The sequence below is a fragment of the Kordia sp. E genome, from assembly GCF_056033805.1.
Genome location: NZ_JBRASR010000003.1, coordinates 1,211,101 through 1,326,443, shown reverse-complemented (window position 1 = coordinate 1,326,443; position 115,343 = coordinate 1,211,101). Strand labels below are relative to the sequence as shown.

The following is a 115,343-nucleotide window of genomic DNA, read 5'->3' as shown; positions in this document are numbered from 1 at the left end:
TTAAACTAAATAAATCTCCACTTCCTCCATCAAAAAAGCCATAATCAGGTCCAATAGCTATATTATCAGCTATCACAACATTTTGATGATGTATCAAATCTTTTATAATATTACCATTACTATCTTCTTGTGGCGCACAAGTAATATTTATAGCACTAATCCCAATAGGTTTTGAAACTACGTCTAAATACTCTCTAGACCAAATTACATTACCGTCTTGATATCGTTGAAAATCAAAGAAAGTATTTTCTAAATAAGGTTCGTCTGCTCGCTGAATTCTAATATCATTTCCTGATATCCATAATCCGTCAGTATACTCTTCATTTTCATTACTTCCAATCACTCTAATAGGATTATTAGTAAGTGATGGTTCGAAAACATTATCTCTAATATATACATCTTTATTATTTTTACTTAAAGCAATACCAAGATTTCCATTTGAGAAATTGCAATTCTCTATTGTTAAGTTATTAATTTCTCCAGTTTGAATGAAATGAACGCTTGCTGCATCACCTTTAAACTCACAATCAGAAATTGTAACGTTTTCATTTTCATCAGCTTCGTCTACTCTAATCATCGTTTTAGAGTTAGTGAATGTACAACTCTCTACAAGTAATCCATTTACTTTATTCAAATAAATACCAAAATTAGTGGGTGAATCTGCAATGAAATCACAATTAGAAATCATAATATTTTCATTCTTTTCTGCCTGATTATTTCTTGATTCAAACAAAGACACAGTAGGAGATACAGATCCATTAATTATAAGGTTCTTTAACGTAAAATTCTTTAAAGGAAAATATTGAGCAGATCCGCCAGAATAGGTAACTAAAGAAGACATTAATCGGCTCCCCATAAATGCCCCACATCTAATAGTTGTTTTTGAGTTAGATTTTATTTCTGTATTTGAATAAACTATTAATGGGTAACTACTTTGATTTTGATTAGGTTCTGCCTCTATACCGTCTATAAATATTTCTTTTCCAGAAGGAAGAAGTAATGTTCCGCCACCTTGATTATTAATTGCATCCAATAATCCTTGAAGTTCCACTCTATCATTAGTAACTCCATCTGCAACAATTGTAAACGTTGCATAAATAGGAGCTGGACCAAGGTCTACAGAGCCAGTAGAAGTTGCTGTACAATTTGCTGTACAATCTGATATACAATCAGTATTATTATCACAATCAATAGTACAATCAATAGTACAATCAACATCAGTAGTAATGTCACAATTATAGATATTATCAGCTGTATATCCTGTAATTATTTCATATTGATACCCTGTAATGTTATTTGCTGCATCATACAGAGCTTTATATTCGTAAATCATAATTTTATTTTTTTTAATTAATACTAATTTTTTTGTAAAATCGGTAGCTTGCCTAGAATGCGCTACACTTATAAATAGAACGGCCAAAATCTATCTTTTATTTCCACAAACCTACAAAACACGTGCGTTAAAGTATGTTAATTAGCATATTCTTAACTGCAACTACGGAACTGTAAAAAAGCAAATATTTAATATTCTTCTATTAGAATAGCGATCTAATTTTCGGCACACGTTTTGAAGTTATATTGAAATATTAAACCGTTTTAAAACTAAAAATATTATGAAGTTAAAATCTACCGTTTTAGTATTGCTATTATTTTTTATTACAGGAATTATTCATGCTCAAAAAGTAAAAATTAAAAAAGATATTGTTTACTTTGATGAAGTTGCCGTTTTAAAATCAGATATAAGAGAAACTATGTATTCTGTGTATGATTTAAAAGGAAATGAAGTAGTATTCGTTAGACCACCTGTAGGGTTTGAAATATCTGATTTTAAGCACACTAATATTAAGTTCTTAAACGAAAGAATTAATATAGAAACCACAGAAAATAGTTACATAGGATTGGGTAAAAAGCAAAGCCTTATCAATATTATAAAATGGTTGTTGAGAGAAAAAGTACTAACTTCTAAAGGCAAAATCAATTCAGAAAAGCTAGAGGTTTTTCAGTATAAATATCATGAACAAATTTCTAAAAGATATACCATTATCAATTCCACATGTAAACACGATCACGATTGTGATGATGAAAATGGCAATTAGGTTATTTCTTAAACAACGATATTAATACGTATAATAGTATGATGATTGGAATTGCCAAAAAGTGAAGAAATATAAGTAACAGAATACACGAAATGATAAAAATGTATTTCGTCATGTTGTTTTTAAAACTCCAATCTTTAAACTTTAATGCAAATAATGGAATGTTTGCATTTAATAAATAGCTACTAAGTACCGTTAATCCTATTAAAACCCATTTATTTAGAAGAATTGCATTAATTGTTTCACTTCCTTGATACATTAAAATTAATGGCAATGATATAATTAACAAGGTATTTGCAGGTGTTGGTAATCCTATAAAAGAAGATGTTTGGTTATCATCAATGTTGAATTTCGCCAAACGATATGCAGAAGCCAATATAATAACTAAACCAAATAATGGCAAGATATGTACTTCTGTTTGAAACCAATGCAATGCATCAGACCAAGAATGTCCATCGTTAATTTTTTCATCAATTCTCAACGATCTATTAAACAACTGATACATAAAAATTCCAGGCACAACACCACTTGTTACCATATCTGCCAATGAATCTAGTTGTAAACCTAATTCACTTTGGACTTTTAAAACTCTGGCTGCAAAGCCATCAAAAAAATCAAAGAATATTCCTAAAAACACAAAGAATGCAGCTATTTCCAATTGATTTTTCACAGCAAAAATTACGGCCAAACTACCGCAAAATAAATTCAAAAGTGTGATGAAATTTGGAATCTGTTTTTTTATGTTCATGTATATGATTTTTTGTAAAAATAAATAAACTTTACAAACTCCATTAAAAAGATTGTAAAATGTTACAGCAATACGCACAATATCTATGTTTTTTTTGAGTTTATTAGGGTAGAAAATCGCATATTTGTATAAAATTTACACTCTTTGAAAAAGTTATTACTCACGCTCCTACTCACAAGTGCCTATTTCGCTAACAGTCAAACTGTGGTGAAATATTCGAATGAATTCATGAATATTGGTGTTGATGCAGCTGCTTTTGGTATGGGAAATGCCGTTGTTGCAAACGTTAATGATGTAAGTTCTGGATACTGGAATCCTGCAGGATTAATAGGTTTGGAAGATAAACAGATTGCATTGATGCACTCTAGTTATTTTGCAAACATTGCTTTATATGACTACGCAGCATTTGCAATGCCTATTGATGACCGAAGTGCTTGGGGAATTTCTTTAATTCGATTTGGAGTTGATGATATTTTAAACACAACACAATTAATAGACAGTCAAGGAAATATAGATTTTAATAGAATTAGCCTCTTTTCTACGGCTGATTACGGAATTACATTTTCATATGCACGTAAATTGCCTGTACAAGGATTAAATTATGGAATCAACGCGAAAGTAATTCGTAGAATCATTGGTGATTTTGCTTCTTCTTGGGGATTTGGATTTGATTTAGGAATTCAATTTAAACATAAAGATTGGCAATTTGGTGTAATGGCACGAGATATTACAACAACATTCAACACGTGGAGTATTGATGAAGATTTATTCAGTAATGTAAGTGATCAAATTCCTGCACAAGATTTACCTGAAACGACTGAAATTACAATTCCAAAACTACAATTAGGAGTTGCACGATCATTTACTTTTAATTACGATTATAAATTAACTGCAGAAGTTGATTTAAATATGCGTTTTGCAGAAACAAATGACTTAATATCTACTTCTTTTGCAAGTATTACACCAGCTGTCGGATTGCAATTTGCATATACAGACTTAGTATTCTTAAGAGCCGGCGTTGGAAACTTCCAAAATGAAAACAACTTTGGTTCAGAATCATTAACGTTTCAACCTAACTTAGGGATTGGTTTTAAGTACAAAGGAATTCAAGTTGATTATGCGTTGACAGACATTGGAGATCAAAGTGCTGCTGTATATTCAAATGTATTCTCGCTTAAAATCGATTGGAGTTTATTTAGATAATATAAACAATGAAAAAAGTTGTTCTACTTCTACTCTTTCTTTACACTGGAATCCTTTTAGGACAACAAATTAAGCTTTCACCAGAAGCAGAATTCTCAATAGTTACTTGTGGCGCTGGAGAAGAATTGTACTCTTCATTCGGACATAGTGCATTTCGTTTAAAAGATCCTGTATACGGATATGATGTTGTCTATAATTATGGTGTTTTTGACTTTAACACGTCCAATTTCTATTTAAAATTTGTACAAGGAAAATTACCATATCAATTAGGAAGAACGAGTTTTAAAAACTTTATTCGAACCTATAAATATGAAAAACGTTGGGTTAAAGAACAAATATTAGACTTTACACCGGTACAAAACCGTACATTATTAGATTACTTAGAAAACAATTATAAAGAAGAAAATCGTTTCTACAAATATGATTTCTTTTTCAATAATTGTGCAACAAAAAAAAGAGATATCATTGAAGATAGTTTTGGAGATATATTTATATTTAATGAAAATCATGTAACGGAAGAAAAAACGTTTAGAGATTTAATACACGACAACTTAGATTCAAATTCTTGGTCTAGTTTCGGAATTGATATTGCATTAGGTGCTGTAATTGACAAAAATGCATCCCCGAAAGAGTATCAGTTTCTACCTGAATACGTTTTTATAGCATTTGCGACTGCTACAAAACAAAATGGCACACCATTAATAAAAAACACAAAACTTATATTAGAAGCATCTGAAAAGCAGATAAGCAATAGTAAAATCTTCAGTCCATATGTGGTATTTACAATTTTCATGTTGATCATACTAGTTATTACCTTTTTAGACTTTAAAAAGCAACAACGTACACGTTGGCTTGATTTTATCATTATGCTTTTCACTGGACTTGCAGGTATCGTAATTACGTTGCTTTGGTTTGCTACCGATCATACAGCAACAGCGACAAATATGAATGTTTTGTGGTTGCTTCCAATAAATATATTCTTTGCGTATAAATTTTTATCAGCCAAAAAAGAATGCCGAGAACTATGGAGACATAGTGCGTTTCTACTTGTTTTATTAGTCGTGATGGTCTTCTTATGGTTAATTAACTTCGAAATATTCGCATTAGCTGCAATTCCATTATTAATTGCATTAGCTGTTCGATATGCGTATTTAACATCTTACTTTTTAAAATTGAAAGAAGACTAAACCAATTTCTCTATCACTGGCTTCAGTGTTTTAGTAGCTTTCCAAACATGTAGTTTCTCTTTGGCTTCATCACTTATGATTGCATCAGAAAGGTTTCGTTTGAGTTCTAAAAAGAATTCTAAGAGTTTTTTAAGACCACGCATTGGTGTATCATTCATTTCTTGAATAATCGCATCAATAAATTTGAATAAGTGAGTATTATGCGTTTTTGAAACATTAAACATGTTTTGCATAAGAATGTCTGTAAATCGCTTCATTGGTGCGTATTCACCAAACTGTAGTTTTCCTATTGTTTTACCTAAAAGAAGATGGTTCATTGTTGCTTCTGAACTTGTTTTTATCCAAATTTCTGCTGCAATTTCTCGTGCAACTTTATCGCTACACAAAAATCCTGTTGCTAAAAATAAATACGTTGTTTTACTATAATCTGAACGGTACCATATTTCATATAATCCCTTTAAAACATTAATCATATTCTTTTTACCACTTTCATCATAAAATGTCGATTCAACTAAATTAAAATGAATTATTTGTGCTAAATACGGTGCAGGATTATTGGGCGCAAGAAATAAAAATTTGATATCATCTTTAGGGCGAATCGTTGTATGATAACGCTCTTTTCTAAAGTTAATCAACTTATATATACTTTCATCATCAAAGACTTTACTACTTTTCCCGTCTTTTTTACCTTTGAAAATATTCTTAATTTTTGAGAACCAAGACAGCTCTTTAAAAAACTTTGGAATAAAATCATCAAACTCCAATCGTTTCTCTATTACAATTTTATCATCGTATTCTTTATTATTATAATTGTACTCTTTATATACACTATTTACTGGTTTACATGTCCATGTATACGAAGCCGTTTCACGCTTTATGGAAAACGATGTAGTTTCTTCAAAATATGCAATATCAGTAGGATTTTTTCTAGTCAGAATACTTTGTAACCATATTTTTGGTCTGAAAATGGTGCTTTCTTGTAGCGTGACTTGCCCAAAGAAGTAACGTAACATTCCTTTAATTTCTTTGCTTTCAATTTGATCGATCTTAGCTGAAATTTCTGTGGTAATTTCCGTTAAAGGAATTCTTCCTAAAGCAATTTGAAAATCATAATACTCAAAACCTGCGCCTATTTTTTGTATCGTAAGCATTCGATCTAAAAATACTTCTGGAGCAATCCAACATGGTGCATGTGTTGGTGTAGATAGGAATACAAAATCTTCTTTGTTTTTGAAATAAACTTTTGATTGCATAAACAAAAAACGATGCACATTATACGCATAGTCAGGAATGGATTGACTTCCATACGCTGCTTTATATCTTTTTATATTATTTATTTCCTTAAATCGCTTATCGCGATATTTCCAAAAATCAGCTAATTCAGTTGGGTATTTTTTAACTAAAAGCTTACCAAAATCATTTATATAATAAGCAATCATAGTTTCAAAATGTCCTCTTTGACTACTCCAATCATCAGCAACAGAATAATCAAAAGCACGTTTGAACAAAGGTGCTAATCTTGATACATTTTTTTTATTTAGGAGTACATTCAATTTTGGTAAATAGACAAACAACAAGTCTATATGATAATTTTCATTATTATCTAAAACTTGATTCACAAAAAAGAAAATATCATCAAAACCTTCATAAATTGGTAATTTAGTATGAGAAGAAAGCACTTTCACTTCTACAATTTCTTCTTCTTCAATAATATCTGAAGGTTCAACTTGTATATATTCACTAATAATTTCTTTTGAAGCATATAATAAATTGTCAGCATATATAGATATTTCATCACAGAGTTCTTCATCTTTTACATCACCATATTTTTCAATGATTTTTGCAGCACGTACTTGAATTTTTTCATCAGAATTCAATAAAGCTTCAGAAGCTTTTTTACAGATGTCGATATGAAGTGATTTATTGCTTTTTGCAATTTTGTCTAAAATCATTAAAGTAGAATTTACTACAGATTTCACTTCAGAACTCAATAAAATAGAAGCATTTTCAATAAAAATAGTATGCTTAAACTTTTTGTCAATTGCAACAATTTTAAAATATTTCAAAACTGTATTGATTACTTTTGAATGTTGTGAATTCAGAGCTGCATAAAATTCATCTTGAAGCGATAAAACTTCTTCTTTTATTGGATTTAACTTAATTAAAAGATCAAAAAACCAACCACTTAAATTTTTATTAAATCCTTTGGTAGATGTATATATTGTTTGAATTAAGGTTTTAGTACGATCTATTTTTTGTTCTTGCACCAAATTGGTAATTGTATGTATCCAAACATCATCAATTTTTTTATAATTTTCAAAATCTAGAATATAATTATGATGGTTAATTCCTGATTCTTCTTCAAATAAATACCAAATATGAGTTTGTAGCGTTACTTCGTTTATAAGTAAAGTTTCAGGGCGATAAAGCATCCTATTTTTAGACTTTTCCCAATTGTTTTCCACAAGAACGCCTGGTAATTTAGCGATCACAAGTGCTTTTGTAGGTTCTAAATAATTAGTTTCATATAGTAGAATTAACCGTTCATAATCTAATTTCCAAGGACTTTTTTCGTTTACTAAATCACTATACCATTTTGGAATATACCATGGAAGTACGTGTTTCATAAGGTCATCATCAACCAAAAAATTAGAAAAAACTTTCCTAGCATCCGTTTTATTATAAAAAACAAAACAGGCTAAGTCCATTATTTTTTCTTGTGTATCTGTGTGCGTTTGCTCAGTTGAATACGAAATTCCCCATTCTGTTTTCTCTCTAACCTCTTTACGATTAAATACAACAGCTCGCAATTCCTTTATTTCTGCAACAAATGCTTTTTTTTCTTTTGCATTGAGCGAAAGCTTTTTTAAAAAAGGAATAACATCTTGTTCTTTACGAACTATTTCTTTGAGTTCTTCTATCAACATATTAAATTGATTTTACCTTTTTCTTTACGGCTAAAATATGTTTACAAACGCCACGTTCTCCTTGATTTCTACTAAACCAAGTACAGGTACACTTTTGCATATCACCTTTTAACACTACATAATGCTGCACTCCACTACCTTCTACGCTGGCTTCTATTTCATTATCTTTTTTTGAAGTTATCAATACTTTATTTTCTTCTAAAAGTTTCTCAGCTCCTTTTAATCGTGGGTTTAATGCTAGAATTCGTTCTAACTTAAACGGTAATCTGCGGTAAAAGAAACCGTTTTTATCTAAATCATAACCTAATAAACCCATTGCAGATAACTTTGTGGCTAATTTGTCAATTTTTGAAATATCAATACCAGCTTCAAATGAAAGTAGTGTTGGGTTAAATTCCTGATTTGTATATGAATAGTTATCAAAAGCTTTTATTAGTGTATCTGGTAAATCTTCAATCAAAGCTTCTAAAGCAGCGCCTTCACCCGAAAATCCACGCCAAAAATCTCTGGAAACAGAAAAGACAAAATTCAATTCATTGAAACACAAAATAAATGTGACCGATTGCATGTCTTTTTGTGGATATATTTTTAACTCATTGATTAACGGAATTAACGGTTGTAATAGTTTTAATCGATGAATTCCTCCTATGCAAATGGCACTATTCGCTTTTAATGGACTAAACATGTATTTACTTCCTCTTTTAATCAGAAAGTAATCATTTTTGATTTTCCCTGAAGGAATCGTTTTAAATAATTGTAAAGCCTGAATTCTACTAAGTGTTACCGCATAATCAGATTCGGAAAAGTAATACTGAACCGTTGTCAATCCTTTAATCCATTTGGTTGGCAATGGTACTTTTCGTTCTATAAAGCTTTCACCATCTTTATGAAAACCAACTTCTTTTTGTCCAACAGATAAGATTAAATCATCATTTTTTTTAATTTTCCCTAACTCAGAAATCAAAGGCGTATTAAAATCAACATTTGTGGTTCCGTTTTCGATAAATTCACCATCTTGACCATTTTCTAGCACATCTACCCTAGCATACACACCAGCGCAATGTGAAAATCCTTCAAAGCGTATTTGATTGTTTCCAGCTGTTACAATTGGATCTTTTAGTAAGGCTAATTGAAATGGAGACAAATTGAAACTCGATTGTACCGTATTTGATAAGGTTATCAAGCATCTTGACAATTCATACGGATTATTTAGTTTTCCCCAGAAAAAACACGGAGAACTTCCTTTATTAACTTCATTAAACTTAGAAAGCAATAAATTTTCTTGTCCATCGGTATTTTGTAAACTTGAAAGTGTATTGTACTGATAGTTTACGGTATTTGTTGCCATATATATTTTTCTAAAAAATTGATTTATTATGTTCTAAAAATGCTATAAATCATTATTTCTGAGGGAAATTCGGAAAGAATATACATCATCTGTATTCTTTCTTACCGTAAGATAGAAAAATTTAAAGAAATATATTTAATGCTAGCGTAAATCTGCTGCAAAGACAGGATTGAAATGTTGGAATGTTGAATTAATAAAAAATCTAGCGATTTAACTGTCTAATTATCTACCACGGAAAAACAATACCGTACTCAAGGTTTTAACAATAATGTTTAAATCTAAAAAGAAGCTTCGGTGTTTTATATAATATAAATCGTATTGAAGTTTGCGCAAACTATCTTCCATTGACGCTCCATAGTCTGTCATTACTTGTGCCCAACCTGTTACGCCAGGTTTTACAATATGACGTATTTCGTAGAACGTGAGACTCTCTGAAAGCTGTTTTACAAACGCTGGACGTTCTGGTCGTGGACCAATCATGCTCATTTCGCCTTTCAAGACATTGAAAAATTGTGGAACTTCATCCAAACGCGATTTACGCAAAAAACTACCAAACTTAGTAATTCGGTTATCATTTTTCGTTGCCCAGACTGCGCCATCTTTTTCCGCGTTGATCACCATACTGCGTAATTTGTAAATTTTAAACGGAACTCCATTTTTACCAACACGCTCTTGTGTATAAAATAATGGACCTCTATTTCCGATTAAGTTTCCAATGAATACTAGTGGTAAAAAGAGCAAGCTTATTGTCAACCCTAATATCGCAAAAGCCAAATCAAATACACGATGAAAGAATAAATACAACTTGTTTTGATTGCTTCGGCTAAATGGAAAATACTTATAAAAATCCTTTCCAACGTATTGCACAGGTACTCTAAACGTTAATTCTTCATATACTTGAATGTATTCTTTAATCGGCAAACCAGTTTCTAATAAGGAGATTAAACCATCAAACAATGGCTTGTTCAGTTCTTTACGTTCATTACTTGCTATGATTATTTCGGAAACGGCTTTATCTTTAGCTACTTTAAGTAAATCTAAATTTGTTATTTCTTCAAAATCACTTAAATCAATAGAATCATCCGCAGTTGTAGCGCTCGAATTTATATAACCGACAACTTTTGAATAATTTGTATTGTTTTTAATCGCTGTTGCTATAATGCAAACTTCTTCTTTATTTCCTATAATCAGAATGTTTTTATAGAATCTAGGAGATGAAATAAAGAAAATATACGCACATCTCCATAAATAGATAGAAACCGAGATTGCTAAAAAGAAATAGAGAATTTGTAAACGATTTTCAGGTAATTCTGGTGTAAAAAACGGTGTTAGTAAGTAGCATAAAACCGTAATAGAAACAGTTAACACTAAACTCTGAAAAGTACTGTCGTATTTACTAGATTTCTGCAAATTATACATTTCTAGTACTGTAGAGAATAGCATATAATAAGCTATTAAAACTACTGACCAAAACCAACGCTCATGTGTTAGCTTAAAGTAGTCAAAATCAAAAGTGCTAGACACAACATAGAGTCCAGACAATAAAGCTAAAACATCAAAAAACCTAAGCAGTAGCTTACGTTCCGAAATTTCGAAATGTATGTTAGATTGTGAGGCCATAATGAATACTAAATATAAGAGATAAAACTTTTAGTCTTTCCTTTCACAACTGTTTTCTTCACATTTTGATAAATGTTGTAGGTAATATCATCGTTGAAGTAGTTGTAAATCTCTTGTTTTAGTAATTGTTCGTGTTTTTCGGTTAGTGTTTCTTTGAGGTTAAATATAAGAATTCCTTTTTCTTTTTGGATAATTTGATACGTAAGTTTTATGTTATGTTTTTTACCTAAATTTTTAAAGATATAATAAAAATACAAACTTGGATAAATTTCTTGATTTCCATAAACATTCTCTCCTATTCTACCCGTAACTTCTTCTAAAACATAATGTGCTTTTCCACACGTACATACCTTATTTTTAGGCGCTAACTGAATATAATCACCCAATTGATATCGTATGATTGGAAATGCTTTCATTTGTAAATTAGTCACCACAATTTGATGGTCAATTTCTTCAACAATAACACCTTCCATATTCAAATGCATCTGTCCATGTTCACATTCAAAAGCAATAATTCCAGTTTCTGCTGCGCCATATTCGCTAATAATCGGCACGCCAAACGCTTTTTTTATCTCTTCTTTGTAACTATCGTAAATTTTCTCCGAAGTTCCTTTGAGCATTTTTAACTGCTTCGGCTTTGGAAGGTTTTTATCATTAATCAACTTTGCAGATTGATAAATCATAGACGAATACCCATGAATATATTTCGCTTTCTGTAATTTCTTTACAAATTGATTAAACGCTTTTTCTTTATAATCAAACACTCTAAAACGATTCTGTAAAGCATCTAAAACACCCACTTTAAATCGTTTAAATCCTGAAAAATCAAATCCCCAAAAATAACCGTTTCGTTCCCAAGCTTGTACATTGTGCCAAGAATATCCTCTAAAAATAGAAGCCCTATTAAATGAATCAGCCTCTTCTTCTCTTTTATACACTAGCGGATCGCCAGACGAACCTGAAGTTGTTGCTGTAAATACTTTTTTGAACGAATGTTTCGTATGAATTGCTTCGTTGTGTTCAATCACGTCAGACTTTGATAATAATGGTAATTGTTTAATGTCTTCTAATGACGAAAAAGATGCAACATCAATATTTTTAAATTGTTCTTTGTAGTATTCAGAATTTGCTTTCGCGAATGTAATCAACTCTATAAGTTGCTCTAACTGATAGGTTTCTAATAGTTCAACTGACCATTTCTCAGATGTTTTCAAAAAGGCAAACCACTTCCGTATAGAAGGATTTCGCAGCCGTTCACCTAAGTTATAAAGTAATTTATGAAGCATCATTATGGTTAGTTGAAAGTGAAAGTAATTAAATTTTATGAGTTATGAAATGTCTATGACGATAGATTTTTATTGAAGGAATAAAATTATTTTTTTTAATTGAACTTAGCTATATAAATTCATTTAAAATTTTCAATATAGACCTCTTTTATCAATTTAATGTTTTCGTTTTCTTTGCTTTCCCAAAGAAAAGAAACAAAAGAAAGGGAGTTTTTCCAGAGGTATTTTTAGTTATTCTATCGAAAACTAAAACCGTAATTATTTTCCTAAATTTTCTCCAAGGATTCAAAAATTTTTAACGCAAAATACTTACTATACTTCGGAAAAAACAAACTGTGTACACTTTTACAATTCAACTTTTTTAGGAATCTAACAATTTTCCCCATTGCTGTTTCACAACTTCCCAATCAAATAGATTTACTTTTTGTTTTGCTTCTTTGGTTATTTTTTGAACTAATTCTGGTGATTCTACAAGTGATTTAATCGCATTTACCATTTCATCTACATTAGTTTGCTCAACTAATAATCCATCTTCTTTATCTGTAATTAAAAATGGAATTCCTCCAACATTTGTAGAAATAATAGGCATTCCGAGCGCCATTGCTTCTATTAAACTAACTGGCGTATTATCAAAATTGGTTGTATTTATAAAAATATCATAGTTCTTTGAACGTGAAATCCAATCACTTTTAGATAACATTCCAGTAAATGTAACGTCTACATTCAACTCGTTTGCTAATGCCTTTGTTTTTGTAAAAGAATCGTCTTTTTCAGGACCAATCATGCACAATTCAACTTCAAAACCTTTCTTCTTCAAAGCATCAGCCACTTTAACAGCCATTGTTGGATTGTAAATTTCGGCAAACGAACGAACCCACAGAAGCTTTGCAGTTACTTGTTTTCGTTCTGTAAAAGGATAATCTTGTAATTCTATATTGTTTGGAATATGAATCAAGTTCGAATAACCATGTGCTTCAAACTTAGTTTTTAGAAACAGTGATGGACTTACATTAACCTGAGCATTTTTAAAAATTGTAGTACTTTTTGATACACTATTTTTTAATCGTTCTTCTAAATTTCCACCATGAAGAATTGGAATGTATTTGATTTTCAGAAAGATACATAACTTACTTACCAAATAAGCATAGTAAAAGTTTGACGTACTATACGTGTCTATCAGTACCTTAGATGCTTTTTTTCGGTATTTAAAAACCGTCCAAAGCATGTCAAGCATACGCAAGACTTTATTTTTCTTGTCGGAAGTCAGGCGAATTTCATAACCTTCGTTTTGGAGTAATTTCCCCAACGTTTCAATAGTTGTGGCCGTTTTTCCATGACCTGAGACGATATTTCCAACGTAAATAATCATCTAAAAGTTATTTGAAAAGCTAAAGGTTATTTTTTCCGTTCCGTATCCATAACCATCATAAATAGCTTTGTACGTTCCGTTTGGTAGTTTATGAATATCAATATGATGCATCCCGTTTTTTGCCCACGAATCACCTTGATTTTTCAAAATTGGATTGTTTGGAAGCTGTGTTTCTTTGTAATATGTTTTTGAAATAGAATCGATAGTAAAACCATACACTGCGCGTCCGTAACCTCCAAAATGATCTTGTGCAAAACGAATCATTTTTCCATCTTCTTGAAACACTCTTCCTGCTGAACGTGTATAGTTTCCAGTCTTTAAAGGTGAACTTGGATGTTCTTGCCAATTTCCGTGTAAACTATCTGAATAATAAAGTTTTAATTCGTTGTTTTTAGTCGCGAATATGTACGAAACATTGTCTTTTTCAAACAAGGTTGCATCTACCAAACGCTCATGGTCAATCAATACTTTGTCTACTTTCCAATCAAATGGAAAATTGTCTGTTTTATACAAACGAACTTGCTCATGGCGCTTCGTTTCAGGAATCATATAGGTAATTCCATCTTTTTTAAACATAAATGGATATGATAAATGAACCGATTCATCCAGTGCAATTCCTAAGTATTTCCATGAATCATTTTCTTCAACAGCAACACCAATATCAGCATGCTTTCCGTTCATTATTTCAAAGAAAGCATACCATTTTCCATTATATTCATGTAAAAAAGGATCAGCCATAAGCAGGTTTTTAGCAATAGAATTGGCTTCCCTGTTAAATACTTTTGTCTGTTTAATATTCCAATCGAGTGGTTTTTTAGATGTACTTGATCCTATAGAATAATAAGCTCCTGTAATTTTTCGACCAAAGAATGGTACAGGTTTTTTCATGAAATAACAATACGCTATATAACTAGAGAATAAGAATCCTAGTATAAAAATGATTAGTACGAGTTTTTTTACAAATTTCATTCAATTTTGCTTAATTACTTTTCGTTTTCTTTGCTTTCCCAAAGAAAAGAAACAAAAGAAAGGGAATTTTTCCAGAGGTATTTTTAATATAATTTATTCCATCATTTGATTTCAAAAAACGTCAATTCGAGTGATTTTTCATAATGAAATGACGAAAAATTGTATCGAGAATCATTTTATATATTCAATTTCCTATCGAAAAGTTTTTATTCTTTCAGTTACTTTATACAATCGCCATTTTCCTTTTTGTAGGATGAGTTCAAATTCAGGTAAATCTATATAAATTAAAACATAGTCTACTCCATAATTACGTAAAAATTGATTTCCTTCTAATCGTGGTAATGCAGTAAATTCAGTATAATCTTGATACCATTGTACAAATCGTTTCGGATTTCCTTCAATCAACATATTAGCGCCTTTACTATCCAAAACTACCGAACGCCTTCCACCCGATCGTCCAATATCAGGCGCAAAAAACAAAGCATCTTTTGGTGTTTTTTCTCTTATAAATGTTAGAACTTCGTTTAAGTCTGCATCATCATTTCCGTTTGCAATGTTTCCAACTGAAAGCGAATTTGGCAATACACGTCGTACAATATCATTAGAAGCTACAGGAATTGAATTGAATACTTCATGCTTAGAAACTACTAAAACCAATAGAAAACCTCCAAAAACAAACAGAAATAACTGTTTAAAGCGTTGATTTCTGTATAAAACATCAAGAATGAATAAAATTGCAAAGAAAAACGCTACAATCAATAGTTTTTGAATTCTAACTAATTGAAACGACATGCGAATGTTTTTCTCAAATGTTTCGTTTACAATCAATTCTAAAAACGTGAATATATTTGGCAATGCAAATACTAATAAACTTAAGATTAATAAATAGTTACATCGTACTTTGTCAATTTTATTTCCTTTTACATATGCATACACCGCAAATACTAAAACGGGAATAAAATAGATAGCATATTTTAAGTGTAACCATTGTTGCCAAAAGGTTGTTGGTTCACGTAAAAACGATGAAAACTTCAATTCTAGTGCTTCATAATATACTGATAAATCGTAGTCTGATGCATCTGTGGAAACATTACCAAAATAGGTAATGAAAAATGGTAGCATTCCTAAAAACGCTAATAAAATCACTAATAAATTGCGCAAACTGAATAGTTTTAGAAAACTCTTTTTTTCATAATAATCATGTAAAAACACATAACTAAAAAATACTAAAACACCTCCTAAACCTGTGATTGGATGAAAGTTGAATAGTAATCCAGCTAAAAATGCGGCTATGTATAACTTTAAATTATTTTTGAAATTGAATAGCAAAAATGGTAATGGTAATACTGCATAATACACAACACGTGGCAACATGGACCACATATCTGAAATTCCCCAATATTCGTATCCTGGAATCCAAATAATTCCTCTCATGAAGATGGAAACAAAGAATGCTATCCAAAAGTTTTTTGTAATTCTGAATAGTAAAAAATACCAAAGTAATCCGAATAGAATGTGACAAATAAACGTCAATATATTCAATGCTTGCACATAGTTTCCGTCTGTGAATTTTGCTAAAAAACGTAGTGTTTCAATATAAAAAGGTGTGTAATATTTTACATTATTAATATCATTACAGAATAAGTCTTTCGCAAATAAACTTGGGTCATCTTTTTTGAGGCATACAGGAATAATGTTATGTAAGTCAGAGCTTAAATGTGTTTCGTTTGCTGACAGATTTCCTATGTAATATCCAAAAGCGATGCAAACATTCAATAGGATGACAATGATGTGTTTGCGTTTCATGCTTCAGATTTTGGTGCTTTTAAGATATCGTATTGAATTGCTTGTAACAACAACTGAAACCCAAGAATCAACGAAACTGTGATTAACATAATTGTTCCTGTTGGTGTAAATTCGCCCAAAGAAGCATAATGAACCCAATTGTAGATTCCGTAAATAAAGCCAAAGAGAAACATCGGGAAACCGAATAGTAGATATACAGAAGCAATATTAAAATCGTAAATAAAGTAACTTTTAAAGATGCGTTTTAAAAATGTTTTTGTGAGTTTTGGTATAAATATGAATGGAATTTGCCAAACTTTCATGCTCGATTTTTCATCTCCATAGTTTGCTGGCATTGGCACATCTTTAATCCGTACATCTTGAAAGTATAATTCGGCAATTAAAGACGATTCAAAGTAGTAATCGCGATGAATGTTTGTGAAATCGAGTTGTTTTAACAATTCAACTTTTATTGCAAAAAAACCATTTGTCGGATCAAAATTATTCCAATATCCAGAAGCTACTTTCGTTAGAAATGATAATCCTAAGTTTCCAACTTTACGCACAAAAGGCATTTGTTTTAATGCTTTGAAATCCTTGAACCGATTTCCTTTAGCGTATTCAGCTTTGTTTTCAATTAGTGGTTTCAACAAATCTGGAATATGGCTACTATCCATTTGATCGTCAGCATCTACTTTTATAACATATTCAAGTTCTAATTCAATTGCTTTTTGAAAACCGTGTTTTGTAGCACCGCCAACGCCTAAGTTTTTTTTATTCTTTACGATTACAATACGATCAGATGTTTTTGACTGTGCAATCAAACTTTCTGGAATTGGTTCTTTTCCACAATCATCAACAATAATAATTTTAGAAATGAACGAAGGCAACTTATTCACCACATTTTCAATGTGTTTTGCAGCATTGTAATATGGAATTATAACTCCTATGTTATATGATTCAAAGTTGATCATGCTTTTTTATAATATCTTGGTGTAATTAGCACAGCTGTTGAAAATAAAAACAAGCCCAATATAGCAAAAACAGGTCGGTAAACGTATAAATGTTCACCAAATAATAAAGTTACCATCATAGATAATACCAATCCTTTCATGGCAATACCTAAGTATTTAAATTGCTTGTATCGTATAGAAAAGTAGTTTAAAAGCCATCTTACATAGAAATATAAACCAACCAGTCCTACTTCATTAATAAGCGTTAAGTAGATGTTATGTGCTGAGTTTCCAACGAGAATAAAGTTGTTAAAACCTGATCCGAATGGCACTACATATAAATGTGTTAGCAAGTAATCGATGTATTTTACAGATAAATTTTTTCGTCCTGCGCCTAAATCTTCATATAATTGATTTACATCTCCTTGTGCTATTAAAGACGGATCAGAAAGCTTATTTACAACACGTCCATTGAAAACATCTGTTATGATTGAAAAGATCTCTGAATTGTATGCAGAAACGGCTAATAAGCCAAATCCAACTACAACAGACATATAAATAAATTTACCTGTTGATTTTACAAAGAAATACAACGCAAATACCAATAACCCAACATAACTTGTTCGTGATCCACTTAATGATAACGCAATAATTGAGAACAAAATTCCTGCAATTAGAAATATTCGATTTATTTTCAAAGCTCTTTCAAAAAATAATCCAATAAATGTAATTAAGGAAGTTACCATCACCATTCCCAAGACAATTTTATTTGGGCCAAGAATTCCTGAAAGAAATCCTGCATATGCTTTTTTATCTATATCACTCCACAAATAACCAATGGCACCAAAATGCTGTCCTAATACGACAAGTGTAGCAATGACAGTCATAACCACATGTAAGTACACAAGTTGTCTTAATATTTTAGGGTTTCGCATTAAGATGAGAAAAAATACAAACGAAAAATAGAATGTTAAGAAATGATACATGAACAATGTAGTTCGTAATATCCAGGTAAGTCGTCCGCTTAGATAACTAATCAAAAAGGTGAAAATCATCATAAACAAACACCATTTGATAAAAATCCAAAGATATTGAAGGTATCTTTTTCGATTTATATACCAAATTAGAATGTCATAATTTACTACAAATTGATAGATTACTAATAATCCTAAAAAGTCATATAAACGCAGTTCGTTACTTCCTGTAATACTATATTTAAAGACAGCAACATTGTAAAAGTATGATACCAAAATACCGAATAGCAACAGCTTGAGAAAGATTGATTTCCCCATAGCGAATAAGCGTGTTTCTATTTTTTTTACGGCAGTAGCCATTATAATTCGTTGTAAAAAGTTATCAATTGTTGCAGAATTGCTTCTTGCGCAAAGTGTTCATTAATATGTTGCTGCAAATGTGCTGCTTTTTTTGTTCTATCTACTTCGTTTTCTATTAAATTAGTTAGTTTTTCTGCAAAAATCATTTCATTTCCTGCAGCAACTAAATATCCTTTAGATTCATCTGAAATTACACGCTTGCATTCACCAACATCTGTTGCTAAAACGGCTAAACCATGCAAACCATATTCTAGCAAAGCAATTGGTAAACCTTCAGATTTTGAAGATAGTACACCAATATCACATTGCGATAAAATATGCGAAACATCTTCCCTACTTCCATACACAAATACACTGTCATTTAATTCATGATCATGAATAAATAATTTAAGCGTACGCGAATAATCATCCTCAAAATCTTTTCCAACCAAATGCAATGTCCAATCTTTATGTGTCTTTTTAATGTTTTTGAATGCTTTTACCAACAATGTATGATCTTTCTGTGGACGTAAATTTGCCAAACAAACAATACGTTTTCCTGAAGTTCCTTTTAATTCTGTTGACTTTTGAACAGTTGTATTTTTTACGGGAAAGTTTGAAAGGTAAATTACGTTGGAAACTGCTAAATTTTTATCTGCCCAATCTTTTAATTGTTGGTTCACTGAAATAATTCCGTTCATCCAATAGGAAGCAATTTTCAATGGAAACGATTTCCGTTTTGCTAAAAATTCACTATTTCCGTAATGATCATGCCAAACCATTTTAAACTTCGGATAGATCATTTTTGTTAGAAATACAATGAAAAAAGAAGTCGCATGCGCATGTACTATTGTAATTTCGTTTTCTTTAATAAAAGCTTTCAATCGTTTAATTGCTTTGAAATCAAAGGTTTTAGTTCGGTTTAAAAACAAATACCCAACTTCATTTGAAAGCTGATTTTTCAACATTCCTTCTTTACGCGTCGTACACAAAAATGAAGCATCTACTTCTGTCGCCAATGCATTTGCATAGGTTAACGCTAGTTTTTCAGCGCCGCCAGCTTCTAATGTATCAATGACTTGGAGGGTTTTCATTTATTGGGTTTTGGGTTTTGGGTTTTGGGTTTTGGGTTTTGGGTTTTGGGTTTTGGGTTTTGGGTTTTGGGTTTTGGGTTTTAAAAGGAATACTTTTATATTCTACATTTAGCTTTTTACATTTACAATTTATTACTTTTTAAAAGGTCATGAATCCTAGCAAAAAAGCTTGTTAAGGTTAAATATTCTTCCCATAGCTTACGATTTTCTACTTGAATTTCTTCAAATTTTTCTTGATTTAGATTTCCGTGAAATTCTAGTAATTTTTTCTCTAATATATGTTCTTTTCCTTGCGGGATTCGAATGCAATGTTGTGTCCAATCAATGATTCCTTCTAATGGTAACAAACAATCTGTATCAATCAATACAGGAATTCTTCCCATAGCTAAGGTTTGATAAAAACGAACTGAAAAATTTCCAGCGCCTCTTAAATTAAATATATAATCAGAATCGTTTATATTTTCATAAAATTCATAGGTTGTTTTATCTATAGATCGATTACTTTTTATACCAGCTCTATAACGTTCTCTATATACAATATTCGTTTGAATGTCTTTATTTTTCTCTAAACGTTTCAAGTATTTATAACGCATAAAAGGCGCTGCATACCATTGTTGTGGTTCTAATAAGGACTTATGAAAGTGATATTTCAAATTTCTATACACAATGAAGCCAATGTCTTTTGCAGCTTTTAAAACGTTTGCAGTTGCCTGACCGACAAAACCAATTACAGGTTGTTCATTTTTTACACGAACTTGATGATCTTCTTTTTCAATATAATGTACTAACGGATCTTTAAAAAATGCTGGAAACGAAATCTGATTCGGCAACTTTTTACTTTTATAACCACTTGTGCGAAATACATACACATCTTTGTTTGTAGGCATTACACCTTGATCTCCTGAAACATATGTCAATACTTTCAAACTTGCTTTGTGACATGCTTCAATGAACGATTCTGCTTCTGCTTGCGCATTCTGATTCAAGTAATAATTCCAAGAACATGGTAACATTGCAACTTCAGCTTCTTCAATTGTATCAACTAATTGATAGTACTTTTTGACCTCTGTAAATTCATCTCGTTCATCAAATAATAACGCATACACCAACGGAAACTTCTCTCCTTTCGGATGTTTCTCTAAAAATTTTCTATCTGTGTAAACGTTCAACATTTATAGTAACGATTTTATTTCTTGTTCAAATTTATCAAGTGTGTACGTTCGACTCCATTCAATCGCATTTTCAACAGCTTCTTGATATGTTGCTTCAGATTGAAGCATCTTTTCAATTCCTGCAACTGCATTTTCTACATTCGGATCAATCAAAATTCCACGATTTCCTTCATCTAACATATATGGAACACACGAAATTTTAGTTACAATTGGCAAGCTTCCCCAAAACATTGCTTCTGCAACTACTTTTGGCCAACCTTCCGATTTTGAAGGCAATAACATAAAATGTGACGTTTTGTGTACTTCTTTGATAAACTCGCCTTTTACATTTCCATGTAATTTCACAAATGATTGCAATTGATTTGCTTCCACATACGCTTCTAACTCTGATCGCATTGCACCATCTCCATACACATCTAATCGTACATTATGATGCTGTTTATGAAGTGCTTCCACAATTTGAATTGTCAACAACGGACGTTTTCCAATCGCTAACGAACCAATAAAACTAAATTTTACAATTCCTTCTAATTTTCTTGCTACAATTGGTTCTTTATCAGCATCTCTATATGTTGCTGTAAAAAATGATTTGATATTTTTTGTTTGATTCTTCCAATCTCCATACACCAAAACGTTCATCTTTTTGGTTAAAAATGTATTGGAAAGAATTTTTCGTTGCACACGATAACTCAATGGTTGTGGACTTTTCGGATCCCAATTTCCTGCATACTTAGCAGTTTTGGTTTTCCATGGAAAAAGGATTTGTACAAAACAAGCAATCAATCCAACATTTCCAGGACAACGCAAATGAATATGATCTGCCCAAATAAAAGCTTTGATCAATTGAAACACTATAACAGGAAATAATAAAACGGTTCTTATTTTTTGTAAAAATGTGTTTGAAAAGAAAAAAGGCAACCAAAATCGCTTGATATCAGTACGTTTGAAGTTCTTTTCTAGAATATCTTCTTTATAGTAAAAAGGTGAAATAATACCAATATTCTCAGCATGATCAAACCAAAGATCCATTTCCTTAACATAAGGAGCATACGAAAAAAACTGGTCTTCTCGTTTGATGGTTGGCGCGTATGTAACGACTAAAAAGTTCATTAAATATAAGCAGATGAATCGTTATCATTAATTTTTACGGCAGGAACACCCAAAACTGTTGTATTGGCTTCTACATCTTTTACAACCAGCGAATTTGCACCTAAAACACTATTAGAACCAATCGTGATTTTTCCGGCAACAGTTACGTTTGCACCAACATAGACATTATCTTCCAATACAGGAACGCCGCGCTTATCGCCTCTTCCACTAACGCCAATGGTGACACCTTGTGAAATATTACAATTATTTCCAATGACAGCATTAGAATTGATAATAATATGTCCAAAATGGCCAATGTAAAATGAATGTCCAACTTTAGCCGAATATGGCAATTGAATTCCTGCGACAATTTCAATCCACTTTTGTGAAATCACAGCAAAAAGCAAGATGATTTTTTTCAAAATTGAAGGCAATCTACTTTCATAAATACAGTTCCAAAAACGATACGTGATTATTGCCCACAAACCCTGTTGTGTGAGTATTAAGAGCAACGCGTTTTTCCCGCTATACTTCTTATATTTGGCAATATCTGATCGTACTTTTTTAAACATATGTTGTGTTAATCTATTTTTCCTGCAAATGTGATAATCTCTCCATCTTTGTAAAAAACAGTTTTATATGGATAGTTTTTTGATTCAAAAAAAGCTTCTATTTTTTTATAGGTTTGTTCTTTGTTAACCCAATGATAACTTGCAATTGCAAAGTTTGGCTTAAACTCTTCAAGTACTTCTACCAAACCATCCATTGCTTCAATTTCGGCGCCTTCAATGTCCATTTTGACAAAATCTAGACGTTCTAGTTTTTCTCGTTTCTGGAAAGAATCTATCGTTATTGCGTCTTTAAGAGTCGTTTTTGCATCAGCAGGTTTCGTATAAATTGATGAAGAAACACTTCCTGCTTCAAAAAACTCTAGCTGAGTATTTTTATCCCAAATTAATTCTTCTTGAATTTGAATATTTTTTATTTCAGGATTCAATGCAATGTTTGATTCCATTTCCACAATATTAATCGCATCAGGTTCAAAAGCAAATACTTTTCCGTTTGCGCCTACTTTTTTACCATAATACAATGATAAGTAGCCATGATTTGCGCCAGCATCTAATACAACATCGTTTTCTTTTATAGTGTAAAACGTCTCGTATCTATTGATATCTCTCACAACATAATACATAGGAAGTTTTGTAGAAATTCCTAAATCGCCAGTAAATATAGTTTGATAGGTATTATTTTTTCGCTTGAACTTTTCCTTACGAATCACATTGAAATACACTTGTTTAAGCGATTCCTTTAATGCTTTTGACGGCAAAATTTTATATATAGTTTTTAGCAAACTCATTCTTTTATTTGGGGTTTTTGAAACCATAATACAAACCAAGCGGTAAATCTACCAATTGATTCTGTAAAAGCTTCCATCTTTTTTTGCTGGGTAAATATATTTGTAAATCTAAGAAACGCCAAAAACAATGACGTAACATTCCATTTTATTCTTGCTTTTAAGCTTGGGTTTTTAAATCGGACACGCCAAACGTACCAGCCATTTTTTACAACCATCTTACCATATTTAAACTGATTTGGACGACCAGAAGCATCATGATGATGTTCTAAACGTGCAGCTGTATTTACATATAATTGTCCTAGTTTAGAAACACGCAACGTAAAATCGGTGTCTTCATATAAACCATAACCATCAAAATAGGTTGAAAAATTAATCGTATTAAACACTTTCTTTTTAAATGATGAAACACCGCCCATAAAGACTTCAACTGGATATGTGTTTCCAGAAGGCGGCAAAAATCCGACAGCACGTCCATGCGCAAATGTTGGCATGATGCATGGTTTTGTATCATCTAGTAAACCAAGTTTCTTTCGAAAACGAAAACGCAGCGATTCTGATCGAAACCAACCATCATATTGAAACGATTTTGTTGTTGGTTTGTTTTCACCTGAAATCTTTGTCCAATTGACCTCATTTGTAATGTAACCGCCAACTCCTAAAGCTTCAGGATAGGTTTTATAGGTTCCAATTAAGTTTTCAAAGTATGTTTCTTCTAAAATTGTATCATCATCTAAAAAGCAAACAATATCGCTTGTTTCAGCAACATTTCGTATTCCAAAATTACGCTGCCGCGTTAATCCTCTTTCTGAATCATCCACTTTATGATACTTCAAATTATTAAACGGATTTTGAGACAACATTTCCTTTGTTTCATCATTTGTAGAACCATCAACAATTAATATCTCATCAGGATATAATACTTGCTTCGTTACCGATTGCAATAGTGTTTGCAATGGTTTCGGACGCATGTATGTACATATGATCAGTGTAAATTTCATTAGTTTTGTTGGACTAGAGATTTGTATATTTCTATATTTTGTTGAGCTATATTGGTGATATCAAATCGTTTTATTGCTTCATTTCTAGCATTTTTAGCCATTTTTGAAGCAATTTCCGTATTCGTTAATAATGTATTTATTTTTTCTGCAAATGCTTTGTAAGATTTTGGGTTTTCCAGAAAACCAGTTTTTCCATCTTCTACAATTTCATGTGCCCAAGGATAGTCTGTATTTACAAATGGTTTTTCTAGCGCCATTGCTTCTATAGTAACCATTCCGAACGATTCTGCTAACGAAGGAAATACACAAACATTTGCTTCATTAATCAACTCTTTCATTGTATCATAATTGACTTTTCCTTTGTAATCAACCTTTTTCAAAGCATCTGAGCTTAGTTGTTCTTGCATGATTTCCCATGTAGAACGATTTTCCAAGGCGTCAATCGCGTCGTTTCCAACAATAACCAATGTACAGTTGTCGTTTTTTTGAATCAATTCATTGAAAATATGTGCCAATTCTATAATTCCTTTTTTACGAATTAACGTTCCAAAGTATAAAATTAAACCTTCTATACGCTTTGAAATATCTGGATGAAAATCATCAATATATATTCCGTTTGGAATTACAGTAACTCCCTTATTATCAGAAAATAACATGTTTGTTTTTTCAGCTACAAACTGACTTACTGCTATAATTTTAGTTGCTTTTTGAAATGCTTTTTTCTCACGATTGAAGTTTCGTTGTTTTTGTGGACGATCTTCCAAATGACAGAAAAACGTATCACTTCCATGCAATCGCATTACATTTGGAATTGAGAAGTTCATATTTGCTGAAATTCCAGTCCAATCAACCACTTCCAAGACATCTATTTTATCTTGTTTGATGATTTTGTTTACATAATTGGCTATAATTCCTTCGTTTAAACGCCATGTAAATAAAGGATATTTACGCAGTTTTATTTTGTGAATTGTGATGCCTTCGTCTGTAAAAACTTCTTGTTTATCCTGAAAATACGTAAATACAGAAATTTGAATTCCTTTATCTACTAAGGCTTTGAGTAAGTTTTTCGTACTCGTTCCTATTCCGGCAGCTTTCGGAAGTTTTTCATGTGGATATTCGGGAAGTAAAAAACCAATATGCATTAGCTCAATAGTTTTTTGAATGCAGTGTGCATACGTTGTTGTACATTTTGTAATGGATGCGCAGCAACACTTTCAGCCCAATTTTGACGTGCACCAATATTTTGTTGTTTCAAGGTATTAAAATCTTGTAACATATGTGTAATTGCTTCCTTAGAACGCAACACATGTACCGCTTTTGGATGCTTTTCAAAGGTTTTAAAATGGACAAATTGATACAAACGATCTATATTGAAATCTTTGTGTCCATTTGGTTGTTTATAATCACAATAAAATGCTTGTTTTCCGAGTAATATCGCGTCAAGCGCCATTGTAGAGCCAATATTAAAAATTGCTTCACTGTAATGCAATGTACTATATAATACGCCTAAATTGGAGTTTACATTGTACAATTCAGGCAATGGATTATTTTCAGAATCCCATGTTGGAATTACTTCCGTAATCACATCTTTGTATGCAGCTATTATTGGAGTAAATCCTTGATTGTAATCAGCAGGATTTGCACGTAATATTACATGATATTGTTCTTTATGTGTTTGATTATGCGTTTTTACCGCTTCGGCTAGATCTTTTAAATATAAAGGATCATCCATTCCTATAGACGTGAAATTTCCTGAGAAACATAATAACTTTTTGTCTAATGGCAACTTATATGCTTTATAGAATAATTCTTTCTCAATTAAATATTCAGGTTTTGTATAGAATGTAAATTGCGGCGTTCCAGTTATTGTAATGTTGTCATTCTTAACTTCATCCGCATAATATTGCTGCATTTCCTCCTTCATGTATTCACTCCAAACAAAGTAATGGTCTGCTTTTAGCATTTTGTTTCCTTTCGGAAGATTGTCCCAAGAATGTATAAAACTCACTACAGGAATTCCCAAATCGCGTGCAGCAATTACGGGCGCTAATGACAAACTAGATACTTGATGCGAACAATAGATAAGATCAGGTTTCTCAATTTTTAGATATGCTAAACATTCTTTGTAATAGTTGGATTCACGCGTGTTTTTGAAGAATTTATCTTCTAGTTTTTGAATTCCAGTTGCGGAAGCATAGAAACGTGATAAGAGACTAATTAGTGCAAATTTCACTTTCTTTTTAAAGTTACTTTTCCCTGGCGCAACTCTATATAATAAATGATTTTTATTTGCTTGATTTTTATCATTGTAACGCAATGTTGACTTCGCTTTTAAATAACGCAAAAAGTCTGTCTTCCCTTTGTAATCAAACTCTGGAAGCTGTTTTGTTGCAATTGATTTTGGCAGTTTTTCTACTGCAGAAGATTTTACATTATGCCAAACAAGCATGTCAAATTCTTCTGGAATGTCGAAGAAATTGCTTGCATAATGATTTTCAAAACTTTGATATCCAACAAATATGGATATTATCTTTTTTCGCATGAGGCAACAGCGTTATTGATATTGTCGACAAATATAGCCATTGAAAGGATTCTGAAAAGAAAATAGAGTCCTCTATTCGGAGTTTTTTGTTGTTTTTTTGCCAATTGTAATACTTTTTCCGTGTCAAAGACAGTTTTTAAGGCATTAATGTTCTTTTCTAGCAATTCATATAGCTTTTCTCCTATTTCTCCTTCTATTCTATTATTCCAGTCTTGTACAGAGGTTTCAGACTTGATTGGGTTTTTGAAATATTGTAGTAAATCTTGATTTCCTTCATAAATGATTTGTTCATGAATTTGATCGTTTTTGTAACGTTCACGCGATGCATTGTGCGTTTGCTTTATAAAATCTTCATGTAAAAATGGTGTAATTTTATTCCTAAAAGCGGAAATCATTTTATGTCGATTCCCAAAATTCCCTGGCAAACGTCCTTTTCTATAGAAGTTAAGTAAAATTTCAGCATTTGAATTTCCAGTATAGTTTTCGGCTACAGCCAAAGAAATATTTTCAGGATATTCATTTAAAAATTCATCATAATCACTTGTAAACGAATTAGATAAAAACTCTTTTGGCGTTAAATAGTTGTGCATTGCTTTTGCTAGATTTTCATCTTCTCCAAAAAACATGCGCACACATTCTCCAGCTTCTCCCATGACATAACTATAGTTTTCAGGAATCGTTTGATCTACAAATTTCAGCATGTCTACATACGAAGCTGTTGCCAATCCGCCAGAAATTGTAGCAATTTGAGTGGCATAGTGTTCAAATTCATTTTCATCACATAAAGTTGCATACTTGTAGTTAATTCCTAACTTCAAAGCTATTTCCTTACCTTGAATGACATCAGCAGCATACACATTTCCAAAGTTTCCTGCTTTTACGTATTCATTTCCTTCTTCAACTTGACTTAGTAATGCTAAACTATCTTTTCCCGCAGTTGCACCAAAGAATAGATTTTCTGTAGCATTCATACCATCTTTTAATGAAAAAGGTTCGCTTTTATTTGAAAAATCAAGTTGTAAGTCAATTGTATGTTTAGTCAAATCTGAATTGAAAGTGTATTGTTTTCCACCTTGAATACGTGTGATATTTTTGTATGGTAACGGAAATGGAGTTACTTGATATCCGAACGCAAAGTGTGCTTGCATTCCAATTTCATCAAATTCTAACGGAACTTGTAATTTATTGAAATTTTGGAAGTTTAAGAAGAAAATATGCTTGTTTCTATATATTAAACTAAAACTTCCATTGACACCGTATAAATCACTATATATTAATAATTTACTACTTATTTTATCATAAATAAACAGTTCAAAAACTCCACCAATATGATTGTAAATATTTATAAGTGCTTCATGTATATTGTGATGTAATTCTTCTAAAAAATCTGTAATTTTTTCTACATCATGATCTGATGAATACCAGATAATTTCGTATTGTTGATCTTCTAACCAATAGAGTGTACTTCCTTGATTTTCCGTTTTGAACAGTTCTACTTGAAATTGTTCTTTGTCAAAAGTTATATGAAAATTCGTTATGGTATGTTTTTCAAATTTCACAGCACAATTGTTTTAGCTAATTCTTCAGCCTTTTGCCAATCTTTTAGCGTGTCAATGTTTACATAGTATGTTGAATCAGAAACTACATACGCTACCGTATTTCCATATAGTGAGTTTTCGTGTTGAATGCAATTCGTTTTTGTGATATATATACTTCCGTCTCTGTGATACGCTTTTGGTAATTCTTGTCTTCTTGGAATGATGTTTTGTTCACCTGTAGCAATCTTTAACACGCCATTTTCATTGGCTTCAAACGTCCAATGTGGATTGTATTCATGTGGAACTTCTAAGACAGAAACTAACGAATCTGTTTGTTTTTCTTTGAATGTTTCCAATGCTTTGTCTAGAAATCCTTTCGGTCTAAATGGACTTGTTGGTTGCAATAAACAGATGGCATCAAATTGTTTTCCTGCTCCTTCAAAATGTGAGATTACATGCTGAATCACTGGTAATGTTGGCGTTGTATCTTCCGCTAAGTGTTTTGGACGCACAAAGGGAACATTCGCGCCAAGCGACTTCGCAATCGCAATTATTTCTTCATCATCTGTCGTGACCACAACTTCATCAATATGTTTTGATTGCAAAGCAGCGTCAATACTGTATTGAATTAACGGTTTTCCATTCAATAATTTTTTATTTTTCCCTGGAACACCTTTGCTTCCGCCTCTTGCTGGTATGACTGCTAGAATATTCATATTGTTATTTCTGTGATCTGATATATTTGTTTTGTACTTAACGTCAGTTCGAGTGAATTTGCATAACAAATTTGTATCGAGAACTACTTTGAAATATAATAGTAAATTTAACTTTAAAAGCTGTTCTCGATACTATTTTTTGTTTATCTCGACTGCGCTCGATATAATAAAAAATCACTCGAACTGACGTTTGCGTTATTTATAATTTAACATACACTATTTCATTAATACATAATCGTTTTATGAGCAATTAGTTTTGTGTTTGCTAACGCTTCCGCAATACGTTTTCCAGAGTTTCCATCTCCATATATGTGTTCAGAAAGCATTCCTTTTTGTCCAATTCGTTCTTGAATTGCTGCTTTTATTAAGTCTTTATCATATGCAACATCTAGTACGTTTTTCCCGCGTTGACGGCGGTTTTGACGTGTTCCAATGTTAACCGTTGGTACACCAATGTATGAACATTCGCGAATTCCTACACTTGAGTTTCCAACTAAACAATCACTATTTTTTAGTAAGTGTAAAAAGTCATTCGGTTCCATGTTTTTAAAGAATCGGATGTTTCCTGGATTGAAGTTTTCACGATAGTAGCGAATTCCGTTTGAAGTTCCATCCGAACCTGCATCTACGTTTGGCCAAAACCAAAACGTTGGAATGTTTAACTCATGAATCGCTTTTAACGTAGCTAATACGTCTTCTCTTGCCGATTTGTAACGACTTGTCTCTGGATGTTGCATTACTACTAAATATCCGTTAGAAATGTCTAAATCAGCTCCTACACCTCCATATTTTTTAATTGGATTGACATTATGATTTGTATTTTCTAACACTTCCTTAGCAATATCAATTGACGGGCAACCAGTATTTAATACATACGCAGGATCTTCTCCAAGCTTTATAACTCTATCTTTTGCATCTTCCGAAGCAACTAAATGTAAATCAGCAAGTTTTGTATTTGCATGACGTACTTTTTCATCAATGTTTCCAGTAACTTCTCCACCTTGAATGTGCACTAATGGAATGTTTTGATACGCCGCAGCAATGCTTGTAGCAATTGTTTCAAAACGATCTGCAATGGTAATAACTGCGTCGGGTTTTAGATTGTAGAATACATTTGAGAGTTCCATCACACCTAAACCTGTCGTTTTTGCCATTGCTGTCGGGTTTTCACCTTCCAACACCATGAATACTTTTTCATCTATTTTGAAACCATCTTTTTCAATGACATTTACAGCATTTCCGTAACGTCCTAGTAATGCAGAACCTGCAACTACTAATTGTAATTCGAGACTTGGATGTTCTTGAATTGCTTTTAGCGCCGTTTTTATTCTACTGTATGATGGTCGTGCCGTTACGACAGCACATATTTTTCGTTTGTTCATTTCTCGGTTTTCAGTTGTCGGTTTTCAGTTTTGGGTTGATTTATTATAAGTCGCTTCGTTTTTTTTGGTTATTCGGTTATTCGAAAATATTATATTATTTCTAATCGTCAGTTCGAGTGAATTTGCGGAGCAAATTTGTATCGAGAACTACTTTTAAAACTTCTAAGCATTTCTCGATACAAAATTCTTTTAGAATTTCACTCGAAATGACGCTTTTAGTTGTTTTTAAAATTAAACATTTCAAGAAATATCTCCTTCATTTAAAAAATCCCATTGGTGCATGTTTTTTACTAACTTTTTTCCTAGTACATTTTGAAACTCTGAAGCCAATATTCCATAGTTTTTAGGTTTTTTAGCTTCTAAATCGTTGAATGTTAAGACATGTCCTTTTGGTAAATCTTTGTTGATAGCTAACGATTTTTCAAAGATTTGCTTCAATTCAGTATATTGTGAGTTGTCTTTTTTATCTATTGGATGATTTAATGCTTCATCAATATTACGAATTGCTTTTACTAGTTGTGTCGTTTCCGAAAACGTTAGTGACGATTTTGCATCAGGCCCAAACATTTCCTTATCAAATACTACATGAAATTCTAAGATTTCGGCTCCTAATGTTGCCGCAGCAATTCCTGCTTCTATTCCAGATGAATGATCTGAAAACCCAATAGGAACCTGATATTTCTCTTTTAATTCTTGTATTACATTTAAGCCAAATTGATTTGGTGCCGTCGGATAAGACGTTGTACATTGCAAGATAGAGAATTCGCAGTTTTTTTCTTTTAAGAATGCTACTGTTTTGTCTAATTCATCAAACGAACTCATTCCTGATGAAATGATGATTGGTTTTCCTGTGTTAGCTATTTTTTCTAGTAATAGGAAGTTATTTACTTCACCTGAACCAACTTTGTATTGTTTTACACCAACTTCTTCTAACAAATCTACTGCTGCATTACTGAATGGTGACGATAAGAAGTCAATTCCAACTTCATCACAATGTGCTTTGAGCTCTTTCCATTGCGGCAAGCTAAATTCCATACGTTGCCAGTATTCATAACGTGTAGCATCCTGTTTTGAGAATTTTACTCTGAACGGTTCATGAATGCTACTTTCCGCCACAGCGATATGCGTTTGAAACTTTATGGCATCAGCGCCTGTTTTTGCTACAGCATCAATGTACGCATGTGCCATTCCGAGACTTCCGTCGTGTGCTTGCGCTATTTCTGCTATGATGTAGGTTTGTTTCATGTGTTGGGTTATTAGGTTTTTGGTATTCGTTTATTCGAAAATAGTTTGATAGCTTTTAAGCATTTCTCGATATAAAATTTTTTCAAAATTTCACTCGAAATGACGCCTTCGCTATTTTACAATTTCAAATTGAGTTTATAAATTTCTTTAACTTCTCCAATTGCTTATCAGCAGTAAAACTTTCTAAGAACGTTTTTCGGGCGTTATTTCCTGTAAATATCCGCTTTTCTTCATTGCTATACAAATCTATCAATTGTGTTGTCATGTGTTGCAAATCGTCACTTAAGATACAGTTTTCATCATGTGTCAATTCTGGATAACAACTTGCCGCAGCTTTTGTCACTACTAATACTTGCGCATGATTGAAAACCAATGGAATTCGTGTGCGTGTTCCTGTGTTGTATTCCCACGGAATGATGTGAATGTCATGTGCTTTTAGTTCAGGTTCTAGATTTTTCACAAAACCTAAACACTTGATTTGTGGACCTTCCAGTCGTTTTTTTAATGAATCTGAAGCATATTTTAGACTTCCAATTACTTTGAGTTCTATGGTTGGTATTTTTTCTTTTAAGTCTGACCAGCAAACTTCCAAGAAACGTTCTAACCCAATACGATTTGCCGTTGTTCCCATTCCGCCTAAATGTATTATTGACGGCATTTTTGAATCATTTGGCGTAATTTTCACTTCTTTATATGTTAATGGGATGTATACTGCATTTGGGTTTCCATATCCTTTGATTTCTTCTGTTTCCGTAAATGAAGCCGACACACAACCTGATACACTTTTTACCAAGTCCAACTCTACTCTTTTCTTTTGTTTGAGGTGGAATTTTTGCATTAATGAAAGACTACTTTTTAACTTTCGCAGTTTGAATTCCCAATCGTGATGCGCATAAATCACTGGAATCGAAAGATCTGAATAGTTCGCTAATATTGCCGTCCAGCGCCATTCTGTCCAAACTAATTGTATGTTATTTGTTGAAATGTATTCTTTTAAAAGCTTTTCATTTGTTGAATTTACAAAGAAGTATTCAAATTTTTCTGGTTGTGAAATTGCGGTTTTGATACGATTAACGATTCCTTTTGGTGGAATTTGTGCTACTTGAAAGTGATTAATTTCAGTATAAAAACCCTTTATTTCTTGAATATATTCTTGATCAACATTTGATGAAATATCCGCTTGTTTTCCATCTTGAAAATCCACCAATAACACATGAACATTATAGCCCAATTTCGATAGCAATTCCAGATGACTAAAATACACCGAAGCGCCGCCATTAGCGTTTGGAGAGATTTTAGTGTTATTTACAAGGAATAGAATATTCATAGTTCGTTTTCAATCGTTTTGTAGGCTTGTAATACTTTTTGTTGAATGGTTGCATAGCTTAAAGATACACGATACTTTTTATTAGCTTCAAATGCTTTTTCAATCAAATCATCGTTAGTGAGCGCTTCTTTGATTGCTTCCGTAATTTCTTGAATATTTTCAGCATTTTCAATTAGCAAACCATTTTCTTGATGCGCTACATATTCTTCTGAAGCCTTACCAGGATTCGTTTGAATAGGAAAAGCACCGTATATCATAGCTTCTAATAAAGTATTCGGCATTCCGTCTGTAACACTAATTCCTATGGCAATTCTGGCTTGACCGAACTTCTCTAATAACGAATCATGCGATTCTTCAATTCCACGTTTCGTATAGCTAATATTTAAATTATGTTCCGCTTTTAAACGTTCAATTTCCGTAATTACATTTGGATGCGCTGCATATACATGAATTTGATAGTTTTTAACCAATTCCAAATTATTCTCTAAACCTTTTAAAGCATTTAATGCGCGTCCAGCCCAATGATGATAGCCTTTTACTAAAATTAGTTTTCTATTGTGAACAGACTGAATTAGTTCTTCATTGACTATAAATCCGCCGCCGCCAGGGAAACTTCCCAATGCATTTCCTTTGAAGTAATTTAATTTAGCCAAAGTGATGTCACGTAAGTTATCTGTAAATAAAAAATCAAGTTGTTTTAGTACGCCATGTATTCGTTCTTGGTGAAAAGGATCTTTGTAATAATGATAAATATCACTTCCCCAAGTAGAAACGATCCAGTTGAATTTTATTTTTTTTCGAACCGAAATTAACGGGTAACTTTCTGACTGTAACTCCATTGAATGCACAACATCTGGTTGAATTTCTTCAATTAAAGATGTAAGCCTTTCAGAAGCCGTTACTTTTAGTATTGGTTGTATTTTCTCGTTTAGATTTGGGAAATGCTTTTTTAGAAACGTTTCTCCTTTTAAAGGTCTTATTTTTCGTTTACTCCAATTGGTTGTGTAGTTTGTCCATTTCAAATCCTCATGAATTGGTTTGTCTAAACAATCGAATAGATAGATTTCATGGTTGGATTCTTTTAGTTGATTGATCCAACGTACCGCGTGTATGTATTGCATAGCAACAAACAGAATTTTCATTTAGTTACCTTGGATTAGTTCGTATGTTTTTAAAAAGTGCTTCTTGATTTTCGATATGAATTTGTGTACGCCAACACCTTTTACCGTTTGAAGTTTAAAGGTTATTAGCAATTGTAATACCCATAAATAACGTAATTCTTTCTTTGTACAAAGCTTGTGTTGTTTTACAACTTTGTATAGTTCTTGCTTTTCCTTGTTTAGTTCAGCATGATTTGGAAAGATGTAGTTTTTCAAAAATATGTATACAGACGATTTTACATACGATTTTAAATCTTCCGTATCGCTTCTGTTTTCTATGTTTTTTAACGTTGTATCTATAAATGGAATAAAGCTTTTTACTGCTTTTTTAATGAATTTGATGTCTTTGTATTTTGCATCGCCAATTGCATCAATTTTGTAATAACAATCTGTTTTTTGAATGCGTTCTACCTGAACATCGTTTAATAACAATCTAATAGCCAAATCAACATCTTGCAAACGTTGTAATGATTCATTAAATCCGCCAATTGCGTTTAGCGCTTCTTTTTTCCAGATTGGACACGTAATTGCCCATGGTAATTGATGTGCCAAAAACATTTTTAGATACGTAGATGAATCAGGCTTTACCTTTGGATCTTTATTTATCGTATTATTTTGACCTTCTCGATTTGGAAAGCGTTCCATTGTAAAGATTAAACCGTCTTTCGTTGGATGCTTTTCAACAGCTTCCATTCGATCTTCCAAACAGTTCTTGCTTAAAAAATCTTCACTATCTAAGAATATTATATAGTCTGAACTACTTTTTTCTATTCCGTAATTACGGCAAGCATTTGCTCCTTTAGGTCTATTATTTGGTCGTTTGTAGTACTGAAAACGAGTATCTTTTGCAATATAACTTTTAACAACTTCCTGCGTGTTATCATTTGAATGATCGTCCACAACTATACATTCCCAATCTGTGTACGTTTGTTGAAACATAGAATCGAGCGTTTCTGCAATGAGATGCGCTCTATTATACGTTGGGATTAGTATGGAGATTTGTTTTCCCATTAATTTGTTGAAATGTAATGTCTTCCTTTTTGTTCGTTGATTGCTCTACTCTTTTTTATTTCAGGTAATAATTTAGTCAATAATTTTTCTTCTTTTTTGTAATATGAGTATTCGCTAAATTTTAATCGTAAAAGTGATTTTAGAATATTGTTTGAATATTTTTTTCTAAATGCCTGTGTTTGTGAATTGAAATCTTTGTTGAGATCAGCTAACGCAACTTTGATCTTTCGTTCTTCAAGCTGTAATTTTTTCTGTGTATCTGGTTTTGCTGTATTTGTTCTGTATTCACGATCATGTGCTAAGAACACATCTGGAACGACGCCAATTTTTAAACCATGAAATAGTATGCGCTGACAATAATTGTTGTCTTCTGCATAGTGAAAAAATAAAGGATCAAATCCGCCAATAGTTTCTATTGCTTCTTTTGAGATTAGCCAACCAGCTGCGTTGATAAACGAAACTTCGTAGCAATTTTGTTGATAGTTTTGCTTTATCGCATCGTATTGAAGCGCTTTGTTTTCGTTGATATATTTTGAAAAATTGTAATCGAGCTTGCTCCAATCACCATTTAAATGAATTGGACTTAAGATACCGTAACTATTATCTTCTTTGTGACATTCTATCAATCTTGAAATCGTATTCGGTTGCAAGTATGCATCTTGATTTAGAAGAAAGAAATATTCAGCTCCAAATTCTAATGCTTTTGCAATTCCGATATTATTTGCAGCACCAAAACCTTTATTTTTAGACGATTCTATGAGTGTAACTTTCGGATAGTTTTCTTTAATAAACTGAACCGTATTGTCCGAAGAGTTGTTGTCAATCACAATAACTGGAATGCCTCGGCAACTATCTAAACATTTAGATAGCCATTTCATTCCATTATACGTTACTATGATGATAGCGACATTCATATGGTTGAATCGGTTATTTAAAAAGCTTTCCCTTGATTGCTTTTAAGACTCTCAATGGACTCTTATAGTTGTACTTTATAAAGCGTAAACCTTTGTATATTTTGTATGAAATTTTAAAATACTTTGAATTATTGTATTTGCTCGTTTCTTCATACATTTTTTTGTAATGCATCATTTTCATCTGCATTCCAACAATGTTATTTGCTTGATATATGTTATGTTGTCTATATTCTAAGTTTGTGTTTCGCGCTTTTTTAGCTGTCCAACCTTTTGCAATAATACGTTTGAATAGGTTGTAATCTTCTGCTTTTTTTGATTCTACATAACCACCAACTTCATCAAATACAGAACGTCTGTACATGGATGAACCATGAATACAGTTTCGTTTTTCTATTTGCGCAACTAATGCTTCTTTTGTGTCAAATTCTGGAAAGTTGATTTGATAGAATGTATCTAAAATGATAGCTCCTTTCCATTCATTTGTAAAATTTTGATGTGTTAGTTTCGCTCTTGAACCAAAGAAAGCATAGTCTGTATATGCAATAGCTGCATCTTTGTTGTGATCTAACACATTACTGCAATCTTCCACATAGTTACTTACTAAACGATTGTCTGCTCCTAAAAAGAAGACATATTCTGCCGTTGTCAACTTGATTGCTTTGTTGAAGTGCGCTACAATTCCCAAGTTTGTCTCATTCCTATTGTATTTAATGAGTTTTGGATATTTTTTCACATAACCTTCTGCAATCAGCTGTGTATCATCGTCCGAATGATCATCTGTAATTAGAATTTCATCTGGAACTATTGTTTGTTTTAAAACAGATTCTATTGCTTCAATAAGAAAATCTCCATAGTTATAACTTGCTATGATACATGCTATGTTTTCTTTTCGCAAGCTTGTTTCATTGACAACCGTTAATCTATTTAATTTATATACGTCCGAATCATTTCCTTGATTGCAAGAAACTGCTCCTTTAAATCGTTTTGCCGTTTCTTCAACAACTACATCATTGAATTCTCCATGTGGATATGCAAACCAATTGAAACCATTAGGATCAAGTACTTTTATGTCTTCCGGAATTGATAATTCGTTTATAATAACGTCTCTATCCGTAACTTCTTTCAGGTTTGGATGCGATTTTGTATGCCATTGCAGTCTTCCACCATTAGCCACCAATGCTTGTAATTCTTCTTTACTCGTGAAAGGCGCATTTGGTTCTACACTGTCAAATTCGTTGTCTTTGTCTAAATAATCAGATGTAATGAATAGTTCAAAAGGATATCCAAAATCCTTCATTATTGGCATTGCATATTGCAAAACATTTTTATAGACACCGTCAAACGTGATTACTACCTGATTTGGATTATTTACATCATAATCTTCTAAATAAACCACTTCTTTTGAAGATAATTCAGCCATTTGTCTGTAAAAATCATTTACAGTAACCCACCACATTGTTGGTGAATCCAAATATATTTTATGATACATTAAAATCATTTGTGGTAAATTTCAAGTTTATGATTGTAAGTTCTGTATTTGTAAAAGAGTTCTTTTACACGTAGGTATGGAAATTGTGCATAATACCAGTCATCGATGTGTACTGAGATTAAAATTCCATCTTTTTTTAAGATGTTATCGATTAGCTTGTAGATTAAATTTGTCGATTTTCCAATGTATTGTTGGTATAACACACCTGTAATGATAATAAGATCAAACTTCTCTGGGACAATTTTATCAATGTCAAAAATACTTCCTTCTAAGAATTTGAGTGTATCTGTTTCTTTTTGTTGTGCAAATTTTATCGCATTTGCTGAAATATCAACACCATAAACTTTAGCTCCTGGCAAGTTTTCTGTTATAAACCCTTGTCCGCAACCGATATCTAATACAGTTCCGTAGTGTTTTTGCGGAATTTCACTTAGTAAAATGTCTTTTCGTTTATTGTCGTCCGCACTATTTTCATAGTCCCAAGGATCTTTTTGATCGTGCCAGCTATTGAGTTCTGAGTATTCTTGAATCATTATTTATCCGTGTGTTTCCATTTATGATCTACGATAATAGTTCCCCATCTAGAGTCAACTAGTTTTCCGTTTCCAAAATAATCGTTTTCTTCTACTTCAAATGTGAGTACTTTTTCTAGGTAATCTGCAACGCCTGCCTGGTTTGCTACAAATACATTTAATATGTATGAACCTTGTACTAAAGGTAAAGAATCTATTTTACAAACAACATTTCCACTATCTTGATCAATGGTTATGAGTTCTTTTTTTAGGTTTGATGAAATACTAATGATTTTCGTTTCATCCAATTTCCATATGCTGATTCCAAATTCATCAATGACAAACTTTGAATCATTTTTATAACTGATTTCAACATCAAAAGGAGCGCCTGTTTTTATTTCTTCCGAAAGTATAACAGTATTGGTAATTCTGGCTTGACCAGAACCTAAACGTTCTTTACGCGTTGCAATATCTGTTTCTTTGATGACCGTATTTTTCTCAATATATTTATTTATTGTGCTTTCCACATCACCTGAGTAAGCAACCATTCCATCTTCAAGCAAAATAGCTCTACTACACAAACGTCGTATTGTCATCATATTATGACTTACAAATAATACAGTTCGTCCTTCTCCTTGCGAGATGTCTTGCATTTTACCAATTGCCTTTTTTTGAAATTCTACATCTCCAACCGCTAATACTTCGTCTACAATGAGTATTTCGGGTTCTAAATGTGCAGCAACAGCAAAAGCTAAACGCACTTTCATTCCTGAAGAATAGCGCTTTACGGGCGTATCTATATATCGTTGCACACCTGCAAATTCTACAATTTCGTCAAATTTCAGCTTTATCTCAGCTTTCGTCATTCCTAAAATTGCACCATTTAGATAGATATTTTCTTTTCCTGTAAGTTCAGGATGAAATCCTGTTCCAACTTCCAATAAAGAAGCAATTCGTCCTTTGGAACGAACAATACCTTTTGTAGGTGTAGTTACTTTAGAAAGCAATTTGAGTAAAGTAGATTTTCCTGCGCCATTTCTTCCTATTACGCCAAGCACTTCTCCTCTTTCTAAATTGAAAGAGATATCTTTTAACGCCCAAACATAGTTAGAATTACCAACTTCCGTACGTGCATTTTTTTCACCAATTTTTTGATATGGATCAGCTTTTCCACGAATTTTATGCCACCAACGATTTAAATCGTGTGTAATTGTTCCTGTACCAATAACTCCTAAACGGTATTGTTTTGACAGCTCTTCAACTTGTAATATGATGTCTTTTTCCATTATACCGTATCTATGAAATTACGTTCCGTTTTGTTAAATATAACTAATCCGATAAGGAATACTATAAATGCAACTATAAACATTACTCCAATACTTACCAGTGAAAAAGTTGCTTGATCTGCATCTACATATGCACCTGTGAAAACCATGTATCTGAATGATTCAATGACATGCGCTAATGGATTGTATGCTACCAACCATGAAACATACGATGGTAGTTTGTCTTTTACAATTACAATTGGATACATTACTGCTGATATGTACATGAGTAATTGTACTCCAAATTGAACTAGAAAGCTTAAATCACGGTATTTTGTCACCATTGAAGAAATAATCATTCCTAAGCCAAGTCCTAAAACACCCATAATTACTACTACAACAGGAACTAATAATACATACCAGGATAATGTTCCAGCTTCTCCATAGAATGAAAAGTAACTATAAAAAGCAATGAATATACAGACTTGAATTGTAAATTTTAATAAGTTAGAAATCGTAATTGACAATGGCATGATGGCTCTTGGAAAGTATACTTTCCCAAAGATATTTTCATTCTTCTTAAACGTATCTGAAGTTGCTTTCAAACATTCTGCAAAGTAATTCCAAATGGTAATTCCTGCTAAGTTGAACAGAAAAGCATTTACCGTTCCTGTTTGTATATCTGCAATTCCATTGAAGACTAATGTAAAGATTACCGAAGTCATCAACGGTTGAATTAGATACCATAATGGTCCTAAAACCGTTTGTTTGTATAATGTAACTACATCACGACGTACAAAAAGCATGAGTAAATCACGATAGCGCCAAATTTCTTTGAATTTAAAGTCAAATAGGCTGCTTTTTGGTGATATCTCAAATAACCATGTATTATTTTTTTGAGGCTTGTTCAAGTTATTGAGGGTTTCTGGTTACCAAATATTTTCTAGATCTTTTTTTGTGTAGGTATGATTTCGTTCTACAAATGTTGTTTTTGAGTCTTGCTTTAGCTGTAATGAACCTTTTGAGAATAATCGTGATAGGATTCCGAATGGCGTCAAAAAGATGAAAAACACAACTGATAGAATGATTTTTGTATTAATCCATCCTAAAACTAATGCAATTTTTCCCCAAATCCATACAACTAAACGCTCTAATGGAGGAAAAAATGAGGCAACTCCAACTCCTAATGCAATATATCGCAGGTAGTTAGCTGGAACTGGCTTTTCATAGTAAAACTCTAACAAAGCAGAGATTACTAAAAACCCAGCAACCATTACTAATATTACTTTCGTGTTACTTTCCTTCATCCTAGAATAATGTATAAATAAATGGAGCAATTGCTGATCCTCCTCCTAAAACTAAGATCACTCCTAATAGTAGTAATACAATGATCATTGGCAAAAGCCAGAATTTTTTTCGTTCTTTTAAGAAGTTGAATATATCCTTCAAAAATTCCATATGATAGTTATTTTGTGTCTTTTATAAATGTTGCTAATTCGTCTCCCATTTTTTTGCTTCCCGCAGGATTAAAATGACAGTCATCGTACAAATATGTACTTGTTTTTGGTATGATAGAATCCGTTTTGAATACTGGAACGTTAAATTTCTCTCCTTCGTTAACCGTAATCATATTGATACTATCAACTTTTTGCTGCAGCTTTTCTGCATTGTATCGAATACCGCCGCGAGATGTCATCCAATGCCAACTTTTTAAAGCTTCATCTTTTGTATCCCAAGTTACTACTTGCGTCGCAAATATAAGCTTTATATCATTAGTTCGACAGATACCAATTAGTGATTTTATTTTATTTGAATAATTACCATAATCCACTGTAGGTAGCTGATTTTCAATTGGTCGCGATTGTGTTTTTGTTACTTTCTTTTTATATTTTGATTGAATCCCAATAGTTTCTAAATCATCATCCTCGCTTTTGAACGCGTAAAATAAACGTCTTGGGATTTGAAATTCATACATAAAAACACCAAACATGTTTTTAAAGCTAATTTCTTCATCGTTTTTCTTCGTCACGTTAAATTTTAATGGATTTTTATCCAACATTAAACGTGTTACATCATTTATTCCACAAAATACAATGACTTCATCTGGTTGTAAGTGTACAATTCTGTGTGCCAACATTGACACATGATCTTGAATGTTATCACCAGATTTCCCTGCATTGTATACTTTGACCGTTTTGTTTTGGTAGTTTTCTCGGTTTAAATTTTCTTGTAGAACTTGCGTCCAAACATCCTTGTCATCAATGTATAAACTTTCTGTAGAGCTTCCGCCAATTGCAAAGATTCTGTATTCTCCGTTTGGCTTAGGCATTTGCAAGTCTTCACCACGAAAACCATAATTATTGATCGTAAAGTCTGTTGCTTTTTTGTAGTTTTCAAATCCTAATAAACCTTCTTCTGTAGAAAATTGCATTGTCATATTCTGATCAAATTGCGATTCTATATACATATTCCCAACCGTTGGATAGAACATGTTTTTCTTAGCAGTTGAATACGAATCAGGTACTGGGAAAAACCACAATATACATTCGATCAGCACTAAAAGCACCAATAAGATTATAAGGTTATATTTAATTGTTTTCCACATCGGCTTCTTGTGATAAAATTTTGGACGCCATAAATGTAGCTAAATCTTTTGCAATTTTTACGCCTCCAGCTCCTGTTAAATGTACATGATCTGTAAAATACTCATCCACTCCTGAATTTTGAACTGACAAATCATACAATAATACATTGCGCTCATTGCTAATTTTTTTGAGTGATGCGTCAATTTCCGTGTATGCAGTATGAATTGCATTGACTGTTAATCCTTGATATTCGTTTCGTATTTTTTGTTGTTGCGCTAAAGAATTATTTGCTGTGATTAATGTTGGTTGCGTAAGCAATACTGGAATAGCATTAATATGTTTACAAGCATCAATAAAGAGATTTACAGTTAGTTCAAATTGTGGAATTGCTAATTCTGAATAAGAATCTTGCAACGCAACTGTTTCAAACTTCCCCTCTGAACCATGATTTTTAAAGGTAAAGAAGTGCTTTATACGTAAATATATTTGTGATTTCTCTAGAAAACTTTGAACAACACTTGGTTTATCATTAGAGCTTTTAGTAATTCCAGGATTGAGTCTCAATAAAGAATTATCTAAACTTAAATCTCTAAAGTCTTTGATATCATTCCAACCATGGCAAAAGAACACATAATCTGGTTGATATTGGTGAATTTCTGCATATAGCTTTCCAAGAGAATCAAAAGAAGCATGCGCCGGAGTTCCTGCGTTTATTATACGAACATTTTGATAACCTTCAGCTTTGAGTTGATTTTCAATTTTCTGAACCCAATTTTTATTATGCTTTGTATTAATTTCTATAGCATCTTGATGATCACTAAAGATAAACGATCCTCCAAGAATAAAGATACGCACTTCTCCTGCTGGTTTTTCCAATGGAAAATCATCGCCATGAAATCCATTTCGAATTTTAAAGTTTATGTCTCCACTTCTGTATAGAATATCAATATCTTCATTAGGCAAGATATGTTTAGTAAAAGTAGAAGGTTGATACGGTACAGAGTACTGAATTAATTCTTGTGTAGTGAATATAGCTCTAGACTTTAATATTCCTTCAATAAAAAGTAAAGGACATAGTAAGAATATGAGTAATAATGTACGATTTACACGTTTTGCGCTTTGAAAAAAAGATTTAAAAAATGCTGCTTTTTTGATTAAAAATCCTAAAAGAATACAACATACTCCAGAAATAATGAGCAAATATTGTGCATCATATATTTTAGAAACTCTAAGCGAATCTACATTGTCAAACAACCATTGATGCGTATATACGTTTACAAACGCTAAGGAAATTAGGTATAAGATCCCAAAGAGTATCAGTAGTGTTCCTATATGTTTGTAATTGTTCACTAGAATCTGCTTAGTCTAATAAAAATTCTTCTTTCCAATCATCAGGATCATCCCAACTTGGTTGATCTTCTTTTTTATACACGTAGTTCCCAACAACTAAATAGTCCATTTCGGTACGCATAAAACAACGATATGCATCATCTGGCGTACATACTATTGGTTCTCCACGCACATTAAAACTTGTATTTACCACAACTCCAACACCAGTAATTTTCTTGAATTCATTGATCAATTCCCAATATTCCGAATTAGTTTCTTTGTGAACCGTTTGAATTCTTCCAGAGAAATCAATATGCGTAATTGCTGGTAATGACGAACGTTCTACATAGAGTTTTTCACGAATTGGCAATTCATGATAATTTACAGGAACTTCATGTTTTATTTTTGGATGAATTTTATGCACCAATAACATATATGGAGATATTCCTTCGTAATCAAAAAACTCGTTTACATCTTCAGATAATACAGATGGCGCAAATGGTCTGAACGATTCTCTATATTTTATTTTGAGGTTTAGTTTTTTCTGCATTTCAGGATTTCGTGCATCTCCTAAAATACTTCTTCTACCTAACGCACGTGGACCAAATTCCATTCGTCCTTGCATCCAACCGATTGCATTTCCTTCTGAGATATATTTGGCAACTTCTTTTGTAAGTTCACTAAAATCAGAAAAATGTGTCGCTTTTGCCTTGTATTTTCTATTTATATTTTCAACATCTAAGTCTGAGTATTCAGGTCCTAAATACGAACCACTCATTGCATCATTCGGAACAACTTCACGTTCTTGTTCAAAATAGAGATAATTTGCAGTTAACGCAGCTCCTAAAGCGCCACCTGCATCTCCGGCAGCTGGTTGAATGAATATTTCTTTAAATATATTTTCGTTTTGAAGTTTTCCGTTTGCCACACAGTTTAGTGCAACTCCACCAGCCATACATAAATAGTCAGCACCAGTAATTTCTTTGGCGTGTTTTGCTAGCTTTATGATAATTTCTTCCGTTACATCTTGAATTGCTAATCCTAAATCGGAATGATGTTGTTCATATTCTGATTCAGAATCTCTTCTTGGAAAACCAAATAATGCTTCCCATTTATCGTCGTATACCATGCGTAATCCTACAGCATAGTTAAAGTATTTTTGATCTAACCATATTGAACCATCATCATTTATTTTGATTAATGTGGTTTTGATGATTTCTTTGAATTTTTGCACACGTTCCGAATTTGGATTCCCGTATGGCGCTAATCCCATGAGTTTGTATTCTCCTGAGTTTACTTTGAAACCTAAGAAATAGGTGAATGCAGAATACAATAATCCGACAGAATGTGGAAATTGTAATTCTTTAAGCATCGTAATATTTTTTCCATCACCAATACTGATGGAAGCTGTTGCCCACTCGCCTACGCCATCCAATGTTAGTATTGCCGCTTTTTTGTATGGAGACGGATAAAATGCACTTGCTGCATGCGATAAGTGATGTTCAGGGAAAAGTAGTTTTAGTTTTTTCTTGTCAAATGCCTGAATTTCTTTCAATTCATCTCTGATCAGTTTTTTTAAAAACATTTTTTCCTTTAACCAAACTGGAATTGCAGTAATGAAAGATGCTACACCTTTTGGTGAAAAACCATAATACGTTTCAAGTAATCGTTCAAATTTTAATAACGGTTTGTCATAAAAAACAACCGCATCTAATTGATCTATTGTTTTCCCAACATGTTCCAAACAGTACTTAACAGCATTTGTTGGAAACGCAGGATCGTGTTTTTTTCGTGTAAAACGTTCTTCTTGCGCGGCAGCTACAATTTTTCCATCTTGTACAATTGCTGCAGCAGAATCGTGGTAAAATGCGGATATTCCTAATATCGTCATAATCGCTTTATTCAGGAATGCTTTTATACATTCCGTAATTTGGGGTTTTTTAGTTTAGCTTTTTTTGAACAGATTTTTAAATCTTGTCAATAATGATTTTTTCTCGTCTTCATGATAACCATTTCCATAATTCCCATATCCGTAACCGTAACCATATCCGTATCCATAACCATATCCGTATTTGGCTTTTTGACGGAAATCATTTAACACAAAACTTATATTTGTTACTTCTTTCTTTCTATACTTATCATTGATTACATTCAACATAGCTTTCTTAGTATACTCTTGTCGAACCACGTACATTGTTGCATCAACATATTTCATTAAATCAACAGCATCAGAAACTAGTCCTAATGGTGGTGTATCTAATATAATATAATCATAATTTTCACGAAGTTCTTCCATGAATTCTTCCATCTGTTGACTAATCAATAGTTCAGAAGGATTTGGAGGAATTGGTCCAGATGTAATTACATGTAAGTTATCATATTCCGTAGGCTGTACTACTTCTTGTAATGTTTTTTGTCCAATTAAATAATTTACAGCACCATAATCATTTGTGATTCCAAAATCATCGAAAATCTTTGGTTTACGTAAATCAAGTCCAACTAAAACCGTCTTTTTTCCCATTAAAGAAAATACCGAAGCAGTGTTTATTGAACAAAATGTTTTTCCTTCTCCACTTACAGAGGAAGAAACCATAATGGTTTTTGTCTTGTTTTTATCTAAATCTTTATAGATATATTGTAAACTTGATCGAATTCCCCTGAATGATTCCGCAACAGATGATTTTGGACTGTCAAAAACGGCTAAATTATTATTAGCTTTACTTCTCCCAATAATTCCCAAAATTGGAATATTAGAATTTTCTTTTAAGTCATCTGGCGTATGAATATTGTTATCTAAAATTGTAGTTAAGAACACAAATAATAACGGAAACAATGCACCAAGAAAAAGTGCTACAGAATAATTTTTTTGTGTATTTGGAGCAATTGGAGCTTGACCTAAATCACGTGCTTTATCAATAACTTTGATATCTGAGACATTGGATGCTTTTGCAATTCCTGCTTCATTCCTTTTGGTAAGCAACATTGTATATGAAGCTTGACTTATTTCATAACTACGTTGAATATTGAATAATTCTTGTTCCTCTGCAGGCAATTTTCTAAATTCTACTTTTGTTCGTGCAATTCTCGATTTTATGTCTTGTAAATTTAACTCAATAGATGTTTTTTCAGTAATAATACTTTCCAACAATACTTTTTTTGTTGCTTCTATTGAGCGATCAATTCCTTTTAAAAATATTGCATTTTTAGTCGTCTTGGCACGCTGGGCTCTTGTCACAGAAAGGTTAATAATTTTTGTTACATTCTGTACAATATTCTGGTTCGTTATTCCTGAAGAAGCTGGTGCTGGGAGATCTGAATAGGATTGTGCGTTAATTAAATAGTCTTTTAACAATTCGCAATATTGCAATTTTAAATTTAGTGTACTTACTTGATCATCAAAATTAGTAAGTTTTCGAAATAATGCATCTCCTTCTGCTGAAGGGTTTAGCACTTCATTTCGTTGCTTAAATTCTTTAATTCTATCTTCTTCTAATTCTAAAGAGTCTTTCACTCCAATCATCATTTTATCAATAAACTCGATAGTATTTACTGCAAATTGATTTTTTTGTTCTAACTGCTTTATCTTTAAAACTTCTGCAGTAGCATTTAGGTAATCGGCTAAAATTGCTCTGTTTGGTCCTACTAAACTCATTACTAATAATGAAGCACCTTTTCGCTTCAAGAAAACGTTTATATTTCTATATTTATTTACTTCAGATCGGATAGAAGAAAAACGCAAATAGTAATCTTGCTCAGTATTCCACTTTACATTAGGAAGTTTCGTTAGTTGAAACTTTAAATATGGTAAAGCTACAGTATCTTTTATATTGTATGTTTGCTTAAATTCTTTGGAAACAACTGATTCTGTTGAGACTGTATTTGAAGTATAATTAATAACATTGTATGCTGTTTTCTCTTCAAAATCAAAAGAAAGTTCATAGGAATCATCATCTAGAAACTTTATTTTCATCACTTGATCAATCATTTGATTGTGAAGCTCATCCAATTCAACTCTAAATGGAGCGCTTTTGTAGATGTCTTCATAACGATACTCACCTTTTCGCAAGTAATGTACGTACGATTGCAACAAACGAACAATTTCTTCATTGTGCGATCTTGATTCAAGAATAATACGTATTGTTTCTATTTTATCACTTGTTCCTCCCCAATTAAACACTAAACTTGTATTTGCGGAAAAAAAAGGATTTTGCTCTTCTTTGATAGAAATTAAACTTTCTACATTATATATTCTTTGCAATCTTTTATTGTAGAAATATGTAACTACAAAAGCAATTCCTAATGTAATTACAAAAAGATACCAATAACTCAACGCACGTAAAGCGAAAGCTTTGATATTAAAAGAATTTTGTGATGTTAATTCTTCGAATTCTTCTTCCATACGGCTATAAGTTTCTAGATAATATTATAACACTTGTTACCAATGATAATACAGTAACAACTGTTGTAATTGACTGCACAAGTGTTGTTCCTGTTCCTAATGATTTTTGTTTTAATGGTTTCACATAAATCATGTCATTAGGTTTTATATAATAGTATGGAGAACCAAATGCATCAGCTTTTGTTAAATCAATATGATGAATTTTTTGACCTTGTGGATATTGACGTATAATTAAAACATCTTTTCTATTTCCAAGTCTACCAATATCTCCTGCACTTGCTAATGCTTCTATAATGTTAACGCGATCTTGATATAAGGTAAAAATTCCTGTTCCACCTACTTCACCTGTAACAGTAAATCGTAAACCTGCTAATTTAATGACCACAAAAATATTTGCCTCTTCTGTAAAATACTCTTCCAACAGCTTATCATACACACGCGTACTAATCTCTTCAGCTGTAAATCCTAGAACATTTAGGTCGCCAATAAATGGAATTTTTATATTTCCATGAACATCAACTGTAAATCCATTGTAATACAAACCTTGTTCTGATTGTTGTGCACTTCCATCCTCATTAGAACTTGGTTGAAACATTGCAACCAATTCTGGATTAGAAGATTTAATGTTTATAGACAATAAATCACCAACTTGAAGTTTGTATGGTTTTTCATTTAACTTAATACTTTGTTCTATAAGTTCCTGATCTTTCTTGTCGTCATTAAAGTACGTCAGTTCTTTGTTAGACACACAAGAAGATAGAAAACATAGTAAAAGTAGAATAGATATTGAGGCGTTCAATTTCATTAAAAAAATCTATTTGTTCAATTAGCAAATATAAGTTTTACGCAGTAATAATAAAATTCTATACCATATATCTGATCTTTTTATTTTTAATTTGTAAAAAAATCAACAAAGTGAATTATTTATCCGTCGAAAATATCTCAAAGTCATTTGGAGAACGTGTATTGTTTAATGACATTTCTTTTGGAATCAATAAAGATCAAAAGATAGCTTTTATAGCTAAAAACGGTACAGGAAAGACATCTTTATTAAATATCATAACTGGTCGAGAAGAATCGGATAGCGGGCAAATCATCTCTCGTAAAGGAATTCACATGGCTTTTCTTTCTCAAAACGAAAATTTAGATCCAAATCTAACTGTAGAAGAAACCATTTTTGCTTCCGAGAATCCTATTCTGGATATTATTCACAATTATGAAAAAGCATTATTAAATCCTGATGATGCAGAAGCGTATCAACAAGCGTTTGAGAAAATGGACGCGCACAATGCTTGGGATTTTGAAACACAGTACAAACAAATTTTATTTAAGCTAAAGCTTGAAAACCTATCGCAAAAAGTAAGTAGTTTATCTGGTGGACAGAAAAAACGTTTAGGTTTAGCTACCGTTTTAATCAATAGACCCGATTTATTAATTTTAGATGAACCAACAAACCATTTAGATTTAGAAATGATCGAATGGTTAGAAGAGTATTTCAAAAAGGAAAACATTACACTTTTCATGGTAACGCACGACCGTTACTTCTTGGAACGTGTTTGCAATGAAATTGTAGAACTCGAAAATGGTCAACTATACAATTACAAAGGAAGTTATTCTTATTACTTAGATAAAAAAGAAGCACGTGTACAATCTGAACAAGCTTCTGTTGAAAAAGCAAAAAATTTATACAAAAAAGAACTCGATTGGATGCGTCGTCAACCAAAAGCACGTACTACAAAATCGAAGTCTAGAATTGATGATTTCTACGATATCAAAGAAAGAGCACACAAACGTCGTAACGAACATGAAGTGCAATTAGAAATTAATATGGAACGTATGGGAAGTAAAATTCTGGAGTTGCATAATATTTCTAAATCGTTTCAAGATAAAGTGTTATTAGATAAATATGAATATGTATTTAAAAGAGGTGAACGCATCGGAATCATTGGAAAAAATGGAACTGGAAAGTCTACGTTTTTAAATATGATTACTGGAAATTTAAAACCTGATGCTGGAAAAGTAATTGTTGGTGAAACGATTAAATTTGGATATTACACGCAAAGTGGAATCAACCCGAAAGAAGGTCAAAAAGTAATTGATATCATTAAAGAATATGGAGAATACATTCCATTAAAAAAAGGTAGATTGATTTCTGCAGCACAATTATTAGAACGTTTCTTATTCGACAGAAAACGTCAGTATGATTTTGTTGAAAAACTCTCTGGAGGAGAACTAAAACGCTTGTATTTATGTACAGTTTTGATTCAGAATCCAAATTTTTTAATTCTGGATGAACCAACAAATGATTTAGATATTGTTACGCTCAATGTGTTGGAAAGCTTCCTGCTCGATTTCCCTGGTTGTTTATTAGTCGTTTCGCACGATAGATATTTTATGGACAAAATTGTAGATCACTTATTTATCTTTAGAGGCAATGGTGTGATTGAGGATTTCCCTGGAAACTACACTGATTTCAGAGTCTATGAAGATAGTGTTGTACCTGCATCTAAAAATACTGGTGAAAAGAAAGAGAAGAAATCGTGGCGACAAGATGATGGAAATCAGAAGTTAACGCATAATGAACAAAAAGAATACAAACGTTTGGAAAAAGATATTCAGCGTTTGGAAGAAAAGAAAGAATTGATAGAACAAGAATTTGTTTCTGGCGAATTATCACAGGATGAAATTCAGGAGAAATCACTAGAATTGCAGAAAATCATCAAAGACTCTGAAGAAAAAACAGAACGTTGGTTTGAATTAGCTGCAAAAATGGAAGGGTAATACCATTTATCATTTGAATTTAATGTAATAAAACACCCTTTTTCACTTTCTTCTTCAATAAAAAAAGAAACCGTAACTATGACTATGCTTTAGTTTTTTAGTTCGAATAAAGACAAAAAATATCATTTTCTTTTACAATAAACCCTAACAATAAGTGGTATAATATATGTGGTATCAAATCTTTGCCTATTTCAAGTTTTTAAGAAAATCAACCAATGAACACGGTGTACATTCTCCATTTGTGTTCGATTTGGTTACGAAATGTTTCTATGACAAGAAATCGAAAGAGATTTATAAAACTATTTCAACCTATCGTTCTGACTTGCTTCAAAATGACAATTTTATCGAAATAACTGATTTTGGTGCCGGAAGCAGAGTATTTTCATCCAACAAACGTAAAATTTCAGCGATTGCAAAGAATGCAGGAATTACGCGAAAGCGAGCAAAATTACTAGCTCGACTCATTTCATATTTAGACATAAAAAAGTGTTTAGAGTTAGGAACTTCGTTAGGAATTGCAACCATTGCAATGAAAGAAGCAACAACGATTAATACGCTAGAAGGTTGCCCAGAAACGGCTGCTATTGCTCAAAAACAATTAAAAAAACACCAAGCTAACAATGTCAAAGTACATGTAAATGAATTTGATAAAACGTTGCCAACACTTACAAATGAAACTTATGATTTAGTATATTTTGATGGAAATCATCAAAAAAAAGCAACACTCTCCTATTTTGAACAATTACTAGATAGTACACACAACGACACAGTTTTTATCTTTGATGACATTCATTGGAGTAAAGAAATGTCGGAAGCTTGGGAAACCATTAAAAATAATCCTAAGGTGACTGTTACCATTGACACCTTTTTCTGGGGATTTGTTTTCTTCCGAAAAGAACAAGCGAAAGAGCATTTTATTATACGCACTTAAAATCAATTGTTAATTTTAAAAAAATATTTTAGCGTCTATTTGATTTGTTCTTTTATCCTTTTTCCGAAGTATAACAAGAATTTTTCGTTAATAATTTTTGAAACCTTGGAAAAAATTTAGAGAAATAATTGTGATTTTAGTTTTCGACAGAAAAACTAAAAATACCTCTGGAAAAATTTCCTTTCTTTTGTTTCTTTTCTTTGGGAAAGCAAAGAAAACGAAAATAAAATACTAAAAAATGACGTATTAATCCAATTGTACTCTAAAATGCTAAAGATTTTATTAAATAAGTTATATTTTTAGTTAATTTTGATGCCAAGAGTCCCAAGAATTACAACATGAGTAATACACAATTAGAAAAAGTATTAGAAGTCAACAAAAGGCAAAAAGAATTCTACAATACAAAAAAGAAGAATTTTGCGACTAAAATTTGGTCGTACATGCGAAATAAATTGCTTTCTGATTTTAGAAAAGAACTGAAAATCAGCGAACAAGTGTATGACAGACACAAAGTTTGGTTAGGCGATTTATCAGACAAAAAAGTATTAGATTTAGGATGCTTTGCTGGAAATTACTTAAGTATATACTTAGCAGAAAATGCTAAAAGTTACTTAGGAATTGATTTAAGTGATGAAGCAATTGCAAAATTAAATGAACGTTTAAAAGATCTACCAAATGCAGAAGCAAGAGAAGTAGATTTTTTATCTCCAGATTTCAAAGAAAAAGACTTTGACATTATCTATGCATACGGAGTTTTACATCACTTTGAAAGTTTAGATATGTTGTTTGACAAGCTACAAGAAAAGTTAGCACCAAACGGGCAGTTAATTTCATATGATCCGTTAAAAACAAGTTGGCCGTTAAAAATAATTCGTGCGTTATACAGGCCTTTTCAGTCGGATGCTGATTGGGAATGGCCGTTTTCAAAACAAACAGTACGTCGTTTTCATAAGGAATTCAATGTAGTAGAACGTCATGGAATACTTGGTTCATCTAAATGGGCATTCTTTTTAAACTTGATTCCAATTGGGTCAAAAAAGAAATTAAACTATATTAAAAAATTACATCAAAAAGATTGGGAGAAATCTCAAACGAATGATCGTCAATTATACACGTGTATGCATTTAACGATGCACATGCAGAAAAAATAATCGCATATGTTACTTTGGACTTTTATTATCGTAATTGTAGTGTTTCCGTTGTTATTGTTCAATAACAAACGGAACAAGAATAAGCTATACAATCGTAAAGGAAGAAACTTTAGAGATAACTATTACGATAAGAAAAAAGATCTGAAAAAATGACACTAGTAGACTATATCATTGCTTTATGTATCGGTGGAATATGTGTATTTATATCGAACACTAAGACAAGGAAAAAGCTACTTGATTATTTTGAAAAAAAGAAGAAAGAAAAAGAATGAAAGTATATACTAAAACTGGAGATAAAGGAACTACTGCCCTATTTGGCGGAACTCGTGTTCCTAAACATCATATCCGAATTGATAGTTACGGAACGGTTGATGAGCTCAATTCATATATAGGTTTAATTAGAGATCAAGAAATCAATTCGCATTATCAAAATGTATTAATGGATATTCAAGATTTATTATTTACTGTTGGTGCTGTGTTAGCGACAGATCCTGAAAAGGCAACATTAAAGAACGGAAAAGACAGATTGAACATTCCTAAAATTTCAGAAGACAACATTACTGCGTTAGAACGTGAAATGGACACAATGGATGCTGCTTTACCGCCAATGACACACTTTGTATTACCTGGTGGACATCAAACAGTGTCATTCTGTCACATTGCCCGTTGTGTGTGCCGAAGAGCAGAACGCTTAGCATCAGCGCTTTATGAATTAGAGTCTTTTGACGAGAATACTTTAAAATACTTAAACCGACTTTCTGACTACCTTTTTGTGTTGGCACGAAAGTTGTCCCATGATTTACAAGCGAATGAAATAAAATGGATTCCTAAAAAGAATTCGTAACTATTTAAAAATTAAGGAAATACATATTCCTTAAAATACGTTCTTAAAAATAATGTGTAAATAATGATTTTTTTACTTGACTTTCTCATTTAAAAATTTATTTTTGCAAAAATATTAATATCAAATAAATATGTATTGGACATTAGAACTGGCGTCTCACTTAAGTGATGCACCTTGGCCCGCTACAAAAGATGAGTTGATTGACTATGCAATTAGAACAGGAGCTCCTTTAGAGGTTGTAGAGAACTTACAATCCATTGAAGACGAAGGCGATTCCTATGAATCTATCGAAGAAATTTGGCCAGATTACCCTACAGATGATGATTATCTCTGGAATGAAGATGAATACTAAAACAAGTTAAACAAGGAAAAAGTCTCCATTTTGAGGCTTTTTTTTTGTTTAATATAAAACCAAAATATACCATGAGTTTTTTAAATTCAGTGTTGAAAATGTTTGTTGGAGACAAATCCAAGAAAGATATAAAAGGCTTACAGCCTATCATAGACAAAATAAAGTCGTACGAACAACCACTTTCACAATTATCTATTGATGACCTTAGAGCGCGTACTACATACTTCAAATCACAGATCGCAGAAGCATGTAAAGAAAATAACGCGAAGATAAATTCTTTACAAGAAGAAGCTGAAACTAGTTCAGATATTGAACGTAAAGATGACATCTATCAAGAAATTGATAAACTTAGAGACGAAGAATACGAAATAACGGAAGGTGTATTATTAGACCTATTACCAGAAGCTTTTGCTGTTGTAAAAGAAACTGCAAAACGTTTTACAAATAATACCGAAATTACTGTTACAGCTACTCCATACGACAGAGAGTTATCAGGCTTACATGACTATGTAACGCTTGATGGCGATAATGCTACATGGCAAAACTCTTGGGATGCAGCTGGAAAGCAAGTCACTTGGGACATGATTCACTATGATGTTCAGTTAATTGGAGGTATTACCATGCATCAAGGTAAAATTGCTGAGATGAAAACTGGAGAAGGAAAAACGTTGGTAGCAACGCTTTCTGTATACTTAAACGCATTAACTGGAAAAGGTGTGCATTTGGTAACTGTGAATGATTACTTAGCAAAACGTGATAGCGCTTGGATGGCTCCTATTTTCCAATTCCATGGGTTTACAATTGATTGTATTGATTACCATCAACCTAACTCAGAAGCACGAAGAAAAGCATACGCAGCAGACATTACATACGGAACAAATAACGAATTTGGTTTCGACTACTTACGTGATAATATGTCGCATTCTCCAAATGATTTGGTACAACGTCCACACAACTATGCAATTGTCGATGAGGTCGATTCTGTATTAGTAGATGATGCACGTACACCATTAATTATTTCTGGACCAATTCCGCAAGGAGATTTACATGAATTTAATGATCTAAAACCAAAAATTTCTGACTTAGTTGGAAAACAACGTCAGTACTTAACAGGTGTTCTAGCAGAAGCTAAAAAAATGATCAAAGATGGTGAAACCAAAGAAGGTGGGTTCTTATTATTAAGAGTTTTCAGAGGTTTGCCTAAAAATAAAGCATTAATTAAGTTCTTAAGTGAAGAAGGTGTAAAACAACTGCTTCAAAAAACTGAGAATACCTATATGCAAGACAACAATCGCGAAATGCATAAAGTAGATGCAGAATTATTATTCGTGATTGAAGAAAAGAATAATCAAATTGATTTAACAGATAAAGGAATTGAATATTTATCTGGCGGAAGCAATGATCAAGATTTCTTTGTAATGCCTGATATTGGTGGAGAAATTGCCAAAATTGAAGCACAAGAATTAGAAAAAGAAAAAGAGGTTGAATTAAAAGAAGTTCTTTTCCGTGAATTCGGAGTTAAAAGTGAACGTATTCATACCTTAAGCCAATTACTAAAAGCATACACATTATTTGAAAAAGATGTAGAATATGTAGTAATGGATAACAAAGTAAAAATTGTTGATGAGCAAACTGGTCGTATTATGGATGGACGTCGTTATTCTGACGGACTTCACCAAGCGATTGAAGCAAAAGAAAATGTGAAAATTGAAGATGCTACACAGACTTTTGCAACAGTAACATTACAAAACTACTTTAGAATGTATCGCAAACTATCTGGAATGACAGGTACGGCGGTTACTGAAGCAGGAGAATTATGGGAAATATACAAATTGGATGTTGTTGAAATCCCAACAAACAGACCAATTGCACGTAAAGACAGAGAAGATTTAATCTACAAAACTAAACGTGAAAAATACAATGCCATTATTGATGAGGTAACTGAATTGTCTAAACAAGGAAGACCTGTATTAATTGGTACTACTTCAGTAGAAATTTCGGAATTATTAGGAAGAATGCTTTCTATACGTAAAATTCCACACAATGTACTGAATGCAAAATTACACCAACGTGAAGCCGATATTGTGGCAGAAGCAGGTGAACCTGGACAAGTTACCATTGCAACAAACATGGCAGGTCGTGGAACAGATATTAAGTTGAGTGATGCAGTAAAAGCCGCTGGTGGATTAGCCATTGTTGGTACTGAACGTCATGATTCACGTCGTGTAGATAGACAGTTACGTGGTAGATCTGGTCGTCAAGGAGATCCAGGAAGTTCACAGTTCTACGTTTCATTAGAAGATAACTTGATGCGTTTATTTGGTTCTGAAAAAGTTGCCAAAATGATGGACAGAATGGGATTAAAAGATGGTGAAGTAATTCAGCATTCCATGATGACAAAATCTATAGAACGCGCACAGAAAAAAGTTGAAGAAAACAACTTCGGAATTCGTAAACGTTTACTAGAATATGATGATGTAATGAATGCACAACGTGAAGTTGTATACAAACGTCGTCGTCATGCATTACACGGAGAGCGTTTAAAGGTGGATATTTCAAATATGGTATATGATACTACTGAAATCATTACACAGACTAATAAAGCCGCTAACGACTATAAAAACTTTGAATTTGAACTGATTCGCTACTTCTCTATAGGAAGTCCAATATCGGAAGATGAATTTGTTAAGTTTACTGAAGAAGAAATCATCGGAAAAGTATACACTGCTGCTTTTAAAAGCTACAATGAGAAAATGGAACACAATGCGGAAGCTGTTTATCCTGTAATTCAACAAGTGTATGAAAATCCAGAAAATAAATACGAACGTATTGTTGTTAAATTTACTGATGGAACTAAAGAATTAAATGTTGTCAGTGATTTAAAAGATGCATACGATTCTAAAGGAAAACAATTAGTAACGGATTTCGAAAAGAATATTTCATTAGCTATCATTGATGATGCGTGGAAAACACACTTACGTAAGATGGACGAATTGAAACAATCAGTTCAGTTAGCCGTTCACGAGCAAAAAGATCCTTTATTAATCTACAAATTTGAAGCATTTGAGCTTTTCAAAGAAGTAATTGATAAGGTAAATCGTGAAATTCTTTCTTTCTTGTTTAAAGGAGAATTAGCTGATAACAATCCGGATCGTGTACGTGAAGCGCGTGAGCAAAAACGTAAAAAGGATAATTACAAGACTTCTAAAGAAGAAGTATTGAACAGTGATGAAAGAGCTGCTGCAAACCGTCAAGCAATGCAATCATCGCAGCAACAACGTCCGCAAGTAACGGAAACAATTGTACGCGATAAGCCAAAAATTGGTCGTAACGAACGTGTTACTATCAAGAACGTTATGACTGGTGAAAACAAAACCGTAAAATACAAACAAGCTGAACCATTGATTTCAAAAGGACAATGGGTTATAGTTGAAGAATAACTTCTATTTTTTTTAGAATAGATAAAGAACTCTCATGGAAACATGGGAGTTTTTTTATGCAATACTTATTTTAAGAATAAATTTGTCTTAACATTATTTCAAGGCTTTTAATTCTACAAATAATTCACAAAAAGTATTACCTGCCTAGCAATTAAAGTCTTTTAGAGTTTATTACCATAGCCAAAATTGGTAAGTATACATTATATTAATTTATATAATATAGTATTTTTCTTTATTAAAAAAAACTCTAAAACCATAAACATTATAAGTCTATTCTCTCACTAGTGTAAGATATTAATTTATAGTTTTAAGTGTAAATTAACCAATACACTAATTAAAACAAATTAATCATGAAAAAAGTTACACTATCAATCGTGTTACCATTTTTACTATTTTTTACAGTAAATGTTCAGTCACAAGTAAATGACAATGGTACAAATGTTGGAATCGGAGCACCAGCTCCTCCAGTGGCAGTAGGAACTGCTACAAATGTAAAATTAGATGTCGATGGCGGAACGAGAACCGGAATTAAGGGATCTCAAATTGCACAGACCTATCGCGCTACATCTAACTACAGTAGTACAAACTCTACCACTACTGGCTATATAGGTTACAACAGTAACTGGTCAGCTTCAAGTAATACACTTGGAATGGCTAGTAGTATTACAGTATCTACAGCAAGATCATCTTTTCAAACATCAAGTACGATGGCTGGAAGATTTATTACGGATCTCGGAGGAACTAGCGGATCTAATGCATTACAAATTGCAGGTGTTTATGGAAATCTAAAAGGTGCTTGGGCAGGAAACAACTCTGTAAATGGAGGTTTTGCTGCAGGAGTTGTCGGTGTAGATGACGTAAATGGAAGTAATACGTATGGCGGATATTTTAGAGGAAAAGGGTATTTCTCTGAAAAAGTATCTATGGGAACACTAAACATGCCTACAACAATTGGAGGTGCTAATATTAGTAATTACAACTTATTTGTAGCAGGTGGAATATTATCTGACGAAGTACGTGTACGTACAGGTTGGGCAGATTATGTTTTTGATGATAACTATGTATTAGCACCATTAGCGGATGTTGAAGCATACATCAATGAAAACAATCACTTACCAAATGTTCCTTCAGCAGCAACTGTTGAACAAGAAGGATTATCAATAGGAGAAATTACTAAAATTCAACAAGAAAAAATTGAGGAATTGACGTTATATCTTATCGAACAGCAAAAACAATTGGATGCATTAAAGAAACAAGTATTAGCGTTACAGAAGAACTAAAAAATTAATTAAAAAAAACAACTATTATGAATTCTTACATAAGAAACTTAATAAGCGCTTTTTCTTTACTTTTTTTAATGATTCCAGCGTTAGCACAAGAAACAGAATATGACTTTTACTATTACAAAGGAGAAAAAATTCCTTTGCAATTAGACAAGCAAACTATCTTCGTTTCTGCTACAAATGCGAAAGATCTTCAAAGTATTTCATTAAACGGAACAGGATTATCTATTCTAAGTTCCTCTGAAATACAAGAAGATGTTAGTAGTCGTATTTTGCTAACTCCTGAAAGTTTTCAACAAGCAAATCCAGTTCGTTACTGGAGAGAAGTTGTTCTTTCAGATACTAGAATTTCAAAAGAAGAGTATGCGAAAAAAATAGCGCAAATAAAAGCAAATAACAAGAACATCATTGTGTCTCCATACTTTAAAAAGACAGCAGATGATAATATTGGACTCTCTAACTATTTCTATATCAAACTGAGAAATCAAAATGATTTTAATGCTTTATTAGGAGAAATCAAAAAGCACAACTTAGAGCTTGTCGGATATAACAAATTTATGCCTTTATGGTTTACTATCAGTGTTACACCAGCATCTGGAAATGTATTAGATATGGCAAATACACTATATGAAACAAAACAATTTGCAGATGTTGATCCTGCATTTATGTTCAACTTTAGAGGAAACTGTAGAAATGATAGCAATTTCAGTCAGCTATGGGGATTAGACAATACTGTAGATCCTAACATTGATATCAATGCCTGTGCTGCATGGGGAATAACGGAAGGAAATAATGTTAATGTTGCCGTTTTAGATCAAGGTGTGTATACTGCTCATAATGATTTAAATGCAAACATTTCTGCTTCAAGTTATGATACACAAAGTGGTACTTCGCCAAGTGTATTTACTACAGGAAGAGATCATGGAACACATGTTTCTGGTACTATTGCTGCCGAAGCAGACAATAATTTACAAGTTGTGGGAGTTGCACCAGAAGCAAACATTATGAGTGTGAGTCATACACTTTCATTAACACCAAACGTTTCTCAAGAACTTGCCGACGGAATTAATTGGGCATGGCAAAATGGAGCCGCAATTATCAATAATTCTTGGGGAGATCAAGGTGGAGCGTTTTTTACACAATTGCAAAGTACAATGCTAGAAGACGCCATAACAGATGCTATAACAATGGGACGTGGCGGATTAGGAACCGTAGTTGTTTTTGCGGCTGGTAATCAATCACCTGCCATTGATTATCCTGCTAGTTTCCATGATGATATTTTGGTTACAGGATCTATTACATCAACAGGACAACGTTCTTCGTTTTCTGGTTTTGGAGGTGATTTAGATATTGTTGCGCCAGGAAGCGGAATTCTATCAACAATTCCAACCAATGGAACAGCTTCATGGAATGGAACTTCTATGGCTGCGCCACATACAGCTGGAGTTGCTGCATTAGTACTTGAAGTCAATAGTGGATTGAGTAGTATTCAAGTAAATGACATCATTGAGCAAACTGCACAAAAAGTTAGAACTGATTTATATACCTATTCTACTACTGGTGGTCGTCCAAACGGAAACTGGAATAATCAAATGGGTTATGGATTAATTGATGCACATGCCGCAGTATTATTATCACAAAGTATGGCATGTCCTGGAAACTTATTTGTAAATGTAGATGTACTTGCTGGTGTTGACAACAGAGAAGCTTCAATGACGATAACTGCAAATAATACTATTGGTGCCAGTGGACAAGCCACGTATCATGCTGGTGATGAAGTATTTTTGCAACCTGGTTTTGATGCATTAGTTGGATCAAAATTTAGAGCATATATTGAAGGTTGTACTGGTACATTTGTAAACAGAGCTGAAGTTCCTACACAAGAAGTCATTAGTTATAAAATGCCAACCAACTTCGAAAAAGAGGAATTTGAACCTAGTTTAGCAAATACAACTACTGGTGAATTGAAACTATTTCCAAATCCAACAAAAGGAATACTACATATTCAATTTGGTAATACAGCAGAAAAAACGGTAGAAATTTATAATATCTCTGGAATTTCTGTCCTGCAAAAGAAATTTGAAAAAGATAGTAATCGTACTGTAGATATTAATTTTTCTAGATTTCAAACAGGAATTTATATTGTAAAAATCATAGATGTTTACGGTGAAATTTCAGTAAGTAGAATTGTAAAACAATAAGTTTACCTAATTATTTGATGAATATCTGGCGAACTCTCGGGTTTGTCAGATATTTTTTTAATTATTTCTATGACTATAAATTTTATTATGCGCGCATTGCATTTTTATAAAAAAGATGTACTTTTATAAAAAATCCTCTGCTATGGAAGCCTACGCGAATGCACTCTTATATGCAATTCCTTTTTTCTTTATTTTGGTAAGCATAGAAATTGCTTATGGTTATTTTAAAAAAAATCAAACGCACAATGTAAACGATAGTATTTCAAGCATTAGTTCAGGGTTAACAAGTATTATTAAAGATTCTTTAGGATTGGCTTTCATTCTAATTTCATATCCATATTTACTACAATATTTAGCCATATTTGAGATTCCAGAAACTTGGTATGCTTTTGTTATTGCTTTTATTGCTATAGATTTTGCAAGCTATTGGAATCATCGATTGAGTCACAAAATAAATTTCTTTTGGAATCAACATGTAATTCATCATAGTAGTGAAGAATTTAACTTGGCTTGCGCATTGCGACAATCCATATCTAACATATTAGGTTACTTTCCTTTATTACTAATTCCTGCAGCTTTACTAGGTGTTCCATACAAAGCCATAGCAATCCTTACCCCTATTCATTTATTTGCACAATTTTGGTATCACACAAAACATATTGGAAAACTAGGATTCATAGAATATATTCTCGTTACACCATCGCAACATAGAGTTCATCACGCAATAAATCCTGAATATATTGATAAAAATTTAGCTGCTATTTTTTGTGTTTGGGATCGAGTATTTGGAACGTTTCAAGAAGAATTAGATGAAGTTCCGCCAGTTTATGGAGTATTAAAACCTGCAGCAACTTGGAATCCAGTATTAATTAATTTTCAACATATATGGAGATTGATCAAAGATGCTTGGCGAACCAATAGTTATTACGATAAGCTAAGAATTTGGTTTATGCCAACAGGTTGGCGACCAAATGATGTTAAAGAAAAATATCCTATAGAAATTATTGAAAATGTATATACATATGAAAAATATACAACTCCTACTTCTACTCCGTTGCAAATTTGGTCAGTCATTCAACTGACTATGACTATATTTTTGATGCTTTTCTTATTCTATAATTTTGGAAATATTCTAAATACGAGCGGATATAACATGTTAGTATTATATGGAGCCATCGTATTTCTAGGAATTTACAGTTATACAAGTTTATTAGACAAACACAGATATACTATTGTTTTTGAATTAGTTAAACTAGCATTAGGGCTTTTTGTAATACTTTTTTTTAATGATTGGTTTGGAATTAATACATACTTTCAATATGGAAGTATTATGATGGGAATGTATTTTATAACTAGTCTTTTAGCGACAATTTATTTCTCTTATTTAGAAAAAATAGTTGTTGCTTCGAAAACTGTTACAGTTTAAAACTAAGCTTCTAAACTTCTTGAAAAACGTTTTTGAATGATGTTTATCTGAATCAATAAAAATACAAGTAAAAAGAAGAAACAATACGCATACGTAACAGGAATATCAACTTTCATTTCGTGTTTTTTAATCATTAGACTTGATAAATCCCAATCGCCAAGAATAGAGAAACCTAGTGAAAAACGTGTTAATACAAAAGAAAACACTAAAAACAAAGCGCCGATAATCAACCAACCAACTTTGTTAATCAATGGTTTATATACTTTAGCAGGTGCTTTTTCTTTGGAAACTTCTGCCATTACATTGGCTAAAAAATCTACTGAAGGCGTTGTCAATCCAGCATCTTGGATGATTTCCTTAGTAAATTGATCTATTTTTTTATTTTGTGCTTCCATGACTCAAATATATAGGTTCTACGACATTTTTTAAAATATGATATAGTTTTTTTCTACTTCGGTGCAATTTTATTTTCACGTTATCATAGGATATTTTGGCAATTTCTGAGATTTCTTTCAGAGATAATTCTTCAAAATAAAACAACGTTAATAACACACGTTCTTCTTCTGGCAACTGTAACAATGCTTTTTCAATGGTTTGCTTCTTCTCTTTCGCTTCCAAATAACTCATCGCGTCTTGCATTGTGCCAATATCGGATTCATGAATTTCATCAATATGTTCCGATAAAATAACTCTTTTATTCTTCTTTATACAATCCAAGCTAGTATTGTATACAATTCTATATAACCAAGTAGAAAACTTTGATGTTCCTTTAAATGTATCTAATGCTTTGTATGCTTTCACAAAAGTATCTTGTGCAACTTCTTCCGCATCTTCTCTACTTCCAACCATTCGTACTGCCAATGTAAATATCATATCCTTGTATTTATTTACAAGCATAGCGTACGCATTCACGTTTCCAGAACGAATTTGTTCTATATAGTCTTGGTCAGTGTTTTTAGTCATTTGTAGTTAAGACGATCACTTTTATAAAATGGTTACACCTTTTTTGAAATTATTTGTTTTAGGTATTAGGGAAAATTATTTTTTAATTAAACATTTAGCCTAATATATATATTTAAATTCAGTCATTGACACATTATTACATTAGCTAATTGGTATATTATTATATTTTTTTCACTTTTTCTGTAACCAAAACAAAAAACCGTTCGTCATAATGGGCAAATACATAAAAACTAAATTTAAAAAATAATTTATTATGGGATCAGAAGTAATTATAATGCCAGCAATTTTAGGAGTAATTTTTGGAATCTACTATTTATACATTTCATCACGAAACAAAGAACGTTTGGCTTTAATTGAAAAAGGAGCAGACGCTTCCATCTTTTTCAGCTCAAAAAAGTCACTAACACCAACTTGGAAAGTATTGGTTTTAAACTTTGCTGTTTTAATGATGGGAATTGGATTGGGTATATTTATTGGAAATATGATGCACAGTGTATTTCACTTACCTGAAGAAGTTGCATTTCCAGGAACCATCTTTTTAGTAGCCGGAATTTCTTTATTCACAGGATTCTTCTTGACAAAGAAATTGGTTGAAAAAGAGCATTAACAATATATCGTCATCAAAAAACACAGTTAGTTAATTATATAAAACGATTGTTTTTCTTCGGATAAGCAATCGTTTTGTTATTTAAAGCATTTATTTATGAAATATAGAGATTATCTAGAAATTGCATTTCGCTGGTATGTTTTTTTCTTTATTAGCATATATGGACTAGGAAAAATTTTAGGAGGACAATTTTATCGTCAAGGACAAATTCCTGTTGAAGTTGCTAAAACTCCCATTATTGATGTAAGCAGTTATGAATTGGCTTGGGTTTTCATGGGACATTCTTTTGGATATATTTTATTTGTTGGAATCTCACAACTAATTGGCGCTTTCTGCCTTTTATTACCCAGAACTAGACTTATAGGTGTTATTATTTTAATTCCAATATTGGTAAATATTATTGTATTTGATATCATTTTTTTAGATGCATATGCTGCCTTAGTAAATGCTATTATATACTTTTTAATGCTTTTGGGTATTTTATATTTTCATAAAGAAAAAATTGTGGAAGTGTTTCGTATCTTAACAACTCAAAAGAACAAAGAGAAAATTGCCTTAAAAACAAGATTAAAAACCATAGCTATTGTCATTTGTATAATTGCTATTATTTTTGCGGTGAACCAATCGCTTGGTACTTTAATCGGACATGGAAATTGATAATCTTAATCATTTTTTCGTAAGGTTCTTGATGCAACTCGACTGAAACAAAAAAATAAACAGATGAAATCGATCTATCTTACATTAATAACTATACTATTTTTCACAATCAGTTGTAATTCAAATACAGCTAACAATAATGCGGTACAAAAAGAACAATTTACGCAACAACAATTAGACACATATGAAACTGCATATTTTGCTAGTGGTTGTTTTTGGTGCGTTGAAGCCATTTTTGAAAGTGTAAAAGGTGTAAAAGAAGTTGTATCTGGTTATGCAGGTGGAAAAGCCTCAACGGCAAACTATCAATTGGTAAGTGCAGGAAGAACAGATCATGCAGAAGCTGTAAAAGTGTATTACGATGCAAAAGTAGTTTCGTATGAAACCTTGGTAAAAGTATTTTTTGGTTCTCATGATCCAACAACGTTAAACAAACAAGGTCCAGATGCTGGTAGACAATACCGTTCGGCTATATTTTACAAAAATGCAAAGGAGAAAAAAATAGTGGATACATACATTAAAAAACTTGTTGCTGACAAAGTATTTAATGGAACAATAACTACAGAAATTGCGCCATACAAAGCATTTTATGATGCAGAAGCATATCATCAAGATTATGAGGCAAACAATCCGAATAATCCATATATCAGAGGAGTTTCCGTTCCTAGATTGAAACGTTTTCAGAAAAAATTTCCAGAATTATTGAAGAAAGAAGCACATTAATTCTGAATTCAAAATTCTAAATTCAGAATTGTTCAGTAACGCTTGTACAAAATACGCAACGCTTATACAAAATCTTTCGCAGACAAAAATACTTTTCTTACATTTATAATGTAATTACATACAATAAAGCGCTTTATTTCAATTTAAAGAATTAAACATTTTATTATTATGAAGAAAAGAATCATTGCATTTGCTTCTTTAGGAATTGTATGTGCTACATTATTCCTGAGTTGCGAAACAAAAAATCAAGCAGAAGAAGAACAATTAGAAACTGCTTTAGAAATTCCTGCAAAAGTAATCTCTAATACACAAGCGGCAACACTATTTCAAAACGATCAAAACACACGTTTATCACAAATAGGAAAAGAAAATACTTTTTTTAAAGACAAAGCCATTCACTTTGAATTGGCTGCTTTAGAAAGTTACATCAATCGATTAAAATCAGTTGCAACTTCTAAAAACATTCCAATTACTGGTGTAAGTTTTGTATTTGGTGCTGATGCGAATGGCAAAAGAACTACATTTTTAATGCCTTCCACGCGAAATGCTGAATTAGATTATCAAGAATCGTTTACCATTGAAAACGGTCAGTTTTTAACATTTAAACATGTTGATACAAAATTAAGGCTACAAAATAGTTCACAAAACGATGCAAACTTGATATTATCACCAAATGGATATATATCATTTAATGAAGCAACTGAGTTATTCAATAACTATCAAACACAGTATATTGAAACGTTTGCAAAAAAAGTAACAAAAGACTATTACACAAAAGCGGTTTGGTATTCGTTTGAAGAAATCAACCAATATCTCAGTTATTTAAAAAAGAAATCAAACGATCATAATTTAGCAATTACGGGAGTTAATGTATTCTTTGGAGCATACAATAATGATATAAGTTTGGAACTAAAATCAAATGCACAAACGTTGTTTTTAACTGCAAGTACACAAAAGGAGTCTATAATTAATGTAAAAGGAGAAACACTACAAAGCTTAACACAAGATGGTTTCTTTGCAAAGGATAATAATGAGAGTTTGAATGGAAGTTTAAATTTTAATGAAGGACATCTATCACCGCCGCCGCCTCTTCCTGAGGATTGTCAAAATAAAACATGCTGGCATCCTTGGCATTAATAGAATTATAAAGGCTGTCTGAAAAGTTTTTTAAAAATATCATTCTAGATTTGATTCAGAATTTCATCATGATAATTTTCAATAACTTACAATTACTCTAAGAAACCGAATTAAGTTCAATTTGACAAAATTTCACTTTTTAGACAGGTTCTTTGTATTTTATATTCTCTTTGAATATGTGACAATTACACACAAAAAACTAACAGTTATACAAGTTCATAAAGTTTATAGTCAGTTATTTTCTACTTTTAAAAAGTAATTACATCATAAGACGCGTCTTTTAATGAAACTATGTTACGAGAAGCTTGTACTGAACTTAATTCAGTAGCAAAGACGAACTCAAAACTATAGGTTGAATTAATTCTGCTTAAAGCGGAATCTTATTTAATATTTTAAAACTATAACCATGAAGAAAAAAATGTTGTCATTTGTTTCTTTAGGACTTGTGTGTACTACATTTTTCCTGAGTTGCATGACAAAAAACCTAGAAAAAGAGGAACAGTTAGACGCTGCATTAGCAGTTCCAGAAAAGATTATTTCCAATAAGGATGCGGCACTACTTTTTCAAAATGATCATACAACTAGATTATCTCAAATTGGGGCTGAGAAAACTACGTTTGAAGACAAAAAAATTCATTTTGAACTAGAAACGATCACCAAGTATATTTCGCATTTAGAAACAGTAGCGATTTCTAAAAACATTCCAATTACAGGCATTAGTTTTATATTTGCAGCTGATGAAAACGGAAAAAGAACCGCTTTTATAATGCCTTCCACACGAAATGCAAGCTTAGATTATCAAGAATCATTTACAATTGAGAATGGTAAACTCCTAACATTTACACATATTGATCAATTTTTAAAAAGAAAATTAACAAGTATAAATGATGAAAACCTAATATTATCACCAAATGGATATCTATCATTTAATGAAGCTACTCGCCTATTCAATACGTATCAAACACAGTATATTGAACCATTTGCAGCTAAAGTGACAAAGGAATATTATACAAAAGCTGTTTGGTATTCATTAGCTGAAATCAACCAATATATTAAGTATTTGAAAAAGAAATCAACAGACCATAACTTAGCCATTACGGGAATTGATGTATTTTTTGGAGTCTATAATACCGATCCAAGTTTAGAATTAAAGTCGAATGCACAAACTGTATTCTTAACGGCAAGTTCTCAAAAGCAATCAATTATCAATATAGAAGGAAAAACATTCAAAAGTTTTTCACAGAATGATTTCTTTCAAAAAGATGATACAAATGATGCTGATGATACTGATGATACTGATGATACTGATGATAGTTTAGCTTTCAACATGGGTCAATTATCACCGCCGCCACCTAAAAAATAAGGTTTTATTCCTCCAAACCTGCTATTTTATAAGTTACCAAAACAACTTCTTTCCTAGTATTCTTATCAAAATAGTCACTTCCATAATATATTTTTTGTAGTTATTTTCCTAAATTTAATTCATTAACCACTTTTTGTTAAAAGGGAAAAACACCCAAATTTGGAATTCTAATTTTTATTCTAAAAAGTTTAGCTAATTTTAACAAAACAAAAAATAAACAAAACTACAACCTTATGGAAAATTTAGTACTATCAATCGTACCACTAGTTATTGGTATTGCAATTGGTTATTTCTTATTTAAAAAATTAAATACTTGCGTTTGTGAAAATAGTGACAAACCAAACGGAATTATACCTGTAAGTGAAGCTATTAATTTACACGAAACCTATGTAGATGGGCGCTACCCTATAATCAATCAATCTATTGATAAAGATTTTAAAGACACACAATTTGTTTGGTTTGAATATGGTAAAATGAAATCTTATATTCAATATTTAGAAGCTATAGCAAAGAAAAATCCAAACAATCCGAAAATTTCTGGTATTCGTGTGTATTTTGGAGCACATACTGACCATCAACTCTACCCAAAACAACAGACTGTATTTTTCAATCCAACGATTGAAACAGGCTTAAATGAATCACATGATAATATGAAGAATTTACCATTTTATATTATTCCTAATAATCCAAACGAACCGTTAGTTGGTAACTATAAAATTATAGAAAGGTTACTAATTGACGAATATAATCCAACGGAACGTGCATTCATGGCAAATAATAGTTTAGGTCATAAAGTATCAAATAATAATTTAGTTGAAAATAAATCATCTAATGCTGAAAATGACTTTGACGATGGAACTAGTACGTCATTTAATATGGGGCAATTGAGTCCTCCTCCTAGAAATTAATAAATCAAAAAAAAATAATTGAATTATATAACTTCATTATTACAAACCGGCAGTCTGTATGTCGAAATTATAACAGCTGTTATAGCTACTGTATATTATTATAAATACAAGGAATCAAATTTAAAATTTATTCTATTACTGTTATGGTATATTGTTTTTAATGAGCTACTCGGGTGGTACTTTCATGCTATTTTAGAAATTAAATACAATTCAATTATTTATAATATTTATGGTATTATCAGTTTTGTTTTACTGTTAAATATTTATAGACGTTCATTATTTAAGGAAAAGTTCAAAAAATATGTTTCTATTTTCACAGTAACTTATGTATTAATTTTTGTTATCAATATATTTTTTGTTGATTCTATGAAACAAATTTTAACAGTTTCTTATATCTATGGATCAATTGTTTTAATCATTAGTATTTTATTTTATTTAATTGAAATTTTAAATTCCGAACGAATTTTATTAGTTTCAAAAGATATCTTATTTTGGATTAGTGTTGGATTATTTTTATTTCAAATAGGTATAATCCCATATATGGTAATTAGAGAATACTATATTGAGCTTGTTGATATGGAATCTAATTTATTATTATATTATATACTCATTTACATATTAAATATATGCTATATCATTGGATTTATATGGGGACAGAAGTTGAAGAAACAATAGCATTAATTACAGCTATAGTATTTATTTTCCTAGTTGTAATTATAATCGTTCTCTTCTTGGTATTTATCAAGCGAAAAAATAAACTATTGGCAGAAAAACACCTAGCCAAACGAGAATTTGAAAACGCTATTGCAGAAACACAAATAGAAATTAGAGAACAAACACTCAGAAATATAAGTTGGGAGTTGCACGATAATATTGGGCAACTCCTTACACTTGCCAAAATACAACTACATCAACTTGATAATACGAACGAAAATGTCGCAGAAGTAAGTGATACGATTTCTAAAAGTTTAACAGAACTCCGAGCGCTTTCAAAATTGATCAATCCAGATGCTTTGAAGAATATTATGCTTCCAGAAGCATTAAGCTTAGAGATTGCACGCTTTAATCGGCTAAATTTTATTGAAGCTACCTTAAGAATTAATGGAGATGAAGAAATAATTGACGATAAAGCCGAAATTATTTTGTTTCGAATCTTACAAGAATTCTTCTCCAATACTATAAAACACGCGAAAGCTTCAAAACTTGATGTTACGCTAACGTATGAAAATAAAGTGCTGACAATCATTGCAAAAGACAATGGAAAAGGATTTGACAAATCTGTTGAACAACCAAATAAAGGTATTGGATTACAAAACATGAAAAGTAGAGGAAAGCTCATCGGTGCCGAAATTGAGCTAGAATCTGCAGTTGACAAAGGAACAAAACTAATGATTATTCATTACCTTTAGCTTTCAAGTATTGAATCTTGAACCTAAGAATTAAACAACCACTAAATAAAAACAACATTTTGAAAACATATTCTGTTGCCATCGTAGAAGATCATGTATTATTATCACAAGCAATTGGCGGTCTGGTAGATTCATTTGATCGCTTTAAGGTTAGTTATTTATGTAAAAATGGTAAAGAACTCATCACCCGTTTAGAAGAAAACTCTAATCAACCAGATATTGTATTAATGGATATTAATATGCCATTGATGAATGGTATTGAAACAACTACTTGGGTAACTGAACATTTTCCAAATATTGACGTATTAGGACTTTCTATTGAAGAAGATGAACGTACCATTATTCAAATGTTACGCGCTGGCGCAAAAGGATATTTGATGAAAGATGTTGAGAAAAGTGTTTTAGAAATGGCGCTAAATGAAGTAACTACAAACGGTTTTTACCATTCTAAACATGTCACAAATATTTTAATCGGATCGTTGAATGGAAAAGGAAATTCTGGTACAAAATTAAAAGAGAATGAAATTTCTTTTATGAAGTTGGTGTGTACGGAAATGACATATAAGCAAATTGCTGATCAAATGTGTTTGAGTCCTAAAACAATTGATGGATACCGCGATGCTTTGTTTGAAAAACTAAGTGTGAAGAATAGAATTGGACTCGTTATTTACGCTATAAAGAATAAAATTTACTTACCGTAATATAGTTGTTTGTTATTGGTAATAATACGAACTAACAAATCAATTTACGATTTCTTATTCAAAGATATTTCACTGTATTTAGCGTTGATGTTAATTTCTTTACCAGTATTATTTTTACCTTGATATCCACGAATAATGGTGTTAAACTGAGTTTTGTTTTCTGTTCCAACTACAGATTCTGGATAAGAAATACGAGAGTTTGAACCTATATAATATAGTTTAAAAGCACTAGCAGGCAACTGAATACGTGCATCTGTATTTTCTAAAATGATGTCTAAAGTTTCAAATGAATCACTAATATTATGAATCAATAACTTTCCAATAGTTCCACTAATAATTCCCTTCTCGCCTAGCGTTCCAACACTAATTTTTGATGAGTTTGACATCAAGTTAATATTATTTACTAATTGTAAATCTACATTCTCTACGAAGTTTACTTTCAACGAACCTTGATTCCATTTCGTAACATGGATAGGCGCATACGACGATTCTATCGTCGTATTTGCTCCATCAATAATAGTTGCATACAAAGCTGCGTGGGACAGCTTTGCATTCATATTTTCACTTGCCGCAGCAATCGTTACTTCTCCATGACGAACATTGAGTTTTAACTTTGCTTTTTTAGGCATTCTAATCTTTATCGTCTTTTTTACTTTTAAACGTTTATTTCCATGAGAAAGGTAAAACACATTATCATCATTTGTATTAATGTTAAAGTTCATCTTTCCGTTTAAATTAAACAACTGACTATTCTGTGCTTTTTCTAAAAGGTGTAAAAGTTCTTCTTTCTCTTTTAACAACTCTTTTATTTTATACTTCTCTAACTTTTTGCTTACCTCTGCAAGTTCTTCAATTTTCGCTAATTGCCTTTTGTATTGCTTTAATTGCTTTTCACTTAATTTGGCTTTCTTTTGTTTTGTTAGCACTTTACCTTTTAGTTCCATTAACTTCTCTTGCCCAGCTTGGAAACTTTCTTTCCACTTCTCCATTCCTTCCTTAAATTTTTCTTCATCAAAGCTATTTTTCCATTGCTTTTGCCATTTTTTCATATAGGCTTCGCCATCATTTTTAAAAGCTTCATAATCAAACTTAATATCATCTAAAGATTCAAGTACCATTTTAGGTAATTCTGGAACAGCCTGAATATTAGGTATGTTTGCAATAATTGGAGCTTCTATATTTTCAATAATTATTGGATCTGCAAATACAAATTGTCCTGTATTTCCAAATAATGAATGACTCCCTTTTGATGTTACTGTTACTTTTTCGCTATTTCCGATTGCTTTAAAGCTCCAATTTTTAAAATATTTTTCAATTTCCTCGTCAGTAGCATCTTCTACTTCAATAATAGCCTCAATTTCTATTTTATTTTTGTTCCAAGTGTCAAATTCTACATCTGCGTGCGATGTGTTAATTTCTAAGGTTACGTCTTTATTTACAGTAAAAACTTCCTTCTTTGTTCGTTTTTTTGATTGTGAATATCCAAACGTGATGACTAATAATGCGACTAATAGTAGACACTGTTTATATTTAGATTTGTGTATCATTATCTGATGTTTTAAGTTCGTTTAATTTTTCCTTTAATTGGTATAGCAATTTCAGTCTAAATTGTAAATTGTCAATCATAGCATTAATGGTTTCCTCGTTAGGTCCAATTTCTGTCAATTCATTTTGAAGTACTTTGTGTTCTTCATTTAACAATGAAAGTTTATCCATGTAGCTTTCAAATAATTGCTTTCCAATTTCTGAAACTTCTACTTGTGTCAATTCATAATTAATGCTTGCCAAATAGTAATCTTCAATCTTTTTTAAATCGGGAGAAACATCGCCTAAACTTGTTAAAGAAGGTTTTTCTTTGGCTACAGAATCAGTTTTAACAACTTCTTCACCAAGAACATAAGGAGTTCCTTGTAATTGTTGATATGCCAATCCACCTAAACTAATAATCAAAATAATGGCGGCAGCAATTTTATAGATTGAAAAAGAAAATTTATTAGTTTCCTTTTTATCCTCTATTTGTGGCAACGCGTCATCCAATCGATCTAAAAAACGAGCTTCGTGTCCGTCAGATAATCCTTTTTGAATGTGCAATTGTTCATTTTTCAACAAATCTTTAATATCCTGTCCCATGACTTCTCTTTTTTAATGCTTGTTGTAACTTCTTTTTTCCTCGCGATAATTGTGTTCTTGATGCAGTTGTAGAAATCGTAAGTATTTCCGAAATTTCTTGATGATCATATCCTTCTAATAAAAATAGAATCACTACAATTCTGTATTTATCGGGTAAATTTTCAATTTCAGTCTTCACTTCTTTCAATGTAGTTTCATCACTTGTTTCCCAATTATCATCGTCGGCAACTACTTCTAATTGCGCTTCATCTATGGAAATATAATACTGTTGTTTAGCTCGTAATTTGTCTAAACTTTTATTAATGACAATCTTTTTTAACCAAGCTCCAAAACTTACTTCAGCCGTATATTGATCAATTTTTTGAAATGCATTAATGAATGCTTCTTGCATCGCATCTTCTGCATCTTGTGTATGTTTCAAGAAACGATTGGCAACAATAAACATTCCTTCACAATACTGCCTGTACAGATGCAGTTGTGCTTTCCTGTCATTATTCTTACACTTTTCGATGAGCTCGGTTTGAGACATACTACTAGTTAGCTTTTTTGGTTTTGGTTATTGCTATACATCTTTAAAGACGTACCAAATTTTACAATGTGACAATACTATAAAAAAAACATACTAAATTAATCAATTTTCTTCTTTTTTAATTCTTCTATATTTTCGCTTACGCTAGATTTTACTTGGGTTTTACCTACTTGACTAATGACTCAGCATTTTTTTAAATAAAATAAACGCAAGCAACGTTACACTTTGAATTATATGGTGAAACCGTAAACAATTCATTTAGGATTTTTATAATTTTAGTTAAACCAAAAAAAATCTACCATGAAAAAAAGAAATTTAAAAAGTAAATTAGTTATTAGTAAGAAGACTGTAAGTAATTTTAATGTAGCTGCTACAAAAGGTGGTACTGGTAATACATTCCATTGCGGACCATCTAATAATCCGATGTGTACATTTGATGATGCATGCTTTAGCAAAGGTCCAGGATGTAGTAGATGGCAAGTATGTTAGTATGAAACATACGATTAATTAAACTGTAAAGAAGTTTGTATCGAGAATTATCTAAGAAATAAACTATTGATTTCAAAGTATTTCTCGATACAAATTTGCTTTGCAAATTGACTCGAAATGACGACTATAGAATTTTAAGAACCAACGTGAAGCGATCAAAAGTGAAGCAATCAACTATTCATAAATCACTAACAATTCCACTTCGCGTTCAGCTTTGGAAAGTTTCATCCCAATTTTTGCTAGTTCTTCTTTAAATGAACCTTTTTTCTGCGGATCAAATACAAAGTCAATATCTAACAACTTTGAAAAGTTCGTTTCGTCAACCACGGGAACAGGCGTTTCATTTTCAATATAATCCGCAAATTCTCGCATCGGAATCTTTTTAGCATGAAACTCATAACCTCTATATTCAAAGGTACGCTCTTTAGTTACTGATGTTAGTTTTTTTAGTTTCACTTCATCTATCACACTTAAAACATATACAGGAATTGTACGCTTTTCAAGTTTAGCCTTTACGGGAAAAGTTTTTTCAATTTTTTGAATACCTTTTGTATACATTTCGTCTCCAGCTTTTTCAGTGATGATATCTAAACAGTATTTATTTTTAGGATCTTTATAACTATATTTTTCTTCATCAATATCAAAAACAGTTCTATTATAAGTTTTTCTATATAAACTTCTATACATCGCAGGAATAGTATAATTTATAATTGTTAAACGTCTTCCGTTATACGTTTTATTATTTAAATATCCTTTAGAGAATGATGAAACACCTTCAATTCCACCTTTTAGTAATACACGTTCTAAGCTTGAGTCTTTCTGAGGAAACGGATCTGCATTATAATCAAACGTAATGTTTTCTTGTTTTAGTGGCAATGAAATTGCTGTTCCATTTTTTACTTTCTGAATCACTTCTTTGGTAATATTATCTGTAGAAGTGATTGCAACTACTTTACCTGCTGGATTAATAATAATTGCATGTGATAGGATTCTGTACGGAAACAACCCTTCTAATTCCTTTGTTTGCAGTCCAAACCAAACCTTAGATGGCGAATTGCCAATGAATCGCTGTAAACGTTCAGGTTTGTCTTCTGCAATTCCAATGACTTGAATATCGCTTGAAAATTCATTTTGTAGTTTAATTAAGTTTTTCATAGCAGGAATACAAGGTCCGCACCAAGTTGCCCAAAAATCTAGAATGACTACTTTTCCTTTTAAATCTGATAATGAAGCTTCAGTTGTTACTGAATTCATCAAATTCGTGAGTTGAACATTTGGTACTTTATCACCAACTTTCAGGTTTGTTTGCGCATACGTTGTGCTGGTCAATGCTAAAAGCATCAACAAAATTGTTAATTTTTTCATCTTGTAGTTGTTAGTTTATTTGTTGTAGAATAAGGTTACAAAACCATGAATTAAATCAAGTTTGAAGGTGTTTTTACGAGTTTCTTCATTATCTTTTCCTCGTGTAAACATTTTAAATTTCTTTCCTTCTTTATTAGGTTGCATGATAATTTTTGTGCCATTGTCATTTAAAACTGCATTGTTTCCAATGGCTTCCATATAATATTTTTGATCTATCTCTGCATACATTTTAATATCAGAATATTCACAAATCATATCAATCGACTCAAAATTTTCTGCCAAATTATAGATAAAGAAGTTGCTTTTAAAATCATTAAACTCTACATTTTTAGTAATCTCACCAATAGTGAATTTAGAAAATTCCGTCTGTATCATTACATCTTCTAGTTGACCAATTAATCCTTCTGTTACATTTTTAAACATATAACCGCCACCAACAATTTTTTTCACTTTCACACTTCCATTCTTAAAAGTGATTGAATTATCTTTATTATGAATCTCATCAGCAAGCAAATTACTTTCTTGAAATGATCCAACAATACGATTTGTAAATTTTCCATCTAAATGTACATTTGCACGACTTACCTGCAAATCCATCATCATATAACTTGGTACATAAATTTCGTATGTAGAACGAATGCTTTGAATTCCTTTATGATTACTGTTTTTAATGTCTTTTAAAGCAACACTATCATTTTTAAATACCACATAACCATCCAAATCTTGAAAACCCGTTCCGTTTTGTTCAATTTCTTTGTTAATATCAGCAACAGTTTTATATCGATTGGGTTCACTTTTTTCAGCAAACATATTATCAATGTGAATTTCTCCCGTATTAATTTGATAGGAAAGTTTTCCTATAGAAGTTGGTGAAGTATTTTTAATTTCCAAGTAATTTGAATCGCCCATTGTTGATTGCATACCTGCATACACAACAATACCATTCGAAATATGTTTAACTTCTTCTTCTGTATGATTTTTAAAATCGACTACAAAATCAACTTTCACTTTGTCTTTATTCCATATTTTAAAAGTGACATCAATGTTTCGTGTTTCAAATTTTAACTTTGTATTCTTATCAACCGAAAAAGTTTTTTGATACTTCTTTTGCGATTGTGCCATCAGTCCAAACGAACTAATGAAAAATAAAATTATGAGACTATATATTGTTTTGTTCATCTTCTAAACGTTTTAAATGTTGCTGAATTTCCTGTAAAAGTGTCAAACGCATTTGTAAGTTTTTAATCATTTTGTCAAGTGCTGTCAAACTATTTTTTTGTACTAAAAACTCTTGTTTTAAATCTTGATATGATTCATCTAAACTTTCCAAGCGTTCTTTATACTTCTTGATTAAATGTGCATCATTTGCTGACAATTGAAATGCATTCCATTCCGTTTCAATATGTTTTAAATATTCACTTTCTATAGATTTCATTTCTGCAAATAAAGAAGATTCTTGAGGTTCAACTTTTGAATAGTTTGCATATACAAAAGCTCCAAGTCCTATTAGTAAAACACATACTGCAGCAATAGATTTCCAGTAATGAAATGTTATTCTTTTTGAAGAAGTGTCTTCGATTGCTGATAGTTTTTCAAAAAAATCAGCCCGATGTCCTGTTGGCAACGTTGGAGTTTCCAAAGTTTCATCGTTTTCGTTCAATATGTCTTTAATATTTTTTTTCATGATATTTTATGTTTAAAATAATCATTTAAGTTATTTTTCAATTTCGTTTTTCCGCGCATTAATTGCGTTCGTGAGGTTCTAACAGGTATTTCAAGTATTTCAGATATTTCTTGATGATCGTATCCTTCTATTAAATACAATTGAACTACGTATTTGTATTTATCTGGTAAACTTTCAATGGCTTGAATAATTTCTTGCTTTGTTACCGTTATGTCAATATTCCAAGATTCGTCATCATCAATAATTGTCAACGTTTTATCGTTCATTTCTTCATACACCAACGAACGTTTTTTTAAAGTATCTATACATTGATTAATCATTATTCGTTTTAACCAAGCACCAAAAGCAACTTCTCCTTTATACTGTGGCAATCGTGTGAATGCTTTTAAAAAAGCTTCCTGCATGACATCTTTAGCATCTTCCCTACTGGAAATGTAACGACACGTAATTATGTACATTGCATCTGCATATAAATCGTAGAGCTTCATCTGTGCTTTCCGATTTCCTTGCAGACACTTTTTTAGTATTCCTAAATGCTGTTGGCTCATTCGTTTGGTTTGTGTTCTATTGTAAAGACGACGTTTAAATTAGAGCGTTTCATTTTTTGAAAATTATTTTTCAATCCTTGAATTTTTCAATGTATGAATCATAAAAGTAAAATATATCGTAATTTCGTTATTATATTTTAAAATCATTTATATACTCTTGAGTTCAAAACCAAAACATACTTCTGCCTTGCATGAAAAAGATGGTGTTTCACAACCAGATTTTATCAGTAAAGATTCTGTGGCTTCTATTCAAAAGAATAGAAGAAAACAACCTTCTGTAGACGAATTGGTTACAGGAATTTTGAAGCATGATAAAGTAGCATTGAGTAGAGCTATTACATTAGTTGAGAGTAAAAATACTTCACATCTAGCGAAAGCTACCGAAATTATAGAAAAGTGTTTGCCACATGCTAATAAGTCTATTCGTATCGGAATTACAGGTGTTCCAGGTGTTGGAAAAAGTACGTTTATTGAAGCTTTTGGAAAGCATTTAACAGGTTTAAATAAAAAAGTTGCTGTCTTAGCAGTTGATCCAAGTAGTTCTATTTCTAGTGGAAGTATTTTGGGTGATAAGACACGTATGGAAGATTTGGTAAAGGATGAAAATGCTTTTATTCGTCCGTCAGCTTCTGGCGATTCTCTTGGTGGTGTTGCTCGAAAAACTCGTGAAACGATTATTTTATGTGAAGCCTGTGGTTTTGATACTATTGTGATTGAAACTGTTGGTGTTGGACAAAGTGAAACCGCTGTACATAGTATGGTTGATTTCTTTTTGTTATTGAAATTGGCTGGTGCCGGAGATGAATTGCAAGGAATTAAACGTGGAATTATTGAAATGGCAGACGCTATTGTGATTAATAAAGCTGATGGCGACAATATAAAGCGTGCTCAAATGGCGCGAACCGAATTTAAGCGTGCATTACACTTATATCCGCAAAAAGCTTCTGAGTGGCTTCCTAAAGTCATTACAGCTTCCGCCTTGAAACAAGATGGAATTGATGATGTGTGGCAAATGATTTCAGAGTTTCAAGAAGCTACAAAAGCAAACAGTTATTTTGAAACGCATAGAAAACAACAAAATCGTTTTTGGTTGTTACAAACCATTGAAGAACGTTTGAAACATAATTTCTACAACAATGCAAACGTTAAAGAGCAACTGAACGATTATTTAAACGCAACAGAAAATAGTACTATTTCTCCATTTAATGCGGCACAACAGTTGTTACAGTTGTTGAATTCTTAAAATATCTTGAAGCATAAAAAAGCGAAACCGTAGTTTCGCTCTCTATCATTCAGTAAATATTAATTTGTTGGTACATTAGCATCACAGTAACGGTCTAGTGTAACTGTACAAACATATGATTCGCAATCGTTGTTGCAATAGGATTCACATATTGTAATAGAAACTGGACCGCAACCACCCGTAATTGGTAACGATTCTGTCCCAGGATCACTCGATCCACCATTTAGGCTTCTACCTTGAATACTTGAAATTAGTTTCTTGTTAAGCTTTAATGATTTTAAATTACTTTTTTTCATGATATAGGTTTTTGGTTATATCATAAATTTAGCAAAAAGTGTAAGAAAAAGATTATTTTATCTATTTTTTAACATTAGAGGTTCTCAAAAATTCGTTTAGTTATTAGCGTATTTTCGAATCAAGAATTGTCGCAACTTAAAGATAATTCCACCATAGATTCCACCAACGATCATTCCTGTGAATACATCGCCTGGAAAATGTACACCAATATATATTCGGCTATAGCCAACAATTGCTGCCCAAAACAGGATGATAAAAATAAGGTATTTATAGTGCTTTCTTAAAACAAGTCCAATATATGTAGCTAATGCCATTGCATTGGACGCGTGACCTGAGAAGTATCCAAATCGTCCGCCACAATCAGGTTCAATAGTACCATTTATGATGTGTGTTTTCACCAATCGCATATGATCTACTAAATCGGCAGTATGGCAAGGTCTAAAACGTAAAAAAAGTGTCTTTTTGAATAGGTTTGCTGTTTGATCAGTTATGGTGATTAAGAGAGCAACTAGTATAAGTGTAAAGAAAATTTCTTTTTTATTGTGTGTTTTTAAGATCAGAATTAATAGAAATGCATACAACGGAATTGCATAATATTTATTCGTAATAAACATCCAAAAATCATCCCAAGTTGGCGTTCCGAGTCCATTTAAGAATAAAAATAATTCTTTATCGTATGTGACTAATTGATCAATCATCTGATATTATCTTAACAAAATTATATTGTTGTGCCTAAATACAGAATCAACCATTTTTCTTTTTTGATCTATGAGGTCGTTTTTTAGTTGTACTTTCAGAGATGCTTCTTCATATTGCGCAATTGCAGAACCTGATAATGACGTGTAGCCAATTTCATCACTGTTAGATGATAATACCATTGTTTGCGCTACTTTTTCAAGCGTATTGATATCAAAAACAGATAAATGTGTAATTACATAACCACTCACAAATCCTTTTTCTTTTAATTCGAGTACAGGCGGAATTAATAAAGCATCTTCTTCTAATACGATAAATTTTAATCCTTTTAGAAGTTGAACATTTTTTTCATACGATAATTCAAGTGAGTTTTTTTCCTCTTCACTGATGGAATCTCTACGATTTGTTGCTTCGTAGTTTTCACTTGCATATTCCCAAAGTCTAGCAGCTTTCGCATAACTATAGTTTCTAGTTGCAAAACTTGTTCTGTAGCCTTTAGCAGCATATGTAGTATCTGTTTGATTGAAAGAAGTAATGTATATATTATTTTTATTTTTTAGCAAGAGGGAATTTGTTGTTGTCATTCCAAGTGAATCCATTTTAATTTTCCCATCGATAGAAGCCTCAATTATTGTTGTTATAATTTCCATTTCATCTTGTGTACGCACAATTTTCAATGGTTTTTCAAATTCTTGTAGCTCTTTAAGCGTTTCCACACGTTTTACCATAGAATCTATTTCTCCATTAGAAGCAATAGATAATTGTTTGTATACATTAGATTTGGTATCTACTCTTGGTGGAAAATCATGTCCGCAAGATGCAAACAGAATGAAACATCCTAAAAGAATGCATGTGTAAATTTTCTTCATAAGTCGGTTATTGTATGAATATGTTTGGTTAGAAATCAAATATAGAATCCATTACGCGTGTTCTTTCTTCTAATAAATCTTCACGTAATTTTTCATTAATAATTCTCGTATTTTCTCCAATTTTATCTGAGTACGTTCTGTATTCTATTTCATCTCCATTGGCAGCAATTACCATCATTTGTTCAACTTTATCAAAAGTTTCCGTATCATAAATAAATACATGACTTACCACATATCCACTTGAATATCCTTCTTCTTCATAATCAATTACTGGTGGAATTAACAACACATCGTCTATTAATACTACATATTCTAAATCCTGTAATATTTTTAGATTCCCAATAAAAGAAGCTTCTACTCTATCTTTTATCGTTTGTGTTATGGAATCATTTTTAAACATTGGTTCATAGTTATTCCCAACTTGCTTCCATAATGTTTTTAATTCATCGTATTGTTCTCCTTTAGTATTAAAAACTAACTTATATCCTTTTTCAAAAATAGTAGTATCTCTTTTTGTAAAACTTCTAGCAGTCATATTATTTTTGCTGTGAAGAAATAACGTGTTTTTATGATTTAATTCAACAGGAACTGGTGATGTAATTTCTTCAATAGACACATTCATAAGCGCTCTAATGGCTGTCATTTCATCTTCCAATGTAACTGGAACTACTTTTAAAGCATTGTCAAAGTTTTTGATTTCTTCAATAGCAAGTACGCCGTTTACTAACGAATCAACTTGTCCGTTAGTTGTTGAGGAAAGTTCTTTGTATACATTAGAAAGTGTGTCTACTTTTTCAATTTTTGGTAATTCACATGCAGTGAAAGCAAGTCCTAGAATCGCTATTGCACAGATAGTTTTAGTTAATTTAGTCGTCATATCTTGATAATTCTCGGTCATAAAAATCGGTTGCGGCTTGTACTAAGTTTTCGGCTTCTGAAGCTAATTCTTTTTCATCTTCTTTGTCAAATTCTTCTAACCATTCTACTTCATCATTTTCTAAATTGATGATAAATCTTGGAAAATCAGTATGTACTATAAATATAGCGTCGGGATAATCGGTGTTATCGCCTAGTAAAAATTTCGGGAATTCCATACGTGTGTATTATTATGCTTTATTACGAATGAGTTTTTTTGATAAATAATTAAATCTAATATACAATAATATTGCAGAAACAGTTAATCCTGCTAATAGACCAATCCAGATTCCTGCACTTTCAAATTTGGTATGTAAACCTAAGTACCAAGATACCGGAAAACCAACAATCCAATACGCAATAAACGTAATTAATGTTGGGATTTTCACATCTTGTAATCCGCGTAAAATACCCAATCCAACTACTTGAATACCATCTGATATTTGGAAAAATGCAGAGACTAATAATAGTTTGGCTGCTATAGCAATTACTTCCTGATTGTCTACAAAGTTTTTTACATCAGTTTCGTCTACATATAAAGTTGGAAACCAATTGTTAAATACCATAAACATGAGTGCGAAGATAACATCTATTATGAGAACTAAAAGAAATAATGACAGTGCTATTCTACGCAAGTCTGAAAAACGTTTTAATCCTTTTTGATTTCCTACACGAATGGTTGCTGCAACACTTAGTCCCATTGCAACCATAAAAGTCATGGACGATAAATTTAAAGCAATTTGGTTTGCCGCTTGCGAATTTTTACCCAAAACACCTGATAACCAAATAGCTGCCGTAAAAATAGCTACTTCAAAAAACATTTGTAACGATGATGGAAAACCAAGACTGATAATTTTTTTGAGTACAGACTTTTTTATTTCTTTAAAATTAAAATTCGTTACATATTCCTTAAATTTTTTCTTGTAACGCAATAGTAACCAGATAAATACCAGCATAACAATACGTGAAGCTAATGTCCCAACTGCTGCGCCAATAATTCCCCATTCAGGGAAAATCCAAATTCCGAAAATTAAAAAGTAATTGATGATCACATTTACCACATTTGCAAGTAACGTTGCCCACATAGCATATTTTGTTTGTGATAAACCATCTGCAAATTGTTTAAATGCTTGAAAAATAATCAATGGAATTAACGATGCTGCTACTAAGTTTAAGTATGGCATTGCCAAGTGTACAACTTCATCGGGCTGATCCATTTTATACATTAAAGGCTTTGCAAGTAATACTCCTGCAAATACTACAATTCCGATTAATGTACATAGTAATAAACCATGTTTTAAAGCGCCTTTTACTTTCGTTTTATCATTTTCAGCATCTGCTTCGGCTACCAATGTTGTAATCGCTGTAGAGAAACCGATTCCAATAGACATGGCGATGAATAGAAAGCTATTTCCAAGGGAAACTGCCGCCAATTCTGCTGTTCCTAATTGTCCTACCATTGCATTATCTACAAAACCGACAAACGTATGCCCTAGCATTCCCAATATAATTGGAGATGCAAGCTTTAAGTTATAGCGAAATTCTTTGGTGTAGTTCTCTAAAATCACAACTGTATTTTCAGTTTGCAAATATAGTCCACATTTATGGCTTATTCGTATTCTTTAGACCTTATTTATACTGTTCAATTTATAAAACGAATAGTTCATTTTTTAAAACGGAAAGACTTGTGTTTTTTTCTTACTTACTATACCTATATATTTAATTTCAGTAAAAAATAATTTTAATCATTTTACAATTAATCAAAATCAATCATGAAAAAAAAGAACTTAAAAAATTTAGTTTTAAACAGAAAAACAATCTCTAATCTTGACGCATCAAATAGTAAAGGTGGAGTAGCTGCCACTTATCAATGTGTTTTAACATTATTTAATGCAAATGGAGTAAACACTTGTATCCAAAGTATTGAATGCTATATTACAGAAAGAGGTTGTGCAAGTGTATTTATTGCATGTATTACACAAACAGAGTTTCCTACGTGTAGAGATTGTAAGTAAGAATACTCTAAGTATGAAGTAACGAATTTCAGAATTTATTTTAAAAAAAATGATTTTGATAAATCGTAAAAAAGGTGTTTCCTGAAAAACCTATAACAGAGTAAGGAGAATATTGAAATTTTATATAATGAAAAAAAACATTTTAAACATTAAAGGAGCAACTACAATTTCTAAAAGTGAACAAAGTCAAATTAGTGGTGGAATCAGCTGGCCAGGAACTGGTGGATTTAGATGTGGTTGTGATTGTGCTGGACGTGTTACAGGACCAAAATATTGCGAAGATCTTTTTGCTTGTCCACAAGTATATACTTGTGATGACGCACAAGATTCTTAATATGTTTTGTAAATGATTTTAAAAAAGGCTTCTGTAATCTCTAATATTCAGAAGCCTTTTGTTTTTAAAGGCTTTCCAAGAAAAAGTTAATTGTTCAATTTATAAAATGAACAGTTTCAATTTTTAAATTGGATGATATACTTCTTTTCTTTCATAAATTCTGTAGTTATTTTTATACATATAATGGTCGAGCCAGAAAAACCATAATAGAGTAAGGACAATCTTAATTTTTATATCATGAAAAAAAACATCTTAAACATTAAAGGAGCTTCAGTTATTTCTAAAAGTGAGCAAAGTCAAATAAGCGGAGGAATTAGTTGGCCTATTACAGGTGGTGGTCCATGCGGATGCGATTGCGCAGGGCGCGTAACTGGAGGTTTTGCATGTTACCTTAGTGGTTTTGCGTGTCCACAAGTATACACATGTGATGATGCACAAACTTCATAATATGTTTTGTAAATAGTATAAAAGACTTCTAAATATATTTTAATATTCAGGAGTCTTTTGTTTTCAAATATGTGTTAAAAAATGGTCGAGCCTGAAAAACCATAATAGAGTAAGGATAATCTTAATTTATATATCATGAAAAAAAATATCTTAAACATTAAAGGAGCTTCAATTATTTCAAAAAGCGAACAAAGTCAAATCAGTGGTGGAATTGGATTACCAATAGATACTTCATCATGTGGATGCGATTGTGCAGGACGTGTTGTAGGACATCCATTTTGCGGATTTATCATTCAATGTCCACAAGTATATACATGTGGTAACGACATATAATATACTACTCTTTTGACTACGTATGTTAGTATAAAAGAAGGCTTCTGAACTATAAAATCAGAAGCCTTTGTTTCTATTCAAAAATAGTTTGGTTTATCTTTTAAGCTGCAGTAGTTGTATAACAATCAATTGGATTGGAATGCGTTTGTGTTTGGTTTCCGCTAGGAGTTCTCGATTTATACGCCAAACATTCCATAGAAGAGTTTGGTTCTAAATCTCCGCCAATAATTTTAAATGAATTTATTTTTGCTATTTGTATTTTTTTGAGGGCTAAATGCTTTTGCTTAGTTTTCATAATGAAGTAATTTTAAATTAAAGATTCAATATACATAACTGTATTATATGTGAGTGAAAAAGGTATTTCCATTTTATAAATTGAACAACCTTTTTAACGAATCTTTTTCAAGTAAGTAGAAGGGTTTTCACCTGTTTTAGCTTTAAACGCTCTCGAAAATGAGCCATGACTCTTATAGCCTACTTCTTTGGCTATTGCTTTAATTGTATACATGCGAAATTTCTTATCACTTTCCAACCTGTTCAATGTATATTGAATACGTAATGTGTTCAAATACTCTGTAAATGTCATTTTTTTATATGTATTCAAAATGTTAGATAAATAGGTTGTATTGGTATCTATCTTTTTAGCGGTTGCGTATAAGTTATATTTTGGATTCAGGTAAAATTCTTGCGCTTCTAAGCTTTTTAATCTTTGAAGGATTTCATCAAGAGTTTTATCACTTTTAATAGCATTATGCGACGCTGTTTTGGTAGGTTTACTAACAACAACACTTTTCATTGCTTTTCTTTTTCTTAATTGTTTAAATAATAAGAAACCAAATGTTACAATAACAAGAATAGCAATGCTTAAAAATGTATAAAATTTCTTTTCATCTTTTTGATGTTGCGCTTCAAATTGATTCTTTACTTTTTCAATTTCATATTGTGTTGCTGTTTGAATAATAGTTTCTTCACCATTTATAGTGTTAATACTATCTTGAAGCATTTTAGATTTTTGTCGATATTCTGATTCCTTTTCAAACTGTCGCGTATTTTTATATACTTCTGCTTTTAACACTAAAATTTCACGGTAATCTTCAAACAATACATTTTGATGTGTATATCGTATTTCTAAATTTTCTAACAATTGTTTTGCTTCTAGATAATTTTCTTGCTCAACATAATTACTTGCCTGTAAATACAACATTTTAGAAAATTGCTTCTCATTTTTTAAGGTCTCAAATAACTGTTGCCCTTTAGTTAAGTTGATTTGCGCTTCTTCAAAACGTTGTTGCGCCGTTTGTGTTTTACCTTTTAACTGATACAAATATGCTTTTCCTTCAATATCTTTATAAAAATCTGCAGAAATCAATGCTCTATCAATGTACATCATTGCAGAATCATTCTTTTTTTCTTCATAATATGTTTTTGCCAAAAACATGTGATAGTTAATATAATTCTCTACATAATTCGCAGGTTCTTTTTCTATTAATTTTTCCTTTTCTATAAATGTAATTGCGCCTTTAAAGTTTGTTTTTGCTTCATTATAATTCTTTAGTTCCAAACTCAAAACTCCCATGTTTCCACTAATATCAAGTAACTGGCGAACATCTTTATTTCGTTGTGCAACTTTATATATATTTAGTAATAAATCCGCAGCTTTATATTTATTACCTAATTCAATTTCGGTTTTAGCAATCGCAATTTTTGTTTGAATGTAACGTGCACTATCACTATCATCAGAAATATTTTGCAAGGCTTTTTCATATTCGCTCATTGCATCTTTATAAATTCCTCTACTCTTGTAAAAAGAACCCAAATAAAAGTGCGAACGATACATGTGTACAGAATCTTGAAATGTTTTTGCTTTATGGTAGTATTCCATGCGAAGTTTCATCATAGAATCTATTTCAATTCCATGATAATTTAAAATAGCTTGCTCATCTTGTTCTAAAATCTGTGTAATGCCTTTATTGGTAGGGTTTTGTTCTTGGTTTTCAGAACATGAAAATAGACATGCACACAGCAAACCTATGCATATATAACGATTCATATTGAATATTTAGATCGATAAAAATGAAGATACTTTTTTTATGACGATTTTGCGCGTATCGATGGAAAAAATGTCTGTTTATTTAAAAATAATTGTTTTGCAAGCCTTTTAACAACAATTTAAGACACAAAAAGTACTCAAAAAAGTATTTTTACAATCATAAAAACTATTCCAAAAAAACAAAGTTATGATATTTAAATCTCAATCAAAAAGCAATGTTTTTTTTGTACTTATAATGTTGATCGCATTTTTAGCTGTTCCTGAAGCTAATGCACAACGAAAAAAACGTAACAAAAAAAAGAAAGGCACTACAGAACAAGTAACACCACCAAAAAAGAAACCTACGGAAAAAACCATTAAAGATCTTACTAAAAAAAGTAAGAAAATAGAAGGTTTATTTACGATGTATCAAGATACTATTACGGGAAGTATGCACATGGTTGTTTCAAAAGAACAATTAGAAAAAAACTTTATTTATTTCAGTCAAATAAATGATGGAGTTGCCGATGTTCGTGCATTTAGAGGTGCATATAGAGGTTCAAAAGTATTTACAATTAGAAAATATTTTAATAAAATTGAGTTTGTAACAAAAAATACTCAGTTTTATTTTGATCCAACAAATGCTTTATCAAAAGCAGCCAATGCAAATATTAATGAAGCTGTAATGGCTAGCCTAAAGGTAGAAGCTATGGATAAGGAAAAAGGATTATACCTTATCAAGGCTGATGATTTATTTTTAAAAGAAACATTTTCACAAATAAAACCGCCTCGTTTTCCAGGACAAGGACCATTTGCATTTACATTAGGGAATCTTAATAAAGGAAAATCTAAAATCAATGCAATTAAAAACTATGATAAAAATACAGATTTAGTTATTGAATATGTATACTCAAAACCTTCTGTACTTAACGGTGGATCACAATCGGTTACTGATGGAAGAAATGTAACCATTAAAGTAAATCATAGTTTAATTGAAGTTCCAGATAATACATATGTTCCAAGATACGATGACCCAAGAGTTGGATTTTTTACGACACAGGTAAATGACATGACAACTGCGTCTTCAACTCCATATAAAGATTTGGTACACAGATGGCATTTAGAAAAGAAAGACCCGAATGCTGCTATTTCTGAACCGGTAGAACCAATTACTTGGTGGATTGAAAATACAACGCCAATCGAATTTAGAGAAACGATTACGGCAGCTGTTTTACGTTGGAATATTGCTTTTGAAAAAGCAGGTTTCAAAAATGCAATGGTTGTAAAAGTACAACCAGATGACGCAGATTGGGACGCTGGAGATATTGATCACAATGTATTGCGTTGGACATCTTCTCCAAATCCTCCGTTTGGTGGATACGGACCAAGTTTTGTAAATCCGTTAACAGGTCAAATTTTAGGAGCTGACGTAATGTTAGAATATATTCATCAAACAAATAGAGTAAAGTTTGATAAATTGTTTCAAACAATGGAAGCATATTCATATGAAAATTTAGAGGAAGCAACTAAAGAATTACAACAATTCGATAAAACACAAAACTATTGTTCATTAGGACATTTAATGCACGAAAACAGTGTATTTGGACATACTGCGCTAACAATATTAGATGCTTCAGAAGATGAAAAAGAAGTATTGCGTAATGAAGGTTTAACGCATTTAATTATGCACGAAGTTGGGCATACATTAGGTTTAAACCACAATATGAAATCTAGTCAGTTGCACACACCTGCACAATTAGCAGACAAAAACTATATTCAAGGAAAAGCATTGACAGGTTCTGTAATGGATTACGAAGCAATTAATGTTACGAATGATAGAACGCAACAAGGACATTACTTTACAACCACATTAGGTCCATACGATTTATGGGCAATTGAGTTTGGATACAAGCCTGTAAAGAGTTATAAAGAATTAGACGATATTTTAAAAAGATCAACAGAACCAGCGCTAATTTTTGGAAACGATGCTGATGACATGAGAAGTCCTGGAAAAGCGATTGATCCAAGAGTAATGGTTGGTGATTTATCAAATGATCAAATTACATATTCTATCAATAGAATTGATTTGGTAAATGACATGTTGAAAGGATTACGCGCAAAGTATAATACATATGGAAAATCGTACCAAGAAATGGTTGCTGCATACTCTATTCTTCAAGGACAAAAATCAAGTGCTGTAAATGTAATATCACGTTTTATTGGTGGTGTTTATGTAGATAGAGCTATGCAAGGACAAGCTGGTGGAACACAACCATATACGCCAGTAAGCTATAAAGATCAAAAAAGAGCTATGAAAGCTTTAAAGGAGTATTTATTTGCTCCAAACGCAAATACTGCACCTGTAGAGTTATATACACACTTAGCAAGGCAACGAAGAGGATTCAACTTGGGAAGAAGAGGAACAGAAGACCCAAAACTTCACAATGCAGCATTACGTAGACAAATGGGCGTTTTATATCATATATTACATCCAAACACATTACAACGTATTGTAGATTCTGAGTTATATGGAAATAAATACAAGTTGTCAGAATATATGGGTGACTTGAATAAAGCAATTTTTGTAGCAGATATTAATACTTCTGTAAATTCATTTAGACAAAATTTACAAATTGAATATACAAATATGTTGATTGAAATGTTAACAGGAAGAACAAATGGACGTTTTAACAATGTTGCAAAATCAATGGCAGTTTATAACTTAAAGACAATCCGAAGATATGCTGCAAATGGTTTAGGTGACTTGTCAACAAAGGCACACAAAATACATTTAAAAACAATGATTGATAACGCAATGAAGGAGATTAAGTAATTGCAGATTCATATAATAAACTCTAAAAAGGCTTCAGTATTGAAGTCTTTTTTTTTCTTCATTAGTAATAACACTTCTTTATCAAATAGAGTATTTGTACGTTATTTCTTTATTTATTATAGGCGTAAATTTGACATAATTAATTATTAACCTATAAATATTTTAATCATGTCTGGAAGAAAAACCTTCAACAACAATTCAAAAAATTACATTAATGTAACTTTATTAGTTCGTCAAGGAACTGACATTCAAAAACCATCATTAGAAGAAAACTTTTCTCTAAATCCTGGAGAAAAAGGTAAAGTAGTAACTTATGGAAATTCTACTAACATTTTCTTAAATGGAATGGTTCTTGAGTACAAAGATGAGGTAACGCAATCTTTAACAAATGCTCGAGAAGAAGTCATTGCTACAGGAACTGCTCCAACTTTTGATTGGGTATTGAATACGCATAGTATCATTACCATAAACAGTACAGATGGCTTAGACATTTCTGCGAGTAACTAAAAAATTAAAAGCGGCATTTTCGTAATGAAAATGCCGCTTTTATTATATAGTTTTAATACGCTTATTTATTCAAAAAAGAAACTACGTTCTCCTCTATTCTATTTAGAATATCAGACACATCTGCTTTTTTAAAATTTCTCCTATACTATTTTCATACAGTTCTATATAACGATCGAAATATAATTATCTATAGTTAGCATGGAAAGCTACTTATTATAATAAAAAAATCAAATTCAATATACAGCTTAGTCCCTACTTATTAATCGCTCTCAATTTATAAATCTGCAGTATCAATTTTTAAATTGAGGATACCTCTATTTTTTTTCAAACATTTTCTCTAATACTTTTAATCATGATTGCTAGCAAGTAAGGCGTATTCTGAAAAGCCATAATAGAGTAAGAACAATATTTAAATTTATTATTATGAAAAAAAAGAGCGTAAATAATTTAAAGCTTAACAAAAAGTCAATTTCAAATTTCAAAAATACAGAGATAACTGGAGGAACGTCAGGTTTACCTTGTTATAGTATCTATTTTATGGAATCAATCTGTTTTGATCATTGTCAAGAGAAATAGTTTTGTATCATAATTGTAAGCAGTAAGGCGTATTCTGAAAAGCCATAATAGAGTAAGAACAATACTTAATTATATTATTATGAAAAAAAAGAAGATTAATAATTTAGGGCTTAACAAATCTACTATCAGCTCATTTCAATCATCATCGGTAAAAGGCGGATCTGGACCATCAGCGACTATTTTAGGTGAGACATGTATTTGTATTACACTTTGGTGTCCAACATATGATAGATCTTGCTATAATTTATGTTGGGATAATGAGAAAAGATAGTAAACTTAAAATAGAAATAGTTTAACACTATTTTTTTAACAACTACTTTTTATACTGATAACTATTTTTTTTAGTATCACATGGAAACAGATTTCCTCCAATACTTTTATATCATAATTGCTAACAGTAAGGCGTATTCTGAAAAGCCATAATAGAGTAAGAACAATACTTAATTATATTATTATGAAAAAAAAGAAGTTGAAAAGTTTAAAATTGAATAAAAAATCCATTTCTGGTTTAAGTACTTTGCCAATTGCAGGAGGAAATACAACTAATTCTATCCTTGTTTGCATTAGAACATTTGTAAATCAACACGGTGTAAATATCTGTTTAGAATCTCAGTTACATTGTCAACACACAAAAAATGGATGTCTTAAAACGAATGAAGTTGATATAAATACATTTGCTATTTGTTAAAATATAAAATGATTTTGAAGAGACAGCCTGAAAAGAATTTTCACTAATAACTGATTCTTTCTGTTAAAGCGAAGAACAAAAAAGAGGCTGCCTTATTTTTTAGACAGCCTCTTAATCATTTTTAGAAAGATAAACTTTCTTTAGTATTATGCTTTACATGTTGCAAGATATGATTCACAATATTCTTTTTCCATAGATTCTAAATTACAAGCTTCATTATTAGTAGTACTAGTTGTTTCGCCTGTACCGATAGATTGTGAACATGAATAAGAAACTTCGCAATGCAATACACTGTTAAAACTATATCCTCCTTTTATAGTAGAAAATTCTAATGAAGCAATTTGCATTTTCTTTAATTTTAAAATTTTTTGCTTTTTTTTCATAATATAATGTATTAATGTTTGGAACAAAATACAATGAAAAACGGCATCATAATTTGATGTTTTGCTCTCAATTTATAAAATGAGCACAATAACTTAGTTAAGATTCTTAATGTATTCGGAAGGATTCATCCCTGTTTTAACTTTAAAAGCACGAGAAAAAGGACTATGGCTTTTATAGCCTACTTCTACTGCGATAGCTTTTATCGTGTACTGTCTAAATTGCTCATCTGTTTGTAACCTATCTATGGTATACGTTATACGCAATGCATTTAAATATTCTGTAAAGGTCATTTTTTGATGCACGTTTAAGATGGTAGATAAATACGTTGTATTGGTTCCTATTTTTTTAGCTGTAGCGTATAGATTATATTTTGGATTTAAAAAGAATTCACTCTCTTCAAGTTTTTTAAGCTTTTTTAAAATATCATTTACAGTTTTATCGTCTTTCAATGGTTGAGGAGACGTTTTTTTAATAATATCTCTCTTTTTAGTGTTTTTTTGACGGTATTTATAAACAGTTATGACTAAAATTATTAGTACTATCAATACCACAGATGACAATAAATACAACTGCTTTTTATCTTTTTGCCTTTGCAGTTCAGAATCACGTTCTAATTTTTCATAATCATATATTGAGCTTATATACAATTGCAGTTCTCTTTCTTTTTTTGTATTAATAGTAGCATTTAAGTTTTCTACCAATATTGTATAACGAGTTGCTTTTTTATAGTTTTTGAGTTCTCTATACGTATCTCTTATAAGTTTTAAGACATTACAAAAAAACCGATCAGGCATATAATTAGACTGTTTCTTTATTTCTATATCTTCCAATATAGAAAGTGCTTTTTCATAAGATTTATTCTCGTAATGGCATTTTGCTATATTGTAAAAAACATTAAATGTTTGTACTTCATTTTTGTCTTTAATAGATAACTCTTTTGCCTCTTCAAAACTTTCAAATGCAATTGGGAAAGCTTTCATCATTTGATACACTTTGCCTTTTTGAATTAATAAATTAGCTCTGCTTTTTATACTTTTTCTTAACTTTTTATTTACTGCTAACCCTTTGTTAACATATACTAATGCTGAATCTAACATTTTTGCCTCCTTATACCCTTTTACAATAAGTCCATGTAGACTTACATAATGAGATTCATAAGTATCTGGTTTTTTTTCTAGTAAATTATTATTTTCAATATAAGTAATACCTTCTTTAAAAGTTTTAATAGATGTAGCCCATTTACCTTCAGTAAGATTCATAAATGCCATATTCATTTTAATCTCAAAAATGAATCTCTCTAAATTATTTCGTTCAGCTATTTTGTTAGCTTCATAGAATATTTCTGCTGCCTTTCCATAGTTTTCTAAATACACATGGGTTAATGCAATATTTGATTTTGTTTGCGTATATCTAGCACTATCAGGATCGACGGTAATAACATTTAACGTCTTCTTATAATGTTGTAAAGTCTCCTCATATAGATTTTTTTTCGCTAAATACTCCCCAATTTTTAATTCAGATCTAAATAGGTGTACTGGATCATTGTATTGTTTGGCTTTAGCTGAATAATCTAATGTCAATTGTAATAAGGAATCTGAGGAAGTTTGAGCATTTACTAGAACTTCGGCTTTTTTGAGAATCTTTTGTACTTTTTCTGCTTCAGTAAATGATCTTTCATACTGATTATTGCACCCAACAATTAAAAATAGGAATAGTAAAAATAAAAGACGACTCATGTAGGCTTAAAATATTTTTTCTAAATTGATACTTTAAATTAACGAAAAAAGAGACACTCTATCGAAAGAATGTCTCTTTTTAATATATTTTTCACAGTTTACCTATTTAAAAATGCAATCACATTTTTTTCAATTCGTTGCATAATATCAGAAACATCTGCTTTTTGAAAAGTTTCTCCTGTAATATTTTCATATAATTCAATATATCGATCCGAAACTGAATTGATATATTCATCACTCATAAACGGAACTTCTTGTCCTTCTAATCCTTGAAAACCATTACCAATTAACCATTGACGTACAAATTCTTTCGATAATTGTTTTTGTGGAGCTTGTTTTGCTTGTAACTCTACATACGTTTCAGCATAGAAATAACGAGAAGAATCTGGTGTGTGAATTTCATCAATCAATACAATTTTACCATCTTTTGTTTTTCCGAATTCATATTTAGTATCCACTAAAATTAAACCGCGTTCTTTTGCAATTTTTGTTCCTTCTTCAAATAGCAAACGTGTATATTTTTCCAATTGAATATAATCTTCTTCAGAAACAATTCCGCGAGCTAAAATATCTTCACGAGAAATATCTTCGTCATGTTCGCCCATTTCCGCTTTAGTTGCTGGTGTAATTATTGGCGAAGGAAATTGATCGTTTTCAATCATTCCATCTGGCATTTCAACGCCACATAACATACGTTTTCCTGCTTTGTATTCACGTGCTGCATGACCTGACATGTATCCTCTAATCACCATTTCTACCTTAAAAGGTTCGCACATATGTCCAATAGCAACATTTGGATCTGGTGTCGCTAACAGCCAATTCGGAACTAAATGTTCCGTTGCTTTCATCATTTGAGTTGCAATCTGATTTAAAATTTGCCCTTTAAACGGAATTCCTTTCGGCATTACAACGTCAAAAGCAGATAATCTGTCTGAAGCAATCATCACTAATAGATCATCATTAATTGTGTATACTTCACGTACTTTTCCAGTATACTTAGCAGTTTGATTCGGAAAGTTAAAATTCGTTTCCGTAATTGTGTTACTCATTGTTATAGTTGTTGTGTTGTTGTGTGTTTTTGGTGTTGGATATTTGGTCGCCTTGCTATTTTGTTGATTTACTTTGGGTTTTAGTCAAAATACTTTTACATTTAAAATTCAGCATTTAACATTTATGATTTATTAATTCTGATGTTCTATATTTCTATATGCTTCAATTACTTTCTTCACTAATCGGTGACGAACGACATCTTTATCATCTAAGTAAATAATTCCAATTCCTTTAATATCTTTCAATACTAACAATGCTTCTTTTAATCCTGATGTTACACGTCTTGGTAAATCTATCTGTCCAGGATCGCCTGTTAGCATAAATTTTGCATTTTTCCCCATACGTGTTAAAAACATCTTCATTTGTGCATGCGTTGTATTTTGAGCTTCATCCAAAATTACAAAGGCATTATCCAACGTACGACCACGCATAAACGCCATTGGCGCAATTTGAATAGTTCCGTTTTCAATATAGAGTGCTAATTTTTCTGGTGGAATCATATCGCGCAACGCATCATATAAAGGTTGCATATACGGATCGAGTTTTTCTTTTAAATCTCCTGGTAAGAAACCTAAACTTTCTCCTGCTTCTACTGCTGGACGTGTTAAAATGATACGTCTTACTTCTTTATTTTTCAACGCTCTCACTGCCAAAGCTACTCCTGTATAGGTTTTTCCTGTTCCCGCAGGACCAATAGCAAAAACCATATCATTCTTATTCATCTTTTCCACCAACTTACGCTGATTTGCAGTAATAGCCTTTATGAGTTTCCCGTTGGTTCCATGCAATAATACTTCTCCACTTGCTGCAGAAGTATCATAATCTTTAGAACTTTCACTTGTCAATACACGTTCAATGACATTTTCGTCAATTTTATTGTATTTACCAAAGTGTTCCATCAACATCGTTAAACGTTTATCGAACTCTTCTAATAAAGCTTCATCTCCATATGCTTTAATCTTATTTCCTCTTGCAACAATTTTAAGTTTTGGGAAGTATTTTTTTAGCGATTCTATGTTGGTATTTTGTTGACCAAAAAACTCTCTTGGGCTGATCTCTGAGAGTTCAAAAATAATTTCGTTCAAAAGCGACTCGTATTAAGGTTAGATTTCCGTTTTGTTTTTTTAGATTTGCATAGCAAACTTACCATTTTTTAATAGATTAAATTTAAAAAAATATCAACAATTCGCCAATGGCAATTATAACATTGACAACTGATTTTGGGGAGAAAGACCATTTTGTGGGCGCAGTTAAAGGAGCTATTTATAGTGAATTAGACAATATTCGTATTGTTGATATCTCACATAGCATTAGTCCTTTTAACATTACGGAAGCTGCATATGTGATACAAAATGCGTTTAATAGCTTCCCGAAAGGAAGTATTCACCTTATTGGTATTGATTCTGAATTAAATCCAGAAAATAAGCATATTGCTGTAAAATTGGACGGACATTTTTTTGTGTGTGCCAATAATGGAATTATGAGCTTGATTGCCTCTGAGATAGTTCCTGAAAAGATTGTAGAGATCAATATTCACGATCGAATTGAAACAAATTTTCCTGTTTTGGATGTATTTGTAAAGGTTGCATGTCACATTGCTCGTGGCGGAACATTAGAAGTTATTGGAAAGACAATTCAAGAAATAAAACATTTAACAGACATAAAACCTGTTGTAAATACTGACGAATCTCAAATTATTGGAAATGTTATTTACATTGATAATTATGGGAATGTCGTTACAAATATTACACGAAAGCTGTTTAAAGATGTTGGAAAAGGACGAAATTTTGAAATTTCTGCGCGTAATTATAAGTTCAAACGAATTCACGAACGCTATAGTGATAGTATCAATTTTACTGTTGAAAAACACAAACGTGAAGAAGATGGCAAAAAGTTAGCGTTGTTTAATTCTGCCAATTTCCTTGAATTAGCAATATATAAAAGTAATCCGCAAACGGTTGGTAGCGCTTCTTCCCTTTTTGGATTACGATTTAGAGATACCATAACCGTTAATTTTTTATAATAAAATAGTTTATGTTTGTACGCATCGTAAAAATGAGCTTTCACAAAGAAAACATTCCTGCATTTTTGGAAATGTTTGATGAAAAGAAAGAATCGATAAAAAACAGAGAAGGTTGTGAATTTTTAGAGTTATACCAGGATAAGACAAATCCTGAAATTTTCTTTACCTATAGCCACTGGAGACATGTAGATGATTTAGAAGCATATAGAAATTCAGAATTATTTAAAAATGTCTGGAAACAAACAAAAGCGATGTTTAATGACAAACCATATGCATGGAGTGTTGATAAATTAGTGAGTTTATCCTAAACTAAATACTAGAACTCGTAACCGAACGTTACACAATTATACATTCCTATATGGAATGATTACTAAAGAATATATGCTTAGATTATTATACTACAAGTTATCACCAAAACAACGATTATTACTAAGACGAGTAGTATATTTTCCTATTGATTTATTTAGAAAACGACAAGAACTCGAACCGCCAAAAGGTTATATTTATACAGGTCCAGGGAATTATATCGAAGTTGGAGAAACTTTTTTTGAGTATTTCAAAAACTACGGAAACATTCAACCAGACAGTCGTGTGTTGGATATTGGTTCAGGAATTGGTCGTATGGCAATTCCGTTTACAAAATTTTTAAATAAAGAAGGAAGTTACAAAGGTTTTGATGTCGTTTCACAAGGTGTTGATTGGTGTACTGAGAATATCACTTCAAAATATCCAAACTTTATATTTACGTTTACACCATTAAAAAACGATTTATATAATTTAAACACGAACGAAGAAGCGAAAGATTTTACATTTCCTTATACAGATTCAAGCTTTGACTTTGCCTTTTTAACATCTGTATTTACACATATGATGCCTGATGATGTTTCGCATTATTTAGGTGAAATTAACCGTGTATTAGACACAGACAAAATATGTTTGGCAACGTTTTTTATATTGGATGAAACCTCAAAAAGATTAATGTCGTCTACACAAATGAATTTTAGCGTAACACATGGAAATTATTCCTTGATGGACGAAAAAGTAAAAGAAGCAAATGTTGCTTTTGACAAAGAATATATATTTTCACAGTTTAAAGCAAAAGGCTTTACTATTGTAAACTTTTTTCCAGGCACTTGGTCAGGAAGAACAGAAAACACATTATCATACCAAGATATTATTGTATTAAAAAAGAACTAAATGCTCGCAATACTCAAAAAAGAAATCAATTCGTTTTTCTCCTCATCCATTGGATATTTGGTGATTGCTTTATTTTTAATTCTCAACGGATTATTCCTATGGTTTTTTAAAAGTGAATTCAATATTTTTAATTACGGATTTGCTGATTTAACACCTTTTTTTACGCTAGCACCTTGGATTCTTATCTTTTTGATTCCAGCTATTACGATGCGTAGTTTTTCAGAAGAAAAGCGTTTAGGAACGCTTGAATTGCTCTTAACAAAACCAATTTCTGGTTGGCACATTGTACTCGGCAAATATTTCGGCGCTTTTGTGTTGATTTTACTAGCGTTAATTCCAACATTATTATATGTATATACAGTATATAGCTTAGGAAATCCTGTTGGCAACTTAGACGTTGGAAGTACACTTGGCTCCTATTTTGGATTATTATTCCTAATTGCTGCGTATACAAGTATTGGTGTATTTACATCAACGCTTTCGCAGAATCAGATTGTGGCGTTTATTGTAGCAGTATTCATCTGTTTCTTTATGTATTTTGGTTTTGAAGGAATTGCCAATGCTGATATTTTTGGTGATTATAATAGTTTGATTGAAAAGATAGGTATGAAAACACATTTCGACAGCATTGCGCGTGGTGTTATTGATACAAGAGACGTTATTTACTTCTTGAGCATTACGATTTTCTTTTTATTCTTAACTGTAGTACAATTAAAAAAACGATAAGCTTGAAAAAAGAACTCAATACTAGTACAAAAATCATATTGCTAATCGTGGTACTTATTATCGTGAATGCTATTGCTGGCAGTATTTTTACACGTTTTGACTTAACACAAGATAAACGTTATACACTTTCTGAAGCTTCAAAAAATACACTAAAAGATGTAGCTTCGCCTATTATAATTGATGTTTTCCTTAAAGGTGATTTTCCATCAGATTATAAACGTTTGGCAACCGAAACAGAACAATTGTTAGAAGAATTCTCAGCCTATAATTCAAATGTAAAATTCAAATTTATTGATCCTATTGAACAAGGTGCTGAAGAATTTTTAATGAATCGTGTTGGCATACAACCAACATATATTACAGAAGAAGCTACTAACAAAATTTCAAGAGAACGTGTATTTCCTTGGGCAGTTGCAACCTATGGAAACAAATCTGTAAAAGTTCCTTTATACAAGAATAATTTATCAAGTTCTGAAGATGAAAAAATTGCGAGTTCTGTACAACATTTAGAATACGCATTTTCAGATGCCTTTACAAAATTAACGTTGATGGAAAAGCAAACCATTGCAATTTTAAGAGGTCACGGAGAATTAGATGATACATACATTGCTAGCTTTTTACAAACATTAAAAGAATATTATAAAATTGCACCTTTCGATATAACTGCGTTTCCTGATGATCCTAAAAAATCATTAGAAAACTTACAGCGATTTGATTTGGCAATTGTTCCAAAGCCAACAAAAGCATTTACAGATGACGAAAAATACATTTTAGATCAGTATACTGTAAATGGTGGAAAATCATTATGGTTGATTGAAAATGTACAAGTCGAAATGGACAGTTTGTATAGTGAAAGCGGACAAACATTAGCATTTCCAAGAGATTTACGCATGCGCGATTTTTTCTTTGAATACGGAATTAGAATCAATCCGAAATTGGTGAATGATATGCAATGTGCGCCAATAATGATGGCAGTTGGAGAAGATAACAATACACAATTTTTACCAATTCAATGGCGCTACAATCCATTAGTAAATCCATCAGAAAACCATCCAATTACGAATAATACAAATTTGGTGAAATTTGAATTTGCAAACCAGATTGATACATTAAAAAGCAGTACAAAGAAAACCATTTTACTAAAAAGTTCAGAATTATCAAAGCTTGAAGGCGTTCCAAAACCTATTTCACTAGCGGTTATTGAAAAAGAACCAAAAACTGAAGCTTATGAAGGCAAAGGAAATCAAAACTTAGCGGTTTTAATTGAAGGAACATTTACATCGATGTATAAAAATAGAGTCAAACCTTTTCAACTTTCAAACGATAAAAACGAAGGAACTTCTAAAATGTTAGTCATTGCAGACGGAGACGTTATTAAAAATCAAGTGACACGTGGAAGACCACAAGAACTAGGTTTTGATATTGCAACAAAACGTCAATATGGAAACAAAGAATTCCTACTAAATTCTGTAAATTACCTTTTAGACAACAACGGACTTATAAACATTCGATCTAAAGAATTAAAATTAGCATTTTTAGATACAGAAAAAGTCTTAGAAGAAAAATCGTACTGGCAAGCTATAAACATTGGATTCCCACTTCTTATATTGGGTGTTTTTGGTGTTTTATTTGTGTATATTAGAAAACGTAAGTATGCAAAATAGTTGTTAATAAGTTTCTTTCCTTTACAACGACATTTGAAATATATTTGTAAGAATACAAAAAAGTGAGTTCCAGACAGCAATTTAGCTACTAAAAAGCTATGTAATTTAGTCAGGAAGCATTATTTTTGAACTTTAAATAGAACATAAACACATGAAATTTATTGTATCCAGCACCTATTTATTAAAGCAGCTTCAAGTTTTAGGAGGCGTAATTAATAATAGCAATACCTTACCTATTTTAGATAATTTTCTTTTTGAATTAAATCAAAACGAACTTACGGTATCAGCTTCTGACTTAGAAACTACGATGTCTTCAAAATTAGATGTAGAATCTGATAGTGAAGGAAGTGTTGCAGTTCCGGCAAAGTTATTATTAGATACTTTAAAAACGTTTCCAGAGCAACCATTAACGTTTGTTGTGGAAGATAATAATACGGTTGAAATTAGCTCTAACCATGGTAAATATGCTTTAGCATACGCTGATGGCGCTGAGTTTCCACATGCAGTTGAGTTAAAAGATCCAAGTGCTACAACTATTGCAGGACATGTATTAGCAACTGCCATAAGCAAAACAATTTTTGCTTCAGGAAACGATGATTTACGTCCCGTAATGAGTGGTGTATTTTTCCAGTTTTCACAAGAGAACTTAACGTTTGTTGCTACAGATGCACACAAATTGGTAAAGTACCAACGTACAGACTTACAAGCATCGCAAGTTGCTGAATTCATTATGCCAAAGAAACCTTTAAACTTATTAAAAGGAATTTTAGGCGGAAGCGAAGACGATGTTGTTATTGAATATAACGATAGCAATGCAAAATTTACATTTGATAAAACGGTTTTAATTTGTCGTTTAATTGATGGTAAATATCCTAACTACGAAGCGGTAATTCCAAAAGAGAATCCAAATAAGTTAGAAATCAACAGAAATCAATTTTTAAACTCTGTACGTCGTGTTAGTATTTTCTCTAACAAAACAACACACCAAATTCGTTTGAAGATTGCTGGAGCAGAATTAAATATTTCTGCAGAAGATATTGATTACTCAAACAAAGCTGAAGAACGTTTAACGTGTGATTACCAAGGTGATGACATGCAAATTGGATTCAACTCACGTTTCTTAACAGAAATGATCAATAATTTAAATTCGGATGATGTTTCTTTAGAAATGTCATTACCAAATAGAGCTGGAATTTTAACACCTATTGATGGTTTAGAAGAAGGTGAACACATTACAATGTTGGTAATGCCAGTAATGTTGAATAACTAAGAACAAGAATTCTTTATATAGAAAAAGCCGTTATACATATTGTATAACGGCTTTTTTATGTTTTAAATTGAAAAGATTCAATTCTCAATTCTAATATCTCAATACTGTGAAATCTATAATAACTTTAATGTCATTGGATAATTTGGTTCCTCTCCATTACTAACTTTGATTGCATTGATAATTGGCATTATGAATGATAATACAACAACCGCAAGTAATACTAATAATCCTAATCCGAAAAGTAAAATTAATGGAATGGCAGCAATTGCATAGATAATCATACTTAATTGAAAGTTTACAATTTGCTTTCCTTGTTCATCCATTTCAAACACATCGTTTTTATTACAAGCCCAAAGGATTAATGGAACTATTAAACTTCCGAAACCTAATACAAAACTTGATAATTGACTTAAATGTGTGATGACTATTAATTGATTGTCTTTTCTTCTCATGATCTTAAATGTTTTTTGATTGATACTTATGTGACGTAGATTTATATATTTTGTTACACTTTGAGTTACAGATATTTTAGAAATTGGTTTTTTAAATAATAAAAATTGAAGATTTTACTAGTAAAAAGTTGATCTAGCTAATTATTTGATAAACAATGCATACCATCTAAATTCAATACATGTTAATTACGGTCATACCGTAAACGATTCATGATTCGTTTTTATACTTTCTAGTCTTAACCAAAACTTTAAATCATGTTAAAAAACATTTCAAATCTTGAAGGTGTAAAAACACTTAACAAAACAGAACAAACAGAAATTAACGGAGGTATTGTATGCGCTTGTATCTATTGGGATAGCGCAAAAGGATGGTGGGCATGTTGCTAATTTCATTTTTCATAAACTAACCTAATTTTATAAAATAAAACTACTGATACAATTACAAAATTGTATCAGTAGTTTTTATGCTCATATAAATTTCTATTCATTAAAGAAACGATAGTAGCTACTCAATCGAATATGTTTCCTTTTATAAATCAAATAAACAAGTTATAAATCTATTTTTGACTATCTACCTTGAATGCATATCCTTCTTCTGCATTTCCATTTAAAGAAACATTGATTTCTGATGCACCTTCTAAATCAAGCTCAAAGAAATGATCGGTATTCAATACCGCAGAATTAAGTAGCTGGCTTTCCTCGATTTCTGAGGCAATTCCCCAATACAATTTTGGTTTTAAGACAAACGTAGCTTTCTGCCCATATCCTACTATCTTTTTCGTAATCATTAATTTCCCATCTTTATACAAAGAAGCGCTGATTCCTCCAGGAATATTTGCATCATTATTGACATCAATCGACTTTGTATCAGAAGCATTTCCATTGCCTAGAAGTACAATTCCTGTATCATTTTTACTTACTGTATAGCGTTTACCAATGGTTGATGGTAAAACTTGTGTTTTATTCATTCCGTCTTGCCATGAAGCTCCTACTTCTGTAATAATCGGAAATACAAAACTACTAGAAGATCCTCTTCCAATATTTGGAATTGTACGCCATGCTACACATTCTTTCAATACATCGAAAGTTGGTATTTCATTTTTAGTAAATACAAAAACCGTTGGAAGATCTTTATTCATTGATTTATTTGTGTACGTAATTTTAATGTCTGTTGCCATAATGTATTTATTTTTATTATTATTAATTAGTATTTAAATTAGTTTTTTGGAATATCTGTTTCTATTACACTAATTAAATCTTTTAGAAACATTTTTCCAACTGTAAATTCAGATAGCGCATCTATTACATTTTGTGATGAAAATAAATTGATGAAATACTATAATCTTTTTTAGACTAGACTTCAAACTGCCGATTCAACTTTAACTGACTTTTTAATTTGTTCCAATAAAATTTAATCTATTGTATTATTTTTAAATATCATAAAATAAATGGTTCAAAGCAGAAAAAGTTCCTTCAGTTCATAATAATTAGGCATAAGCACATCATTTTACTCATTAAGATATCGATACTATCGCTTTTACTGAACGAATTTTAAAATGAAAGTCATAATCGTAACTTCTGTTTTTTTAAAGCAAACTAAAAACTTTATCCCTATTTTTGCACAAATTATTTTAATATGATTCCAAATGATACGATTGTAGCTTTAGCAACGCCTTCTGGCGCTGGAGCTATCTCAGTAATTCGAGTTTCCGGGAAAGAAGCCATTACGATTTGTGAACCAATTTTTAAATCGATTCGAAATAAAAAATTGACAAAACAAAAATCGCATACTATACATTTAGGCCATATTATTGATCAAGATCGGTATATAGATGAGGTTTTAGTGTCTTTGTTTAAAGGACCAAATTCGTATACTGGCGAAAATACCATTGAGATTTCATGTCACGGTTCTGTGTATATTCAACAGCAAATTATTCAACTATTATTACGAAGTGGTTGTAGAAATGCGAATGCAGGAGAATTTACCTTACGCTCTTTCTTAAACGGAAAACTAGATTTATCTCAAGCGGAAGCTGTAGCAGACTTAATTGCAAGTGATTCAGAAGCATCGCATCAATTGGCAATGCAACAAATGCGTGGTGGATTTAGTAATGAAATCAAAAACTTGCGTGAAGAACTCTTAAACTTTGCTTCACTAATAGAATTAGAACTAGATTTTGCAGAAGAAGATGTTGAATTTGCTGATCGTACACAGTTTAAAACCTTAGTAAAACGAATTCAGTTTGTCTTAAAACGTTTAATTGATTCTTTTGCGGTTGGAAACGTAATTAAAAACGGAATTCCAGTAGCGATTGTTGGTGAACCAAATGTGGGGAAATCTACCTTGTTAAATGCATTGTTAAATGAAGAACGTGCAATTGTGTCTGACATTGCTGGAACAACACGTGATACTATTGAAGATGAATTGATTATTGATGGAATTTCCTTCCGTTTTATTGATACTGCTGGAATCAGAGAAACGAAAGATGTAGTAGAAAGTATCGGAATTCAGAAAACATTTGAAAAAATTGAACAAGCACAAGTGGTGATTTACCTTTTTGATGCTTCTCTCCTATCCAATGATATAGAAAAGTCAAAAATAATGTTGCAGGAAATTCATAAGCTTCAGAATAAATTTCCGCAAAAACCAATTGTCATTGTTTCTAACAAGATTGACAAAGGTGATGAAACATTCATCAAAAACACCTTTGAGTTTGACAACCTATTGTTACTTTCTGCCAAAGAAAACATTGGCGTTGACGAATTAAAAAACAAACTCGTTTCTTTTGTAAATACTGGTGCATTACGAAACAATGAAACTATTATCACAAACACGCGTCATTATGATGCGTTACTAAAAGCATTGGAAGAAATTGACAAAGTACATTACGGTTTAGAATCTGGTTTATCAGGTGATTTAATGGCAATTGATATTCGACAAGCCTTATATCACTTCGGAGAAATCACAGGAGAAATTACAAGTGACGACTTGTTAGGGAACATCTTTGCAAACTTTTGTATTGGTAAATAACTATTGCATATACTTTTTGTTTTTGTGAAGACTTTCTCTTACATTTAGTCTTGCCCTAACAACCTATCATACAAATGCGTACGTTTTATTTCCTGTTTCTAACTTTATTATTACCTTCTCATAGCAGTTTTGCTCAAGAGAAAGATTCCACCTTAGTGGCATTTGAAAAAGTATTAGCAGAAGCTCCGAATGATTCTTTAAAAGTAGAAGCATATCTAAAAATAGGGAATTATCAACTGCGCCGCGATTTTAACAGTGTCTTTTCTTATTTAAATAAAGCACTCAAAATCATTGAATCACCATCAAGCAATTACAATTCTGAAATACAAAAAGCAGGAATTTTACAGCAATTTGGTTTGGTATATAGAAGGCGTGCTAATTATTCCGAAGCCTTACGAAACTATTATAAAGCCTTGAAAATCTTTGAAAAGTATAATGATTCTATTGGTTTAGCTTCTAGTCATAACAATATTGGTAATGTACTTATTTATCAAAGGGAATTTGAAAAAGCTAAAAAAGTACTTCACAAAGCCATTGCAATCAATATAAAATTAAAACGTCCAAGAAGTATTGGACACAATTATAATATTCTTTGCAGAGCTTATAAAAAAGATAGTGAAATTGATTCGTTAAAGTATTTTTTAGATAAAACCTTGACATACTACACCGAAGCAAATTATGAAGAAGGCGTGCATCAAGTAATGTCAAATATGAGTAATCTTTATGTTCGAGAAAAACGATATAAAGAAGCGCTTGACTTGCAATTAAAATATCTGGGCTATGTAACTAGTATTCAAAAAAAGACCTCGATAGCTGCTGCTCACTATAACTTAACCCGAATTTACATTCAATTAAAAGACTACGATAAAGCCTTATTTCATATAAATACGTCTCTTGAGCTTGCTAAAAAGGAAAAAATGGGACGTCGTTATTTCTTATCCTTTAGAAGGCGAAGTTTAGTGTATAATAATTTAAAAGATTATTACAATGCCTTGGAAGATTATAGAAGGTATGTCAAAGCACGCGATAGCATTTTAAACATAGATAAGATTAAAGAAATCCGTGAGATTGAATTAAACCATGAGTTTGAAAAAGAACGTTATGTCGACAGCATCCAGTTTGCACAAGAAAAAAATGTGCTCATGCTCAAAACTGAAAACGAGACGCTTCAAAAAAAGTGGTACTTAGCATTGTTTATTATTACTTTATTTACTATAGTTGTCATTATTTATTTCGGAATGAAATACTTTAAAAAGCTTCGTCTCCGAAAACAACTGGAAGCACAAAAACTTAACACGAAAATTGATAAGTTAAGTACTGAAATTAGTTCTAAGAAGGAAGAAATTACCGAATTAATGACAGAAACCATCATTCACTTAAATACCAAAGAGAAACTAACTGAAAACCTCAACAAACTTTCCAAACAAGAAGAAGGTGTTTCTTTAACTGGAATTATTGCCGAACTCAAGGCGGATAAATTAGAAGATTCAAAAATTGTTTTACTAAAAGAAAACATAGAAACGCTCAACTATGAATTCTTAAAACGCTTGCGCGAAAAGCATTCAAACTTAACCAAAACCGACATTGAAGTTTGTTCTTTTATCAAATTAGGTTTATCACGAAACGAGATTTCTGAACTTAGAAAGACAAGTTTAGAAGCCATAAAATCTACGCGATTTCGTTTAAAAAAGAAGTTGAAATTATCTGCTCAAGATTCTTTAGATAATTTTATAAAATCAATATAATCAGCAATTTACACAAACTGCACCCTATTCTGCACCCTATAGTTTCTTTTTAAACCTACATTTTTTTTCTAGTATTGCCTCATCATTAACGATGTAGCGATATCTACAATGAAAAAAATAGTAAAACATCTAAAACGTATTTTTTCAAGAACTCGAAAAGAGCCTTCTTCTTTGGAAATCTTAGAATCCAAAAAAGAAAAGATGAAGGCTGAATTAGAATCACTATCAGAATTTGAAATTTTTTTAAAAGAACTAACTAAACAACAATAACCTATCATGATTAAAAAGCCCATTTTTATTGTATGTCACTATGTTCGACTGTGTATACAAACCACACGTAGAACGGCATATTCAAACAAAAAACAACTAATAAACATACTATCTCTTTTTTTCTTACTACATGCTTCGTACATGCATTCACAGTCCACATGCCCTTTTGATGAAAGTGTATTCTCGGGGACAATTACAACGACTACTGCTGGTGCTACAAAATTAAAAGCGAGTGATGCAGCAAACAATCATAGATTTGGAGAACGCGTCGTTATTGATGGAAATATTGCCGCTGTAGCTTCTCGTAGCAATGGTGCAGCAGCAGGAAAAATATACATTTTCACGAATGATGGTGCTGGAAACTGGACAGAACAAACCATACTGACAGCAAGCGATGATTTTGCTGGAGATAATTTTGGTTCAGATATAGCGTTGGAAGGAAACTATCTACTAGTTGGTGCACGATCACAACTTAATGGTAGCAATGTAGATACTGGAGCTGCCTATTTATTTGAATACAATGGAGTAAATACATGGACGGAAGTAAAAAAGTTTGAACCTAGTGATGGAGCTAGTGGATATCGTTTTGGTGAATCTGTAGACTTAGAAGGAAATATTGCACTTGTTGGAGCTAGAAATGGTTGTACTGGCGGATGTGCTTATTTATATGAAAACGATGGCACCAATACATTTACCTATACAGAAACAAAACTGGAACCTCAAGTACAATCAGGATATTCTGGTGCTCGCTTTGGAAACGATGTACATGTAAAAGATGGACGCGCTTATGTTGGCGGACCTTATGATTATTCTTCTGTTGGAAGAGCTTCTGCTGGATCGGTACAAATATGGGATCAAGCAAATGATGGAACTTGGTCACGCACGCACAGATTAAGAGGTACAGAAACCTCAGAATCTTTTGGCTGGGCAATAGATGTTGAAGGAGATTATTTGGCAATTGGAGCCATGAATTTTGAAACAGGAACAACTACAGAAGCCGATCTAGGACGTGTGTTTGTGTATAAAGCAGATGCAAATGGTGATTATTTGGAAGCCAACAGAGTCATGATTCAAAATGATGATAAAGATAGTTTTACAGATCAACGCTTTGGAACCGATGTGGTTTTAGAAAATGGTTATTTATATGTGGGAACTTGGGGAGATGGAACTATTAATGGTGACGCTGTATATATATTTCAGGATGATGGAAGCAACAACTGGACACAAATTGCAAAAATAACTTCTGGAGGTGGATGGGACGAGTTTGCTAATAAAGCTGTCGATGTATCTTTTCCGTATTTATTGATTGGACAAAATGAAGATGATAGTCCTTCAAATTCAGGTTCTGTATACTTTGTTCCGTTAGCAAATCAAATAGCTCCTGTAGCATCCATTACAGAAACAGTTGGTGTAAATATCTCGCAGAGTAACGGAATTATCAAAGTAAGTTTTGATGATGAAGCTACGGAAACTCAAATTAAATTTAGTATTGATGGCGGAACCACCTATCCGTATATTTTTGATGATACTTTAGGCACTGAAGAAATTACAAACCTGGCTATAGGAACCTATGATGTTTGGGTTGCTTTTGATGAAAGCTCCTGCCCTATTAGTTTAGGAAGTTTTGATATAAACGAAATAGCATATACCAGTATTCCAGATACAAACTTTGAAGCTGCGCTAGAAGTACTAGGTTATGATGATGTTAGTGGCGATGGACAAGTGCCAACATCATTAATTGAAGTAGTGACAGATTTAAATGTTTCCAACGATGGAATAGCCGATTTAACAGGAATTGAAGATTTTACAGCCTTAGTTGATTTAAGATGTCATATAAATAATTTGACCACATTAGACATTAGCAACAATGCCAATTTAGAGCAATTACGTTGTTATGATAATCCAATAACGAGTTTAGATGTATCAAGCAATGCACAGCTTAGTTTTTTAAATGTGAGAGATTGTAGTTTAACTTCGTTAGATGTAACAAATAACACCTTACTAACTGGATTAAAATTCTTTGGAACTACGATTACCACAATCGATTTATCTCAAAATACACTCTTAGAAGAATTAGATTGTAAAAGTACAAGCTTAGTAAGTTTAGAACTTTCAAACAATACTGCACTAACAAGTCTTATTGCACATACCAATCCTAGTTTAAGTTATTTGAATATGAAGAACGGAAACAATACCAATGTTTCTACTTTCCAAACACATTCAAGTCCAAACCTAAGCTGTATTATTGTAGATGATGCTGCATATAGTACTACTAACTGGACAAATATTGATGCAGCTAGTAGTTTTAGTGATACGTATTGTCGCTATACTGCAATTCCTGATGCAAATTTTGAAGCAGTTTTAGAAGGCTTAGGATACGATGATATTTCTGGTGATGGACAAGTGCCAACTGCGTTAATTGAAGTGGTAACTGATTTAACTGCTCAATTTCAAAGTATTACTGACTTTACAGGTATTGAAGACTTTACAGCTATTGAAAACCTTACGATTTCTTATAATAGTTTTACCTCTTTAGATGTTAGTAACAACGTAAATCTTACGCTTTTAAACTGTGGATATAGTAATTTAACAAGCATAGACGTAAGTAACAATCTAGCACTAGAAACCTTGTGGGTTAATGAGACTGATGTGAGTTCTTTAAATCTTGAGTTAAACACCAACTTAACAAGCTTGACAGCAAGCAGCATGAGTAATTTAACATCTCTGAATATTAAAAACGGTAACAATACCAATGTAACTCAGTTTACAACCGTTAATTCTACAAATCTTAGCTGTATTTTTGTCGATGATCCAGCATATAGTACTACAAACTGGACTGATATTGAGTCAACTACTTTTTTTAGCAATACATACTGTGCTTATACAGCTGTTCCGGATACAAATTTTGAAGCGGCTTTAGAAGCTTTAGGATATGATGATATTTCTGGCGACGGTCAAGTTCCTACTGCGCTTATTGAAGTTGTAACCTCTTTAAACATAACAAATGATGGTATTACAGATTTAACCGGTATTGAAGACTTCAGAGACTTAACCAATCTTTTATGTTCAAACAATGCGCTTGGAACAATTGACATTTCTAACAATACAAATCTTATTCAATTAAATGCGCATACCACGTCTATAACAAGTATAGACTTATCTAATAATCTATTGCTGGAAAATGTAGTGCTTTATGGAAACTCATTAACAAGTATAGATGTAACTAACAATACACAATTAAGAATATTAGATCTGTTTCAAAATCAAATTTCGGAATTGGATCTTCAGACAAATCTATTATTAGAAAATCTTATGATAGATAATAACGATCTTATAAGTTTAGATCTGAGCGCCAATACTGCTATTACTCAATTAATATGTAATAACAATAATAATCTTTCTTATTTGAATGTTCAAAATGGCAATTATAACAATGTAACTACTTTTGTAGCCAATAATAATTCAAGTTTAACGTGTATTCTGGTAGATGATGCGGCATATGCTACAACAAATTGGACAAATATAGATGTAACAACAAGTTTTAGTGATACCTATTGTTTATATACAGCCATACCAGATACAAATTTTGAAGCAGCTTTAGAAGCTTTAGGTTACGATGATATTAGTAGTGACGGACAAGTGCCAACAAAACTGATAGAAGTGGTAACGTCTTTAAACGTAGCTAGTGCATCTATTTCAGATCTAACAGGAATAGAAGATTTCGCAGCACTAGAAAGATTAACATGTAATGATAATTCCATTCAGGACTTAGATTTAACCAATAACAGCCAGTTGGAATACATTAAATGTAATGAAAATGGAATGGACAACTTAAACTTAACTGGCTTAACCAATTTTGAAGAACTAATAGGATATTATAATGATTTTACGAGTTTTGATTTTTCTGGTCATCCAAATTTGAATAAAATTTCTTTATTTGGAAATAGTTTAACCTCTTTAGATGTATCAAATAATCCTGCATTATTGTTTGTCCGTTTAGATCAGAATAATTTAACAGAGCTAAATGTAAAAAATGGTACCAATACAAACATCACATACTTTAATACTAATTCAAATTCGAATCTAGCCTGTATTTTAGTCGATGATGCTGCTTATAGTACAACGAATTGGACAAGTATAAATGGAACAACAAATTTTAGTGATACCTATTGTGAATACACCGCTATTCCTGATTCAAATTTTGAAGCTGCTTTAGAAGCATTAGGATATGATGATATTTCTGGAGATGGACAAGTACCAACTACTTTGATTGAAGTAATAACTGTTTTAAATATAGAAAATGAAGCTATTTCAGATTTGACGGGTATTCAAGATTTCACGGCTTTAGAAAACTTATTTGCCGCAGATAACATATTAACAGCAATCGATGTATCTCAAAATTCTAATTTAAGAATTTTAGATATCGCAAATAGTTCAGTGTCAACGATAGATGTATCAAATAATTTAGAATTAACCGATTTAGCAATTAACAACAATGGACTTTCAAATTTAGATGTTACTCAAAATTCTAATTTGAATAAGATGTACGCTACAGGTAATAGTTTGTCGACTATAGATTTATCAAATAATTTAGAATTAACCCATTTGTATCTAATTGACAATAGTTTAAGTGAAATTGATCTATCTCTAAACACAGATTTACAGTTTGTGGGGCTTTCTGGAAACATGTTGTCTACTCTAGATTCAAGTAATAATCCATTACTGCAATATTTAGATGTTCAAAGCAATATATTAACTAGCTTGAATACGAAAAGTGGTGGTACGGTGACTGCTTATATGTTTTTGTATGCAAATAATAATCCTGACCTCACTTGTATAGTAGTTGATGATATTGATCACGCGAATAGCGGTGCTTACATTATAGATATGCAAACAAGTTTTAGCGATACCTATTGCCGTTACACAGCAATTCCAGATACCGATTTTGAAGCTGCATTAGAAGCTTTAGGTTACGATGATATTTCAGGAGATGGTCAAGTTCCAACGGCTTTAATCGAAGTGGTTACATCTTTAAACCTAAATGGATACAGTGTTTCGGACTTAACTGGTATCGAAGATTTTATAGCAATTGAAACGTTAAACTGTAGAGGTAATAATTTAACCAGTATTGATGTTAGTAATAACCTCTTTTTAGATACACTCTGGTTAGCTAATAATTCTCTTAGTGCTATAGATGTATCAAATAATCCATTATTGGAAAAATTGGAAATTACCAATAGTACTCTTATTACTTCATTAGATCTTTCTAATAACCCATTACTTGAATTATTAGAAGGTAATGACACAAGTATTTCAAGTATAGATTTTAGTAATAATTTAGTTTTAGAAGATGTAGATATACGTAATACACAATTAACAGCTATAGATGTATCATTACAAACTGCATTAGTAACAATTAAAGTAAGTAACAATCCAAACTTAAGTTCCCTGAATGTAAAAAATGGGAACAATACAAATATTACTGCATTTCAGTCTGCTTCAACACCAAACTTATCTTGTATTCTAGTGGATGATGTAGTTTATAGTACCACAAACTGGACAAATATTGGTGGAACAAATAGTTTTAGCAATACCTATTGTGAGTACACAGCTATTCCTGATTCAAATTTTGAAGCTGAATTAGAAGCTTTAGGCTATGATGATATTTCTGGCGACGGACAAGTACCAACAGCGTTAATTGAAGTAGTAACGAATCTAAATCTTTCCAATGACGGAATTACAGACGCAACAGGTATAGAAGACTTTATTGCCTTAACTAACTTAAATGTTTCTGACAATACATTGGGAACGATCGATATTACAAACAATAGCAATCTTCAAATACTTTCTGTAAGTGGTTGTAGTTTAACGAATCTTGATATTTCTCAAAACACAGCACTTCAAGAATTGTATGCGGATTCTAACTCTTTTACAAGTATAGATACTAGTACCAATACAGTTTTAACAAGTATAGTTGTGTATGGAAATCAGATTGCAAATGCTGATTTTTCAACGAACACACTCTTAAAAACGTTAGATCTCTTTCAAAACAATTTAACAACATTAGATGTGAGCAACAATACAGCTTTAGAAGCTTTATTTTGCGATAACAATGATCTAGAAATACTTGATGTATCAGCAAATACAGCATTAACAACACTTATCTGTAATGACAATGAATTGACAAGTCTGAATCTGCAAAATGGAAATAATACATCATTAGCTTCTTTTAATGCTACAAATAACGCTGGCTTGTCTTGTATTTTGGTGGATGATGTTGCGTATGCTACAACCAATTTAACTAACATAGACGGAGGCGTAACATTTAGCAGTACATACTGTCGCTATACAGCAATTCCAGATGCAAATTTTGAAGCGGCTTTAGAAGCCTTAGGATATGATGACATTACCGCAGACGGGCAAGTTCCTACAGTACTAATAGAAACAATAACTACGTTAAGTGTCTTAGAAAAAAGTATTGCTGACCTTACAGGAATCGCTGATTTTGTGGCATTGACAAGTCTTGATGCACGTAGAAATGATTTGACAAGCTTAGATGTAAGTAACAACACATTGTTGGAAACACTGCTTTGCCAAGAAAACAATGTATTAGCAAGTTTAAATGTAAGCAACAATGCTGCACTAAGTTTCTTGGTTTGTGATAACAATCAATTGACGACACTTGATATTAGTGCTTGTGTTGCATTAGAAAGTATCAACATTTCAGACAATCCAATTACAGCTATAAATACAGATACAAATATAGTGTTGGATACTTTTACTGCTGAAAACACAAGTCTTGAGGCACTCGATTTTAGTAACAATCCAGCAATGATAGAACTAGAAGTGACTAACAGTAACTTGAGATCATTAAACTTTCAAAATGGAAACAATACCAATATCTCAGACTTCTATGTAACAGGAAATTCAGCATTAAACTGTATTCTGGTAGATGATGCTGTCTACAGTACAACAAACTGGACAGATATTGATGTACAAATTAGTTTTAGCGATACTATATGTTTAGATTATACCTACGTACCAGATGATAATTTTGAAGCAACCCTTGAAGCATTAGGATACGATGATATTTCTAACGATAACTTTGTCCCAACGGCTTCCATCATAGGAATTACAGAATTAAACTTAAGAGATGATAATATTGCTGATTTAACTGGTATTGAAGACTTCCAAGCATTGATCCAATTAAACTGTTCTAAAAACGTACTGACTTCACTAGATATAAGTAATAATACAGCTTTAGAAATCTTATTTACAGGAGAAAACCTATTAACGAGCATTGATGTATCAAACAATACAAATTTGGGGTATTTAGATGTAAATGATAATAACATCAGTACGCTAGATGTATCAAACAATACCGCATTATATAATTTAGATGTTTCTGAAAATAACTTTTCAGCCATAGATGTAACCATGCTTACAAGCTTAGAATCGCTTTCACTGTCTGACAACTCTTTTTCAACAATAGATGTTTCAAACAATACATTACTTAAAAATTTTGATGCAGACAATTGCCAACTTACAAGTTTCGACGCAAGTGGTTTGGCTAATTTGGAATCCATATCAATACAATCTAATTCAGACATCACTACATTAAACACAACTGGCGCTACCAGCTTAACAAATTTAGTAGTTCGTTTTGGAAAGCTTGCTGCTGTAGATATCAGCACCAATATCAATTTGAATCTCATTTTCTTAGACGGTCATGACTTCACAAGTTTTGATATGACTAACAATCCATTAGTAACGATCTTAATTGCTGGAAGTAATCCTTTACTAACAACGATGGATTTACGAAATGGAAGTACCGAAACAATAAATTTATTCCAAACTACAGGAAATGATTTATTAACCTGTATCAATGTGGACAATCCTGCGTATGCAACGGCTAATCTCACAAATATTGATGCGCATACAAGTTTCGGAATTACTTCATGTGGTGTATATGCATATGTGCCAGATGATAACTTTGAAGCAGCATTAGGCGTATTAGGATACGATGATATTGCAAATGACAATCAAATTCCGCTTGCCAACATAGACATGCTTACGTCATTAGATGTATCTGGAGAAGGCATTATTGATCTTACGGGAATTGAAGAATTTGTAGCCTTAACTTCATTAGATGTAAGCGGAAATGCTATTGTAGACTATGATTTTAGCACAAACCCATTAATCAGTACGTTAAATATAGCTAACAATCAACTCGTTATTTTTGATGTATCTACAAACACAGCATTAACGGATATAAATGTGAGTAATAACCAATTGCTCTCGTTCAACATTCAAAATGGTACCAACACAAATATCACAAATTTTGATGCGACAGGGAATTCAGGTTTAGAATGTATTTTAGTAGATGATGCTGCCTACAGTACAACCAATTGGACAAGTATAGACATGCAAACGGCTTTCAGTGAAACCGATTGTACAACATAT

At 31.8% G+C, this 115,343-nt stretch carries 102 protein-coding genes (2 of these 102 only partly in view); 41 read left to right on the top strand and 61 right to left on the bottom strand.

All coding sequences use genetic code 11. The annotated features are described in order from the left end of the window. On the bottom strand, positions 1-1,333 hold the 5' portion of the coding sequence (locus ACUUYC_RS18705; RefSeq protein WP_474268233.1) for a right-handed parallel beta-helix repeat-containing protein. The gene continues 989 nt to the left of window position 1, outside the view; only the first 1,333 of its 2,322 coding nucleotides appear in the window; the start codon lies at positions 1,331-1,333; its stop codon lies off the left edge, out of view. A gap of 280 nt (positions 1,334-1,613) precedes the next feature. Between ACUUYC_RS18705 and ACUUYC_RS18700 the strand changes: the two genes are divergently transcribed. Then, complete coding sequence (locus ACUUYC_RS18700) at positions 1,614-2,096, top strand: hypothetical protein (RefSeq protein WP_474268231.1); 483 nt, start codon at positions 1,614-1,616, stop codon at positions 2,094-2,096. Between the two features lies 1 nt (position 2,097). Here the strand turns inward: ACUUYC_RS18700 and ACUUYC_RS18695 are convergent, their stop codons facing one another. Further along, positions 2,098-2,844: a CDP-alcohol phosphatidyltransferase family protein gene (locus ACUUYC_RS18695; protein ID WP_474268229.1), complete on the bottom strand. Its 747-nt coding sequence runs from the start codon at positions 2,842-2,844 to the stop codon at positions 2,098-2,100. A 144-nt stretch (positions 2,845-2,988) separates the two neighbouring features. Here ACUUYC_RS18695 and ACUUYC_RS18690 point away from each other — a divergent pair, with 144 nt between their 5' ends. Together ACUUYC_RS18690 and ACUUYC_RS18685 are read left to right on the top strand one after the other, a co-directional pair. Then, positions 2,989-4,047, top strand: coding sequence for a putative type IX sorting system protein PorV2 (locus tag ACUUYC_RS18690; protein ID WP_474268226.1), 1,059 nt, complete (start codon positions 2,989-2,991; stop codon positions 4,045-4,047). Positions 4,048-4,055: 8 nt separating this feature from the next. Further along, positions 4,056-5,234 (top strand): lipoprotein N-acyltransferase Lnb domain-containing protein, encoded by a 1,179-nt coding sequence (locus tag ACUUYC_RS18685; protein ID WP_474268225.1) that lies wholly within the window; start codon positions 4,056-4,058, stop codon positions 5,232-5,234. Here the strand turns inward: ACUUYC_RS18685 and ACUUYC_RS18680 are convergent. The 36 genes from ACUUYC_RS18680 to ACUUYC_RS18505 all read right to left on the bottom strand — a co-directional run bounded on the left by ACUUYC_RS18680 (position 5,231) and on the right by ACUUYC_RS18505 (position 48,733). Then, complete coding sequence (locus ACUUYC_RS18680) at positions 5,231-8,161, bottom strand: DUF6493 family protein (RefSeq protein WP_474268223.1); 2,931 nt, start codon at positions 8,159-8,161, stop codon at positions 5,231-5,233. The two genes, ACUUYC_RS18685 and ACUUYC_RS18680, sit on opposite strands and share 4 nt — an antisense overlap. A gap of 1 nt (position 8,162) precedes the next feature. Then, positions 8,163-9,509, bottom strand: coding sequence for an SWIM zinc finger family protein (locus ACUUYC_RS18675; RefSeq protein WP_474268221.1), 1,347 nt, complete (start codon positions 9,507-9,509; stop codon positions 8,163-8,165). A gap of 222 nt (positions 9,510-9,731) precedes the next feature. Further along, the gene (locus ACUUYC_RS18670) at positions 9,732-11,129 is read right to left on the bottom strand and encodes a sugar transferase (RefSeq protein WP_474268219.1); all 1,398 of its coding nucleotides are present in this window, start codon (positions 11,127-11,129) and stop codon (positions 9,732-9,734) included. A gap of 8 nt (positions 11,130-11,137) precedes the next feature. Next, entirely contained in the window at positions 11,138-12,418 is a 1,281-nt protein-coding gene (locus ACUUYC_RS18665; RefSeq protein WP_474268217.1) for a phenylacetate--CoA ligase family protein, read from the bottom strand. A gap of 358 nt (positions 12,419-12,776) precedes the next feature. Then, complete coding sequence (locus ACUUYC_RS18660; protein ID WP_474268215.1) at positions 12,777-13,784, bottom strand: glycosyltransferase family 4 protein; 1,008 nt, start codon at positions 13,782-13,784, stop codon at positions 12,777-12,779. After that, positions 13,785-14,672, bottom strand: a complete 888-nt coding sequence (locus ACUUYC_RS18655) for a glucosamine inositolphosphorylceramide transferase family protein (RefSeq protein WP_474268213.1) — start codon at positions 14,670-14,672, stop codon at positions 13,785-13,787. Between the two features lie 273 nt (positions 14,673-14,945). Continuing rightward, positions 14,946-16,559: a hypothetical protein gene (locus tag ACUUYC_RS18650; protein WP_474268212.1), complete on the bottom strand. Its 1,614-nt coding sequence runs from the start codon at positions 16,557-16,559 to the stop codon at positions 14,946-14,948. After that, positions 16,556-17,512: a glycosyltransferase family 2 protein gene (locus tag ACUUYC_RS18645; RefSeq protein WP_474268210.1), complete on the bottom strand. Its 957-nt coding sequence runs from the start codon at positions 17,510-17,512 to the stop codon at positions 16,556-16,558. The genes ACUUYC_RS18650 and ACUUYC_RS18645 overlap by 4 nt, the downstream gene beginning before the upstream one ends. Then, the gene (locus tag ACUUYC_RS18640; RefSeq protein ID WP_474268209.1) at positions 17,509-18,825 is read right to left on the bottom strand and encodes a hypothetical protein; all 1,317 of its coding nucleotides are present in this window, start codon (positions 18,823-18,825) and stop codon (positions 17,509-17,511) included. Before ACUUYC_RS18640 ends, ACUUYC_RS18645 begins: the two co-directional genes overlap by 4 nt. After that, positions 18,825-19,898 carry a glycosyltransferase gene (locus ACUUYC_RS18635; RefSeq protein WP_474268208.1) on the bottom strand — a complete coding sequence of 358 codons (1,074 nt, stop codon included), beginning with the start codon at positions 19,896-19,898 and terminating at the stop codon, positions 18,825-18,827. The genes ACUUYC_RS18640 and ACUUYC_RS18635 overlap by 1 nt, the downstream gene beginning before the upstream one ends. A 122-nt stretch (positions 19,899-20,020) precedes the next feature. Further along, positions 20,021-21,070: an exostosin domain-containing protein gene (locus tag ACUUYC_RS18630; RefSeq protein ID WP_474268207.1), complete on the bottom strand. Its 1,050-nt coding sequence runs from the start codon at positions 21,068-21,070 to the stop codon at positions 20,021-20,023. Continuing rightward, the gene (locus tag ACUUYC_RS18625) at positions 21,071-22,180 is read right to left on the bottom strand and encodes a glycosyltransferase family 4 protein (protein WP_474268205.1); all 1,110 of its coding nucleotides are present in this window, start codon (positions 22,178-22,180) and stop codon (positions 21,071-21,073) included. Then, the gene (locus tag ACUUYC_RS18620; RefSeq protein WP_474268203.1) at positions 22,180-22,731 is read right to left on the bottom strand and encodes a serine O-acetyltransferase; all 552 of its coding nucleotides are present in this window, start codon (positions 22,729-22,731) and stop codon (positions 22,180-22,182) included. The genes ACUUYC_RS18625 and ACUUYC_RS18620 overlap by 1 nt, the downstream gene beginning before the upstream one ends. A gap of 8 nt (positions 22,732-22,739) precedes the next feature. Then, positions 22,740-23,516: an FkbM family methyltransferase gene (locus tag ACUUYC_RS18615; RefSeq protein WP_474268201.1), complete on the bottom strand. Its 777-nt coding sequence runs from the start codon at positions 23,514-23,516 to the stop codon at positions 22,740-22,742. Beyond that, positions 23,513-24,514 (bottom strand): glycosyltransferase family 2 protein, encoded by a 1,002-nt coding sequence (locus tag ACUUYC_RS18610; RefSeq protein WP_474268200.1) that lies wholly within the window; start codon positions 24,512-24,514, stop codon positions 23,513-23,515. The genes ACUUYC_RS18615 and ACUUYC_RS18610 overlap by 4 nt, the downstream gene beginning before the upstream one ends. After that, positions 24,514-25,656: a glycosyltransferase family 4 protein gene (locus ACUUYC_RS18605; RefSeq protein ID WP_474268198.1), complete on the bottom strand. Its 1,143-nt coding sequence runs from the start codon at positions 25,654-25,656 to the stop codon at positions 24,514-24,516. Before ACUUYC_RS18605 ends, ACUUYC_RS18610 begins: the two co-directional genes overlap by 1 nt. Further along, positions 25,656-27,056 (bottom strand): glycosyltransferase, encoded by a 1,401-nt coding sequence (locus ACUUYC_RS18600; protein ID WP_474268197.1) that lies wholly within the window; start codon positions 27,054-27,056, stop codon positions 25,656-25,658. Before ACUUYC_RS18600 ends, ACUUYC_RS18605 begins: the two co-directional genes overlap by 1 nt. Next, the gene (locus tag ACUUYC_RS18595) at positions 27,041-28,615 is read right to left on the bottom strand and encodes a hypothetical protein (protein ID WP_474268196.1); all 1,575 of its coding nucleotides are present in this window, start codon (positions 28,613-28,615) and stop codon (positions 27,041-27,043) included. Before ACUUYC_RS18595 ends, ACUUYC_RS18600 begins: the two co-directional genes overlap by 16 nt. Beyond that, positions 28,612-29,310, bottom strand: a complete 699-nt coding sequence (locus tag ACUUYC_RS18590; protein WP_474268195.1) for an acylneuraminate cytidylyltransferase family protein — start codon at positions 29,308-29,310, stop codon at positions 28,612-28,614. The genes ACUUYC_RS18595 and ACUUYC_RS18590 overlap by 4 nt, the downstream gene beginning before the upstream one ends. A 224-nt stretch (positions 29,311-29,534) precedes the next feature. Next, positions 29,535-30,692: a UDP-N-acetylglucosamine 2-epimerase gene (gene neuC / locus ACUUYC_RS18585; RefSeq protein ID WP_474268194.1), complete on the bottom strand. Its 1,158-nt coding sequence runs from the start codon at positions 30,690-30,692 to the stop codon at positions 29,535-29,537. A 240-nt stretch (positions 30,693-30,932) separates the two neighbouring features. Beyond that, on the bottom strand, positions 30,933-31,937 hold the full coding sequence (locus tag ACUUYC_RS18580) for an N-acetylneuraminate synthase family protein (protein ID WP_474268193.1): 1,005 nt from the start codon (positions 31,935-31,937) through the stop codon (positions 30,933-30,935). 124 nt (positions 31,938-32,061) lie between these two features. After that, positions 32,062-33,264 (bottom strand): glycosyltransferase, encoded by a 1,203-nt coding sequence (locus ACUUYC_RS18575; RefSeq protein ID WP_474268191.1) that lies wholly within the window; start codon positions 33,262-33,264, stop codon positions 32,062-32,064. Continuing rightward, positions 33,261-34,406 (bottom strand): glycosyltransferase, encoded by a 1,146-nt coding sequence (locus tag ACUUYC_RS18570; protein WP_474268190.1) that lies wholly within the window; start codon positions 34,404-34,406, stop codon positions 33,261-33,263. Before ACUUYC_RS18570 ends, ACUUYC_RS18575 begins: the two co-directional genes overlap by 4 nt. Beyond that, a complete protein-coding gene (locus tag ACUUYC_RS18565) occupies positions 34,407-35,435 on the bottom strand; it encodes a glycosyltransferase family 2 protein (protein WP_474268189.1) in 1,029 nt (342 codons plus the stop codon). Next, entirely contained in the window at positions 35,435-36,349 is a 915-nt protein-coding gene (locus ACUUYC_RS18560) for a glycosyltransferase family 2 protein (RefSeq protein WP_474268186.1), read from the bottom strand. Before ACUUYC_RS18560 ends, ACUUYC_RS18565 begins: the two co-directional genes overlap by 1 nt. A 13-nt stretch (positions 36,350-36,362) precedes the next feature. Continuing rightward, positions 36,363-37,838, bottom strand: a complete 1,476-nt coding sequence (locus ACUUYC_RS18555) for a glycosyltransferase (protein WP_474268185.1) — start codon at positions 37,836-37,838, stop codon at positions 36,363-36,365. A 5-nt stretch (positions 37,839-37,843) separates the two neighbouring features. Next, positions 37,844-38,371, bottom strand: a complete 528-nt coding sequence (locus ACUUYC_RS18550; protein WP_474268184.1) for a class I SAM-dependent methyltransferase — start codon at positions 38,369-38,371, stop codon at positions 37,844-37,846. Beyond that, the gene (locus ACUUYC_RS18545; protein ID WP_474268183.1) at positions 38,371-39,636 is read right to left on the bottom strand and encodes an ABC transporter ATP-binding protein; all 1,266 of its coding nucleotides are present in this window, start codon (positions 39,634-39,636) and stop codon (positions 38,371-38,373) included. The genes ACUUYC_RS18550 and ACUUYC_RS18545 overlap by 1 nt, the downstream gene beginning before the upstream one ends. Beyond that, complete coding sequence (locus ACUUYC_RS18540) at positions 39,636-40,526, bottom strand: ABC transporter permease (protein ID WP_474268181.1); 891 nt, start codon at positions 40,524-40,526, stop codon at positions 39,636-39,638. The genes ACUUYC_RS18545 and ACUUYC_RS18540 overlap by 1 nt, the downstream gene beginning before the upstream one ends. 18 nt (positions 40,527-40,544) lie before the next feature. Next, positions 40,545-40,922, bottom strand: coding sequence for a hypothetical protein (locus ACUUYC_RS18535; RefSeq protein ID WP_474268180.1), 378 nt, complete (start codon positions 40,920-40,922; stop codon positions 40,545-40,547). Position 40,923: 1 nt separating this feature from the next. After that, entirely contained in the window at positions 40,924-41,073 is a 150-nt protein-coding gene (locus ACUUYC_RS18530; RefSeq protein ID WP_173427043.1) for a DUF5989 family protein, read from the bottom strand. A gap of 7 nt (positions 41,074-41,080) precedes the next feature. After that, entirely contained in the window at positions 41,081-42,220 is a 1,140-nt protein-coding gene (locus tag ACUUYC_RS18525; protein ID WP_474268178.1) for an SGNH/GDSL hydrolase family protein, read from the bottom strand. Then, positions 42,204-43,550, bottom strand: a complete 1,347-nt coding sequence (locus ACUUYC_RS18520; protein ID WP_474268177.1) for an SGNH/GDSL hydrolase family protein — start codon at positions 43,548-43,550, stop codon at positions 42,204-42,206. The genes ACUUYC_RS18525 and ACUUYC_RS18520 overlap by 17 nt, the downstream gene beginning before the upstream one ends. 10 nt (positions 43,551-43,560) lie before the next feature. Next, positions 43,561-45,420: a carbamoyltransferase family protein gene (locus tag ACUUYC_RS18515; protein ID WP_474268175.1), complete on the bottom strand. Its 1,860-nt coding sequence runs from the start codon at positions 45,418-45,420 to the stop codon at positions 43,561-43,563. Between the two features lie 54 nt (positions 45,421-45,474). Next, positions 45,475-47,928, bottom strand: a complete 2,454-nt coding sequence (locus ACUUYC_RS18510; protein WP_474268174.1) for an exopolysaccharide transport family protein — start codon at positions 47,926-47,928, stop codon at positions 45,475-45,477. Positions 47,929-47,932: 4 nt separating this feature from the next. After that, complete coding sequence (locus tag ACUUYC_RS18505; protein ID WP_474268173.1) at positions 47,933-48,733, bottom strand: polysaccharide biosynthesis/export family protein; 801 nt, start codon at positions 48,731-48,733, stop codon at positions 47,933-47,935. A 110-nt stretch (positions 48,734-48,843) separates the two neighbouring features. Between ACUUYC_RS18505 and ACUUYC_RS18500 the strand changes: the two genes are divergently transcribed. The 9 genes from ACUUYC_RS18500 (at position 48,844) to ACUUYC_RS18460 (ending at position 62,337) form a co-directional block, all read left to right on the top strand. Continuing rightward, the gene (locus ACUUYC_RS18500) at positions 48,844-50,709 is read left to right on the top strand and encodes an ABC-F family ATP-binding cassette domain-containing protein (protein WP_474268172.1); all 1,866 of its coding nucleotides are present in this window, start codon (positions 48,844-48,846) and stop codon (positions 50,707-50,709) included. A 166-nt stretch (positions 50,710-50,875) separates the two neighbouring features. Next, positions 50,876-51,640 (top strand): O-methyltransferase, encoded by a 765-nt coding sequence (locus ACUUYC_RS18495; protein WP_474268170.1) that lies wholly within the window; start codon positions 50,876-50,878, stop codon positions 51,638-51,640. A gap of 338 nt (positions 51,641-51,978) precedes the next feature. After that, positions 51,979-52,791, top strand: a complete 813-nt coding sequence (locus ACUUYC_RS18490) for a class I SAM-dependent methyltransferase (RefSeq protein WP_474268168.1) — start codon at positions 51,979-51,981, stop codon at positions 52,789-52,791. A gap of 268 nt (positions 52,792-53,059) precedes the next feature. Beyond that, positions 53,060-53,635: a cob(I)yrinic acid a,c-diamide adenosyltransferase gene (locus ACUUYC_RS18485; RefSeq protein ID WP_474268166.1), complete on the top strand. Its 576-nt coding sequence runs from the start codon at positions 53,060-53,062 to the stop codon at positions 53,633-53,635. Between the two features lie 130 nt (positions 53,636-53,765). Next, positions 53,766-53,987, top strand: a complete 222-nt coding sequence (locus ACUUYC_RS18480) for a DUF2795 domain-containing protein (RefSeq protein ID WP_046755590.1) — start codon at positions 53,766-53,768, stop codon at positions 53,985-53,987. A gap of 71 nt (positions 53,988-54,058) precedes the next feature. Beyond that, complete coding sequence (secA, locus tag ACUUYC_RS18475; protein ID WP_474268164.1) at positions 54,059-57,427, top strand: preprotein translocase subunit SecA; 3,369 nt, start codon at positions 54,059-54,061, stop codon at positions 57,425-57,427. A 350-nt stretch (positions 57,428-57,777) separates the two neighbouring features. Further along, positions 57,778-58,707, top strand: a complete 930-nt coding sequence (locus ACUUYC_RS18470; RefSeq protein WP_474268163.1) for a hypothetical protein — start codon at positions 57,778-57,780, stop codon at positions 58,705-58,707. A gap of 26 nt (positions 58,708-58,733) precedes the next feature. After that, complete coding sequence (locus ACUUYC_RS18465; RefSeq protein WP_474268162.1) at positions 58,734-60,911, top strand: S8 family serine peptidase; 2,178 nt, start codon at positions 58,734-58,736, stop codon at positions 60,909-60,911. 142 nt (positions 60,912-61,053) lie between these two features. After that, positions 61,054-62,337, top strand: a complete 1,284-nt coding sequence (locus ACUUYC_RS18460) for a sterol desaturase family protein (RefSeq protein WP_474268161.1) — start codon at positions 61,054-61,056, stop codon at positions 62,335-62,337. A gap of 2 nt (positions 62,338-62,339) precedes the next feature. Here the strand turns inward: ACUUYC_RS18460 and ACUUYC_RS18455 are convergent, their stop codons facing one another. Then, positions 62,340-62,732: a hypothetical protein gene (locus ACUUYC_RS18455; RefSeq protein WP_474268160.1), complete on the bottom strand. Its 393-nt coding sequence runs from the start codon at positions 62,730-62,732 to the stop codon at positions 62,340-62,342. Further along, positions 62,716-63,300, bottom strand: a complete 585-nt coding sequence (locus ACUUYC_RS18450; RefSeq protein ID WP_474268159.1) for an RNA polymerase sigma factor — start codon at positions 63,298-63,300, stop codon at positions 62,716-62,718. The genes ACUUYC_RS18455 and ACUUYC_RS18450 overlap by 17 nt, the downstream gene beginning before the upstream one ends. A gap of 253 nt (positions 63,301-63,553) precedes the next feature. On the opposite strand from ACUUYC_RS18450, the gene ACUUYC_RS18445 reads away from it, so the two are divergent. The 8 genes from ACUUYC_RS18445 to ACUUYC_RS18410 all read left to right on the top strand — a co-directional run bounded on the left by ACUUYC_RS18445 (position 63,554) and on the right by ACUUYC_RS18410 (position 70,805). Continuing rightward, positions 63,554-63,907: a DUF6249 domain-containing protein gene (locus ACUUYC_RS18445; RefSeq protein WP_474268158.1), complete on the top strand. Its 354-nt coding sequence runs from the start codon at positions 63,554-63,556 to the stop codon at positions 63,905-63,907. A 96-nt stretch (positions 63,908-64,003) separates the two neighbouring features. Then, entirely contained in the window at positions 64,004-64,564 is a 561-nt protein-coding gene (locus ACUUYC_RS18440; protein WP_474268157.1) for a hypothetical protein, read from the top strand. A 63-nt stretch (positions 64,565-64,627) separates the two neighbouring features. Further along, positions 64,628-65,287 (top strand): peptide-methionine (S)-S-oxide reductase MsrA, encoded by a 660-nt coding sequence (gene msrA / locus ACUUYC_RS18435; RefSeq protein WP_474268156.1) that lies wholly within the window; start codon positions 64,628-64,630, stop codon positions 65,285-65,287. Positions 65,288-65,455: 168 nt separating this feature from the next. After that, the gene (locus ACUUYC_RS18430; RefSeq protein WP_474268155.1) at positions 65,456-66,424 is read left to right on the top strand and encodes a hypothetical protein; all 969 of its coding nucleotides are present in this window, start codon (positions 65,456-65,458) and stop codon (positions 66,422-66,424) included. A 406-nt stretch (positions 66,425-66,830) separates the two neighbouring features. Further along, positions 66,831-67,787 (top strand): hypothetical protein, encoded by a 957-nt coding sequence (locus ACUUYC_RS18425; protein ID WP_474268154.1) that lies wholly within the window; start codon positions 66,831-66,833, stop codon positions 67,785-67,787. A gap of 233 nt (positions 67,788-68,020) precedes the next feature. Next, the gene (locus ACUUYC_RS18420) at positions 68,021-68,695 is read left to right on the top strand and encodes a hypothetical protein (protein WP_474268153.1); all 675 of its coding nucleotides are present in this window, start codon (positions 68,021-68,023) and stop codon (positions 68,693-68,695) included. Between the two features lie 626 nt (positions 68,696-69,321). Further along, positions 69,322-70,104, top strand: coding sequence for a sensor histidine kinase (locus ACUUYC_RS18415; protein ID WP_474268152.1), 783 nt, complete (start codon positions 69,322-69,324; stop codon positions 70,102-70,104). Between the two features lie 59 nt (positions 70,105-70,163). Beyond that, positions 70,164-70,805, top strand: coding sequence for a response regulator transcription factor (locus ACUUYC_RS18410; protein ID WP_474268151.1), 642 nt, complete (start codon positions 70,164-70,166; stop codon positions 70,803-70,805). Between the two features lie 44 nt (positions 70,806-70,849). Here ACUUYC_RS18410 and ACUUYC_RS18405 read toward each other — a convergent pair whose 3' ends face one another. From ACUUYC_RS18405 to ACUUYC_RS18395, 3 genes are read right to left on the bottom strand one after another with little or no spacing between them, the layout of a single operon-like run. Next, complete coding sequence (locus ACUUYC_RS18405; protein WP_474268150.1) at positions 70,850-72,352, bottom strand: hypothetical protein; 1,503 nt, start codon at positions 72,350-72,352, stop codon at positions 70,850-70,852. Beyond that, entirely contained in the window at positions 72,336-72,935 is a 600-nt protein-coding gene (locus tag ACUUYC_RS18400) for a hypothetical protein (RefSeq protein WP_474268148.1), read from the bottom strand. The genes ACUUYC_RS18405 and ACUUYC_RS18400 overlap by 17 nt, the downstream gene beginning before the upstream one ends. Further along, a complete protein-coding gene (locus ACUUYC_RS18395; RefSeq protein ID WP_474268147.1) occupies positions 72,919-73,464 on the bottom strand; it encodes an RNA polymerase sigma factor in 546 nt (181 codons plus the stop codon). Before ACUUYC_RS18395 ends, ACUUYC_RS18400 begins: the two co-directional genes overlap by 17 nt. A gap of 300 nt (positions 73,465-73,764) precedes the next feature. Here ACUUYC_RS18395 and ACUUYC_RS18390 point away from each other — a divergent pair, with 300 nt between their 5' ends. Then, entirely contained in the window at positions 73,765-73,953 is a 189-nt protein-coding gene (locus ACUUYC_RS18390) for a hypothetical protein (protein WP_474268146.1), read from the top strand. 174 nt (positions 73,954-74,127) lie between these two features. On the opposite strand, the gene ACUUYC_RS18385 is transcribed toward ACUUYC_RS18390, so the two are convergent. The 4 genes from ACUUYC_RS18385 to ACUUYC_RS18370 are packed head-to-tail and all read right to left on the bottom strand — an operon-like array spanning position 74,128 to position 77,550. Then, on the bottom strand, positions 74,128-75,318 hold the full coding sequence (locus ACUUYC_RS18385) for a redoxin domain-containing protein (RefSeq protein ID WP_474268145.1): 1,191 nt from the start codon (positions 75,316-75,318) through the stop codon (positions 74,128-74,130). A 15-nt stretch (positions 75,319-75,333) separates the two neighbouring features. Further along, a complete protein-coding gene (locus ACUUYC_RS18380; RefSeq protein ID WP_474268144.1) occupies positions 75,334-76,497 on the bottom strand; it encodes a hypothetical protein in 1,164 nt (387 codons plus the stop codon). After that, a complete protein-coding gene (locus tag ACUUYC_RS18375) occupies positions 76,478-77,002 on the bottom strand; it encodes a restriction endonuclease subunit S domain-containing protein (RefSeq protein WP_474268143.1) in 525 nt (174 codons plus the stop codon). The genes ACUUYC_RS18380 and ACUUYC_RS18375 overlap by 20 nt, the downstream gene beginning before the upstream one ends. Continuing rightward, on the bottom strand, positions 76,999-77,550 hold the full coding sequence (locus ACUUYC_RS18370) for an RNA polymerase sigma factor (protein ID WP_474268142.1): 552 nt from the start codon (positions 77,548-77,550) through the stop codon (positions 76,999-77,001). The genes ACUUYC_RS18375 and ACUUYC_RS18370 overlap by 4 nt, the downstream gene beginning before the upstream one ends. Positions 77,551-77,707: 157 nt before the next feature. Here ACUUYC_RS18370 and meaB point away from each other — a divergent pair, with 157 nt between their 5' ends. Beyond that, the gene (gene meaB / locus ACUUYC_RS18365; RefSeq protein ID WP_474268140.1) at positions 77,708-78,793 is read left to right on the top strand and encodes a methylmalonyl Co-A mutase-associated GTPase MeaB; all 1,086 of its coding nucleotides are present in this window, start codon (positions 77,708-77,710) and stop codon (positions 78,791-78,793) included. Positions 78,794-78,852: 59 nt separating this feature from the next. Here meaB and ACUUYC_RS18360 read toward each other — a convergent pair whose 3' ends face one another. From ACUUYC_RS18360 to ACUUYC_RS18335, 6 genes are all read right to left on the bottom strand, one after another. Then, positions 78,853-79,089 (bottom strand): hypothetical protein, encoded by a 237-nt coding sequence (locus ACUUYC_RS18360; RefSeq protein WP_474268139.1) that lies wholly within the window; start codon positions 79,087-79,089, stop codon positions 78,853-78,855. Positions 79,090-79,185: 96 nt separating this feature from the next. Beyond that, positions 79,186-79,788: a phosphatase PAP2 family protein gene (locus ACUUYC_RS18355; protein ID WP_474268137.1), complete on the bottom strand. Its 603-nt coding sequence runs from the start codon at positions 79,786-79,788 to the stop codon at positions 79,186-79,188. Between the two features lie 6 nt (positions 79,789-79,794). Next, the gene (locus tag ACUUYC_RS18350) at positions 79,795-80,655 is read right to left on the bottom strand and encodes a hypothetical protein (RefSeq protein ID WP_474268136.1); all 861 of its coding nucleotides are present in this window, start codon (positions 80,653-80,655) and stop codon (positions 79,795-79,797) included. Positions 80,656-80,683: 28 nt separating this feature from the next. Continuing rightward, entirely contained in the window at positions 80,684-81,532 is an 849-nt protein-coding gene (locus tag ACUUYC_RS18345) for a hypothetical protein (protein WP_474268135.1), read from the bottom strand. Further along, a complete protein-coding gene (locus tag ACUUYC_RS18340) occupies positions 81,522-81,749 on the bottom strand; it encodes a hypothetical protein (RefSeq protein WP_474268134.1) in 228 nt (75 codons plus the stop codon). The genes ACUUYC_RS18345 and ACUUYC_RS18340 overlap by 11 nt, the downstream gene beginning before the upstream one ends. A gap of 12 nt (positions 81,750-81,761) precedes the next feature. After that, complete coding sequence (locus ACUUYC_RS18335; protein ID WP_474268518.1) at positions 81,762-83,138, bottom strand: MATE family efflux transporter; 1,377 nt, start codon at positions 83,136-83,138, stop codon at positions 81,762-81,764. Between the two features lie 204 nt (positions 83,139-83,342). Between ACUUYC_RS18335 and ACUUYC_RS18330 the strand changes: the two genes are divergently transcribed. The 4 genes from ACUUYC_RS18330 (at position 83,343) to ACUUYC_RS18315 (ending at position 84,699) form a co-directional block, all read left to right on the top strand. Continuing rightward, a complete protein-coding gene (locus ACUUYC_RS18330; protein ID WP_474268133.1) occupies positions 83,343-83,585 on the top strand; it encodes a hypothetical protein in 243 nt (80 codons plus the stop codon). A 127-nt stretch (positions 83,586-83,712) separates the two neighbouring features. Beyond that, positions 83,713-83,919, top strand: coding sequence for a hypothetical protein (locus ACUUYC_RS18325; protein ID WP_474268132.1), 207 nt, complete (start codon positions 83,713-83,715; stop codon positions 83,917-83,919). A 237-nt stretch (positions 83,920-84,156) separates the two neighbouring features. Further along, on the top strand, positions 84,157-84,366 hold the full coding sequence (locus tag ACUUYC_RS18320) for a hypothetical protein (protein WP_474268131.1): 210 nt from the start codon (positions 84,157-84,159) through the stop codon (positions 84,364-84,366). 135 nt (positions 84,367-84,501) lie between these two features. After that, positions 84,502-84,699 (top strand): hypothetical protein, encoded by a 198-nt coding sequence (locus ACUUYC_RS18315; RefSeq protein ID WP_474268130.1) that lies wholly within the window; start codon positions 84,502-84,504, stop codon positions 84,697-84,699. A 100-nt stretch (positions 84,700-84,799) separates the two neighbouring features. Here ACUUYC_RS18315 and ACUUYC_RS18310 read toward each other — a convergent pair whose 3' ends face one another. Beyond that, a complete protein-coding gene (locus ACUUYC_RS18310) occupies positions 84,800-84,994 on the bottom strand; it encodes a hypothetical protein (protein ID WP_474268129.1) in 195 nt (64 codons plus the stop codon). A gap of 93 nt (positions 84,995-85,087) precedes the next feature. Next, positions 85,088-86,749 (bottom strand): helix-turn-helix domain-containing protein, encoded by a 1,662-nt coding sequence (locus tag ACUUYC_RS18305; protein WP_474268128.1) that lies wholly within the window; start codon positions 86,747-86,749, stop codon positions 85,088-85,090. A gap of 187 nt (positions 86,750-86,936) precedes the next feature. Here ACUUYC_RS18305 and ACUUYC_RS18300 point away from each other — a divergent pair, with 187 nt between their 5' ends. The 4 genes from ACUUYC_RS18300 to ACUUYC_RS18285 all read left to right on the top strand — a co-directional run bounded on the left by ACUUYC_RS18300 (position 86,937) and on the right by ACUUYC_RS18285 (position 91,332). After that, positions 86,937-89,561 (top strand): zinc-dependent metalloprotease, encoded by a 2,625-nt coding sequence (locus ACUUYC_RS18300; protein WP_474268127.1) that lies wholly within the window; start codon positions 86,937-86,939, stop codon positions 89,559-89,561. A gap of 168 nt (positions 89,562-89,729) precedes the next feature. Beyond that, positions 89,730-90,068 (top strand): hypothetical protein, encoded by a 339-nt coding sequence (locus ACUUYC_RS18295; RefSeq protein WP_474268126.1) that lies wholly within the window; start codon positions 89,730-89,732, stop codon positions 90,066-90,068. A 423-nt stretch (positions 90,069-90,491) separates the two neighbouring features. Continuing rightward, a complete protein-coding gene (locus tag ACUUYC_RS18290) occupies positions 90,492-90,644 on the top strand; it encodes a hypothetical protein (protein WP_474268125.1) in 153 nt (50 codons plus the stop codon). A 454-nt stretch (positions 90,645-91,098) separates the two neighbouring features. Further along, positions 91,099-91,332, top strand: a complete 234-nt coding sequence (locus ACUUYC_RS18285) for a hypothetical protein (RefSeq protein ID WP_474268124.1) — start codon at positions 91,099-91,101, stop codon at positions 91,330-91,332. Between the two features lie 146 nt (positions 91,333-91,478). Here the strand turns inward: ACUUYC_RS18285 and ACUUYC_RS18280 are convergent, their stop codons facing one another. From ACUUYC_RS18280 to ACUUYC_RS18265, 4 genes are all read right to left on the bottom strand, one after another. Continuing rightward, the gene (locus tag ACUUYC_RS18280; protein ID WP_474268123.1) at positions 91,479-91,715 is read right to left on the bottom strand and encodes a hypothetical protein; all 237 of its coding nucleotides are present in this window, start codon (positions 91,713-91,715) and stop codon (positions 91,479-91,481) included. 93 nt (positions 91,716-91,808) lie between these two features. Continuing rightward, positions 91,809-93,452 carry a helix-turn-helix domain-containing protein gene (locus ACUUYC_RS18275; RefSeq protein ID WP_474268122.1) on the bottom strand — a complete coding sequence of 548 codons (1,644 nt, stop codon included), beginning with the start codon at positions 93,450-93,452 and terminating at the stop codon, positions 91,809-91,811. A gap of 98 nt (positions 93,453-93,550) precedes the next feature. Beyond that, a complete protein-coding gene (locus ACUUYC_RS18270) occupies positions 93,551-94,501 on the bottom strand; it encodes a phosphoribosylaminoimidazolesuccinocarboxamide synthase (protein WP_474268121.1) in 951 nt (316 codons plus the stop codon). Positions 94,502-94,633: 132 nt separating this feature from the next. Continuing rightward, entirely contained in the window at positions 94,634-95,587 is a 954-nt protein-coding gene (locus ACUUYC_RS18265; RefSeq protein ID WP_474268120.1) for a PhoH family protein, read from the bottom strand. A gap of 107 nt (positions 95,588-95,694) precedes the next feature. Between ACUUYC_RS18265 and ACUUYC_RS18260 the strand changes: the two genes are divergently transcribed. From ACUUYC_RS18260 to dnaN, 6 genes are all read left to right on the top strand, one after another. Next, positions 95,695-96,525, top strand: coding sequence for an SAM hydrolase/SAM-dependent halogenase family protein (locus tag ACUUYC_RS18260; protein WP_474268119.1), 831 nt, complete (start codon positions 95,695-95,697; stop codon positions 96,523-96,525). A gap of 11 nt (positions 96,526-96,536) precedes the next feature. After that, complete coding sequence (locus ACUUYC_RS18255) at positions 96,537-96,833, top strand: putative quinol monooxygenase (RefSeq protein WP_474268118.1); 297 nt, start codon at positions 96,537-96,539, stop codon at positions 96,831-96,833. Between the two features lie 73 nt (positions 96,834-96,906). After that, on the top strand, positions 96,907-97,722 hold the full coding sequence (locus ACUUYC_RS18250; RefSeq protein WP_474268116.1) for a class I SAM-dependent methyltransferase: 816 nt from the start codon (positions 96,907-96,909) through the stop codon (positions 97,720-97,722). Continuing rightward, the gene (gene gldF, locus ACUUYC_RS18245; RefSeq protein ID WP_474268115.1) at positions 97,723-98,448 is read left to right on the top strand and encodes a gliding motility-associated ABC transporter permease subunit GldF; all 726 of its coding nucleotides are present in this window, start codon (positions 97,723-97,725) and stop codon (positions 98,446-98,448) included. A gap of 2 nt (positions 98,449-98,450) precedes the next feature. After that, a complete protein-coding gene (gldG, locus tag ACUUYC_RS18240; RefSeq protein ID WP_474268114.1) occupies positions 98,451-100,112 on the top strand; it encodes a gliding motility-associated ABC transporter substrate-binding protein GldG in 1,662 nt (553 codons plus the stop codon). Positions 100,113-100,263: 151 nt separating this feature from the next. After that, positions 100,264-101,382 (top strand): DNA polymerase III subunit beta, encoded by a 1,119-nt coding sequence (dnaN, locus tag ACUUYC_RS18235; RefSeq protein WP_474268113.1) that lies wholly within the window; start codon positions 100,264-100,266, stop codon positions 101,380-101,382. Between the two features lie 113 nt (positions 101,383-101,495). Here the strand turns inward: dnaN and ACUUYC_RS18230 are convergent, their stop codons facing one another. Next, positions 101,496-101,834, bottom strand: a complete 339-nt coding sequence (locus ACUUYC_RS18230; RefSeq protein WP_474268111.1) for a DUF4870 domain-containing protein — start codon at positions 101,832-101,834, stop codon at positions 101,496-101,498. A gap of 255 nt (positions 101,835-102,089) precedes the next feature. Here ACUUYC_RS18230 and ACUUYC_RS18225 point away from each other — a divergent pair, with 255 nt between their 5' ends. Next, the gene (locus tag ACUUYC_RS18225) at positions 102,090-102,221 is read left to right on the top strand and encodes a hypothetical protein (RefSeq protein WP_474268110.1); all 132 of its coding nucleotides are present in this window, start codon (positions 102,090-102,092) and stop codon (positions 102,219-102,221) included. Positions 102,222-102,391: 170 nt separating this feature from the next. On the opposite strand, the gene ACUUYC_RS18220 is transcribed toward ACUUYC_RS18225, so the two are convergent. Then, positions 102,392-103,012: a hypothetical protein gene (locus ACUUYC_RS18220; protein WP_474268109.1), complete on the bottom strand. Its 621-nt coding sequence runs from the start codon at positions 103,010-103,012 to the stop codon at positions 102,392-102,394. A gap of 458 nt (positions 103,013-103,470) precedes the next feature. Here ACUUYC_RS18220 and mnmE point away from each other — a divergent pair, with 458 nt between their 5' ends. The 4 genes from mnmE to ACUUYC_RS18200 form a co-directional block, all read left to right on the top strand. Next, entirely contained in the window at positions 103,471-104,865 is a 1,395-nt protein-coding gene (mnmE, locus tag ACUUYC_RS18215; protein WP_474268108.1) for a tRNA uridine-5-carboxymethylaminomethyl(34) synthesis GTPase MnmE, read from the top strand. 74 nt (positions 104,866-104,939) lie between these two features. Further along, on the top strand, positions 104,940-106,610 hold the full coding sequence (locus tag ACUUYC_RS18210; RefSeq protein ID WP_474268106.1) for a tetratricopeptide repeat protein: 1,671 nt from the start codon (positions 104,940-104,942) through the stop codon (positions 106,608-106,610). 108 nt (positions 106,611-106,718) lie between these two features. After that, the gene (locus ACUUYC_RS18205; protein ID WP_474268105.1) at positions 106,719-106,880 is read left to right on the top strand and encodes a hypothetical protein; all 162 of its coding nucleotides are present in this window, start codon (positions 106,719-106,721) and stop codon (positions 106,878-106,880) included. A gap of 141 nt (positions 106,881-107,021) precedes the next feature. Further along, a protein-coding gene (locus ACUUYC_RS18200; RefSeq protein ID WP_474268104.1) for a hypothetical protein crosses the window boundary here: on the top strand, positions 107,022-115,343 show its 5' portion. Its footprint extends 1,659 nt past the window's final position; the window shows 8,322 of its 9,981 coding nt (coding positions 1-8,322); the start codon lies at positions 107,022-107,024; the stop codon falls past the right edge of the window.

What these genes read in the sequence shown, in the direction of transcription:
- ACUUYC_RS18275 (WP_474268122.1), bottom strand. Translation starts at nt 93,452, where the DNA reads ATGAGTCGTCTTTTATTTTTACTATTCCTATTTTTAATTGTTGGGTGC.
- ACUUYC_RS18550 (WP_474268184.1), bottom strand. Translation starts at nt 38,371, where the DNA reads ATGATTCAAGAATACTCAGAACTCAATAGCTGGCACGATCAAAAAGAT.
- ACUUYC_RS18525 (WP_474268178.1), bottom strand. Translation starts at nt 42,220, where the DNA reads ATGTGGAAAACAATTAAATATAACCTTATAATCTTATTGGTGCTTTTA.
- ACUUYC_RS18640 (WP_474268209.1), bottom strand. Translation starts at nt 18,825, where the DNA reads ATGGCTACTGCCGTAAAAAAAATAGAAACACGCTTATTCGCTATGGGG.
- ACUUYC_RS18675 (WP_474268221.1), bottom strand. Translation starts at nt 9,509, where the DNA reads ATGGCAACAAATACCGTAAACTATCAGTACAATACACTTTCAAGTTTA.
- ACUUYC_RS18415 (WP_474268152.1), top strand. Translation starts at nt 69,322, where the DNA reads ATGCTATATCATTGGATTTATATGGGGACAGAAGTTGAAGAAACAATA.
- ACUUYC_RS18360 (WP_474268139.1), bottom strand. Translation starts at nt 79,089, where the DNA reads ATGAAAAAAAGTAATTTAAAATCATTAAAGCTTAACAAGAAACTAATT.
- ACUUYC_RS18460 (WP_474268161.1), top strand. Translation starts at nt 61,054, where the DNA reads ATGGAAGCCTACGCGAATGCACTCTTATATGCAATTCCTTTTTTCTTT.
- ACUUYC_RS18290 (WP_474268125.1), top strand. Translation starts at nt 90,492, where the DNA reads ATGAAAAAAAAGAGCGTAAATAATTTAAAGCTTAACAAAAAGTCAATT.
- ACUUYC_RS18425 (WP_474268154.1), top strand. Translation starts at nt 66,831, where the DNA reads ATGAAGAAAAAAATGTTGTCATTTGTTTCTTTAGGACTTGTGTGTACT.
- ACUUYC_RS18530 (WP_173427043.1), bottom strand. Translation starts at nt 41,073, where the DNA reads ATGGAATTTTTGAAGGATATATTCAACTTCTTAAAAGAACGAAAAAAA.
- ACUUYC_RS18485 (WP_474268166.1), top strand. Translation starts at nt 53,060, where the DNA reads ATGAAAGTATATACTAAAACTGGAGATAAAGGAACTACTGCCCTATTT.
- ACUUYC_RS18700 (WP_474268231.1), top strand. Translation starts at nt 1,614, where the DNA reads ATGAAGTTAAAATCTACCGTTTTAGTATTGCTATTATTTTTTATTACA.
- ACUUYC_RS18230 (WP_474268111.1), bottom strand. Translation starts at nt 101,834, where the DNA reads ATGAGAAGAAAAGACAATCAATTAATAGTCATCACACATTTAAGTCAA.
- ACUUYC_RS18655 (WP_474268213.1), bottom strand. Translation starts at nt 14,672, where the DNA reads ATGAAAAAACCTGTACCATTCTTTGGTCGAAAAATTACAGGAGCTTAT.
- ACUUYC_RS18300 (WP_474268127.1), top strand. Translation starts at nt 86,937, where the DNA reads ATGATATTTAAATCTCAATCAAAAAGCAATGTTTTTTTTGTACTTATA.
- ACUUYC_RS18505 (WP_474268173.1), bottom strand. Translation starts at nt 48,733, where the DNA reads ATGAAATTGAACGCCTCAATATCTATTCTACTTTTACTATGTTTTCTA.
- ACUUYC_RS18625 (WP_474268205.1), bottom strand. Translation starts at nt 22,180, where the DNA reads ATGAACTTTTTAGTCGTTACATACGCGCCAACCATCAAACGAGAAGAC.
- ACUUYC_RS18405 (WP_474268150.1), bottom strand. Translation starts at nt 72,352, where the DNA reads ATGATACACAAATCTAAATATAAACAGTGTCTACTATTAGTCGCATTA.
- ACUUYC_RS18305 (WP_474268128.1), bottom strand. Translation starts at nt 86,749, where the DNA reads ATGAATCGTTATATATGCATAGGTTTGCTGTGTGCATGTCTATTTTCA.
- ACUUYC_RS18650 (WP_474268212.1), bottom strand. Translation starts at nt 16,559, where the DNA reads ATGAAACGCAAACACATCATTGTCATCCTATTGAATGTTTGCATCGCT.
- ACUUYC_RS18280 (WP_474268123.1), bottom strand. Translation starts at nt 91,715, where the DNA reads ATGAAAAAAAAGCAAAAAATTTTAAAATTAAAGAAAATGCAAATTGCT.
- ACUUYC_RS18445 (WP_474268158.1), top strand. Translation starts at nt 63,554, where the DNA reads ATGGGATCAGAAGTAATTATAATGCCAGCAATTTTAGGAGTAATTTTT.
- ACUUYC_RS18515 (WP_474268175.1), bottom strand. Translation starts at nt 45,420, where the DNA reads ATGACGATATTAGGAATATCCGCATTTTACCACGATTCTGCTGCAGCA.
- ACUUYC_RS18320 (WP_474268131.1), top strand. Translation starts at nt 84,157, where the DNA reads ATGAAAAAAAACATCTTAAACATTAAAGGAGCTTCAGTTATTTCTAAA.
- ACUUYC_RS18325 (WP_474268132.1), top strand. Translation starts at nt 83,713, where the DNA reads ATGAAAAAAAACATTTTAAACATTAAAGGAGCAACTACAATTTCTAAA.
- ACUUYC_RS18660 (WP_474268215.1), bottom strand. Translation starts at nt 13,784, where the DNA reads ATGATTATTTACGTTGGAAATATCGTCTCAGGTCATGGAAAAACGGCC.
- ACUUYC_RS18375 (WP_474268143.1), bottom strand. Translation starts at nt 77,002, where the DNA reads ATGAAAAAAAATATTAAAGACATATTGAACGAAAACGATGAAACTTTG.
- ACUUYC_RS18615 (WP_474268201.1), bottom strand. Translation starts at nt 23,516, where the DNA reads ATGAGTTTGCTAAAAACTATATATAAAATTTTGCCGTCAAAAGCATTA.
- ACUUYC_RS18225 (WP_474268110.1), top strand. Translation starts at nt 102,090, where the DNA reads ATGTTAAAAAACATTTCAAATCTTGAAGGTGTAAAAACACTTAACAAA.
- ACUUYC_RS18670 (WP_474268219.1), bottom strand. Translation starts at nt 11,129, where the DNA reads ATGGCCTCACAATCTAACATACATTTCGAAATTTCGGAACGTAAGCTA.
- ACUUYC_RS18310 (WP_474268129.1), bottom strand. Translation starts at nt 84,994, where the DNA reads ATGAAAACTAAGCAAAAGCATTTAGCCCTCAAAAAAATACAAATAGCA.
- ACUUYC_RS18560 (WP_474268186.1), bottom strand. Translation starts at nt 36,349, where the DNA reads ATGAATGTCGCTATCATCATAGTAACGTATAATGGAATGAAATGGCTA.
- ACUUYC_RS18400 (WP_474268148.1), bottom strand. Translation starts at nt 72,935, where the DNA reads ATGGGACAGGATATTAAAGATTTGTTGAAAAATGAACAATTGCACATT.
- ACUUYC_RS18630 (WP_474268207.1), bottom strand. Translation starts at nt 21,070, where the DNA reads ATGTTGAACGTTTACACAGATAGAAAATTTTTAGAGAAACATCCGAAA.
- ACUUYC_RS18350 (WP_474268136.1), bottom strand. Translation starts at nt 80,655, where the DNA reads ATGAAGAAAATTTACACATGCATTCTTTTAGGATGTTTCATTCTGTTT.
- dnaN (WP_474268113.1), top strand. Translation starts at nt 100,264, where the DNA reads ATGAAATTTATTGTATCCAGCACCTATTTATTAAAGCAGCTTCAAGTT.
- ACUUYC_RS18450 (WP_474268159.1), bottom strand. Translation starts at nt 63,300, where the DNA reads ATGACTAAAAACACTGACCAAGACTATATAGAACAAATTCGTTCTGGA.
- ACUUYC_RS18695 (WP_474268229.1), bottom strand. Translation starts at nt 2,844, where the DNA reads ATGAACATAAAAAAACAGATTCCAAATTTCATCACACTTTTGAATTTA.
- neuC (WP_474268194.1), bottom strand. Translation starts at nt 30,692, where the DNA reads ATGAACAAACGAAAAATATGTGCTGTCGTAACGGCACGACCATCATAC.
- ACUUYC_RS18455 (WP_474268160.1), bottom strand. Translation starts at nt 62,732, where the DNA reads ATGGAAGCACAAAATAAAAAAATAGATCAATTTACTAAGGAAATCATC.
- ACUUYC_RS18545 (WP_474268183.1), bottom strand. Translation starts at nt 39,636, where the DNA reads ATGGAAAAAGACATCATATTACAAGTTGAAGAGCTGTCAAAACAATAC.
- ACUUYC_RS18330 (WP_474268133.1), top strand. Translation starts at nt 83,343, where the DNA reads ATGAAAAAAAAGAACTTAAAAAATTTAGTTTTAAACAGAAAAACAATC.
- ACUUYC_RS18250 (WP_474268116.1), top strand. Translation starts at nt 96,907, where the DNA reads ATGCTTAGATTATTATACTACAAGTTATCACCAAAACAACGATTATTA.
- ACUUYC_RS18385 (WP_474268145.1), bottom strand. Translation starts at nt 75,318, where the DNA reads ATGAAAAAATTAACAATTTTGTTGATGCTTTTAGCATTGACCAGCACA.
- ACUUYC_RS18605 (WP_474268198.1), bottom strand. Translation starts at nt 25,656, where the DNA reads ATGCATATTGGTTTTTTACTTCCCGAATATCCACATGAAAAACTTCCG.
- ACUUYC_RS18340 (WP_474268134.1), bottom strand. Translation starts at nt 81,749, where the DNA reads ATGGAATTCCCGAAATTTTTACTAGGCGATAACACCGATTATCCCGAC.
- ACUUYC_RS18510 (WP_474268174.1), bottom strand. Translation starts at nt 47,928, where the DNA reads ATGGAAGAAGAATTCGAAGAATTAACATCACAAAATTCTTTTAATATC.
- gldF (WP_474268115.1), top strand. Translation starts at nt 97,723, where the DNA reads ATGCTCGCAATACTCAAAAAAGAAATCAATTCGTTTTTCTCCTCATCC.
- ACUUYC_RS18600 (WP_474268197.1), bottom strand. Translation starts at nt 27,056, where the DNA reads ATGCGAAAAAAGATAATATCCATATTTGTTGGATATCAAAGTTTTGAA.
- ACUUYC_RS18220 (WP_474268109.1), bottom strand. Translation starts at nt 103,012, where the DNA reads ATGGCAACAGACATTAAAATTACGTACACAAATAAATCAATGAATAAA.
- ACUUYC_RS18315 (WP_474268130.1), top strand. Translation starts at nt 84,502, where the DNA reads ATGAAAAAAAATATCTTAAACATTAAAGGAGCTTCAATTATTTCAAAA.
- ACUUYC_RS18470 (WP_474268163.1), top strand. Translation starts at nt 57,778, where the DNA reads ATGAAAAAAGTTACACTATCAATCGTGTTACCATTTTTACTATTTTTT.
- ACUUYC_RS18380 (WP_474268144.1), bottom strand. Translation starts at nt 76,497, where the DNA reads ATGAACAAAACAATATATAGTCTCATAATTTTATTTTTCATTAGTTCG.
- ACUUYC_RS18590 (WP_474268195.1), bottom strand. Translation starts at nt 29,310, where the DNA reads ATGAATATTCTAGCAGTCATACCAGCAAGAGGCGGAAGCAAAGGTGTT.
- ACUUYC_RS18285 (WP_474268124.1), top strand. Translation starts at nt 91,099, where the DNA reads ATGAAAAAAAAGAAGTTGAAAAGTTTAAAATTGAATAAAAAATCCATT.
- ACUUYC_RS18480 (WP_046755590.1), top strand. Translation starts at nt 53,766, where the DNA reads ATGTATTGGACATTAGAACTGGCGTCTCACTTAAGTGATGCACCTTGG.
- ACUUYC_RS18580 (WP_474268193.1), bottom strand. Translation starts at nt 31,937, where the DNA reads ATGAAACAAACCTACATCATAGCAGAAATAGCGCAAGCACACGACGGA.
- ACUUYC_RS18210 (WP_474268106.1), top strand. Translation starts at nt 104,940, where the DNA reads ATGCGTACGTTTTATTTCCTGTTTCTAACTTTATTATTACCTTCTCAT.
- ACUUYC_RS18295 (WP_474268126.1), top strand. Translation starts at nt 89,730, where the DNA reads ATGTCTGGAAGAAAAACCTTCAACAACAATTCAAAAAATTACATTAAT.
- ACUUYC_RS18495 (WP_474268170.1), top strand. Translation starts at nt 50,876, where the DNA reads ATGTGGTATCAAATCTTTGCCTATTTCAAGTTTTTAAGAAAATCAACC.
- ACUUYC_RS18355 (WP_474268137.1), bottom strand. Translation starts at nt 79,788, where the DNA reads ATGATTGATCAATTAGTCACATACGATAAAGAATTATTTTTATTCTTA.
- ACUUYC_RS18390 (WP_474268146.1), top strand. Translation starts at nt 73,765, where the DNA reads ATGAAAAAAAGAAATTTAAAAAGTAAATTAGTTATTAGTAAGAAGACT.
- ACUUYC_RS18270 (WP_474268121.1), bottom strand. Translation starts at nt 94,501, where the DNA reads ATGAGTAACACAATTACGGAAACGAATTTTAACTTTCCGAATCAAACT.
- ACUUYC_RS18575 (WP_474268191.1), bottom strand. Translation starts at nt 33,264, where the DNA reads ATGAATATTCTATTCCTTGTAAATAACACTAAAATCTCTCCAAACGCT.
- msrA (WP_474268156.1), top strand. Translation starts at nt 64,628, where the DNA reads ATGAAATCGATCTATCTTACATTAATAACTATACTATTTTTCACAATC.
- ACUUYC_RS18395 (WP_474268147.1), bottom strand. Translation starts at nt 73,464, where the DNA reads ATGTCTCAAACCGAGCTCATCGAAAAGTGTAAGAATAATGACAGGAAA.
- ACUUYC_RS18555 (WP_474268185.1), bottom strand. Translation starts at nt 37,838, where the DNA reads ATGTATCATAAAATATATTTGGATTCACCAACAATGTGGTGGGTTACT.
- ACUUYC_RS18370 (WP_474268142.1), bottom strand. Translation starts at nt 77,550, where the DNA reads ATGAGCCAACAGCATTTAGGAATACTAAAAAAGTGTCTGCAAGGAAAT.
- ACUUYC_RS18620 (WP_474268203.1), bottom strand. Translation starts at nt 22,731, where the DNA reads ATGTTTAAAAAAGTACGATCAGATATTGCCAAATATAAGAAGTATAGC.
- ACUUYC_RS18430 (WP_474268155.1), top strand. Translation starts at nt 65,456, where the DNA reads ATGAAGAAAAGAATCATTGCATTTGCTTCTTTAGGAATTGTATGTGCT.
- ACUUYC_RS18260 (WP_474268119.1), top strand. Translation starts at nt 95,695, where the DNA reads ATGGCAATTATAACATTGACAACTGATTTTGGGGAGAAAGACCATTTT.
- ACUUYC_RS18645 (WP_474268210.1), bottom strand. Translation starts at nt 17,512, where the DNA reads ATGATCAACTTTGAATCATATAACATAGGAGTTATAATTCCATATTAC.
- ACUUYC_RS18610 (WP_474268200.1), bottom strand. Translation starts at nt 24,514, where the DNA reads ATGAAATTTACACTGATCATATGTACATACATGCGTCCGAAACCATTG.
- ACUUYC_RS18345 (WP_474268135.1), bottom strand. Translation starts at nt 81,532, where the DNA reads ATGACGACTAAATTAACTAAAACTATCTGTGCAATAGCGATTCTAGGA.
- ACUUYC_RS18420 (WP_474268153.1), top strand. Translation starts at nt 68,021, where the DNA reads ATGGAAAATTTAGTACTATCAATCGTACCACTAGTTATTGGTATTGCA.
- ACUUYC_RS18205 (WP_474268105.1), top strand. Translation starts at nt 106,719, where the DNA reads ATGAAAAAAATAGTAAAACATCTAAAACGTATTTTTTCAAGAACTCGA.
- ACUUYC_RS18680 (WP_474268223.1), bottom strand. Translation starts at nt 8,161, where the DNA reads ATGTTGATAGAAGAACTCAAAGAAATAGTTCGTAAAGAACAAGATGTT.
- secA (WP_474268164.1), top strand. Translation starts at nt 54,059, where the DNA reads ATGAGTTTTTTAAATTCAGTGTTGAAAATGTTTGTTGGAGACAAATCC.
- mnmE (WP_474268108.1), top strand. Translation starts at nt 103,471, where the DNA reads ATGATTCCAAATGATACGATTGTAGCTTTAGCAACGCCTTCTGGCGCT.
- ACUUYC_RS18535 (WP_474268180.1), bottom strand. Translation starts at nt 40,922, where the DNA reads ATGAAGGAAAGTAACACGAAAGTAATATTAGTAATGGTTGCTGGGTTT.
- ACUUYC_RS18465 (WP_474268162.1), top strand. Translation starts at nt 58,734, where the DNA reads ATGAATTCTTACATAAGAAACTTAATAAGCGCTTTTTCTTTACTTTTT.
- ACUUYC_RS18565 (WP_474268189.1), bottom strand. Translation starts at nt 35,435, where the DNA reads ATGGGAAAACAAATCTCCATACTAATCCCAACGTATAATAGAGCGCAT.
- ACUUYC_RS18685 (WP_474268225.1), top strand. Translation starts at nt 4,056, where the DNA reads ATGAAAAAAGTTGTTCTACTTCTACTCTTTCTTTACACTGGAATCCTT.
- ACUUYC_RS18255 (WP_474268118.1), top strand. Translation starts at nt 96,537, where the DNA reads ATGTTTGTACGCATCGTAAAAATGAGCTTTCACAAAGAAAACATTCCT.
- ACUUYC_RS18490 (WP_474268168.1), top strand. Translation starts at nt 51,979, where the DNA reads ATGAGTAATACACAATTAGAAAAAGTATTAGAAGTCAACAAAAGGCAA.
- ACUUYC_RS18570 (WP_474268190.1), bottom strand. Translation starts at nt 34,406, where the DNA reads ATGAAAATTCTGTTTGTTGCTATGCAATACATACACGCGGTACGTTGG.
- ACUUYC_RS18665 (WP_474268217.1), bottom strand. Translation starts at nt 12,418, where the DNA reads ATGATGCTTCATAAATTACTTTATAACTTAGGTGAACGGCTGCGAAAT.
- ACUUYC_RS18440 (WP_474268157.1), top strand. Translation starts at nt 64,004, where the DNA reads ATGAAATATAGAGATTATCTAGAAATTGCATTTCGCTGGTATGTTTTT.
- ACUUYC_RS18635 (WP_474268208.1), bottom strand. Translation starts at nt 19,898, where the DNA reads ATGAAAACCCTCCAAGTCATTGATACATTAGAAGCTGGCGGCGCTGAA.